The organism is Limnohabitans sp. 2KL-1, assembly GCF_003063435.1.
Classification (GTDB): Bacteria; Pseudomonadota; Gammaproteobacteria; order Burkholderiales; family Burkholderiaceae_C; genus Limnohabitans_A.
This window is the reverse complement of the sequence record NZ_NESL01000004.1, coordinates 114667-228408: the sequence shown is the minus strand read 5'-3', so window position 1 is coordinate 228408 and position 113742 is coordinate 114667. Positions and strand designations below refer to the sequence as shown.

Genomic DNA, 113742 nt, shown 5'->3' with positions numbered 1-113742 from the left:
CTGCGGTCCATGCCGCACTTTTGCCCAAGCGCAGAGGCTGGGCGCTGGTAGCGAATGGAATCGATGAAGTCTTGGATCTTTTGGTTGGTGAGGTCAAAGCGACTGGCAAGGCCAGTGCGAATCTCGCCAAACCCTTGCCTGCGAAACTGTGCGTGCTCAGCGGTGGTCTTGAAGGTGGCAGCCAGCCCACCTTCATCGTAGGGGTCAATAAAAGCACCTTCACCAATCTGAACATCGGCATCAAAGCGTTCTTGCAGCCAAATCTGTACTGCTGCCCTGCTCGAATTTTGGCTGCTAATCATCGCGTTGATGCTGATGCGGCCCTGCGGTTGGAGGCGCGCGTACAAATCCATGATGGCGGCGCGCTGCTGCGGATCATCCAGCGGGTCTGCCCCGCGTGCGTGGTGTCCAGGCCCATCGTGGGATAGCCCGACGACGAAGCCCATGCGGTCCAGCCACTCGTTGGTCTCAAGACTGAGCAATGAGCCGTTGGTGATGATCAAGAACTCAGCATCCGGGTACAGCACTCGCAGGCGCTCAGCCAAAGGCTTCAAGGTCTTGATGTACACCAGTGGTTCACCGCCCCAAAATTCAATGCGCTCGGGAGCCTGGCTCAGGCTGGCGATCAACTGCTGCAGAAAATTCTCTACATCCTCGGGGTTGGTGCTTTCAGCGTGGGGCACAAAGCGCTGGCTGCAGTAGTTGCACTCGTAGTTGCAGGACAAGCCGAGGCTGATTTTGAGGGTCTTGATCAGGCCTTTTCGGCCTGGCTGAGTGGTACTCACGACCGTGGCGTCCTGAAACGTATTGGGATTGACTTCCAGTACCGGGGAGCCAAACCCATCCGCTCCCCAGGTCAGGCTACTGGTCTGGTTGTCGTACAGCAGTTCGCGCTCTGTGTTGTCCGGCGCGATAAGTTTGATCCGAAACTGTGCCATCAGAGCACCTCCATCTCGAGATGAATCTCGACGCTGGGACGCTCGCCCAGGTAAACATGCCCGAAATGCAGCAAGTGGCTCGGAAACACCAGAAGCAAATCCGGCTGCGGATCGACCATGGTCACGCGCTCTTCACCAGGCAGCGCCTTGCTGCCAAAGGGTCCGATCGGACTTTGCAAAACCAGTGCGCCATCATGCTCGCCGCGCTTATGGTCAGAGTGGGCATCCCCATCGATCCAGTAAATGGCAGAAAGGTGTGCCGACTCCACATGGGGCGGCACAAAGTCGCCTCTAAACTGGACCAACTCCCTGCCAGTGATAGATGCGATGCCAATACCGAAAGCCTCGCTGGTAACGGCTTTGATTCGTGCGAACAGATCTGCAAATGCAGGGTCCATGAATTCGAGTGACTCGCGGGTCGAGCGGCTCCAAGGTTTTCTCTTGGAGTTGAGTTCGCCATAGACGGCGAGCGTCTTGTCCTTAAGGACCTGGCGCTCCTCATCCGTCAATCCAAGTTGGGTGCGAAAGACCGGAGTTGGGAAAAGCAGTTGCATCATGCAGCCACCACCGCAATCCGCGCATCCTCTGCGCCTGGAAAATACTTCCAGCCGAACTTCACCCGGATTTCATCTCCAGCAGACATGCCTGCCGCCGAGACGGGAACCGAAGCCAAACCATGAGACGCACGCACACGTGTAAAAGGCACCAGCCCACTCACAGCTTCCAGGTAGACAACAGCCTCCCGGTCAAGCAGTTGACCAGTTACATCCTCGATGCGCAATTCGATCAAGGCACTGCCGCCTGCTGCAACACTGGCAGGCGCTTGCACATGAATGAAGGGAAACGCCATGGTGCGGACAGCGCCGCTGCTGGCCGCATCGCTCCAGACCAACGCGCAGTGCTCATCGACCTGAATGTTGGCATCCGTCGCCTGCGCGTTGAGGTTCACCGTGATGAACAACTCATCGTCACTGGCCGCTGCGAATGGCACGTTGATGCCCACCAACAGATTTCTCTTGAGGCGTTGGGCGTAATCGACCGCTGTCTCGCGATTGGGGAGTGTCTCTGGGTACAGCGCAAAGACAGGAAGAAACGCCCCGGCATGAACAGCCACAAAGTACGTCTGGTGATCGCACCAGTCGTAGCGCTTGCGCAGGTCACCAACGTTGACGACCACGGACTCGATCAACGACAAGCCTGCATCACCACTGGCCGCTTCATCGGTCGCAGGTGGAGGCAGATACAAGGAAACGCTCAGGTCGCTGGTGGCGGGGTCGAAGCCAAGATGAACGGTTGGTTGAAACTGGGGATGAATTTGTGCGTTGCGCACTGCAATGATTTTCATGGGATGGGTCCTTAGCAGCAGCAATCGCAGTTGCAATTGCAGTTTGTGTTTCGATAAATGCGCACTGTGTTGTCAGTCGCGACCTGAACCAACGCAGTGGCTGCTAAAGCGCCACCAACGCCATCGCCAACGTTTCCGCTGTACTGGAATGCCGCCACTGCAGTAGGACGTCCGCTTACCCCTGTCCATGGCACAGTGCCTGCGCTACCCGCGTAGTTCACCGAGAAGTTAGACGGGTTGTAGACATAGAAATTGGTTCCGTCGTTACCACCCCAAACCCAGGTCGGCTGACCGGACTGCCCCGTCCAGTTGTACGTGCCAGCGCCCGCCGTTGAATTGAGTTTGGATGCGGTGGCCGCATTGCCGCTTACGCTGATAGGCCAGGTCCCTGATGCGCCGGTGCCACCGGGTTGCGGAGGCGTGAAGCCGAGTGCGGCAATCACCTGCGCATAGGTCGGCGCTGTGGCGTTGATCACACCCAGCGCCGTTCGTGCTGTCGCGGCTGTCCCGTCGGTTCCCAGTAAACCAGTGAGGTAGTCGTTTAAAGAATCAAGGGCAGTCTTGAACTGCCCTTGGGTTACGGTAGTGCCAGTGAAACTGGCCTTCGATGGAATAGCTGCCATGAATGTCTCCGGTTATTTCCACATGGGCGCGGAGTTCCCCTGGCCCGGCACATAGCCCGGCTCAAAGGTAACGATCACGCCGTCTGCGCGTTTAAGGTAAATTTTTCCGTCCGCCACGTTGAGTACCAACTCACCCAGCGTGACTTGCGCAGCGGTGGGCACAGCGGCTGCCGTACTGCTGCGCTTGTGCAGGATGGTGTTGGGCATGGTTAGAACGAGCCTCCGTCAATCGTGGCGCTGGTGGACAAGGCGTCCGTGATGCCAAAGCCAGACAGGGTTGTAGGTTTGCCACTGACGCTGGTCCATGCGGGCGTGACCGTGACAGCCGCACCAATGGCTGTGACTCTGCCTTTGGCATCAACGGTGAATGGCGTATGCGCCGTGGCTGAATTGTTGTATGTGCCCGCCGTCACGCCGCTGGCAGCTAGGGTGAGCGCCATCGATGTTGTGCCCGAACCAGTGACATCGCCTGAGACCGTGATGTTTTGGTTGGCTGTGATGTAGCCTGGGTTGGTGCCCCCAGTGACCCGTCCGGTGACGTCCACCGTCATGCTGGAATAGGTGCCAGCCGTGACGCCCGAGGAGGTCATTGACAGCGTATTGCCGGACTTGGTCAGGCCTGTGCCCGCAGTGAGTTGTCCCAGACCGTTGAATTGCTGAAACGTCAAGGCGGTAGTGCCGATCGTGATCGGGTTGTTGCTGGCAAGCACCCAACCTGAATCAGCGTAGGTAGTCCCTTCCTCTATAAAGGTGTACAACCCGGAGGAGACCTCGCCTGCAGGAGAGTTGTCGGCGTCTGCCGTGCGCGTCCATGCGCCTGCGGCCACTAAATACAAACCGTTCTGGCTTCCAGTCGTCTGGTCTTTGACCAGCACCCTGTCACCTGCGATGAGCGCTACACCGTCAATCGTTTGTGTTCCTGAGAGCGTGATGTTGGCCGTGGTGGCCGCGCGAACCGACGCTTTGAAGTCCAGCCCGGTGATGGCGTTGTCCACGTACTGCTTGGTTGCTGCGTGAAGTGCGTTGGTAGGGTCCGCCGCTAAAGTCAAAGCGCCAGTGAGCGTGCCTCCGGTGAGCGCCAGTGCGTCGGTGATCCCGTAGCCAGACAGCGTAGTTGGCTTGCCGGTGACACTGGCCCAGGCGGGCGTCACTGTTACGGCTGTACCGATGGCGGTAATGCGGCCTTTTGAATCAACAGTGAATGGCGTGTGCGCCGTGACGCCGTTGTTGTAAGTCCCCGCCGTAACACCGCTGCTGGCCAGAGTCAGTGCAATCGCTGTTGTGCCTGAACCCGTTGCATCACCAGACACCGTGATGTTCTGGTTGGCAGTGAGGTAACCCGGATTTGAGCCGCCAGTCACGCGTCCCTTGGCATCCACCGTGACGTTGGAGTAACTGCCAGCAGTGACACCACTGGCCGCCAGTGCCAGCACCACGCCGCCCGACAGAGTACCTGTGCCGGTCGCATCTCCACTGACTGCGAAGCTGTCAGCCTTCTTGGCAAAGACTCCCGAGCCAGCGGCGGCAGTGACAACACTGCCAGACTCGCCAATGAACAGCGTCTTGCTGACTTCGGACCAGGCCAGTTCACCCACTGCCAGCGTTGGAGGCGTAGCGGTGGTGGCGGATCGTTTGATTTGAATGAGGTTGGGCATAAGGTTCTCCGTTGGAATTTAGAAATAGCCCGCGTCCAGGGCCAAGGTGCTGACATCAGGCAAGGGACCGGGCGGGCCGACCGCACCCTGATCGCCCTTTGGACCTTGAGGTCCGGGAACGGTGAGCGTGACTTCGACCGAGGTGCTGTCCCATTGCGGCTGCAGGGTGAGGCTGACTTCTGTGGTGGCTGCAATCGTTGTGGTCATGGATCGGCCTCCATTTACTGGCTCACATCGGGCACGACCGGCACGATGAATGTTTCAGTCGATCGCACCGTCCCGCCGCCATGCACTTCCACATCGCAGTACAGATTGGCGGGGGCTGGGAATGTGGCCGACTGCGCCGGATCAACAAGCGAGAGGTAAAAGCGGCCAGGGTTCAAGGTCTGGTCGGGGTCAATCGCCGCCGACAGATTGGCAACCAAGCCTCCAACGCTGGTGCGCAATTGGGATCGAATGGTTTGGTTGGTCAACTGGCTCGCCACACCATTGATGCGGTAAACGCCAGACAAAGCGAAGGTATCGCCCCGCTTGAACGGGGGCGTTGTTTGTGCAGTCATCTCAATATCCTTGAACGTAGGCGTCAACCGTACCAGCGGTTGCAGCGCCACTGGCGTTGAAACACTGGATCAGCGGACCCGAGGTTGATTTGTCGACCACGCGGGCCGTGGTGGCAGAGCCACCGTCTGAATGCAAAGTGAGACTCACGATCACCACGTTTCGCCAGCCGGTGCCAATCGACAAGCGCGAACCGCCCGAGGTAATCACCACATCGGGCAGGCGAATCGTTTTGTCGGGGACATCGATTTGCGCCACCACCGAGCCAATGAGGCCCTGCAGATTGCTCTGGTCGACGTCGATACGGAACTGGTAAGTTGTCCCTGCGTCAGCCCAAGCCCGCCCCGGAAATGGCACGTAGGCCACGTCCGGTGACTTCTTCCAAGTGATCTTCCAGGCATACCCACTGACGGTGGCCGCGATCGTGAGACTGCCGCTCTCGGTAAATGTGACGCTGCCGGTCCAGAAAATCGCCTGGTACTGAGGTACCAGAAACACCGCCGTAGTGTTGGTCCAGAGTTGAGCAGAATCGTTGCTCCACATGCGCGATGAATCGGGTGCCAGCACCGGCGTCGTGTTGAGCGTGTAGCTTGCAAACACGTTCTCCACCGGCGCATCACCTAAGTTGCACGCAATGGCCGTGACGTTCAGGCTCTCATTGCCGGTGGTATCGAACGCTTTGATCAAGATCTGACCTGCACCATAAGGAATGGTCACCAAATCCCATGGGGAGACAGCCAGCAGGCCGGTGTGCAATTCCAGCGCGTCCGACCAGGAACGGCTGCCACCCGGCTGCCAACGCACGCGGTAACCGGCAAGATCGATATCTGAGACTGGCCCCCAAGTCAAGCGCTCGCCGTCCAGGCGCAGCCAAGGAACGTCTGACGGAGGCGCTGTTTTGCCCACCACCTGCACGGTTCCCTGGCTCCATGCTCCGCGCACGCCGATCGAATTGATCGCCCGAATGCGCACGTTGTAGTTGGCTCCGTCTTGCACCGGCGACACCCAAGCCACACCCAATTCGGCAGCAACAATGTCCACCGGCGACCATCCCAGGTCGGTCGTAGCTTGGGTCTGAACTTCGACCTGCCCCTTCTGAGCGTAGACCTCGGTAGGTGCGGTCCAGCCCACGCGGATGCGCGAAATGACAGAGCCATCGGACAGACGCAGCAACTCGGTCGTTCCGGAGGCCAGCGTGAGACCCGACACGGCAGGCACGCTGAACGGGTCAGGCAAATTGGACTGAGCGATGACGGCGGCAGGCGACAAGATCGCTTGTGTGTAAACACTGGCGCTGTATTCACGGGCTACGACATAGACCTCGTCGTTGTCCTTGATCTCGATCTGCATGATCCGAAACAGCTTGGCGCTCCAGCCCGGCGTTGAATGCGTGATCGGCACTACGTCCCCAACCTCGCAGCGCAAGCCCTCCTGAAAAGCGGAGAACTTCACCACCAAGCCGTAGCGGCTCTGGTTTAGCGTCAACTGACCGATGTTCTGCGCCCGGTAGCTGTTGGCTGTGAACGGCAGGTCGATCTTGGCTTCCAAAATCAGACCGTTATCGGTGGCACGCAAAGCTGTGGACTCGACCATGGCCAGATCGGGCTGCCACTTCTTGGCTGGGTTATAAAAACCAGCGGTGACCCGGTTGTACTTGGCGCGTTTACCGGCTTGGCTGATGACCCAAGAGCCGGTGATGTTGCTCTCAGTAAACCCAAAGCTTGAGGCCGTGGTGGCAACGTCAAGCACCAACCGGTACTTGCCGCCGCTAAAAACCAGCATGCCCCGGCACGCGGTGAGCAAAGCGCGCACATTGTCATACGCGGTCTGGTTCGTGTCGATCGTTCCGTCGCAGGCGTAAGCCGCGTAGTTCACCTGGGCGAGCGTGTGCTGCCCAGACCCTGCTGAAATCAGATCGATGGCCACACCTGCGTAAGCATTGGCCAGCGTGGTGGCGAGTTGGTAGCTGGTGTCAGTTGCCTTGATCGCGTAATAAGTTGTCCCTACCACCAACGGGCTGGGCACGGTGGCGGTACTGCTCACCTTGACGCCATCCCCTGTGTCGATAGGTATCGGCTGGGCGAAAGTCAGCGCTTCAGTGGTGGTGCTGACAGTAAAGATGTCAGAGAAACTTGGAGCTGTTATCCGAATATCGCAGGCGTTCGCAGCCGCTGCAATGCTCGTGTCATCGATTGCGCTGGACGCAATACCGCGACCGTAAATGGCGTTGCTCAGGTAGTCCCGGATGACGAGTGCCGGATTGTTGGAGTACCGGGTCTGGCCGTCGCGTGGGTCGTACAAAGTCCTGCCACGCACATCGGCGGTGATTGTGGGGAGGCCAGAGAAAGCGTTGCGGTCGTATTTGAGCTTGACGTACAGGTAGGCGCAGTTGGAAAGTTTGCAGGCGCTGGTCCACTTGGGTACATCGGCGGTTAGTGCTGCATCGGCTGCTTCACCGGGTGTACCTAGATGCTTGGTGACAGTAAGCAACCCGGTGAACTTGGCGTCCGTAGAAAGCACATCGTCCAGATAAACGTTATCGATCGCGGTCACTGGGCCTTCTGAGAGCACCAGCACCAGATGCAGGTATTCGTTGCTGCTGCCGGAAACTTCAATGAACACCCGTGTGCCACCCACCCGGCGGCGACCGTAAATCACTGGAATGGGGTCGACATTGCTCTGAGAGTTGATCAGGATGCCTTGCGCCTGGGCCGAAGACAGCGCTGACTGCGCGCTTGATGGCGAGTTCGAGCCGATCAGTGACTGCACCGCCAAGTTGGCAACACCACCGGCGACCAAACCGGTCGCCCCGCCGATGAAGCTGGCAGTGGCAAGCGATGCGCCAAGAACGTCAGCCGCTGCAGCCGTAATGCCCGACTCAATGACCATGCCAAGTACGGCATCGGCCACCACCGCACCAACGGCCTCAGACACCACCGATCCAACGATGGCTCCAATGACGATACCTGCCATTACCCGACTTCCCTGTCCCGAACTACCTTGGCGTACATGCGTTCAACGTCCTGGTAGCCCAGGTGTTCGAACAGGCGACCGAAGTCTTTGGTCTGTTTGACGTGGTAATAAATCTTTTGCACGCCCTGGGCTTTGAGGCCCATCTCGGCAAAGCGCAGCAGCTTCAGAACGACACGCCCGGCCCTTACCTCGGGCACGGCATACACAGCGCTGTTGGCAGCGACCAGTGCGTCCTGGTAATGGATGTGGGTCTGCACGATGAATGCGGCGTAGCCCACGATCACGCCATCACGTTTGGCGATGAAGGTGGCGAGTTTCCCGGCGGCATCGAGTTCGCCGTACCGAGCCCAGTCGATGTTCAGGCGTTCGAGATCCTTTTGGCCGACTTCTTCGTACTCACGTTCGGCCAGGACTTGCAGTTCTTGGGTCGCCGTCGCAATCGGAATACGCGCATATGTGTAGAAAGATCGTCCGCTCTTCACAGGGATCCCCACTTGATTTCCCGGTTGATGTTGGTCACAAACTGAAACCCCCGGTCGCCCGGAAACCAGATCTGCTCTTCCGGGTCATTGGTGTGTCTGCCCGGCGTGCGTTGGAAATCCACCCACTGGGAGCTGGCAGTCACTGCGATCGTGCAGGTGCCGTTGTTGGGGTCGTCCGAAATTTCCATGCTGTCGATCCGACCATCGAACACCAGCAAAGGGTTGCTGATGATGGCCATGCGGTAATCCAGAAAACCCTTGTAGATGGCAATTCGCCGGTCGATATAGGGCTTGGACAGCGCAATCGAGATCCAGGTCTGGTCTACTGCCGAAACTTGCACCGTGACGTTGGGAATGCTCATGTCGCTGGTCTCTGACAGGCCGGAGAACCCGAGGAAGTACCCGTTGGCCGTGTAGGTGTTGGTGCTCCACAGCACATTGATCCAGGCATCCGTCATGCGGATGGTGCCGTCGTCAAACCAGGCCTCAACCAAATAGACAGGCTGGTTGCTTGACTTGAGGATCTCGGCGATGAACTCTGAACTTGCTCCACGATCCATAAAAATTGACCTTAAAAGGCCTCCACCAACTGCAAGCTGAAGTTGTAAATCGACCCCGGAGCCACGGCAGACTCCATCGTGTCCGTACCCAAAGCCAGCGTGAACGGCACGTTGCGCACGGTAATCACTGCGCCATCGGCAGGAACAGCCAGTAAGGCAGGCTCAATCGCCACGGTTGCCAGGCCAAAGGCATCGGCATTCACATCAGCGGTGACCATGTAAACCTTGGTCTGACCAGTAACGCCAATGAAGTCACCCGCTTTAAGTGCGCCGGAAAGACCTGCCGTCCAGCCGCGCGTGGAGATGCTTCTGCCTTGCTGGTTCGCTCCGTTGATCTGCGGTGTGCCGGTAGCCGCCCCTCGAGGCAGTTTGTGCGCAGGCAGCACAGCGGTGAAGCTGTCCCACTGGCCGCGCTGGGCTACAACAAAGGCCTGAATCGGCGCGAATTGAGCACGGGTCAAGCCCACCCAGTCGGCAGTAATCACCCAGCGCTGAGCGCCATTGGTGCGCACACTGCGGCGCAGGTTGTGTGAGATCGAGACGCGCGTGGGCTGATAGGACTGAATCTTGATGGCGCTGGGCGCGGGGGTCAGAGGAAATGTTCCGCTCATGACTTATCCCGTGATTCCGTAGCGCCCGCGCATGTTGAGCGCCTGGTTCACGATGCCCACCACCACGGCCTTGTTTTGCACCATGGCAGACTGGAAACTGCGTGCATCCATGGCACGCACCGAGAAATTGATGTTGATTGGCGCTTGGGCTGTGGCCGTACTGCTGTCGCTGCTGCCGGGCGATGATGTTGTGCCAGCCGACTTCCCGTTGGGGACGATCGTTCCCGCGCCGTTGGGCACGAACCACTCGGGGCCTTGCTCGCCCACGATGTAAGGCTGGCCACCGGCGACCGGACCGCCGTCGGCCTTGAACAGGCCCGACAGAAAGTTTCCCGCGCTACTGAACATCCCTGAGAGCGACAGGCCGCTGGTCGCTTGCGCCAGTGGTTTCATGATGCTGTTTTGAATTTGGATGCGAATCAGGTCCGCGATGATGGAATTGGCCAGGCTCTTGAAGTCGAGCTTGCCCGTCTGCACAAAGCTCACCAGCGCGTCTTCCATACCTTTGAACGCATTGGTAAAGAGCCGCTCGGACTGGGCTGCCGCGTTGGAGACGGTTTCGATGTAGTTGTTCAGTGCCTTGGTAACGCCCGTCTCCCAAGAGCGCTCAGCATCCCACCGGGCTTCAATCGCTTTGATCATGACCGCCGTGGACTTGACGGCCTCATCGCGCAGGCGCTGCTGGGTATCTGCTGTCAGTTTGGTGCCGCTTTGCTCGGCATCCCAGATCTGCTGCTCGACGGCAAGGAAGTTCTTGCGCTTGACGTTTGCAATCTCCTGCGCCTGGGCGTTCATGCCAATCAGCTTGGTCTGGAAGATGTACTGATCGTTGGCCTGCTCCAAGCTGTAGGTGAAGGCATTGATGCGCTTGGTCTCATCAAACTTTTGTTGGGCATCGAAACGATCATTCACCGCCTGGACCAAGGTCGCGGTCGACTTGATTGCCTCAGAACGAAGACGTTGTTGAGCCTCAACGGACAATTTGGTACCGCTCTTTTCTGCATCCCAGATTTGCTGTTCAACAGCCAAGAGGTTTTTGCGGCCCTCGGTGGCCAGTGCCTGATCGCGGGCATTTTGGCCAATCAGCGTGTTCTGAAATTGGTACTGCTCGTTGGCCTGCTCCAGGCTGCGGGTGAAGGCATTGATCTGCTTGGACTCATCGAACTTTTGCTGTGCATCGAAACGCTGATTGACGGCCTGCACAAGGGCGGCTGTCGACTTGGTAGCCTCGGCGCGCAATCTCTGCTGCGCCTCTGAAGACAACTTGGAGCCGTTCTTTTCTGCATCCCATATTTGCTGCTCAACGGCCAGAAAGTTCTTGCGTCCTTCCGTGGCCAAAGCTTGATCGCGAGCGTTCAGACCAATGAGGGTGTTTTGAAACAAATACTGTTGGTTGGCCACATCCAGGCTGTGAGCAAAAGCATCAATACGCTTGCCTTCGTCAATGGACTGGATGCTTGAGACAGTGGCCGTCACCTTGGCCATGTCACCCAGACGGCCTTCCTTGACCGCCAGCAGGCGGCCTTTTTCGATCATGGCCTCGTACTTGCCCAGTTTGTCTTTGATGGCCTCGACGTTGAGGGAGGCCAGGTAGGAGTCAAACGGGCTGGTTTTGTCGGGACGCTGGTCTGGAATAGCAAACGAACGCTTGGGCGAATCGACGGGTTTCTTCAAACCTGCATCCCGTTGGGCAAACTGCTCGTCGAGTTTGGTGAGAAACAGCGGCGCGGTCCAAATCTTGACCATGTCCTGGTTGAAGGACTCGGCGTGGCTCTTGAGGTCAGAGGTCAGCGTCGCAAAGCGGCGCTTGACCGGATCGAGTGACTTTTCACTGATCATCTCTGCGCCAATGCCGTCCATGAAGGCCAGGACCGAAACGATGTCCGCACCGGTGGCAGCAATGGCGTTACCGGCAATGCGCACAATACGAACGCAGGCGTCAAAGATGTCGATAAAGGCAGCCACAGCACGCAAGCCTTCACGCGCCCAGGTCTCAATCACGTTGTCTTGCTTTAGTTGCTTGGCCGTGTCGTTGAGCCGCTCGGTCATGCTGCCTGAATCCAGCAAGGCGTCGGTGAAGTCACGCATGACAGGTAGCAATGCCGAGGCAATGGTGTTGTAAAGGGATTTTTTCCTGCCCTCCAGGCGCACCAGGTTCTTTTCGTACAGGTCTGCTTCGGCCGCCATCTCGGACGTGACCTTGGCGTTGAGTTCGCCGATTTCTGCCAGGTCTTGCATGAACGGCAGCAGCTCTGCGCCGCGCTTGCCCAGCAGCATCTGGGCAGTGGCCACCGCCTGAGTGCTGCTGTCCATGGAGTCAAGCTTTTTGGCCAGATCCAGCATGACTTCACCCGAGTCGCGCAACTTGCCAGAAGAGTCGGTGACCTCAACGCCCAGTGATTTGAACAAGTCAGACTGCTTTTGGCTGCCGCCTGCCGCCTCGAACATGGCTTTGGAGAGCTTTTGCAGCCCGCCCCCGACCTCTTCCAAACTGGTACCCGAGAGTTTGGCTGCCGACTTCAAGCCAGAGAGGGCTTCCACCGTGGCACCGGTCTTCTTAGCCATCTGGTCGAGCTCACCCGCCGACGCAATCGCCCCCTTGATGCCGTCGGCAAAGGCGTCAAAGGTGTATGCCGCCGCCATGGCCATCACTGCGCCTTTGACCGTTTTCATGGCGGTCTCCGACACATTGCCGATGGTGTCCATGGCTTTTTTGGCCATGAACTCGGCCTTGTTCAGGTCGGATTCAAAGCGAGCGACATTGGCCTCGAGGCTGACCACGAGACTGGCGAGGGTTGCCATGATGGATTTATTCCTTTTTGCCCAAGAGGGCTGAGATCAAACGGCTGTGCGCCTCAACATCAAAGACTTCATCTGGCGGTGCATCGGCGTCATTGGTGGCAGTAGGCTCTGAAGTACGCAGTCCCGGCATAAAGTCATCGGCCTGGTACGCGTCCTGACCTTCGCGGCGGTGGACGTTGGCCAGCGTGGCGCAGACCTGACCGAAGCCAAAGTCGGCTCGCATGTCCGGCAGGCCTTCCAGAGAGGCAAACGCCATCCACTCCGCAACCTGCTGCGAACTCAGGCTTGCGAGGAGATGGTCAGGGTGTTGGAATCCAAGGGCAAGGCAGAGTCGGAAGTAGAAACGGCGCTCGGGACGCCGCTGGAGTTTTTTGTGAGTTCCTCCACATCCGCGCCGGACAAGCCATTGAGCTTTTGCGCAATGGCAAACACCCGGTCCAGTGCCGCACCAGATTTGGCACCGAGCAGATCAACCTCATCGTCGGTGAACAGACGCTGTCCACCTTCATCAATCACAGTCAGCCCCACCAGACGCGCACGCATATTTGTGAGATCAACCTTGCGGTCCTTGCCCTCGCCACGGACCATGCTGGCCTCAAAGGCATCACGCTCGCGACCGGTGAAACTGCGCACGCGTACGGCACCTCCCCATTCGGGGACATCGACGTCCTCTGTTTGAAGGTCGTTGGCGCAAAGGATGGCAGTTTTGGAAAGTAGTGTCATAGGATTCCTTGGAAAAATTAAGCCCAGGTGATCGAGCCGGAAATACGCAGTTCAGCCGAGCGCCGGATCGCCTGATCCACCGCGCCCTGGCTGTTGAATTTCTTCACGTAGGCGGTAAAGGTTGCGGTGTTGCCGTTGGGCAAAATCAACTTGAAGCTCTTGGCCACACCGGTCACCAGCGCAGTCATCAGGGCCAACTGACCTGCATCGCTGTTGTCCTGGTCGACCTCGATGGCAAATGCACCCGGATCAAAAAGACCCAGAATGAATTCCTTAGCGGTCGAGTCAAAGTTGGTTCGCTCAATCTCGGAGGCAGAGCCGTCAAAGCCGCTGTAGCTCTTGACGTTGGATATCTTGGTCCACTGCACAGGGGTTGCAGTACCGCCACTGGTGTAGGTCGTAAAACCAGTCGCATCCAGTCCAGCGAGGGTGACGATCTTGGTCGTAGGTTCGATGTACTGCACAACGAAGCTGTTGCCGTTGAGTTGCGTGGTGCCAACGACCCCAGCGATGGTGATCACATCACCCTTGTTCAATGCGGTGACCGCTGAGAGCGTGACCCGGCAAGGGTTGGTGAGCGAGACAGCAGTGATGGTGAGCGCCGACCCGGTGGTCGTGCCAATACTGACGGTGGAGCCTTGGGCTGAGATGGCGGTGCTGGGCATAGAGTTCTCCTAAAAGTTAGTGCCAGATCGAAAAATCCAAAATCACCCGGTGCAGCAATGCCTCGGGCTCGAATTGGTCTTGCTCAAGGAGCAAAACGTGGGTGATGGCGCTGCTTTTCATGGCGGCTTTGACGGTCTCGGCCAAGGCAACGGCAGCGGCGTAGGTGGTGTCAAAGCAGTCCACCTGCAGGCGGGTGTTTTCAATGGGTGCGCCGTCGGCCAGGGTGTTTTCTGGTGCGCTGGATACGCGGGCATAGACCACGTAGGGCTTTGACACGTTGTTGGGTGCCACGTTCGGAAACACCCTTCCCACGGCCACACCTGCGAGGGCCGCGAAAAGGTCTTGTTGAATCATTTTTTAAGTTCGCGTGCGGCTTGCTCGATACGCTCAGCAAGCCGGGTCTTGATAGCGGTTAGCGCATCGTTTTTCTTCATGTCAAAAGCAGGCCGCAGAAACGGGCGCGCAGACATCTTTACGGTCCCGAACTCCACAAAGCGCCAGTACCAGGCGTCCTGGGACAAGTTGCCCTTCTTGCCTTGCTTGCGGTACTTCTTGCCATGCCGAACCGTGACAAAAAAGATCTGCTTGTTCTTGTTCGACAACTCAGGGATTTGTTTCAAAATCACCGAGCGCTTCAAAGTGCCGGGTGGTGGCTGGTTGGGCCCCAGATCACCCGTGGCAACAGGTGCCTGCAACTTGGCTTCATCACGGATCAGTTTTGCTCCGGCATAGACCGCAGCACGCAGGCCGTTCTTGGCCACGCGGTCAGGCAACTCTTTCAAGGCCTTGGCCAAAGCATCAAGGCCCTCGATCTGCACGCTCTCGTACTTAGCCATTCAATCTAGGCCCTCAGAGGCAAGCAGCGTGACCAATACATTGCTCTCGTCCTCGTTCAACGCCGCGTGGATGTTAAAGATGCGGGATTTGTAAATCGCCCGGTAGCCCGATACCACGCGGGTATCGGCGAGACTTGCCTGATAACGCACCGTGATTTGGTGCGAGATTTCGCTGGCCATGTGCTGCGCACTTTCCAGCTCGCGCCCCGTCAAGGGCTGTATGTCGGCCCAAATGGTGGCCACGTTCAGCCAAGTGCGTACCGGACCGCCATAGCTGTCTTGCACATTGCTTTGTCGCTGCAAGGTAATGCGCCGGTTTAATTGACCCGCTCGTAATGAACTCATGGGATCGCCCTCATACGAAAGCGACCTTGTAGGGGTCAAGCAAACCATCAATGAATGAAAGCGTTTCCACACGGCCGCGACTTAGAACTGCAATCTCTTCGCGGTGGGCATAAAGGCTGCCAACACGCAGCTTGATCCAGCTCTTGATTCCCTCTGGTACCTGGGCGGCACCGCCATACCCGGCATCGAAGGTGACCGATACCGCGCCAATCTGAGGCAAGCAGATCGGCCAGATCTGACCAAACACGGGGGTGATGCGTGCTGGCTCACACGCAGTGTCCACCGTGTAGGTGGCCCCGGGCATGACCTGCAGCGCAGATCCCATGTCCAGGTAGTTGATCGAGACGACAGACTGCACCGGCGTCTTGAACAACAAAATGGCGTGCCCCGGCAAGCTGAAAGCTTGACCTGCGGGTACGCCCATCAGAGACGGTCCGGGAAAGCAGTCGAGCACTTGCTTCCAGCGGGCAGTAGTGAGCTGCCTGCCGGTCAGTGTCTCGGCTGCTTGACGGGCAGCAGTGATGAGCGATGCGATCAGCATGTCATCCTCGTCAAAATCCACCCGCAGATGGAGTTTGGCTTCCCACAGGGACACCGGCTCCTCTGAAGGTTGGCTGACGAGTTGCAATGGCATTTAGATCACCTGAACCACAGCAGCCTGATTGCCCACCTCAGCCGGTGCATAACGGGGGTTGACCCCGAGCAGCTGGGTCGAGGTGATGCTGGCAGCCACGCCAACGGTCACTGTGACACGCATAAAACCGAAGCCGTTCACGGTGTCGAGCTCTTCAGGCTTGACATTGACAAGCACCTGTTTGTTGTCACCCGTGGCTTTGACGATCTGGGTGATCGCTTTGCCGCTGATGTCTTTGGCACCGGTGCCTGAACTGTCCAGCGCCTGCTGCAACTTAGCGTCGACAGTGGCCGAGGTGCCAAGCACGCCGGTTTGCACCAACGCCAGAAAGCCAAAGTAGTTGGCGACTGACACCCAGCCGGTACTGGCTGCGCCAGCGGCCTGCGAAGCAGGATCAATCGTGGCGAGCACTGAAAGCAGTTCACTGCCTTTTGCATTGGGAAACATGTGTTTTCTCCTTTGAGGTTCTGGGGTTTAGCGAGCACCAAGTTGAATAAATGGCGACATCGTTGCGCTGCCCTTGGCAGGCGTGATGGCTGTAGAAATCTTCGATTGGCCATCCATGCGGAAGGTGGTTCGAAACGCCGTGAGATCGGCATCAAAGTACAGGTGCATCGACGTGGCGGTCTGCATGCCACCCGCTTTGGTGATGGTCTGGTAATACTTCAGGTCCACCAGCAAGATGTCACCCTGAGCGGAGAAGGTGTTGGCGTGTTGGGACACAAACACCGGGCGACCCAGCAGCGTGCCGTAGGGAGAGACCTGAATACCGCCAACGTTCAATCCGGTAGGCAGGTAGATCGGGTAGTTACCCAAGGTCAGAGTGAACAATGCTGGCAACACGTCGTTGTTGACTATCCACACCGCATTGGCGAATGAGCCCGTTGGCAGACGCGCAATCATCTTGGCCAAGTTTTGTGGAAGCAGCGTTTGCGTCAACTGCCCAGTCTCCTTGGCCACACTGACCGTAGCGCCAGCATTGAGTGCACCTACCGGTACGCCAGAGCCCGAGCCGAACAGGATGGATTCATTGGTTTTCCAGCGAATCGACAATGCAATTTTCTCGGGCAGATAGGTCGACAAGGCATTGGCATCTTCCAGCAACTCATCGGTCGTGGGCACCAGGGCCATCAACTTCTTCAGCCGCAAAGTAGACAGTCCCAAAACGGGCTTGGTGGTGACCGCTGGAGCCGCTTCGCCTTGCCAGTAAGCGCGAATACCGTTGGTGCCCCAGGGTGTGGTTTCATCCTTGGGGAACGCCATGGTGTTTCCGCTGATTTCCACGTTATCGGTCAGCGGCAGCAAAGAGTCTTCGCCCAAAGACAGCTGAAAAATCTCCTTGGAGAACTGTGGCGGGACAAAAAAGCCACCGTCCTGACCGGAGCCTTCACTGCCAAAGGTGGCTGGAGCGGCAGCACCACGACCGCTGCCAATCAGCAGGCGATCGTCAATCGGGTTGCCTGGCTTTTGCGCATGGCAGACGTTTTGCAAAAAGTCGCCCAGGCTTTGAAAGCCATGTTTGGGATCAAGTTCGCGGTTGTCGCTCACCATCACACTGGAAAAAGCGGAACCATGACCAGCGCCTACATGGTTGCCCATATGCGTACTCATCTGGGCTTCCTCAGAAATCAATGCCGACTCGCGGTCAATCGCCGCCGAAGTGGCTTCGATTCGACTTTTAAGACCATTGAATTTGATGACATCCTCATCCGACAGATCACGGTTTTCTTGGGCGGCGATGTCGGTTAAGGCACGCGCCTCTTTGACAAGATCAGACTTGCGAGCTTGAAGCTCGCGCAATTGCTTACTCATTTGGGTTTCTCCAGACGTAAAAAAGCCACCTCTTGGGTGGCGGGATTGAAAAGATTGAAAAATGCGCGAAGCTAGTCACGCATCAGAGTTGCGACCTACGGGTCGCCGTTCGGACTGGAGGCGCTCAACGGAGCAACTCCTGAGCAGTCCAAATTACAAAATCCCAAGCTCTGAGCGGGCTTGAGCCAAGCGGGAGGTTTTGGGTTTGACAGTTGGACTGGACTTAGCACTTGACGCTGCGTCTTTTTGCATCTTGCTCAAGACCTGATCAAAGCTGGCAATACCGTCCACCATGTTTTGCGCCAAAGCCGCATCAGCGCCCAAGACCCGGCCCTGGCCCATGCCATCTCGTACCTGAGTGATGGGCACACCACGCCCCTTAGCCACAGCCTTGGTGAACGATGCGTAATAGTCATCAACGCGGGACTGCATAAATCCTTGTGCTTCTTCGTCCAGCGGTGCATATGGATTGCCCTCGACCTTGAACTTGCCCGCCGATATGAGCGTGGTCTTAACGCCTGCCTCGTCCATGGCTTTGCTGTAGTCCTGGTGCGCCTGCCACACGCCAATTGAGCCGACTTCTCCACCGGAGGTGATGTAGAACTCACTGGCTTGGGAACCGACCCAGTAAGCAGCCGAAGCTGCCAGACTGTTCGCAATCGCCACCACGGGCTTTTGTGCACGGGCACTCAAAATCGCATCACTCAATTCAGAAACGCCATAGACACTGCCGCCAGGGCTGTCGATGTCCAGCAAGATCTGACTGACCGCATCATCGGCAACGGCTTGCCTGAGCATTTGGGTAACGATCTGGGTGCTGACCATGCCAGGGCCGGAGACGTCATCCACCATATTTCCACGCTGTGTGATGACGCCGTAAATTGGGATGACGGCAATGCCGCCACCCGAAATGGCAGCCGAGGTCTGTCTGCGAGTGTCGCGCAGCACACGGTCTGTTTGGACCTGAAACCTGGCGGCGTCGCTGGCAGGCGCACCTTGCGACCACCGGGAAATGACAGTGGCCAGGGCACTCAAACGCTCGGGCATCAAGGCCCATGGCGTTGCCAAAAATTCAGCAACTAATAGTTGGTTTTTCATAAATTCTGTCCGAGAGTGATAAGTGATTCGGTGAGCCTTTTTTGATCTATCGGCTCGGCTATCTGGTTTGACCAAAGCTGAACCCGGTCAAGCGGTACGGCCAAGGCTTGGGAGATCAACAGGATGTCTTTTTCTGCCAAATGACCTGATCGGCCAATTCGGCGGGCAAGTCGCTCAGAGGTCGTTTGAACAAGTGCGTTAAATCTCCCATTGAGACGGGCAACACTCTCATCCTCCGCAGGCTCGATCGCTTTTTGCTCCGGTGGCTCTGCTGCTTCTGCTTGTGTATCGATTTCCAAATCCTCTGCCGCGTCCTCCTCGACCATATTGAGTGGACGTAGTGGCTGATCCAGTCCGTCAATCGGATTCAAGTTTTCTGCAATCCGTGCCTCATTTCGCGTGAGCCATCCATTCTGAATTCCGCTTTGGTAGTAACTCGAGCGGCTGGCAGCATCACCGCGCATCAGGTTGGCGAAGTCAAATTCGATCTCGATGTCATCGCCCGCAAGCAGCAACTCCGACTCGATGCTGGCCTCCCAGCGCTCAGCCCACGGCGTCATGGTGTGCATGACAAACTCCAGGCTTTGCTGCTCAATGTTGGAGAACGTTGCACGCTCAAGATCGGCAATCATGTGCGGCGGCACGCGAAAGAGGCGTGCGATATCAGTGATCTGAAACTTACGCAACTCCAAGAACTGGGCGTCTTTGTTGGTGACACCCACTTCGTGGAACTTCATGCCGTTTTCCAGCACCAGGACCTTGCCCCGGTTGGCACCAGACTGAGCCTGCTGGTAGGACTCACGAAACACCTTCTTGGCTTCGGAGTCCTTGAAGGAGCCGGGAAATTCAATCCAGCCGCCGGTCGGCTTGGCGTCGTTGGCAAAGAAGCGTGCGCCGTAGTCCTGGGCGGCCAGCGCCATGCCGAGGTTTTCTCGTGCAAGCTCAATCGGGCTCATGCCCATCAACCCATCTGAGGACAGTCCGCGCAGGTGCCAGACATCGCCTCTGGGCAAGATCACCTCCTTACCGGACCTGTCAGTAACCCGGTAGCGGTATTCACCAGAGGGCAGCAACTCGATCTTGACCCGGTCCGGATGGATCGGCATCAACTCGATGATCTCGCCACGCGGGTTGGTGATGATCTGGTTGTACGCGTTACCGCGCAAAGCCAGGTGGCCTTGCAGCATCTCACGCCACTCGAAAGGATTTTGAAACCGGTTCGGCCGCTTGGCCATCAAGCGATAGAGCCAATGGTCCGTGACCTTGTCCTTGCCGCCGTCTGGGCGGCGCTGGTAAATCACCAAAGGCAACGATGCCATGGTTTCAGCCAGGATTCGCACACAGGCATACACCGCAGCCACGCGCAGCGCGCTGTCGGGCGAGACACGCATACCGCTGCCAGTCCGGGCAGAGACCGGCTCAAACCAAAATTCGCCGTAAGGGCTGCGGTCACCGCTGGAGGCACCGGGTTCACCGGATCCGCGAAAGCGATCAAAAAAGCTAAACAGTCCCATCAGTTCAGAGCAACATCAACTCGTAGTCGGATCCCAGCACCACCGAGTCCCCCGGTTTGATCGCGCGCGACAGCGCCATGATCAGTGCCACGACGCCGTCGATCTTGTTTTCTGCTCGCTCCTTGCGTGGGTAAATGTTGTCTTTGGCGTCCAGATGGGCCACCACGTTGCTGACCATCCAGCCCAGCACCGGGTCGCCGTCGTGAACCAATTTCTTTTGAAGCACTAAGGCTTCAAGCGTCTTCATCGGTTCTGAGAAATTCAGCACCGTCGGACGCACTTCAATCATGGGCAGACCCTCACTCATCATTCGAGTCGAGAGTTGCGTCGCCTGAAACGGATCAAATGCAACGGCCTGCACCGCAAAGCGAGAGGACAGATCATTCAGATCCGCTTCGATCCAACTGAAATCAATCACATTGCCCGGCGTCACCGTCAGGCGTCCGGTGTGCATCCAGCCAGGGTACTGGCTGTTGCCATTGGCGTTGACCGTATCTTCCGGCAGGTAGTACTTGCCAAAGACAGCGAATGCATCGGCAATTTCAGGATGGACAAACACAATCACCAAGGCGGCAATGTCCGTCTTGCTGGCCAGGTCCAGGCCCACCCAGCAGGGCTGGCCCACAAAGGACTCGATGTCCAGGTCCTGATCAGCACAGGCGTCCCAGGAGCGCATGTCCATCCATGCGGTGTCGGCGTTGACCCACTCGTTCAAGTGTTTGGTCTTGAAATTGTTCATCGCACTGGGCAACTGCATGGCCTTGGCCTGCAGCGGTCCCAGAATTTCCGGGCGCACCGAGATGCCCCAGTTGGGGTTGGCCTTCATCAGCGAGTCTTCGCTGGTCCAGTCGTCCCCATCGTCCAGCCCGTAGACGATGCCAAACTGGCTGTCGTCCTCGAACACGCCATCGAGCAGCCGGGTCACAAAGGTGCGCACCTCGTAGCAAATACCTGAACGGTTGCTGCCTGCGGTGGTGATCACCCACAGAAGTGAGTTGTCTCGTTTACCGGTCCCGGTCTCCACCACGTCATAGACGGTGCGGGTTTTGTGGGCGTGCAATTCATCAATGCAGCCGAAGTGAATGTTCAGGCCATCAAGCGTCGAACCCTCTGCAGAGAGCGCTTCAAACTTCGATCCCGTCTGCAGCACGTTCATGTTGTGCGCACCGACGTTGACAGAAAACCGGCTGCGAAAGCCCTGTGACCTGCGCGCCATGGTCTGGGCATCTCCAAACACAATGCGCGCCTGGTCGCGGGTGGTGGCCAGAGAGTAAACCTCTGCACCACCTTCACCATCGGCGGCCAGCATGTACAGCGCAAGCGCAGACGACAGGGTCGACTTAGCGTTGCCACGTGGCACCTCAATGTACGAGCGCCGAAAGCGGCGATTACCGTCAGGCTTGACCCATCCAAATACGGTGGTCAGGATGAACACCTGCCAAGGCTCCAACTTGATCGTCTCGCCTGCCAGCGGCCCCTTGACGTGGGGCAGGCGTTCAATGAACGCGCACAGGTTGTCAGCGGGATGGAATTCCCGCCCGTCCTTGTCGGTGAGCTTTGGGTTGAACTGGTAGGGACTTGCCTTGCCCTTGAACTTTGCCAGATCGTTCAACTGCCGTTGGCATGCCCGCTGGACCCATTTGCAGGTCAGGATGTCACCGGCAACGACTGCCTGCGCATACTTGCGGGCAACGGCGGCGTAGTTATCTGCTGCCAAAGTTCAGTCTCAGCCTGCTATGTCCGCCCAAGGATCGAGATCGATCTGGGTATCTGTGGGCTGTGTGATACGCGAACGAGAGGCTGGCGTAAATCCCATCTCCACCGCCGCCTTGGTCATGATCTGGGCCTGCTTGTTCGCGATGGCCAGGTACGGCGACTGCATTGGCACACCGGTGTTCGGCGCTTTGATCAGCAGTCCCGTCTTGGTGATTCCTATCTGAGCCTTGCGGTACAGGTCAGCGGCGCATGACCAAACCTCCAGCACCGACATATCGAGTTTGCGCAGCAAATGCTCGGGCGCGCTGTCAATGGCATAGCGCCAGGCCTGCTTGGCTCCGTCCGACATGTACTCGGGCGGCGCAACCAGATCCCCTTGGGGCTGTGGCTCATGCGGGTTGGTCCTGCACTTTTGCAGGGTTCCCCTGAGCTTTTTGATCTCCGTGGGGAGTGGTTTTCGTCCGGCCATCTGGGTTCAGTCGTTGGTAATCGTTAATATGGAGGCTTCAAACCCACCGGAAAACTCCCAGTGCGCAAAGCCGACGTCATCGCAAAATGCCTCGTTCAGTCCGCTCTGGCGGCTGATATGAAAGCTGGGCGTGAGGCGGTACGATCTGCTTTTGACAAGAGCGTGACGGACAAGAGCTTTTCCAAATGGAACAGCGTCGTTGAAGAAAACGTCGCCAACTCCATCATTCGCTCGGTGGGGAAATCCAAAGCCATCAATATCGAAAAGTTCATCGCCGATCTCAACTGATCGGCTCTTAGCCCCGACCGGCGAAGCCCGGCATTAGGCTGCCTTCGGGGTAACCCCCCTAGGTTTCAATTTGCACGCGCAAAAATCTTGGCAGGCGCACGCATCGTGGCTCGCCATCCCTAGAGATTCACCCCCCCTGGGGGGCTACTGACCGCCCTGCTGACTCGCGGGCGGTCTTGCGGTTGTGACAAGACACGCACAGCGACTGCAGGTTGCTCACATCAAACCGCGCGCCGCCGTCCTTGATCGGCCGCACGTGGTCCACGACACGGGCCGCCACCAGCAAACCTTTGGAACCACAGGCGCAGCACAGCGGGTGCCCGCGCAAGAACATGGCCCTCACCGAGCGCCACGGCTTGGACTGATAGAAGCCCGCCTCCGCATCGAACCCACGCCGCGCACGCCCGTAATCGCGATGAATCAAGGGCCTGTGAGCGTCGCAGAACCCGGGCACCGTTACCACCGCGGCGCATCCCGGATATCGGCAGGGAGTGGGTGCGCTTAGGGGCATCTGCAGCGGCCTTCGAACTGATTCAAGAAAGAAGCAACTGCTTCGGAGATTCCGCTTGGCTTCCTCGGGAAACAGAGCGTTCATACGAACACCATCAACAAACCAAGGAAATTGCCAATGACCTATCGAAGCACCGAATTCACCGTCGACGAGCTGGGCTTCATCCAGATCGCGCTGAACAAAGTCCTCGCTGCCGCGGCACGCGGAGAGTTGGACCTCAACCAACTGGCCCGGGAGGAAATGGCCTCAAGAGGCTTGGATCTCAAAGGCGACTGGGTCGGCTTTGATCGCGCCCGCCAGATCCATCAAGTAGAGGCGCCCAAGTGAAGGCAGACAAGAAGCTCGAACAGCTGCTCGACCAGATCGCCAAGCAACACCTTTTCATCGAGACCCTGGAGACCCAGCACAGCGACCGGCTCGACTTTCACGACGTGAGCGTCTGGGGCATCAAGGCGGCGCTCGAAGCTGCCTATGAAGCTGGTCGCAAGTCCGCCAGGGTCAATCCAACAACCAATCACACACAACCTTAATCAGGAGAACACCATGACCATTCAACTCACCCCTTCCCAGCGCGCCATCCTGACTCACGCCCATCAGCACACAGAGGGCAAGATCATCTGGTTCCCCGAGAACATCAAGGGCGGTGCTCGCCAAAAGGTGATCGACGGCTTATCCAAGCGAACCCTGATCACCGAGGGCGGCAAAGACTGGCTCATGACTGCCGAAGGCTACGAGGCCCTAGGTGTCCCTCTCAAAGCGCCAGTGAGCGCCCAAGTACTCGCAGAGATCATTGAAGTGGCGGAGCAATCCAAGCCACGCACCCGAGACAACAGCAAGCAGGCGCAGGTGATCGCCATGCTCAAGCGCCCCGAGGGCGCCACGATCGAACAGATTTGCGAGGCCACACAGTGGCAAGCCCACACGGTCAGGGGAACGTTTGCCGGCGCATTCAAGAAGAAGCTCGGCCTGGAGATCACCTCGACGAAAGAGGCTGGTGGACAGCGGATTTACCGCGTCGCCTGACCAGGAGCCAAGCCATAAAAACAATGACCATCACGATCGAGAGAAAGCCCCTGACCATCACGTTCGATGGCCAGGAGATGCAGGTTGAAGAGTTGAGCATCCGACTGTCCTTCGGACGCAAGCCCACGGACATCACCGAAATCGCCGCCACGGGTGATTACGTGGTCTATGTGACCGAGACCCGGGTGATGGATCCAGAGGAATTCGATGGCTTTGCCAAAAACCTCTACAAGTCACGCGACTGGCTTAAGGGCAAGGGCGGGTATTTCATGTTGGGCCGGTTGTGCGTAGAAGTCCACGCACCGGGTCGTCCATACCTGTACGTGGATCCGTCCGGCGGGGACAGCGGCCGTTATGTGGCCAGGCTGGGCTGATCGGGATCAGCTACGGCCTCACCTTCAGGGATGGGCTCGCCCACCCGGATGGCCTTGCGACCCGTGAACTCCTCCCAGCGCTTGACGATCACATCGACGTACTTGGGATCGAGTTCAATGAGTCGGGCGCGACGCCCTGACTTCTCACAGGCAATCAAGGTGGAGCCCGAGCCGCCGAACGGATCAAGCACCAGGTCTCGCGTCTTGCTGCTGTTGCGCACCGCACGCTCGACCAGTTCGACCGGTTTCATGGTCGGGTGCAGGTCGTTCTTGGCCGGCTTTTTGACGTTCCAGACGTCACCCTGATCACGGGCGCCACACCAGAAATGATCTGTGCCTTCGCGCCAGCCATACAGAATCGGCTCGTATTGGCGCTGGTAATCCGCGCGCCCGAGTGTGAAAGTGTTCTTGGCCCAGATGATGAAGGTGGACCAGCGACCGCCCGCTGCACGGAAGGCAGATTGCAGCGTGTCCAATTCCGACGAACTCATGGCGATGTAGACCGCACCCTTGGTGTGGGTGAGGATGTTCATGCAGGCGTCCAGCAGGAAGCTGCCGAAGCCTTCACCCAGGTTGTCATTCATGATCGGGCGGTTCTTGCCCCGCATCTTGTCCTTGGCCGTGTTGGCGTAGTTCACGTTGTAGGGTGGGTCGGTGAAGGTCATGTCCACCAACTCCTCACCCAACAGGGCTTTGAAGTCATCGGGCTTGGTGGCGTCGCCGCACAACAGCTTGTGCTCGCCGAGGATCCAGATGTCTCCGGTCTTGGAGATGGGCGTTTCACTGACCTCGGGCACTGCGTCCTCATCGGTCAAGCCATCCGTCGTGGCATCTTCACCAGCGATCAGGGCTTCCCACTCCTCTTGCGAGAAGCCGGTCAGGCCCAGATCGAAGCCAGCGTCCTTGAGGTCGGCCAACTCAATGCCCAGCAACTCGTCTTCCCAGGATGCGTTCTCACCGATCTTGTTGTCGGCCAGGATCAGGGCGCGGCGCTGCGTGTCCGACAGGTGTTCAAGGGGCACCACAGGCACCTCGGGCAGTCCGAGCTTGCGTGCTGCCAGCAGGCGACCGTGACCAGCAATCACGTTATTCTGTCCATCAATCAGGATCGGAGCGCCCCAACCGAACTCACGAATGCTGGCCGCGATCTGGGCCACCTGTGCCTCCGAATGCAGCTTGGCATTGCGGGCATAGGGGATCAGTGCTTCGACCTGGCGGTACTCGATGTGAATAGGATTCATGGGGACCAGAAATGAAAAAACCCGCCGGGTCTTGCCACATGGGCCACCGGGCGGGTTCGTGAAATCGTGTGATCGGAGACGCATCTCTCGCGACCGTAGACAGAATTTATCGCGAATCCGGGTAAAACGCGACACACCCAAATTCGCGTTTTTTCCGCATCTGTTCGGATCGCTTCGCATGGGTCAGTGGTGACACGAAACGCCTATCAACCTCCACGCGAAATATGGTCCGTGATCACCTGAATTGCGACTTCCCAGTGGCGCTGGGCCGTTCGCGGTGCCACCCCGAAACGCTTGCCGATGTCGTACCAGCGCCAGCGTTCGGCCCGCATCCACACCAGCTTTCGCTGCTCCACCTCCAGACACCGGACCCACTGCATGACCACGAGCATGCGTTCAACCTCTGCAGGCGTGGGCGGAAATCGGTAGACCGGCGCATCGTCACTGGCCATACGCTCGTACTCCGTGCGAACGATGGTGGGCCAGACGTTGAAGTGGCCCTGCACCCTCACCGGTGGCAGGCGATGTGCCGTGCGTGCGGCCTCGATGAGCCAGTTGGCGACGTCGTCCGTCGTCCATGCGAGTGTTGCTGCAACCATGTCATCCCTCCTGTGTGTCCAAAGCCCAGTGCAAGAGCGCCAAGGCATCCGCTTCGTTGTCGTCGGTCACCGGGTGCCCCAGTGCCCGCATGGCCTGCATGACCTCGTCCTTGCTGGCGTTGCCTTTGCCGGTGGCGTGGCGTTTGATCGTTCCGACTGGTACGCCCTGGTACGGCAGGTTGTGGTGCTCGCACCAGGCGGTCAGCGTGGCCAACAGGCCGCCATAGACATGGGCTGCATCCACCCCGGCATGCCGGCGCACCTCTTCGAAGTACACGCTGTGGATGTCGCTGGCCAGGTGGCGCATGTCGCTGAGCCAGCGCTTGAATCGCAGATAGCGCATGCCACCGCCCTCATAGCGGCTGGGCCGGAAGCTGGTGAATCCATGGGCGAGTTGACCGTCCATCGTTCGCATGGCCCATCCGGTGGTGGTGCCCAGATCGATCGCAAGGACCACGGTGCGTGATGCCGGCACCGGATCGACCGAGTGGGCAAGATCCCTACGTAACGGAGAGAGGGCATCAGCCCCCTCTCCTACGTAGTAGGAGGGGGAGATTTCGCCAACTTCAGAAGTGGCAGAAAGTGAATAAAAACAAGGACTTGGCTCAGTTGGCAACTTTTGCCAACTGCCAACTGCCAACTGAACCGGAAAATGGCTAAGTCGTTGATTCGTAATGGAATTAAGTTGGCAACGGTCTGCCAACTGAATCCAGTTGGCAAAACTTTGCCAACTTCCGCCCCTGTTTTTGCCAACTTGCTCCTGCGTGCTCTTGTGTGTGCCATCGCACAGATGCTGGCCAAAGCGGGCATTTTCCAAAGCGCGGCACATGATGGCGCGTGCGTGCGATTGCGCACCAATGCGTGCGCTCGCCAACGCGCCAACCGTGATGTCTCTATCTTGGCAAATCGTGTTCATTCGGACTCCTGTGGGTCATTGCTGGTTTCGGGGTAGACCCACACTTCCGGGTTCTCGACGGGCATAGCCGCCCCGGAAAGCGGGCACTTGTAGTGGGTGGGAAGGACGCGATGCGGCACCGTGGGCACCTCGCCGGTGTCCGGATCTGGGTCGCCCTGGGGCAGGTTGACCACCATGTCCTCGACGCACAGGTAGCCAAACTTGGAACGCCCAATCGAGGGCAGCCCGTAGTCCTGTGCGTTGCGGAAATACTTGATGTAGCCCTGTGTGGCCAGGGCAGACAGACGCTCGCGGATGGTGCGCTCGCCGCCCAGGCCGGCCTTGCCTTCGAAGGCTTCGGCGAACTGGTTGGCGGTGTAGCAGTTGCCCTTTAGGCTTTCGTCGAGCAGGATCTGCAGGATCACATCGAGCTTGCGCAGTCGCTCGGCATCAAGCCGATGACCATATTCCTTGAGGACCAGCCGCTCGCTGCCGTTCACGATCATCCACTGGTTATCGACCTTGTCGACGCAGCGGGTTGGCAGTCCAGGACCGTTGCGCAACTCGAAAATCAGTTGACGCACCGTACTAGCCTCATCAGGCCGGTGCAGCATCAGGCTGGCGGAGTAGTAGCTGCGCAGGCTGCTCGCGCCGGCAAAGGCCTGGAACGGATCTTCTTCGAACTGGCGTTTGGTGATTTTCTTGGTGTGATGGACCAGGATCACGCCCGCGTCCGGATTGACCGCAAGGTGCAGCTTGGCCACGCGACGCGTGAGGAAAAACATCATCGCGTCGTTGTCGTTCTCACCGCCAACACCGCCGCCGTCAAACACGTTTCGAATCGGATCGATGGCAATGATGTCTGGAGGCTCGCCAGCAAAGTGGGCGCTGATGGACTGGATCAGTTGCTCCAACCCCTCGTCGTTGAGGACCAGTTGCAGCTGGGGCGTGACCATCAGATTGCGACGGGCAAGCGCCAATGCTTCCTTGGGCAGGACGATGTTGTGCATGCGCTCCTTGAGGTACGGGTAGCGAACCTCGGCCTGGATGTAGACAACCTTGAGCGGTCGCGCAGGCACCATGTCCAAAAACGCCACGCCAGCGGCCATGTGGGCAAGCCACGCCAGCAGGAAATCGCTTTTCCCGACCTTGGGCGCACCGCCGAACACGGTGACGCAACCGTGCATGACGATCCGGTTGGAGACGAGATCAGTTGGCACAGGGGTGTCGTCATCCAGGATCTCGCCCATGGTGTAGATGGGCAGAGCCGAGGTGCTGGTCTTGACCGTGATGCGGTCGCCAGCTGAGATGAAGGCCTTGCAGTCAAAGCCTTCGGCGACCGCATCAGCTGCATCCCACTTCTCTGGTTTTGATTCGGGCGGCACAACGATGGCGACCGAGCGACTGCCCGCCGCGACGCAGGCCTTGGCTGCACTTTCTGCGTAATCCCAGCCGGGGAGATCCCGGTCAGGCCAGATCACCACATCCTTGCCCCGCAGGGGCGACCAATCGGTCTTGTCGATGGGCGCGCGCGCGCCGTTCATGGCGGTGGTGGCCACCACCCCAAGCTCAATCAAAGCCTGGGCGCACTTCTCACCCTCCACAAGCACCACCTGCCTGGCTGACGCCATGGCTGGCTGGTTGTAAAGCGGACGCGGATCAGGGGCACGCCACATCCGGGCGCGCACATCCCAGGGCCTGAACTCCTTGCGGCCAGGCTCTGGGTCATAGCGGTAGACCCGGGCGATCAGCGTGCCGTCGGCAGTTTGATAGTCCCAGATGGCGGTGTAGGGGCCAAGTTCATCGACCGGCTGCTGCCGGACGTCGCGCTTGATGGATTTGCTGATGGGTGGCGCCACGCCACACCATTGCCGAACCTCTTCAAGGATCCGGGTGAAATCTGTCTTGACGGACAGGTTGCGCGACAGGCCCCAGGCATCGAACACATCGCCACCCATATCAGTGGCGAAGTCGAACCAAAGCCCGCGTCGCGCGCCCTCCATCTCAACCACGAGGCTCTTGCCGGGTGAACCGTCAATGTCACCCACATAGAACTTCCCACCCCGGATACGCCCTTGGGGGAACAGGAACAGCAGGACGGACTCGAGCCGATCGATCAGCGCATGGCGCAATCCTTCGATATCTTCTGTCGTCCCGGGTAAGCGATCCGCTGCATCGTTGAAGTCGAAGTAGCTAGACTCATGCATCAAGACCCACCCCAGCAGCGTTCCTGCCATGAACAGAAGCGGCACTCCTGGTGGGTTGGCGTGGTCGAGAATCGGGGAAGAACTTCCCCCGCATCGGTGGCCGTGATGACACGCACCGCCCGATCGGACATGCGCTGAGCGAGGCCACCATCGAAGGGGACCAACTCGAACCAGATTTCCTGGCTGTCCTTGTTGATGGCTGTGAAGAGCGCAGGGTTCTGCGAGATCCCCGGAATGCTGGCCTCCATGTAGGCCTGATAGATCGCCATCTGCGCGGCATAGACGGGCTTGGACTTGGCCACACCGTTCTTGACTGTGTCGCGCCAGGACTTGTCGTTCATGGTCTTGCATTCCCACAGCGCGGGATAGCCCATACCCAGTGACGCCGGTCCGCTGTTCAGGATGCCGTCGACGTGTCCCTTGATGCGGCCGCGCGCCACGGAAAATCCGAACTGACCACCCTGAGCTTTGCGGGTGTACAGGTCAAACCCGATCAGGCGCAGCCAACGGATGGCGAGGTCTTCCAGTTGGTGGCCCACCTCGAATACCCGCAGCAGTCGACCAGAGAACTCCCGGCCTGGATCCACAGGCGTGCGGGTGTACTCGAACTGGAGCGCACGCTCGCAGGCGACTCCCAGGCGTGAAGCGCCCAGATAGTCACGCCGCGTTTGCGCGTCGCGCTCCAGCGCCAGCGCGTCATCAATGAGCGAGCCGACCTGTTCATGAAATTTGGGACGGTGATTGAAGTCCAGCATCACACCCGTCCTTGCTGCCGGCCTGCAGCCTGCGTGGCAATACGCTGCTCAAGGAAGGCACGGTCCTTGGCAGCCATGCGTTCATGCTCTTCGAGCATGCGGTCCTGATAAGCGGACACGACCACATCGATGAGTGTGAGAACCTCCTGCCGGCTGTAGTCGGCCAGTGGCCGTTGCATGCCAATGGAGCCCACGTACTCACCCAGCGGGGCCAGGCAGGACTGCATGGCGGCGATCTCCATGTCACTGGGGTCGATCATCTGCCCCTCCGTTTTGTTCATGAGCTTGGAGAAGGCCTCCTGACAGCGACGCGAGCAGAACACCCACTTGTCGTTGTGGCGAGAAGGATCCGAATGGGGCACACGAGGGTTGAACCAGCCGAACCCTTTGGCTTTGCGGTGACAGACGGCACATTTCACGCAGCCTCCAGAACCTGGTGGGCGTGGGCATCGTTGGCCGCATTGACCAGACGAACGATGGCGTTGCGGTTGAACCGGAAGGACAGCAGCGCCGAGGCCTGGTAGCGGGTCAGACCAAAGTCAGCCCTCAACTCTGGCGGCAGATACTGGAGCTGCTTTGGTGTGGGCGATTCGTTGAGCCAGCGACGGGTCTTGTGCGCCGAGTCCTCGGATTCGTGGTCGTTCAGCCAGTCGTCGGCCTTGGCCATGCATACCGTGCGCTCACCCACCGCCAGCAGACAGGTGTTGATTCCCTTGCCGCCACCGATGGCATGCCAACGACCGTTGAGGAAGAAGATCCCGCCCCAGGCATTGAAACCCGTGGCCATGAGCGCGTCATCTGCGCCGAAGAGGTCGCACCAGCGAAAGTTCGAGCGGCTGAGCAAGTCGATCTCGCTCATCACGAACTTGTCGAGCACACCAGCATCCGGGGTCTCCGAGCGCTCCCATACGTGGTCACAGAACGGACACTCCATCACGGCCAGAGGCACGATGGCGCCGCACTCCGGGCAATCCTTGGTGGGTGCTTCCCCATCGTGGTCATGCCCTTCGAGATTGACCTCTTGCTCCAATGCGCCGTGCATGAGGCTGGCCGTGCCGAAGTCCAGCACGATGCAGTCGGTCTTGACCAGACCCGGGAACTCCTGCGGATCAACCGTGCGCAGACCCCGGCCCACCATCTGGATGAAGGTGGACTTGTAGGAACTCGGGCGCAACAGGACAACACAGGATGTGGGCGTGTAGTCGTAACCCTCGGTCAGGACCGCAACATTGACCACCACCTGGGCGTTGCCGTTTTCATAGGAAGCCAACCGATCCTTGCGCTCGACATCAGACAACTCACCATGAATCAGGACGGCATTGATGCCCGCTTGATTGAATGCCCTGCAAACATCCGTGGCGTGCTCAACGGTTGAGCAGAACACGATGGTCTTGCGGTCCCGCGCCTTGGCCTTCCAATTTGTGATCACGGACTCCGTGATCAGGGTCTTGTTGAGGATGGACGCGACCTCGTTCATGTCGAAGTCGATGGCGGTGCGGCGAACCTTGCGCAGGGCTTCCTGCGTGCCGACATCAATGACGTAGGTCCTGGGCGGCACCAGATGACCGCTGGCGATCATCTCGCCCAGGGTGATCTGGTCGGACAGGTTACTGAACACCTCACGCAGCCCCTTTCCATCACCCCGGTTCGGGGTAGCGGTCAGGCCACAGATGGCCGCCTTCGGGTTCTTGACCAGCACCTGGTCGATGACCTCGCGGTAGCTGGGCGAAACAGCGTGATGCGCCTCATCAATGACCAGCAGGTCCAAGGTCGGCATCTGCTCCAGATTGGCCTTGCGCGAGAGCGTTTGAACCATTGCGAAGGTGGCGTTGCCATCCCAGGACTTTTCGTTGGCGTCGTAAACCGAGGTCTTTAGACCAGGATTCACGCGCTCGAACTTGGACCGGTTCTGACCGGTCAGTTCGGTACGGTGGGCCAGGATGCAGGCCTTGGCATCGGGCTCAGCCAGGAGGCTGCCAGCCACGGCCGACAGCATCACGGTTTTGCCCGAACCGGTGGGCGCAACGGCCAGGGTATTGCCATGCTCGCCGAGGGCCGCAAGGGTCCTCTGCACAAGCAAGGCTTGGCGGGGGCGAAGAATCATGGCATCTCCCCCTTACTGAGCCCAGCTGGGACGACCCGGCACCGGTGCGCGTCCGGTGGCCTGCGCATAGGCGTTGGCAGCCGGCGCACTGGGTGCCGCAGGCGCTGCGCCGTTCATGTGCGCCGAGTACTCTTTGTGGTCAGGTGTGACGGCAGACTTGATGACGCACTTGTCCTGGCCGTTCTGGTCCTTCTCCCAGTCGACCTTGCCGACGAACTCAATACCCTCCAGGTCGGAGAAACCGCTGATGCGACGGGCGTTTTGAGCGGACGGGCTGCTGTCGCTGGGGTTGATGCCGCGAGCGGAGTTTAGGATGGCCTTGATGAAGGTCCGCCCCATGTTGGTCCACTCGGCACCCTTGGCGCTGTACAGCCCAATGAGGGACCACATCTTGCGACGGGCGAACGGCCCCTCGAGCACTACGAACTCGCAGTTCAGGTAAACAGAACCGGTGGTCATGCTGCGGGTGGCATAGCCGCCGGTCCAGCCCTGGGACGGGTCGTCATAGCCACCCGGCTTGATAGTCATGCGAACGCGCACCACCGTGCCTTTGGGGATGAGGTCGTAGCTGGATTGCTCGGCGGCAGAGTTGAAATCGAAGAAAGTCATGATCAGGACTCCTGAGAGGTAATTGCGGGGGTGGTGTTGGAAGCCGGTTCAGCGACGCTGGCCTGTGGACGGGCAAAGTCCAGGCGCTCGCTGGCCGGACGCGCGGGGCCGGCGATCTTTCGCATGAGCCGGCCGAGGTCTGGCTCCTCAATGGCATCAAGGCGACCGCTGCGGTCCTTGGCCGGGTAGCCCCACTGGTTGAGCGTTTGGCACACAAAGGCGCGGTAGCTGCTGCCGTCATCGGCCTTGATCTCAGCCAACGTGATCACCTCGTCGACGATCCCGGGCAACTCCAGGCCGGTCTTGGAGCCATCAATCTGAAGCGTGAAAACACGGCGATTGAAATCGTCCAGGGCCTCGTTGAGGATCCCGACAAACCAAACGTTCTTGCGCCGGGTGTGCTGCAGATGGGTGAGCCAGCCGATCATTTCCTGGCCCATCAGGCCGTAGGCGCCACGGCTGTCGGGCTTGCCGGTTTTCTCGGAATAGGCCTGTGGCTGGCCCTTGCTCCATTGCAGGCAAAGTCGGCCGGCCACGGTGATCGAGTCAACGAATACCGTCTCGTACTTGTCCAGCGCGGCTGGATCACCAAAGCGCTGGCACACGGCCTGGAAATGAGCCTCGCTGTAGGGCTGGTCATCTCGCAGGGCCGGGTTCGGCCCACCGATGAAGACGGCGAAGTCGCGGCACTCCTGCCATGTGCGGGGACGGATGGTGTCGCCTGCATAGCCCTCGACAGCCAGGTCACCGGCCTCAAGATCGAAGAACAGCGTGGATGCCGGGGGCAGCGTCCAGAGCTGGGAGGTCTTGCCGATGCCGGACTTGCCGACCAGGACGCCCTTGACGCCACGGCGCTCTGCCAGGCGTTGGTCTGCGGTGATGATGGGCAGGTTCATTTGGCCACCTCCGCAAATTCGTCGGTGAAGAACACTTCGGACACCGTATTGGCGCCGCTGCCTCCGCGTTTGCGGGCTTGCTCATAGAGTTCACGCAGGCCACTAAGACCACGACGGGCTTGTGCCACCTGGGCTTCAATGCCAACGATGGCAAAGGCCAGGTCGTCCAGCGTGGCGTCTTCCAGCGCGATGGTCATGTCATCTGGGCGATGCCCATCAAGTGCCGGAACGAAAATTTCCTCGGGCAGTTCGCGCACGTACCAGTCAGGGCGCTCACGCAATTTCTGAACAGCAGTTTTCTTTTTGAAGAACATGGCAATTACTCCTTCATGAGGGCGAGGCGATACGAGGGCTTGCCGGTCTTGACCGTGCGGGCAACCTCGAAGGCGGACTTGAGGGTTTCGGGCCAGGCGTTGAACTTGGTCTCGCTCACGCGATAGGTGATCTCGACGTACTGCCTGGGGTCATCACCGCTCTCGGTAATGCGACGTGTCATGTCGGCCAGGCGGGTCTGGTCCCACTCGACTTTCTTGGGCAGTTCTGCAGTGACGCGCACATCGCCGTCATCGAAATGCACGACCCCGGTGTCCTTGCCAGCGTCGTGGCGCAGGTTGCGGGCGCGCTCGCCCCACTTGAAGTCGATGGCCTGATCGATGTGATCACTCAGGGCTTTGCCAGCGGCCAACAAATCAGCGGCGGCGCTCTTGATGCTGAAGAGCAGTTCAGCCGGTTGCTGCGCCAACGTGCCTGCCGGGGTGGCCAGCACCTGTTCGGGCGTGAAGGTCAGATCGGTGCTCATGCTGCACCTACGATTACTTCACGCGTGGATGTGCTCCGGCGCAGGCTGTTGACTTCGAAGGCTTCAATGTCCTCGATCCGGTAACGGACCTGGCCTTGCAGTTTGAGGAAGACAGGACCGATGCCCTCAGAGCGCCAGCGTTCCAGCGTGGCCTCGCTAAGGTCCCAACGGTCAGCCAATTGCCGTTGATTGAGGTGTTTAACACTCACGTTTTTCTCCTTTCAAGTGATTGCGAAAACGTGAGGAAAGTTTCGGAAACGACCGGTGGGCAAAGGGGTGGGCAAAGAGGCCTAAAGGGGTGGGCAAATGCGGCAAATACACCTGCCAGAAACAAAAAGGCCCGGAGGGTTAGTCCGGGCCGTTCTTGAAGGTCGCTTATTGGGCAAATCAGCCTTTGGGCGGTGATGGATCGTTGCCATAGCTGTTGCGATCGCGAATGCGACCGTCTCTTCCATGGATCAGAACCTCGCTTTTCTGGTTGATCGCGATCTCGCGCGCTGCGCGCTCTGCCTCGGCCTGCGTGTTGTGCAGCGAGGTGTCACGGGTATTGCCTTCGCCACGGACGGCCCATTGGTCGTCACGTCGAACTACGTGTTGGTTTTTTCCAGTCATTTGTTGTCTTTCAAAAGTAAGCGGTTGATATTGAGGGGGTTGAGTGCTGATCGGTTCACCCCCCTTCGGATAGCAGGTAGTCGGGGTGCAGCCAGTAGTAGCCCTTCTGGTCTGATTGCACAAAGGTCTCGAACACCTCAGCGTGCCGCTTTTTGATGTTGGCAAACTTAAAGTTTTCTGGAATCTCAAGCGCTTTGGCAAGCAGACGCTTGTGAACCTCATCGCCTTCAGCGTCAAGCAACACCTTCAGGAATTTGAATACCTGCGGTGAGAGCGAGACTTCGGCACCGCCGATCAATGCCACCCGTTTGGTTTCCAAAAGCCGCAGCGATGTTTCGTCTGAGACGACGAGAGGGGCAAGGCCATCGATATAGGCTTCAAGGTTTTCAATGACCAAGCTGCCCTTGCGAAGTTGCGCAACGGCTCTCAGGGGCACCAACAACCGACGACCCAGTCGCCCAGGCTGTAGAGCTTCAATGTCACTGGTGGTGATGGTCAGATCCATGCCGGGTGCTGCAGCCTTATCAAGGGCTTTGTCCACTTCGGCTTGGTTTGCTGCCAGTTGGCATCCAAAAAACAGGCTGTGACGATGCCGCTTGTATTCACGCTCCCCCAGATGCCACAGCACGCCGTTGACAATCTCTGTGACCGGATACCGCGACCTCAATCCCAATGACGCGTTGAGCCAGTCGGCAACCTTGGCAGGGCTCGCCTGCCAAAGACGCGCGCGCTCTTTCGCCAGCGGCACCCAGCCGCACTCGCCACAGTAGGCCCGAAGCTCAATTTGTGATCCATGTGCGACTTGTTCGGGCTGGATTGCACCGCTCATGCAGTCTGGGCACAACACGCCGTCGGCCAATTCAGGGCCAAGACTCAGCGCCTGAACATCCCTCAGATGCTTGAACACCTCAGCTTGGCCACTGACCCACACTGCATCTGGCAAAAGATGATGCCCAGGCTGCTCCAGCAACCTGGACAGCTCCGCCAATGCAGGCGCATTGATGGGGCCCACGATCAGGCGCCTTCAACGGCAGTTGCAGGTTGATCGGCTGCTTCTGCGGTCGGTGGCTGCTGCATTACCCCCAATGCCAGTACGAGCTTTTCCGCCAGTCGGGCATCCTCTTCATCCATGTCCCGCAGGTTGCTGATGCCCGTCGGCTTCAAACCGATGTGCAGCGCCCGACCTTTCTTGGAGTCCCCCTCTGGCATGAAATACAGACTCACGGTTGCGCTGATGAAATTGAAGCCAGTGCCCATGAGCGTCGCTGTGTGTTGCACACGCACACACTCCAATGCATCAGGCGCATCTTTGTCCGCTGGCGGCTTGACTACGTAATCACACATGGGCCTTTGAACCGAGCGGAGGCGGCACTCGGAGAGCCGGACCTTCATCACCCCATGGTCATGCAGATCCAGTCCGCTGTGCTCGTCCGGCACGACACCTTCACGCAATCGGTTGAGCAGAAAGAGCGGCTGATTCACAGCCATCGGCTCCAGGGGCTTTTTGAACACATGCGTGCCCAGGGGGCCAATCAGCTTCTGCCGCGCTTTCTCACCACCCACCACCAACAAGTCAATTACCCCACTTTCTGAGTAGATGATTGCGGTCATACGAAGGGGCGGACGCACGTCACGCCACATCGTCTTGTCATCGGCCCCAAACTCAAGGCTACGCTGAAGGTTGTCCTCCACGCGGATGTCCAACTGAACCCCACCGTCGAGATGGCGTGTCAGCACGTCAATCTCGCATGCACGGGGTCGGCCTTTCTTGGGTGTGAAGGCTTCAGCCAGGGCCTTGCGCAGGGGGTCGATGTCGACAGCCTCATGGTGCAACTCTTGCCCAGGCGGAAGCTGGATACGACGCCATGAGCGCTTTCCAATTTCCGCATCGGCCTGCATGATGGACTCGGCTTCAGCAAGTTTGGTGGGCCAGTTGATCAACGCCCACAGCGCCCGCTCGGCGTCACTGATGTGGTGCTCAAAGTCGTCCAACATCGCATGCCCCAATGGCACCGTGTTGCGCAGGGCCTGGACCCCGCGCACAGTGGCCAAGAACTTCACTCGGCGCAGTTCAGCGTAAACGGAGTCCAGCCGCCCCTCATCCAAGGCTTCGAAGCCGTTTTGAATGTTGGCCTGAACGTCCTTTTCGGGTTGAGACCACGTTGCCCCTTCGGGCAATTCGATTTTTCGGGCCTGGAAGTAGAACTCCCAGTACTGGTTGCGCACCTGGCGCACGAGATCGCGATAGTTGAAGGCTGACATTTGTTTTTTCCTTGTCGCTATGGCCTGCGTGCGCATCCTTGTCTTGCGCATCCATGGCCTTGCCACCGTAGAGTCAGGGGAGCCGAAATACTCCACCGACCGGAATCGTTCGTTAAAACGAACTTGTGCGGATTATTACTGGCGGCTGCTGATCATGTCAAGCAGGTACGGATTCGTTCGATATGGTGGTATCCTGTGGGTATCCATGTGGACAAGTTAGGAGCGACAAGTGGCATCACCTCTCGGTGAAAAAATCAAGCACCTTCGTAATTCAAAAGGGTTAAGTCTTGAGCAGTTGGCCCAAATGACCGATTCCAGTAAGAGCTACCTATGGGAGCTGGAAAACAGGGAACAGGCCAATCCATCCTTGGAAAAAATCAACAAACTGGCTGTAGCGCTCGACGTGACTGCTGAATTTTTGGTCAGCTCTCCAGAGCCAACCCCCAACAACAAAGTAGCTGACGAAGCTTTCTTCCGCAAATACCAATTGCTGCCAGACCTCGAAAAGAAGAAGCTGCGAAAAATCCTGGACGCCTGGGAAGACGAATGACCAAGCACAAGCGCCCGATGGCTGTTGCCAACCAAATCTCGGAAATGCTCAACCAGGTGTTGGGCATTAATCGATACCCGGTGGACGTACAACAGTTGGCGCTTGAATACACGCACCAGCGCTTCCCAGACTCCCCTATCACCAAGATCCAGGGCGAGCGCATTGATGGCTTCGAGGGAATGCTCAAAGCCAACAAGTCAAAGACCAAGTGGCTCATCGTTTACAACGACGGCAACGGCTCGGAGGGGCGGCAGCGTTTCACGGTCGCCCACGAATTGGGGCATTACATGGTGCATCGGGAACTCCAGAATGAGTTCGCCTGCCTCGACGATGAGATCTCAACGGGTGAACGCAGTAAACGGGACATCGAAGCCGAGGCAGATCAATTCGCATCGACACTGCTGATGCCGTACGATGACTTCCGTAGACAAGTCAACGGCCAGCCCATCAGCTTTGATCTGATAGGACATTGCGCAGATCGATACGGCGTCTCGCTCACCGCAGCGGCTCTGCGGTGGATCGACATCGCGCCAGAGCGCGCGATCCTGATAGCAAGCCGTGACGACCACATGCTCTGGGCCAAATCGAACGAGGATGCATTCAAGTCAAGGGCATATTTCGCCACCCGAAAGAACGTCATTGAGCTTCCAAGAACGGCGTTGGCCCACAGCACCAATGCAGAAACGACCGTTAGCCAGCAAGATGTTCGAGCCAACACTTGGCTCGCCAACGAACCAGGCTATGTCCGCGCTCAAGAGCTGGTCAAAAGCGCTGGTCAATACGACTACAAGCTCACTTTGCTGCTGCTGCCTCAGGCTGAATGGCGACGCCCGACACACGAAGATGATGAGGCAGAAGAGGATACGTTTGATCGGTTCACGCGCAATGGTCAACCTCTGAATCGATAGCGCCATCAATTCTTGAAGTCAATGCCACCCGCTTTTTGCGGCCGTCGGCAATTCTCCGCATCTCTCCGAGCCAGTCCCAAACTTCCCACTGGCCTTGCCATGGTCCCCCGGGGACAATTTTTTCCTTCGATCGTTGAACATCAAGGACTGGCAACCAATGCAAGAAATCAACCGCCGCCCACCCGACTCCATGACCGTATCAGAGCGCATGGATGAGGTAACTGCCCTGCTGGCGCGGGGCGTATCCCGTGTGTGGGATCAATCTGTCGCGAAGTCCGCAAATGCGGCCTCCAAGAGCCATTTAGGACTTGGCTATTCCGGCCACCAGAGCGTTCATACGGACCCGTCAACCAAAGTCACGGAGTCCAAATGACCACCACGCAATCACCCTATGCCACGCCTCCGTCGGTGCTGGCACAAATCACCTCCTTGCCCGATTTGTCGATGTCTGACATCAAGGCCCTCTGGAAGAGCCTGTTTGGGGCAGACAACCCGACCCACAACCGCCAGTTCCTAGAACGGCGCATCGCTTTCCGACTGCAGGAGATCGAGTTCCGCAAGATCGATCGCAACATGGTCGACCGCAACAAGCGCAGGATCCAGGCCATCATGGATTCCGGCCAGAACAAGAAGCTGGAGCGCGATTTCCATCTAATGGCGGGAACGATCCTCACCCGCGAGTACCAAGGCAAGGAATACCAGGTGATGGCCACGGTCGAGGGCCACTACGAATATGAGGGACGCCCGTACCGCAGCCTCTCGCGCATCGCAAAGGAGATCACCGGCACCGCTTGGTCTGGGCCGGTGTTCTTTGGCCTGAAGACCACCGCAGTACCTAAAACGCCGGCGAAGAAGGGAGCACGCAAATGAGCGAGGTTCTCAAGCGCCGCCAGCGGTGCGCCGTTTACTGCCGCGTGTCCAGCGACGAACGCCTGGACCAGTCCTTCAACTCCATCGATGCCCAGAAGGAAGCTGGTCACGCCTACATCGCCAGCCAGCGCAGCGAGGGCTGGATTCCGGTAGCAGACGACTATGACGATGGCGGTTTCTCTGGCGGCAACATGGAACGCCCTGGACTGCGTAGGCTCATGAATGACATCGAGGAAGGCCGCGTTGACATCGTGGTGGTCTACAAGATTGACCGTCTCACTCGCAGCCTGGCCGACTTCTCCAAGATGGTCGAGGTATTCGAACGTGCCGGTGTGTCCTTCGTTTCGGTGACACAACAGTTCAACACCACGACCAGCATGGGCCGGTTGATGCTCAACGTGCTGCTGTCCTTTGCGCAGTTCGAGCGGGAGGTGACCGGAGAGCGCATCCGCGACAAAATCACGGCGTCTAAGCGCAAAGGAATGTGGATGGGTGGCGTGCCACCTTTAGGCTACGACGTGAAGGACCGCCGCCTGATCCCTAACGAGCGCGAGGCCAAGATCATCCGGCACATCTTCACGCGGTTCGTGGAACTGGGCTCCACCACCAAGCTCATGAAAGAGTTGCGTATGGACGGGGTCACATCAAAGGCCTGGACCACCCAGGACGGCAATTTCCGCGAGGGAAAGCTGATCGATAAGGGCCTGATCTACAAACTGCTGGGCAACAGGACGTACCTTGGCGAGTTAAGACACAAGGAAGAATGGTTCAAAGGTGAGCACCAGCCTCTGATTGAGCCCAGCACCTGGGAGGCAGTGCAGTCCATCTTGAAAGTCAGCCCGCGCACCCGAGGCAACAACACCCGCGCCGCCATTCCCTTCCTGCTCAAGGGCATCGTTGAGGGCGCCGATGGTCGGGCGTTGACCGTGGCATGGACCCGTAAGGGCGCAGGCAAGCTGTACCGGTACTACATCCACACACGCGAAAACAAAGAACACGCAGGAGCTTCCGGTCTACCACGGTTGCCAGCAATCGAATTGGAAGCAAATGTGGTCCAGCAGCTGCGCTTGATCCTCCGCGCCCCGGATCTCAAGACCCGAGTGGCGCAACTTCTGACTGCAACGGACAACCAGGCAGACGAAGCCAAAGTTTGCATCGCCATGCTGCAGATTGAAAAGGTCTGGGACCAGTTATTCCCAGCCGAACAGGAGCGCATCGTCCGCCTGCTGATCAAGAAGGTGGTGGTCACGCCACACAACATTGAAGTGCAGTTCCGGCCGAATGGCATTGAGAGGCTTGCTGCGGAGATCAAACTGCCGGACCACGAGCAGAAAGTTGAGGAGGTAGCAGCGTGAACGAGATCAAGATCAAAGCGACTGGCGATGCCGATGTGGTCAGCGCCAGCAATGGCAGCCTGAACGTGACCATCCCCATCAAGATCACGAGGCGCGGTCGGCGCAAAGCGGTGACCCTGCCGGACGGCACGGCCTTGCAGCCGCGCGCGTGGGACAACCAGCCCACCCCGATGCAGTTGGCCCTGGTTCGTGGCCATCGATGGTTGGCCATCCTGGAGTCCGGCAAGGCACGGAACCTGGCCGAGGTTGCCGAGATGGAAGGGATGGACCGCGCCTACGTGAGCAGGATGGTGAACCTCACCACACTGGCCCCGGACATCGTGGCAGCCATCCTGGACGAGTCATTGCCGGACCATGTCACCCTGTTCGATCTGGCATCCGGAACTCCACTGCTGTGGGATGACCAACGGGCGCTTCTCTGTTTGTGATTTGCATGGCAATTTGACTTTTGCCCTTTACGGCTGCCTTGGTAGCATGGAGCCATGTGCAGCCACTTTGAATCCGTTCGCGATCGCCAAATACTAAAGAGCCACTTTCGACTGGACGATATTCCGGAGGGTGGCAAGTGGGATATGTGGCCTGGCTACTTGGGACCGTTCGTGCGTCGACATGAATTCGCGGACGTTGGTGACGAGGCTGTGCCGGAGCGCGAGGCACTGCTGGGATCTTTCGGTCTGGTCCCACACTGGGCCACGGACACCAAGATCGCCAGGCAAACCTACAACGCGCGCACTGAGACCGTGGCCTCCAAACCGAGCTTCCGTGATGCGTGGAAAAAGGCGCATCACTGCATCATCCCTGCGGACGCTATCTATGAACCCGATTGGCGATCTGGGAAAGCTGTTCCCACTCGCATTTCCCGCTCAGATGGTCAGCCCATGGGGATTGCGGGTCTGTGGTCATGGTGGAAGTCGCCCAAAGGGGAAGTACTCCATAGCTTCACGATGTTGACCATCAATGCGGACCAGCACCCGCTGATGAATCAGTTCCACAAACCGAATGATGAGAAGCGAATGGTGGTCGTCTTGCCTGAGCACCGATACGACGACTGGCTGAATGCCGATTCCCAGCAAAGTGCTGATTTCCTCCATCTGTACCCAGCCGAGGCGCTCAAGACGGATGTGGCGCCATCGAAGATCAGGTCATTGCTGGTGGATTAACCAAAATTCTCACTGAACAAACGGCAGTTCATCCCAACGGGTCGTGTAGCGGGGCGATCGGTTTTCAGCTCGCATCGCCCAACGTTGCACTACTCCACTGGCACCGGACCGGACCATCCCACGTCCAAACTCGCGATTGATCGCATCCATCGTCGCCATCAATCGTTCCGACTTTTCCCGAGCGACTGGGTCATCAAAAAGCGTGGTCTGCCGCGCGGTCTTGTCGGAGAGCAAGGTCAACATCACACCTGTCTTTTTGTAGCGAAATCCTTGGCGAAAGATTGCGGCCAGTCCTTTCAATGCAGCGTCCGTCAGCACCAGCGTGTCATCCGTTGCGTCAGGCATCGGCACTGTGATTCCGGCGTTGTACTGAGGCTCATCCTCCTTGAAGCGGTTGGTGAGCAGAAATACATAGACGGCACCGGCTGCTGATTTTTGCCGACGCAACTTTTCAGCCGCTGTTGCGAGGTAGCTGGCCACCGACTCACGCAACTCTGCCAAGGTTTCCACTGGCGCACCGAAGCTGCGCGACGACATGATCTGTTTTTTCGGCTGCGCAATGTCTTCGAGCTCCAGGCACGAGATGCCGCGCAGTTCGTTGCACGTTCGTTCCATCACGACGCCGAAGTGGGTTCGCATCTCCTTGGGAGATGCATTGCGAAGGGCCAGTACGGAGGTGATGCCCATCGCGGCCAGACGCTTCGTAATTCTTGGTCCTACACCCCAAACTTCACCAACTTCGACGCCGTGCATCCATGCCAGTCTCTCCGGCCGAGACAATGCATGCAGGTCACACACCCCATCGAACACGGGGTTCTTTTTGGCCAGATGGTTGGCAAATTTCGCGAGAGTTTTGGTGGGGCCAACCCCGACACACACAGGCAGTCCAGTCCATTGCTTGATGCGGTTGCGCATTTGATGCCCCATTGGGATGGCACCCCCATAGAGGTGTGCGACGGACTCAATGCGCAGGAATGACTCATCGATGCTGTACACCTCCAGATCGGGTGCAAAGTCTCGCAGCACCGTGGTCGCCCGGTTGCTCATGTCTCCATATAAAGTGTAGTTCGATGAGAACGCACGAATCCCATGTTGACGAGCGAGATCCTTCATCTTGAACCATGGCGTGCCCATCTTCACGCCCAGCGCCTTAACCTCATTGCTACGGGCGACGGCACAGCCATCGTTGTTCGAGAGCACCACAAGCGGGATGCCCTCAAGACGGGGTTGAAAGACCCTCTCGCAGGAGACGTAGAAGTTGTTGACGTCCACCAGCGCAAACTGCGGCGCGGCCGTCATGGTTAGCCTCTTGAGCTGTAGCGCCGAACCACACCCACCACCACGCCCCAGACCAGTAGCTCGCTCCCATCACTGAAAACGATGGGGCTGTATGCAGGGTTCTCGGCACGTAGTTCAACCCGGCCCATGTGCTTGTAGAGGCGCTTGAGCGTGTAGTCACCTTCGACCACGGCGACGACGATGTCGTCGTGCTTCGGCGCGAGGGCTCGATCTACGATAACTTTGTCGCCTTCTTCAATGCTCGCGCCGATCATGGAATCGCCCTTGACCGTGAACAGGAAGGTCGCAGGTTTGTTGCGCACCAGGTAGTCGTTGAGGTCGAGCCCCTCCTCAACATAGTCCGTGGCCGGCGACGGAAATCCTGCGCTGATCCTGTGCGACAGGAGCCGCAACTCGCGCGCAGCCGGCTCCAGGGCCAGGTCCACAGGGACTTGGCTCAAGGTCGGGGCTGGTCGGATCAGGTTGAGGATTGGCATCTAGATACTGTGTTTTTGACCAGTATAAATCACTGCCGCATTTCAGGTTGTTATTTCCGCGCGCCCGCCAATGCTGGAAATAAACCGATCTATTCGTCCACTCGTAAGTCGTTGATCTTGTTGACCTCAGCCGGAGGCTCTTGTGGACTTCGACCCATTCCCGGGCGTGAGGAATGCAGAGAGAAATGGCCGGAAGAGAGAGAACCAGGCGGAGAACCGGCCAGGTGGTGCGGTGGGCGAAGTCCGCAAGTTTCCGCACGAACCCGCAAGAACACGGGGCAACACGCGCGATCGCACAAGAAAAAACCCCAACTCAGACGAGTTGGGGTTTTGGTATTGGTGGAGCTGGGGGGATTTGAACCCCCGTCCATAAGCCTTTTTCGTACAGTTCTACATGTGTAGTCGTCTGATTTGAGTCTCGCCAAATGAACCGCGCAGCGACACGCTGAACACCCAGCCAGCACCCTTTTTTCTCACACCACCCCAAGGTACCCGAGGTGATGCCAGCCCATATGTTTTACCTTGCAGCTAGGACTTTGGAGGCTTTAACACCCCCATCACCCTAACCCAGCCTATCGGCCAACTGTTGCAAGGCTCACCGGATTAAGCGGCGAGTGCGAAACGTTCGTCGTTTGCAGTTAGTTTTTTTTCCGAAGATTAACGAGGATCAGAACCTCGACATGCCCTGCCACGCGTCCGAACCCATGTCGAAACCAGTGCAGCCCCTGAGCGTCCTATTTTAGGCGCTCTGGAGGAATTTCAAGAGGTCCATAGGAGAATCAATGTGCAAATGGGCATTCCAGCGCGAAATATCGGTCTGTTGGCCCAAATAACCATAGGTGGCGGCCACCGTGCCCATGCCTGCAGCCAGGCCTGCGACGATGTCGCGCTCGTCATCGCCCACATAAACACACCGGGCAGGATCGACCGACAAACGCCTTGCCGCTTCGAACAAGGGCTCGGGGTGGGGCTTGGCATGTGGTGTGGTGTTGCCGCTGACAATCGCGCCTGCTGTTGAAAAAAGCGGCATGGCCGCAGTCAGGGGATCTGTGAAACGGCTCGACTTGTTGGTGACCACACCCCATGCCAAACCTTGCGCCACCAAGCGGGCGATCATGTCAACCACGCCATCAAAGATGCGGGTGCGCTCGGTCATGCAGGTTTCGTAGTTGACGAAAAACTCCTCCCGCATGGCTTCAAAGTCAGGGTGTTCGGGCGTCAAACCAAAAGCGATACCGAGCATGCCGCGCGCGCCCGCCCCAGCCATGTGGCGGTAGTTCTCCAGAGGAAATGAAGACAAACCCCGATCGATCCGCATTTTGTCTGCCGCTGCACCCAAATCGGGCGCACTGTCAATCAGTGTGCCGTCCAAGTCAAACAATACGGCTTCTACATTGTGGAACATGGGTTCGTCAGCCTTTGCGGCACGCCAGCAGATAGTTCACGCTGGTGTCCTGGCTGAGCCAGTAGCGCTTGGTGAACGGGTTGTATTCCATGCCCTTGAAACCTTGGGCATTCAGTCCAGCTTCACGCGCCCAGGCACTGAGCTCACTGGGTTTGATGAGACGAGCAAATTCGTGGGTGCCTTTGGGCAGCAACTTGAGGATGTACTCTGCCCCCACAATGGCAAACAAAAATGATTTCGGATTGCGGTTGAGGGTTGAAAAGAACACCCAGCCGCCGGGTTTGACCATTTGCGCACAGGCTTTCACCACCGAGGCCGGATCGGGCACATGCTCCAGCATTTCCATGCAAGTGACCACGTCAAATTGCGCCGGTTGTTCAGCCGCGAGGGCTTCGGCACTGATTTCACGGTATTGAATGCCCTTGGTACCGGCTTCGAGCGCGTGCAACTGAGCTACTTTGAGGGATTTGGTGGCCAGATCAATGCCCAAAACCTGGGCGCCTTTACGCGCCATTGCATCGGCCAGGATGCCGCCACCGCATCCGACATCCAGCACATTCAAGCCCGTTAACGGCACCAGGCCGTGGATCCATTCCAAGCGCAGGGGATTGATCTGGTGCAGGGGACGGAATTCGCTTTCAGGGTCCCACCAGCGGTGAGCCAAATCGGAAAATTTGGCCAGTTCGGCCGGATCAACGTTAGAAGCAGATGAATTCATGGCCTGAATTGTCGGTCAAACCACCCATGACAACAAAGTGGGGACGAAAAAAAGCCCCATTGCTGGGGCTTTTTGCGTGATCCGGTGAAGGATTACTTGTTAGAGCGTGTACCCACCACTTCGATTTCCACGCGGCGATTCTTCGAACGGCCAGCAGAAGTCTTGTTGTCGGCCACAGGCTGCTTCTCGCCTTTGCCTTCGGTGTAAACACGGTTCTTCTCAATGCCTTTGGAGACCAGATAGGCTTTCACAGAGTCAGCGCGCTTGACAGACAGCTTCTGGTTGTAAGCATCGGTACCGATGGAGTCAGTGTGACCCACAGCGATGATGACTTCCAGGTTGATGCCCTTGACTTTGCCAACCAGATCGTCCAGTTTGGCTTTGCCTTCGGCCTTGAGGACCGACTTGTCGAAGTCGAAGAAGGCGTCAGCTGCGTAAGTCACCTTGGTGGCGGCTGCTGGAGCAGGTGCTGGAGCAGCTGCCTTGGGAGCTGGTGCAGGCGCTGCAGCAGGCTTGGGAGCGGGTGCGGCAGGTGCTGGAGCAGCTTTGGGTGCAACGATGGCACCATCGCAACCAGCAGCGGCGGTTGCAGGTGTCCAGTTGGCATCACGCCAGCACAGCTCTTGGGTACCGTTTTTCCAAACCAGCTCGCCGGATCCGTTGCGCCAGTTGTCGATGGTTTGCGCGCCAGCGGCGGTTGCGAGAGCTGCGGAGGCCAACAACATCGCCACTTTGTTCAGTTTCTTCATGGTCTTCCTCTTGAGGGATAAAGCCGCAGCCTCGCTGCGAAAAAATGACGCTGCGGATGACCGTCACCCGCTGCGTTGAGTTTTATTGTGCCATAGACAAGGGGGGACTCTGTCAAATGCAAGACTGACAGGAAAAGCCATCGTTCAAATGCACAACAAATGTTGCATGGACGCTACACCCGCTTGCACCTAAAATGACAGGTTTACACCGCGTCACCCTTCCCGCCCTATATGACCCAGTTCGCCAAAGAAACACTGCCCATCAGTCTGGAAGAGGAAATGCGGCGCAGCTACCTCGATTACGCCATGAGCGTGATCGTGGGCCGCGCACTGCCTGATGCACGCGATGGCCTCAAGCCCGTGCACCGCCGGGTTTTGTTTGCCATGCACGAGCTCAACAACGACTGGAACCGCCCTTACAAAAAGTCGGCCCGTATCGTGGGTGACGTGATCGGTAAATACCACCCACACGGCGACCAGTCGGTGTACGACACCATCGTTCGCATGGCGCAAGACTTCTCGATGCGCCACATGTTGGTGGATGGCCAAGGTAACTTCGGCTCGGTGGACGGCGACAACGCGGCGGCGATGCGTTACACCGAAATTCGATTGGCCAAGATCGCCCACGAGATGCTGGGCGACATCGACAAGGAAACCGTCGACTTCGGCCCCAACTACGACGGCTCTGAAAAAGAACCCCTGGTCCTGCCTTCGCGCCTGCCCAACTTGTTGATCAACGGCTCGGGCGGTATTGCCGTGGGCATGGCCACCAACATCCCCCCACACAACCTGAACGAGGTGGTGGACGCCTGCCTGCACTTGCTGCGCAACCCTGAAGCGTCCATCGACGAACTGATGGAAATCGTGCCTGCGCCCGACTTCCCGACGGGCGCCATCATTTACGGGATGACCGGCGTCAAAGAAGGCTACCGTACCGGGCGCGGCCGCGTGGTGATGCGTGCCAAGTGCCACTTTGAGGACATCGACAAAGGCCAGCGCCAGTGCATCGTGGTCGACGAGTTGCCCTACCAGGTCAACAAGAAGACCCTGCAAGAGCGCATGGCCGAGCTGGTGCACGAGAAGAAAATCGAGGACATCAGCCACATCCAGGACGAGTCCGACAAGTCGGGCATGCGCTTGGTGATCGAGCTCAAGCGCGGTGCGGTGCCCGAGGTGGTGCTGAACAACCTGTACAAGCAGACCCAGCTGCAAGACACCTTTGGCATGAACATGGTGGCCCTGATCGACGGCCAGCCCAAGCTCTGCAACCTGAAAGACCTGATCCAGGTCTTCCTGCAGCACCGCCGCGAAGTGGTGACACGTCGCACGGTGTTCGAGCTGCGCAAAGCGCGCGACCGCGGCCATGTGCTGGAAGGCCTGGCCGTGGCTTTGGCCAACATCGACGATTTCATCGCGATCATCCGCGGCGCGCCCACTCCCCCCGTGGCCAAGGCCGAGTTGATGACCCGAGCCTGGGACAGCCAGATGGTGCGCACCATGCTGACCCGCGCACGCGATGACGGCTCGGTCATCAACGCCGACGACTACCGTCCCGAAGGTCTCGAGCGCGAATACGGCATGGGCCAGGACGGCCTGTATCGCCTGTCGGACACACAAGCGCAAGAAATTTTGCAGATGCGCCTGCAACGTCTGACCGGCCTGGAACAAGACAAGATCGTCGCGGAATACAAAGAGGTCATGTCTGAGATCGAAGACCTGCTGGACATCCTGGCCAAGCCCGAGCGTGTGTCGACCATCATTGGTGACGAGCTGGGCACCGTGCGCCAGGAATTCGGTCAGACCAAAATCGGCGCACGCCGCAGCGAGATCGAGCACAGCGCGCAAGACCTCTCGACCGAAGACCTGATCACCCCCACCGACATGGTGGTCACGCTTTCACACAGTGGCTACATCAAGAGCCAGCCCCTGAGTGAATACCGCTCACAAAAACGCGGTGGTCGCGGCAAGCAAGCCGCCGTCACCAAAGAAGACGACTGGATCGACCAGCTGTTCATCGCCAACACACACGACTATTTGCTGTGCTTCTCGAACCGGGGCCGTCTTTACTGGCTCAAGGTCTGGGAAGTGCCTGCGGGTTCGCGTGGCTCACGCGGTCGCCCCATCGTCAACATGTTCCCGTTGCAAGAGGGCGAGAAGATCAACGTGGTGCTGGCCCTGACTGGCGAAGCGCGCACCTTCCCCGAAAACCAGTACGTTTTCATGGCCACCTCCATGGGCACGGTCAAGAAGACCTCGCTGGACGAATTTTCAAACCCACGCAAGGGCGGCATCATTGCCGTCAACCTCGACGAAGGCGACTTTTTGATCGGTGCAGCCCTGACCGACGGCCAGCACGACGTGATGCTGTTCAGCGACGGCGGCAAGGCCGTGCGCTTTGACGAAAACGATGTGCGCCCGCTGGGCCGCAGCGCCCGTGGCGTGCGCGGCATGATGATCGAAGAAAGCCAGAGCGTGATCGCCATGCTGGTGGCGGGTGACGAAACACAAAGCGTGCTGACGGCCACCGAAAACGGCTACGGCAAACGCACCTCGATTGCGGAATACACCCGTCATGGCCGTGGCACCAAGGGCATGATCGCCATCCAGCAATCCGAGCGCAACGGCAAAGTGGTGGCAGCCACCTTGGTGCATGCCGATGATGAAATCATGCTGATCACCGATACTGGCGTTCTGGTGCGCACCCGCGTGGCCGAAATCCGCGAACTCGGCCGTGCCACACAAGGCGTGACCTTGATTGGTCTGGACGAAGGTGCCAAGCTGTCCGGCTTGCAACGCATTGTCGAAAACGATGCGAATGTGCCCGAAGGCGATGCGGTTGATGGCGATGCCACACCGGACGACGGCGCAACTGCAGCGGAATAAGTGATGGGGCGCGCTTTCAACTTTTCGGCGGGTCCCGCCGTGATGCCCGAGGCTGTGCTTCAACAAGCCGCTGCAGAGATGCTCGACTGGCACGGCTCGGGCATGAGCGTGATGGAAATGAGTCACCGGGGCAAGGAATTCATCAGCATCTACGAGCAGGCCGAAGCGGATCTGCGTGAATTGCTGGCCGTACCTGCCCACTTCAAGATTTTGTTCATGCAAGGCGGTGGCTTGGCTGAAAACGCCATCGTGCCCTTGAACCTGTCGCAAGGCGGGGCCATGGACTTTGTGCTGACAGGCAGCTGGAGCCAGAAGTCACTCAAGGAAGCCGGCAAGTACGGGCAAGCCCGCGTCGCCGCCAGCGCGCAAGCCGATGACTTCACCACCTTGCCCAACCCGGCATCCTGGCAAATCGGCCCCGACAGCCGATACGTGCACATCTGCGGCAATGAAACCATCCATGGCGTGGAGTTTCACGAACTGCCCGACCTCAAAGCCCTGGGTTGCAATGCACCTCTGGTGGTGGACTTTTCCTCGCATGTCGCCTCGCGCACTGTGGACTGGTCACGCGTAGGTCTGGCTTTTGGCGGAGCACAAAAAAACCTCGGCCCAGCGGGTCTGACCTTGGTCATCGTGCGCGAAGACCTGATCGGCCACGCCCTGCCCCATTGCCCCAGCGCTTTCGACTACAAACTGGTGGCCGACAACCAGTCGATGTACAACACCCCCCCGACTTACAGCATTTACATCGCCGGGCTGGTGTTCCAGTGGCTCAAGAAAAACGGCGGCATTGCCGCCATGGAGCAGACCAACATCGCCAAAGCGCAGCTGCTGTACGACTTCCTTGACAGCTCCGGCTTTTACGTCAACAAAGTGGCCCACAACTGCCGCTCGCGCATGAACGTGCCCTTCTTTTTGCGCGACGAGTCGCGCAACGACGCCTTCCTGGCGGGGGCCAAAGCCGCGGGTCTGCTGCAACTCAAGGGCCACAAATCGGTGGGCGGCATGCGCGCCAGCATTTATAACGCCATGCCCCTTGAAGGCGTACAAGCCCTGGTGGCCTACATGCGCGAATTTGAAAAAAAACAGGCCTGAACCAGGCCGCCAGAAAGAGACTTGCGGACATGAGCCAACAACCCATTCAGTCGGATGCCCTGGGTGCCCTGCGCGTGCAAATTGACGCGCTGGACAAACAACTGCTGAGCCTGCTGAACCAACGTGCCCATGTGGCCGAGCAAGTGGGCGAAATCAAACGCGCCGAAGGATCGCCCTTCTTTCGTCCCGACCGCGTGGCGCAAGTGATCGACAAGATCACCCAAGCCAACCCCGGCCCGCTCAAAAACGAACACGTGGCCTCCATCTGGCGCGAAATCATGTCGGCTTGCCTGGCGCTGGAAGCCCCTCAGCGCGTGGCGGTGCTCGGCCCGCAAGGCACATTCTGCGAGCAAGCGGCCATCGAATTTTTTGGCAGCGCCGCCAACCTGATTTACTGCGCCAACTTCGACGAAGTCTTCCACGCCACCGCCGCAGGCACAGCCCAGTACGGCGTGGTCGGCATGGAAAACTCCACCGAAGGTGTTGTGGCCCGCTCGCTGGATCTGTTCTTGCGCTCGCCTGTGCATGTGGTGGGCGAAGTCAGCCTGCAGGTGCGCTTTAACTTGCTGCGCCAGCTCAACTCGGACGCAGGCATCGAAGTCGTGATGGCCCACCCCCAGGCCCTCGCCCAATGTCAGGGTTGGCTGTCCAAACACCTGCCGCATGTGGAGCGCCGCGCTGTTTCCAGCAATGCCGAAGGCGCGCGCCTGGCGGCCACCAACCCGGCCTGGGCCGCTTTGGCCAGCGAACGTGCGGCCAGCCAGTTTGGCTTGCACATCGTGCACCACGCCATCCAGGACGAAGCCTTCAACCGCACCCGCTTTGCCGTGATCGCCCTTCCGCAAACCCTGGCCACGCCCCCGGCATCGGGCAAGGACTGCACCAGCCTCGTGGTGTCGGTGCCCAACCGCCCGGGCGCGGTGCACGATCTGTTGGTGCCGCTCAAAAACAACGGCGTGTCCATGACCCGCTTCGAGTCACGACCCGCCAAATCGGGTCAGTGGGAGTATTACTTCTACATCGACCTGCAAGGCCACATCAGCGAGCCCCATGTGGCGGCTGCCCTGCAAGAGCTGCAAGGCCTGTGCGCGTTCTACAAGGTGCTGGGCTCTTACCCGGTTTCTGAATAATCTGCCCATGAAGTTCCAACGCCTGGCCCTGATCGGCTGCGGCCTGATGGGCGGCTCGTTTGCGCTCGCCTTGCGCAAAGCCGGCCTGGTGCAGCACATCACCGGCTTCAGCGCCTCCGACAAAACCCGACAACGCGCCGTCGAACTCGGGGTCATTGACCAGGCCTGCACCAGCGTGGCCGAGGCCGTGCAAGGCGCAGACCTGGTGCTGCTGGCCGTGCCCGTGGGCGCGATGCACAGCAGTTTTGCCGCCCTGCAAGAGTCACTGGCACCGCAGGCCCTGCTGATGGATGTGGGTTCCACCAAATCCGATGTGATCGCTGCGGCCCGAGCCGCTTTAGGTGACCGCCTGCCCTGCTTCGTGCCCGCACACCCGATTGCGGGCAAGGAAGTCGCAGGCATCGAACACGCCGAGGCCAGCCTGTACCAGAACCGGCGCACCATCCTCACCCCGCTGCCGACCACGGGCATCCACCGCCTGCACACCGCGCACGAGGTTTGGACGGCCATCGGCAGCCATGTCAGCACCCTCACGCCCGAGGCCCACGACGCCACCTTTGCCGCCGTCAGCCACCTGCCCCACCTGCTGGCGTTTGCCGCCATCAACGCCCTGACCGCCCAACCCCAGGGCGCGGCCTTTCTGGACATGGCGGGGCCGGGTTTTCGGGATTTTTCGCGCATCGCGGCCAGCGACCCGGCCGTCTGGCGCGACATCTTGAGCGCCAACCACGCCGAAGTGCTGACCCAGATCGCCCACTTTCGCGCTGCACTTGAGCAATTTGAAACCAGCCTGAAACAGGGCAACACCCCGGCGTTGCAACAGCTGATCGAACAAGCCAGTGGCGTGCGCTCGGCCTGGACACTGCAAGCGGGCAACGCCTGCAACAAAGCTTCTGAAACCCAGCCTTCATGAAGGTGCGCAACAGCTGCACCCTGAAGGCGCTTTCACGTTAAAACCATGTTCTCCACCGCCTTCCTTGACCTCCCCGCGCTGCAAGGCGCGTCCGGCACCGTCACCCTGCCCGGCTCCAAAAGCATCTCCAACCGCGTGCTGCTGCTCTCGGCCCTGTGCCAAGGCACCACCGTGGTCCACGACCTGCTGGACTCGGACGACACCCGTGTGATGCTGGCCGCACTGCGCCAACTGGGCTGCGGCGTCGAGGTAAAAGGCACCACGGTGACCATCACCGGGCTGGGCGGCCGCGCCTGGCCCACCGAGGCCATTGAATTTTTCATGGGCAACGCGGGCACGGCCATGCGTCCGCTCACAGCGGCATTGGCCGTGAAGGGCGGCGACTTCACGCTCAAAGGCGTGCCCCGCATGCACGAACGCCCGATTGGCGACCTGGTAGACGCCCTGCGCGAACTCGGCTGCGCGATCGACTACCTGGGCAACGAAGGTTTCCCGCCGCTTCGTGTGCGGCAGCCCACACTCCAGCTCGACAAGCCCATCCCCGTGCGCGGCGATGTATCCAGCCAGTTCCTCACGGCGCTGCTGATGGCCTTGCCGCTGGCAGCGCAGGACCGCGCCATCACCATCGAGGTGGTCGGCGAACTCATCAGCAAGCCCTACATTGAGATCACGCTCAACCTGCTGGCGCGCTACGGCATTGCCGTGGAGCGTCAGGGCTGGGAACGCTTTGTGATTCCCGCAGGCAGCCGCTACCAGTCGCCCGGCAGCATACACGTCGAAGCCGATGCGTCTTCGGCCAGCTATTTCATTGCGCTGGGGGCCATTGCCGCAGGCGATCCTTCTAAAGGCTCCCAAGGCAAAGGCATCCGCATCCAGGGCGTGGGTGCCGACTCGATCCAGGGTGACATCCGCTTCATGGACGCGGCAGCGCAAATGGGCGCAATGATCACCAGCGGTCCCAATTGGCTGGAAATCCAGCGCGGTGCCTGGCCCCTCAAAGGCATCACCCTCGACTGCAACCACATCCCCGATGCCGCCATGACGCTGGCTGTGATGGCGCTCTATGCCGACGGCCCGACCACGCTGCGCAACATCGCCAGCTGGCGCGTGAAAGAAACCGACCGCATCGTGGCCATGGCCGCCGAAAGCCGCAAGCTGGGAGCCACCGTCGAAGAAGGCCCGGACTGGATCACCATTCACCCTCTGCCTGCTGGAAAGTGGCAACGCGCCAGCATCCACACTTACGACGACCACCGCGTGGCCATGTGTTTCTCACTGGCCACCTTCAATCCCGATCAGGTCCCGGTGCGCATCGAAGACCCCAAGTGCGTGGCCAAGACCTTCCCGGACTACTTCGAGGCTTTGTTCTCGGTGGCGCACACGGCAGCCACCAACATCCCGGTCATCTGCATCGACGGCCCCACCGCATCGGGCAAGGGCACGCTCGCCAGCCGGGTGGCCGCCCAGCTCGGGTACCACTACCTGGACTCGGGTGCACTCTACCGCGTGACGGCTTACGCAGCTTTGCAAGCGGGCCTGACGCTCGAAGCCGCCGACGAAGCCGCCATCGCCAACCTGGCCCGCAGCCTGCCCGTGCGTTTTGAAGGCGAGCAGGTCTTGCTGGACGGCGTGGACGTAACCGATGCGATCCGCAGCGAACAAGGCGGCATGAACGCCTCCAAGGTGTCCGTCTTGCCCGCCGTGCGAGATGCTTTGGTCGACCTGCAACACAGTTTCCAGCGCTTGCCGGGTCTGCTGGCCGACGGCCGCGACATGGGCACGGTGATCTTTCCGAACGCCCCTTTGAAGGTGTTTTTGACCGCCAGCGCCGCCCAACGCGCCGAAAGACGGCATAAGCAATTGATTTCTAAGGGTTTTTCGGCTAATATCGATGCTCTTTGCGCTGACTTGGAAGCGCGTGATGCCCGGGACATGTCCCGCAGCGTTGCGCCTCTCAGGCCCGCACAAGATGCCTTGCAACTGGACAACTCGCAGCTCTCCATCGAAGCCTCGGTGGAACAGGTGATGGTCTGGTGGCAAAGTCGGCAGGTTTTCGGTTGAAAGACTGAATCACCGGCCACCCGGCCCGCCCTGCGCGGGCTGATTGAAGGTTCCACGCCGCTCCCCTCGTGCAGCTTGCACACCGGCAGTGTGGATTTTTGAAACCAACCGCAGCTCACGCTGCACAACCAACCGCCACAGTCAGCTCCTGGAAACGACGCATACCGCGCTCGTCAGTCCTGTTTTGTGGATGAGGAAATTTCATGTCTGAATCATTTGCCGCCCTATTCGAAGAATCACTGACGCGCACGGAAATGCGCCCAGGTGAAGTCATCACCGCTGAAGTCGTGCGCATCGAGCACAACTTCGTTGTGGTCAACGCCGGTCTCAAGTCCGAGTCGTATGTTCCCCTCGAAGAGTTCAAAAACGACCAGGGTGAAGTCGAAGTCCAGGTCGGCGACTTTGTCTCCGTGGCCATCGGCTCCATCGAAAACGGCTACGGCGACACCATCTTGTCCCGCGACACCGCCAAGCGTTTGGCTTCGTGGATGTCCCTCGAAAAAGCCCTGGAATCCGGCGAGTTCGTCACTGGCGTGACCAGCGGCAAAGTCAAGGGTGGCCTGACTGTTTTGGTCAACGGCATCCGCGCTTTCCTGCCCGGCTCTTTGGTCGACACACGTCCCACCAAAGACCTGTCTCCCTATGAGAACAAGACCCTGGAATTCAAGGTCATCAAGCTCGACCGCAAGCGCAACAACGTGGTGCTGAGCCGCCGCGCTGTGGTGGAAGCCTCGATGGGCGAAGAGCGCGCCAAGCTGATGGAAACATTGCGCGAAGGCTCCATCGTTCACGGTGTGGTCAAGAACATCACCGAATACGGTGCGTTCGTGGACTTGGGCGGCATCGACGGCCTGTTGCACATCACCGACATGGCATGGCGCCGTGTCCGTCACCCTTCCGAAGTGGTCACTGCCGGTCAAGAAATCACCGCCAAGATCCTCAAGTTCGACACCGAGAAAAACCGCGTGTCCTTGGGCCTCAAGCAAATGGGCGACGACCCATGGATGGGCGTGAACCGCCGCTACCCACAAGGCACCCGCATGTTCGGCAAGATCACCAACATCGCCGACTACGGCGCGTTTGTGGAACTCGAACCCGGCATCGAAGGTCTGGTGCACGTGTCTGAAATGGACTGGACCAACAAGAACGTGGCCCCTTCCAAGATCGTGGCTCTGGGCGACGAAGTCGAAGTCATGGTCCTCGAGATCGACGAAGACAAGCGCCGCATCAGCTTGGGCATGAAGCAGTGCCGTGCCAACCCATGGCAAGAGTTCGCTCAGAACACCAAGCGCGGCGACCGCGTGAAGGGCCCAATCAAGTCGATCACCGACTTCGGCGTGTTCGTGGGCTTGGCTGCCGGCATCGACGGTTTGGTGCACTTGTCTGACTTGTCTTGGAACGAAACCGGCGAAAACGCCGTGCGCGAATTCAAGAAGGGTCAAGAAGTCGAGGCTTTGGTCTTGGCTGTGGACGTGGACCGCGAGCGCATCAGCTTGGGCATCAAACAGCTCGACTCCGATCCTTTCACCACCTTCACCTCCATCAACGACAAAGGCCAAACCGTCACCGGCAAGGTCAAGACTGTGGATGCCAAGGGCGCTGAAATCGACCTGGGCGAAGACATCGTCGGCTACCTGCGCGTGTCTGAAATCTCGCGTGACCGCGTGGAAGACGCCAGCCATGTGCTGAAAGTCGGCGACGAAGTCACTGCAGTCGTGGTGAACGTGGACCGCAAGACCCGCAACATCCAGCTGTCGATCAAAGCCAAGGATCAGGCTGACCAGCAAGAAGCCATGGCTTCGCTGTCGCAGCAATCCAAGACTGAAAACGCTGGCACCACCAGCCTGGGCGCTCTGTTGCGCGCCAAGCTGGACAACAACTGAAGTGACCGTTAAGCGTTGAGCGTTTGACGTTGAGCGAAGTGCAGGGGTTAACTGCCCTTTTCGCTCAACGCTCAACGCTCAACGCCCAACGTCCAACGTCCAACGCACATGACCCGCTCCGATCTGGTTGAAGAACTCGCAGCCCGCTTTGCACAGCTGACCCACCGTGACGCCGAACTGGCCGTCAAAACGGTGCTGGACGCCATGAGCGATGCACTGGTCAAAGGCCACCGCATCGAGATTCGCGGCTTTGGCAGTTTTTCCATCAACCGCCGCCCACCTCGTGTCGGCCGCAACCCCCGCTCCGGCGAGAGCGTGCAAATCCCGGAAAAACGGGTTCCCCATTTCAAACCCGGAAAAGCCCTGCGCGAGGCCGTGGATGCGGGTACCTTGAGCCACATCACAGCCACAGCACCGCCAAAACCATGAAGCCCTGCATGTGCTTCTGAAGAACTGCGCATTGGCTTGAATGGACAGACCGTCCGATTCAAGGTGCCCCTTTAGAATGGTTTCAGTCCCAGAGGTCCATTCATGAAACGCCTGATCCGGTTACTTCAGTGGCTGCTCAAAGCCGCTGTTTTTTTTACCCTGTTTGCTTTCGCGCTGAACAACCAGCAAGAAACGCGTGTGAACTTCTTTTTCAGCACTTACTGGTCTGCGCCCATGGTGCTGGTCGTGCTTTCAGCTTTCACGCTGGGCGTGGTAGTCGGCGTGTTGGGCATGGTGCCACGCTGGTGGCGTGAACGCCAAGCCGTCAAACAGAACACGCCTGCCGCTGCCGCTGCCACTGGCAACACAAAGGTGCTCCATGGAGCTTGATCTGACTTGGATTTTGCTGGGTCTGCCAGCCGCTTTTGCTTTGGGCTGGATCGCATCCCGCATGGATTTGCGCCAGATGCGCATGGCCAACCGACAAGCTCCGCGCGCCTATTTCAAGGGTCTGAACTACCTGCTCAATGAGCAACAAGATCAGGCCATTGACGCCTTCATCGAAGCGGTCCAAAACGACCCTGACACCTCGGAGCTGCACTTTGCACTGGGCAATTTATTCCGCCGACGCGGTGAATACGATCGTGCCGTCCGTGTTCACGAACATTTGCTGTCCCGCGCCGACATCAGCACTGCAGACCGGCAAAGGGCGCAACACGGTTTGGCACTTGACTTCCTGAAAGCAGGCCTGCTCGACCGGGCTGAAGAAGCCCTGCGTAAACTCGAAGGCACGGCTTACGAAGGGCAGGCGCGTCTGGCGCGCATGGCCATTTATGAGCGCTCGCGCGAATGGCCCGAGGCCTTTGCGATGGCGCAACTGCTGGAAACTTCGGGTGAAGCCAACTTCGGTATCCGCATGGCGCATTACCGTTGCGAGCAAGCCCGTGAAGCGGTACAACAAGGCGACATGGACAAAGCCATGGACTTGCTGACACAAACCCTGAGAAAACAGCCAGAAGCGCCCAGACCGCGCATATTGCTGGGGCAACTGCAAATGAACCAAGGCCAGGCGCAGACGGCTTACGCTACTTTGGTTGGCCTGTTTGAGCGCAACGACACGGCCGCACCACTGGCTGCAGCGAGCTTCGTCAAGGCGGCTCAAGCTTGTGGCATGTTGGAAGCGGCACGCGATGTGCTGCAAACCCATTACCTGAAGCAGCCTTGCATTGATGTTCTGGACGCCATCACTGCACTCGATCACGCCCTGCAGGCAGACCCTGCCTCTTTGCACTCTGCAGCGTCAGAGCGCTATCTGAACCATCTGCAAAAACAGCCTTCATTGATGGCAGCCACACGCTGGCTGATGGGTGATCGAGAGGGCAGCGCTGATTTACCCGCTCCGGTTCAAAAAGCACTGGAACACGCCACCAAGCCACTGGCTCGCTACCGCTGCGCGGCATGTGGATTCGAAGCCAAAGAACACTTCTGGCATTGTCCCGGCTGCCAAGCCTGGGACAGCTATCCCCCCAGACGCGTCGAGGAACTCTGAAAAAACCGTCAGCAGTCCGGCACCCAGTGCCATGACTGCCGACCACGCGGCTCATTCGCCGAGGTAGGCTGCACGCACCTTGGGGTCTTCGAGCATGTCCTTGCCCACGCCGGTCATGGTGATGAGGCCGGAGTCCATCACATAACCGCGATCGGCAATGGCCAAAGCACGGCTGGCGTTTTGCTCGACCAGCAGGACCGTGACGCCTTGGGCGTACACATCGCGCACCACTTCGAAGATTTTGTCGACCATGATGGGCGACAAACCCATGGACGGCTCATCGAGCAGCAGGACCTTGGGGCGGCTCATCAGGGCGCGGCCCATGGCCAGCATTTGCTGCTCACCACCGGACATGGTGCCCGCCAGCTGGTCCTTGCGTTCGCGCAGACGCGGGAAGATGGTGAACATCTTCTCGATGTCATCCGCAATGCCTGCGGCGTCCGAGCGGATGTACGCGCCCATTTGCAGGTTTTCGGTGATGGTCATGCGGGTGAACACGCCACGGCCTTCCGGCACCATGGCCAAGCCTTGCTTGACCAGGTCCCACGGGCCCTGACCTTGGATGCTCTTGCCCAGGTACTCGATGTCACCGGCCTGCAAAGGCAAAGTGCCCGTGATGGCTTTCATGGTGGTGGTTTTGCCCGCACCGTTGGAGCCGATCAGCGACACCAGTTCGCCTTCGCGCACTTCGAGGCTCACGCCCTTGACCGCCTGAATGCCGCCGTAGCCGACTTGCAGGTCTTTGACTTTCAAAAGAACATTGGCCATCTCAGTGCCCTCCCGTGCCCAGATAGGCTTCAATCACTTTTTCATTCTTCTGCACATCGGCAGGCGTGCCCTCGGCAATCTGTTTGCCGTAGTCGAGCACGGTGACGCGGTCACACAGGCCCATGACCAGCTTCACATCATGCTCGATCAGCAAGATGGTGCGGTTGTCCTTGCGGATTTGGTCGATCAGCTCGCGCAGCTGCACTTTTTCGGTGGCGTTCATGCCGGCAGCGGGCTCATCCAGCGCGATCAACTGCGGGTCGGTGGCCAAAGCACGGGCAATCTCCAGGCGACGTTGATCGCCATAAGACAGCGTACGGGCCTTGTAGTCGGCATATTTGCCAATGCCCACGTAGTCGAGCAACTCTTGCGCACGTTGGGCAATGGCCGCTTCTTCGGCCTTGAAGCTGGGCGTGCGGAAAATCGCGCCCAGCAAACCCGAGTGGGTGCGCACATGGCGACCCACCATCACGTTTTCGAGCGCCGTCATTTCAGCGAACAGGCGGATGTTCTGGAAAGTACGGGCAATACCGGCCTTGGCGACTTCGTGCACGGCTGTGGGCTGGTAGGGCTTGCCTGCCAGCTCAAAGGTGCCACTGTCGGGCGTGTACAGGCCCGTGATCACGTTGAAGAACGTGGTCTTGCCTGCGCCGTTGGGCCCGATCAGGCCATAAACCTGTCCGCGTTGAATGGTCATGCCCACGTCAGTCAAGGCTTGCAAACCACCAAACCGCTTGGAAATGCCCGAGACGTTGAGGACGGTGTCTTTGTTGGCTGTTGGATTCATGTTCTGCTCCTTCATTTCGTCTTGAGCGATTTGCCATGCTCAGGCGAAGGCCACAGCCCACGAGGACGCATCAACATGATCACAATCATGGCCAGCGCCACCAGCAATTGGCGCAAGATGGCCGAGTCCAAACGACCACCCGTCATTTCCTGCAGTGGGCCTGCCACGTAACGCAGCACCTCGGGCAAAGCGGACAGCAAGATCGCACCCAAAATCACGCCAGGCAAGTAGCCCAAGCCACCCAGCACCACCATGGCCACGATCATCACCGACTCCATCAAACTGAAGGACTCGGGCGAGATGAAGCCCTGAAAACCAGCAAACATGGCCCCCGACACACCGCCAAAAGTGGCACCCATGCCAAAAGCCAGCAGCTTGAGGTTGCGGGTGTTCAGGCCCATGGCTTTGGCGGCAATTTCGTCTTCACGAATGGCCATCCAGGCGCGGCCAATGCGGGAGACCTCCAGGCGGTGCGAAATCACAATCGTCACCAGCACCAGACTCAAGAACAGGTAGTAATAGAGCGAGACCGAAGCGATTTCAAAATCGCCAATCACCAGCTTCTTGCCCAGATTCAGGCCAAAAATCGAGATCGGATCAATCTGGTCCAGGCCTTTGGGGCCGTTGGTGATGTTGACGGGGTGGTCCAGGTTGTTCATGAACACACGGATGATTTCGCCGAAACCCAAAGTCACGATGGCCAAATAGTCACCGCGCAACTTGAGCGTGGGCGCCCCCAGCAGCATGCCAAACAGACCGGCCAGAGCCGCTCCCACCGGCACGATCAGCCAGATGGGCATGTGCATGCCCTCCGGGAACATGGCAGCCATGGTGGTGAAAGTGTTGGTCAGATGCGGCGACGAGAGCAAACCGTACATGTAGGCCCCCACCGCAAAGAAGGCCACATAACCCAAGTCCAACAAACCGGCATAGCCCACCACGATGTTCAGGCCAATGGCCAGCAAGATGTAGAGCAAGGCCATGTCGGCGATGCGCACCCAGGCGTTACCGAAAATCTGCAGAATCAAAGGCAAGGCGATGAGCGCTGCACCGATCAGGATGGTTTGAAGTGTTTTGTTGTTTTTCATGTTCGCCTCCATCAAGCGCGATCGGCCACACGCTCACCCATCAGGCCCGAGGGGCGCAGGGTCAACACGATGATCAGCACAATGAACGCAAAAATATCGGTGTAGTGGCTGCCCAAAACGCCGCCCGTCAAGTGGCCGATGTAACCCGAGCCAATCGCTTCAATCAGACCCAGCAAAATGCCGCCTATGACCGCACCGGACAGGTTGCCAATACCGCCAAACACCGCAGCGGTGAAAGCCTTGAGGCCAGGCAAGAAGCCCATGGCGTGTTGCGCCGTGCCGTAGTTGGAGGCGTACATCACGCCCGCAATGGCCGCCAAAATGGCCCCAATCACGAAAGTGGCCGAAATCACCATGTCGGGTTTGACGCCCATGAGACCCGCCACACGGGGGTTCTCGGCAGTCGCCCGCATGGCGCGGCCCAGGCGGGTGTAATTGACCAGCCACATCAAGATGGCCAACGACACGGCCGTGACGCCCAAAATCATGATTTGGGTGGGCGTGATGACCACGCCACCCATGTTGATCGGGGTGCTGGACAGCAGTGTGGGGTAGGCCTTGTAGTTGGGCTTCCAGATGATCATGGCCAGGGTCTGCAGCAAGATGCTCATGCCGATCGCAGTGATCAGGGGGGCCAGTTTGGGGCTGTTGCGCAAGGGCCGGTAAGCGATTTTTTCAATCGAATAGTTCAAGACCACGGCCACCACACACGCAATCAGCGTGGCCAGGATCAGGATGACCCATCCTGGTGCACCGGGCATGGCGTCACGCATCATGCCGATGGCGGACCAGCTCGTCAGAGCCCCCACCATCAGCACTTCACCGTGTGCAAAGTTGATCAAGTTGATGATGCCGTACACCATGGTGTAGCCCAAGGCCACCAAGGCGTACATGCTGCCCATGACCAGGCCGTTGATGACCTGCTGGAAGAAGACGTCCATATATTTCTCCGTGTTTTGACCTGCGCTTAGCGGGTCTACGCGTCGGTTGTTGTTCTCATATCAAGAATCACCTTTTGGGTGGGTCCTGACAACTAGCAAAAACCCCGCCAGATTTACGCGTCATCGGGCGGGGTGGCGGGATTGTAGTGAAAGAAAGTATCGTGTCAGCATTCAAGGGGCTCAGGACTTACCCTGTGCCGACGTTTTTCTTTCGCAGTTCTTCCAATTTGTCGGCAATTTTGATTTCCAAGCCCCTGCGTACCGGTTTGTAGAAGCCGGGTTCAGGCATGCCTTCTGGCAAATAACGCTCACCCGCGGCAAAACCATCCTCTTCGTCATGGGCATAGCGGTAGCCTTTGCCGTAATCCAGCTGCTTCATGAGTTGGGTGGGCGCATTGCGCAAATGCATGGGCACCGGGCGCGTGCCGTCTTTTTTGACCCAGGCCTTGGCTTGGTTAAAAGCCTTGTAAGCGGCGTTGGACTTAGGGGCAACGGCCAGATAAATCACACACTGGGCCAGCGTCAACTCGCCCTCTGGGCTGCCCAGGCGCTCGTACACCTCGGCCGCGTCCAGGGCCATGCGCAGCGCGCGCGGATCGGCCAGGCCAATGTCTTCGCTGGCCATGCGGATCAGTCGTCGGGCCATGTAGCGTGGGTCCGCACCGCCATCGAGCATGCGCACGAACCAATAGAGGGCTGCATCGGGGTCGGAACCGCGCACCGATTTGTGCAGGGCGCTGATCGTGTCATAAAACTGTTCGCCGCCTTTGTCGTAACGGCGCATGCGCTCGCCCAACACGCGCATCAGCCAAGCGTCTGTCACCGGGTCAATGGCCTCTTGCTTGGCGGCCATGGCCAAGGTTTCCAGCGTATTGAGCAAGCGCCGGGCATCGCCATCGGCATAAGCCAACAGCCGGGCCAGCGCTTCGGCCTCAATGGCTGGGATCGCGTGGATGGCCTGCGCCCGCACGACGATGCTGCGCAAATCGTCCTCGGACAAGGGCTGCAGCACATAAACTGCCGCCCGTGAAAGCAAGGCCGAGTTGACCTCGAACGAAGGGTTCTCGGTGGTGGCCCCTATGAAGGTGAACAAGCCACTTTCAACATGGGGCAAGAAGGCGTCTTGCTGGCTTTTGTTGAAGCGATGTACCTCGTCCACAAACATGATGGTGCGTTGCGGGTGCAGCCCGGTGCGCGCCGCCTCGGCCTTTTCAACCGCTTCGCGGATGTCCTTGACGCCGCCGAGCACGGCGCTGATGCTCAGAAACTGCGCGTCGAAGGCATCGGCCATCAGGCGAGCGATGGTGGTTTTGCCCACGCCGGGTGGTCCCCACAAAATGCAGCTGTGCGGCTGTCCGGATTCAAAAGCCAAACGCAGGGCCATGCCCTCGCCCAGCAAATGCTGCTGACCGATGACTTCACCCAGGTTCTGGGGGCGCAAGCGTTCGGCCAGTGGCGCGTGGGGTGACAAGGGGGCGTTCATCACAGGACCCTGCACGCGTCAAGGCTTGATGACATCGGCACCCGCCGGGGGCTTGAAAGCAAAGGTACTGGCGGGCAAATTCGGGTTGAGCTCAAAGGCGGAAAAGGTCAGCAAAGAGCGTTGTCCGAGACTGTCTTGCACGTCAAGCACGGCCAACTCGGGGCCGACGGCGCTGACACGTAAACCGACCATGACCGAGCGAATGGGGCCATCCCGCTGCACAGGGGTGGCGCGCACCCATTGCAAACCACCCTGCTCAGGCTCGGGACTGAACTGAAAGTCGGCTTGCAGGGCCTGCAAGTCGGAGGCGGCCGTCAGCAAAGCAGCCGGGGTCGAACCCAGCACCTGCGATTGCGCACGGGCTGTGACCTGATTCAGATCCACATCGTGCAACCACAGGGTCTGACCATCGGCCAGCAGGGTTTGCACAAAAGGTTTGCGGTAATCAAAGCGGAACTTGCCTGGGCGCTGGAATTCGAAACGGCCACTCGATGTTTTGGCACGCGGAGTCTGGCCCGCACGGCTGGGTGAGGAGACGACCTGGGTGAAGTCGGCACGACCGCTGCGGGCCTGCTTCATGAACTGGGCCAAAAGATCGACCCCATCGGCCTGAACGGGAACGTTCAAGGCCAGCACAGCCACGGTCAACAGGCCCTTGCCCAGAAAGGCGAGCGCAGTGCGGCGCGACCAAAAATGACTTTTCATCGGTTTCACTCTGCCCGTGCGGGCACCAAAATTTCACGCTGACCACTGCCGCTCATGGCACTGACCAGACCGGCTTTTTCCATGTCTTCGACCAGCCGCGCTGCGCGGTTGTAGCCGATCTTCAGGTGGCGCTGCACCAGCGAAATGCTGGCCTTGCGGTTCTTCAAAACCACCTCGACGGCCTGGTCGTACATCGGGTCTTTTTCGGCGTTATCGCCTTCGCCCAGCATGCCACCGTCGTCGTCGGTTGTGCCGCCTTCCAGCACGCCTTCAATGTAATCGGGCTCGCCCTGGCTCTTGAGGTAGCTCACCACGCGGTGCACCTCTTCGTCGCTGACAAAAGCGCCGTGCACCCGGATCGGGAAACCCGTGCCCGAGGGCATGTAGAGCATGTCACCCATGCCCAGCAGGGCTTCCGCTCCCATCTGGTCGAGGATGGTGCGGCTGTCGATCTTGCTGGACACCTGGAAGGCGATGCGGGTCGGGATGTTGGCCTTGATCAGGCCGGTGATCACGTCCACGCTGGGGCGCTGGGTGGCCAAAATCAAATGGATACCGGCGGCGCGGGCCTTCTGGGCCAAACGCGCAATCAGCTCTTCGATCTTCTTGCCCACCACCATCATCAGGTCGGCCAGCTCGTCGATCACCACCACGATGTGCGGCAAGCGCTTGAGGGGTTCCGGATCGTCCGGGGTCAGGCTGAACGGGTTGTAGATGAACTCTTCGCGGGCCGTGGCTTCGTCGATCTTGACGTTGTAACCGGCCAAGTTGCGCACGCCCATCTTGCTCATCAGCTTGTAGCGCTTTTCCATCTCGGCCACGCACCAGTTCAGGCCGTGCGCGGCCTGTCGCATGTCGGTGACCACCGGGGCCAGCAGGTGCGGAATGCCTTCGTAGACAGACATTTCCAACATCTTGGGGTCGATCATGAGCAGACGCACATCACGCGCTTCGGCCTTGTAGAGCAGCGACAAAATCATGGCGTTGATACCGACCGACTTGCCCGAACCGGTGGTACCGGCCACCAGCACATGCGGCATCTTGGCCAGATCGGCCACCACCGGGTTGCCGATGATGTCTTTGCCCAAGCCCATGGTCAGCATGGACTTGGCTTCGTGGTAGACCTGTGAGCCCAATATCTCGCTCAGCTTGATCGACTGGCGTTTGGCGTTGGGCAATTCCAGCGCCATGAAGTTTTTGCCGGGAATCGTCTCAATCACCCGGATGGACACCAGACTGAGCGAACGCGCCAGGTCTTTGGCCAGATTGACCACCTGGGAGCCTTTGACACCGGTGGCCGGTTCGATCTCGTAACGCGTGATCACCGGGCCGGGGGCGGCCGCAACCACGCGCACTTCCACACCAAAATCCTTGAGCTTTTTCTCGATCAGGCGGCTGGTCATCTCCAGCGTCTCGGGGGACACGGTTTCTTGCCGGACATTCAACGCATCGAGCAAATCTACCTGCGGCAGCTTGCTGTCAGGCATGTCGGTGAACAAGGGTTTTTGCCGCTCCTTGACCACCCGTTCACTGCGGGGCACGTCCATCACCCCGGGCTCGATCACACGGGGCGCGGACTTGACCGGCGGCACAGGCACACCGGGCAAATCCAGTTGGCCCTCGGACGGGGTGTTCATCACTGTGTCCAAGTCCCACTCTGGTTCTATCGCCAAAGGGGTCAAGGCCTGTTCTCGTTCGCGCAGAGCCTGCTGACCCAAAGCCATGTCCTCTTCGATCTCGCGTTTCTCATGGCGTGACTGAATCAGGGCATCCAGACGGGCACCAATGTTTTCTGCCACTTGCCCCCATGAAAACCGGAACACCAAGGCCACCCCGACCAGTGCCGACACAATGCCCAGCAAAGCTGAACCGTTGAAACCCAGCCACATCACCGTGGCCGAACCCACCAAATACCCCAGCACCCCGCCACTGTGTCCCGGCAAACCCGACTCCAACCGATGCAGGCGAGACCACTCCATGGCGCAACTGGACAGCATCAATATCAGCAGGCCGAGCCAAAACACCCAAAGACGTCCCTGCCATGCAGTTCGTTCCGGGTGTGCGTCCTTGGGGGGTACACCGCGCAACCATCGCGCCAGAGCCACCAACCAGACCCGAAAACCAGCGGCCAGGCACCACCACACCGAATACCCCATCAAAAAGTAAGCCAAGTCGGCCACCCAGGCCCCCCATTTACCCACCCAATTGCGCACGACTTCACCACTGCCCGAGGTGGACCAAGCCGGGTCTTGGGGCTGGTAGCTCCACAGGGCCAAGACCAGCCATAACAGCAGCCCAGCGCCCAGCAACAGGAGGATTTCCTGGGCAAAGCGAGACCACAGGGACTGCGGCGCTTGCGCAACCGCTGGGCCCGTGGCCCCGTGGGTCAGTGTGTTCAATGAATAAGTCATAAATCAGGTTGCGAGCTTACCCGATCAATGGCTTGGGCATCGCCGTCATGAGGTCCAAAGCATTTGTTACCAAAGTTACGTCGGCAAAGCCTTCGCGCCCACTGTTTTTGTCCGTTTCTTACAATAGACATTGATTGTTTTATTCGCTCTTAGTTTCTCCACCGGATGGCCCATTCCATGTCGACCACTACACAACACGCACAAGTCCTGATTCTCGGCTCCGGCCCTGCCGGTTACACCGCTGCCGTTTACGCCGCCCGTGCCAACCTGAAACCCCTGCTGATCACCGGCATGGCCCAGGGCGGCCAGCTCATGACCACCACCGAAGTGGACAACTGGCCCGCTGACGTGCACGGCGTGCAAGGCCCCGAGCTGATGCAGCGTTTTCAGGAACATGCCGAACGCTTCAACACCCAAATCGTGTTTGACCACATCCACACCGTCAACCTGACCCAACGCCCTTTCACCCTGACCGGTGACAGCGGCACCTACACCTGCGACAGCCTGATCATCGCCACAGGCGCTTCGGCCAAATACCTGGGCCTGCCGTCCGAGACCGCCTTCATGGGCCGGGGCGTGAGCGGCTGCGCCACCTGCGACGGTTTCTTCTACCGCGAGCAACTGTGCTGCGTGGTCGGCGGCGGCAACACCGCCGTCGAAGAAGCGCTGTACCTGTCCAACATCGCCAGCAAGGTCTATCTGATCCACCGCCGTGACAAATTCAAGGCCGAACCGATTTTGGTGGACAAGCTGATGGAAAAAGTCGCCGCAGGCAAGATCGTTCTCAAAACCTTCCAGACCCTGGAAGAAGTGCTCGGTGACGCGACGGGTGTGACCGGCGTGCGCCTCAAAAGCACGGTGGATGGCAGCCTGGAGGACATCGAACTCAAAGGCTGCTTCATCGCCATCGGCCATGCCCCCAACACCGAGATTTTCCAGGGCCAGCTGGAGCTGGAAAACGGCTACATCGTGACCCAGAGCGGCCTCAAAGGCTTTGCCACCCAGACCTCGGTGCCCGGCGTGTTTGCCGCTGGCGACGTGCAAGACCATGTGTACCGCCAGGCCATCACCAGCGCGGGCACAGGCTGCATGGCGGCGCTGGATGCACAGCGTTTTCTGGAACAGAACAACAGTTAAAGCCCTGCAGCCATCGCGCTAGCAACGAATCCTTAGCCCTGCGGACCGTCGGTTTTCAGCCAACGAATGCCGAACGGGCGCTGGGGGTGCCTGCCGGGGTGATGTGGCAAAGCGAAGCGCCTCTGAACCCCGGCAGGCACCCCCAGCGCCCACCCACCAAGAGCAAAACTCCCCAAGGTTAAGGACACCCCCCAAAAAGCCCCCGCTTTCTGGCTATAATCCAAGGCTTTGCTGGATCTGCCTGGATTGTCATTCGGGATCACAGGACCAGCGATCTGGGATACCGCCACCCATCTTGGCGAGGTGAGGCTGGAACGCCAGGCCCTATGCACATGTGCATGAGACCCATCGGCACCAGCTGTTTTAAAAGTATCGGAGTGTCCACATGGCACGCGTTTGCGACGTAACGGGCAAAGGCCCAATGACCGGGAACAACGTTTCCCACGCCAACAACAAAACCAAGCGCCGGTTCTTGCCGAACCTGCAATACCGTCGTTTCTGGGTAGAAACAGAAAACCGTTGGGTGCGTCTGCGCGTTTCCAGCGCTGCTCTGCGCCTGATCGACAAAAACGGCATTGATGCCGTGCTCGCAGACCTGCGCGCACGCGGTCAAGCCTAAACCCAGAACATTAGGAGTCATCTACCATGGCAACCAAAGGCGGACGCGAAAAAATCAAGCTGGAATCCACAGCTGGCACTGGTCACTTCTACACGACCAGCAAAAACAAAAAAACCATGCCCGAGAAAATGTCGATCATGAAGTTCGACCCCAAAGCTCGTAAGCACGTTGAATACAAGGAAATCAAGCTGAAGTAATTCGGCCTGAGCCTTCAATGCAAAAACCCGCTGCATGCAGCGGGTTTTTTTACGTCCAATTGGGCATCCTCGGTTGGCTCTTGCAGAGCTCGCAGCTTTAGCCCTCAACGCGCCTCGACCCATCGACACCAGAAACACACAGCCTGGGTTGACCCAACAAACATGCATTGCCCTTGTTGACAAAACACGCCAGCCCCAAAACAAACAGGGCCCGAAGGCCCTGCTGGTTGAAAGGGTGCGAAGAAAATCAGGCCATCTGACGCACTGCGCGCAACTTCACAGAGAAATCACGCAAGGCGGCGATACCGCTTTCTTCGGCACGACGACACCACGCTTGCAAATCGGTCGCCAGTTGCTCACGGGAATGCGAGGTGTTCAGCCAGATCTGGCTGAGTTCTTCACGCATCTGAACCATCTTGTCGAGCACCGGGCTGGCAGCACGGGCTTTACTGAGCTGAGCCAAAGCGTCTGCGGGCACTTTGGCCACATCACGGTGCAACCAACGGTTGGCCGCCTGTATGACGCTGGCATCCACCTTGAGCTTGCTCGCCTCTTGCTGCAACACGCTGTGCAGGTTACGGGCGTAATTGGCCATGACTTCGTAACGGTTGGCAATCAGGGCCTCCAGCGTCTTCTCATCGGCCACAGGACGGATATCGCCGTAGGCCAGTCGAGGGGCTGTCTTTTTAACCGTGGCCAAACCCAAGGTTTCAAGCACCCGGATGTAAAGCCAACCAATGTCAAATTCGTAAGGCTTGACCGACAGCTTGGCCGAGGTGGGGTAAGTGTGGTGGTTGTTGTGCAACTCTTCGCCACCGATCAGGATGCCCCAAGGCGAAATATTGGTGCTGGCGTCGTGCGCCTCGAAGTTGCGGTAACCCCAGTAGTGGGCGGCACCATTGATGATGCCGGCCGCCGTGATTGGGATCCAGGCCATTTGCACCGCCCAAACCGTCAAGCCCAGGAAGCCAAACAAGGCCACATCAATGATGAGCATGAGGGCCACACCTTGCCAAGAAAAGCGGGTGTAGAGATTGCGCTCGATCCAGTCGTCGGGCGTGCCATGGCCGTAACGCTTCATGGTTTCCAGATTTTTGGATTCCTTGCGATACAACTCAGCCCCGGTGAACAGCACCGTCTTGATGCCGTAAACATGAGGGCTGTGAGGGTCTTCGGCTTGTTCACATTTGGCATGGTGCTTGCGGTGAATGGCAGCCCACTCCTTGGTGACCTGACCGGTGGTCAGCCAAAGCCAGAAACGGAAAAAATGTGAAGGAATCGCATGCAAGTCCAGGGCGCGGTGCGCCTGATGGCGGTGCAAGAAAATGGTCACACTGGCAATGGTGATGTGGGTCAGGGCCAACGTGATCAGCACCATCTGCCACCAAGACAAATCGAACAGGCCATGGCCCATCCATTGAACCAACGCATCTAAAAAAGCCCAATCAGGCAACAACATGAGTCTGTCTTTCTACTGGCGCCTGAATTCAGGCAATTCTTCGATTTTAAGATTTCTGCCCCAAAAAGGACAGCCATTTCGACCGAATTGGCAAACAAAGAGTCAAAAAGGATTTACTTTCTGACCCATGCAGCGGCAAAAAAGCCGTCTGTAGCATGGCGATGAGGCCACAGCCTGAGGAACGTACCGGCAGGCGAGGCATCGGGGTGGGCATCGCCCGATGGGGCCGGTGAGCAAAGGCTGGCGGCTTGAGGCACCTTGAGCCTGTCGAGCTCTTGGGCCACGTTCAACGGCACAAAGTCAGGATTTGCAGCACTGAAAGCTTGCGCGACCCGCTCGTTTTCTTCTGGCAACACGCTGCAGGTGGCATACACCAAACGACCGCCCGACTTGACCATGCGGGAAGCACTTTGCAAGATGGCTTGCTGCTTTTCAGTCAGCTCTTGCACAGCTTGGGGCTTCTGGCGCCATTTCAAGTCCGGGTTGCGGCGCAAGGTACCCAGGCCCGAGCAAGGGGCATCGACCAGCACGCGATCGATCTTGCCGGCCAGTCGCTTGACGCGGTCATCGCGCTCGTGCGCAATGGCCGCCGGGTGCACATTGGACAGGCCACTGCGGGCCATGCGGGGTTTCAGCGCGTCCAGTCGGTGTCCCGAGACGTCAAATGCGTACAAACGGCCGGTGCTGCGCATGGCCGCGCCCAGTGCCAGCGTTTTGCCGCCTGCACCGGCACAAAAGTCCACCACCATTTCACCCCGGTGCGCGTCGACCAGCAAGGCCAGCAACTGCGAGCCCTCGTCTTGCACCTCGATGGCACCGCGGGTGAAGGCATCGGTCTTTTGCAAAGCCGGTTTGCCTTGCAGACGCAAACCCCAAGGGGAATAAGGTGTGGGCTGCGAGGCAATGCCGGCCTGGGCCAGCTCTTTTTGAATGTCACTGCGCTTGGCGTTGAGCATGTTCACACGCAGGTCCAGCGTGCCGGGTTGCTGCAAATGCTCTGCCAAGGCCCAGAAGTCTTCGCCCAGCTGCGCTTGCAAGGCTTGCGCCATCCAGTCGGGCAGATTGTGGCGGTGCGGGGCCATCAAGGCATCGGCAGGAATGGCGTCGCAAGCGGCCAGCCATTGCTTTTCGGTATCGCTCAGCGCGGCCGCCAGAAAATCACGGGGGCCAAAAAAGCCCAAAATTGCCAGCTTGCGCTCTTTGGCACCTGACCCCGATCGGGCCAGCTGCTCAAACAGTAATTTTTTGCGCAAAACTGCAAAAGCGGTTTCGGCCAGGGTGGCGCGTTCGCGAGGCCCCAATGCGCGGTGTTCGCGAAAATAACGCGAAACCACAGCATCGGCGGGATGTTCAAATTGGAGAACCAGCCTGACCAGATCGGAGCAGGCGTCTAAAAGGGCTTTTGGATGCATAAGCCGTATTGTCCCATCCCTGCCCTTGCCGCCGATATGTCCCCTGATCGACCTTTTTTCAAACTGCCATACCAACCGCCATGTCCGAACCCCTTTCACCCCTGATCGAAACGCCCAAAGGCCTGTACAAGCATTACAAAGGTGGCCTGTACCGTGTATTGGGCACCGCCCGCTACAGCGAAGACCTGCAAGCCATGACGGTGTACCAGGCACTTTATGGCGAACAAGGCCTCTGGGTGCGGCCTGCGGCCATGTTTGCGGATGTGGCCGAGTTCAACGGAAAGGTACAGCCACGCTTTGAGCGCATTGGCGACTGAATACCAAGCAGACACTGGCTTTTGCCCCACAGGACGGGCTCACGAAGGGCATGCTTTCAGAGGCAACCACCCAAGAAGCCGCCTCATGACAAGGCAGGCGCTTGGACTGCGGTGTGCTGACGCTGGCCGTCAGCGCAGGCTGAGCACCCGCCGTTCGGCAAAGCGCCATTGAAAGGCCACAGAAGGCAACTCAGTGCGCCTGCTCCCAGTTCGGTCCAAAGCCCACCTCGGCCAAAAGCGGCACCTTCAGATCGGCCACGCCCGCCATGATGCGCGGCACCTCGGTGCGCACCCACTCGACTTCTGATTCGGGCACCTCAAACACCAATTCATCGTGCACCTGCATGATGACTTTGGTCGCCTTGCCTTGTTCGTCCAGCGCCTTTTGCACCGCGACCATGCTCAGCTTGATCAGGTCAGCCGCCGTGCCCTGCATGGGCGCGTTGATCGCGGCGCGTTCGGCCCCTGCGCGGCGCGGGCCGTTGGGGCTGTTGATCTCGGGCAGCATCAGGCGGCGGCCAAACACGGTCTCGACATAACCCTTGGCCTTGGCTTGCTGACGGGTGTCGTCCATGTAACGCTTAACGCCCGCAAAGCGCTCAAAGTAGCGGGTGATGTAGTTCTTGGCCGCCGTGTTGTCGATGCCCAAAGCCTTGGCCAGACCGAAGGCACTCATGCCGTAGATCAGGCCGAAGTTGATGGTCTTGGCGTAACGGCGCTGCTCGCTGCTCACCGTGTCGGGCGTCGCGCCAAACACCTCAGCGGCAGTGGCTTTGTGCACGTCCAGACCTTCATGAAAGGCTTTGAGCAATGCCGCATCGTCGCTCAGGTGCGCCATGATGCGCAGCTCAATCTGGCTGTAGTCGGCGCTGGCAATCACGCAGCCTGCAGGGGCCACAAAGGCCTCGCGCACCTTGCGCCCTTCGGCGGTGCGGACCGGGATGTTTTGCAAGTTGGGCTCGTTGCTCGACAAACGGCCGGTGACGGCCACCGCTTGGGCGTAATTCGTGTGCACACGGCCCGTGCGCGGCAAAGCCAGTTGCGCCAGCTTGTCGGTGTAAGTGCCTTTGAGCTTGGCCAGGCTGCGGTGCTCCAGGATGCGGGCGGGCAGAGGGTAGTCTTCCGCCAATTTTTCCAGCACTTCTTCGTCGGTGCTGCGCGCGCCCGTGGCGGTTTTCTTGATGACGGGCAGGCCCAGCTTGTCAAAAAAGATCTCGCCCAGCTGCTTGGGGCTGGCCAGGTTGAAAGGCTGGCCGGCGATCTCGTAAGCCTCGGTTTCGAGCTGCACGATGCGCTCGCCCAGCGCCTGGCTTTGCGCGGCCAGTGTGGGTGCGTCGATCAGCACGCCGTTGCGCTCAATGCGGTACAGCGATTCGCTGGTCTTGATTTCGAGGTCGTAAACGTACTTCAGGCCTGCATGCGCCTCGATCTGCGGCCACAGCGCCAAGTGCACGTCCAGGCACTGGTCGGAGTCTTCGCAGGAGTAGTGCGCGGCTTTGTCCACATCGACCTGCGCAAACGGGATCTGGTGCGCGCCCTTGCCGCACAGGTCTTCGTAAGTCACGCCCCGGCGGCCCACATGCCGCTCGGCCAAACTGCTCAGGCCGTGTGGCTTGTGCACTTCGAGCACATAGCTTTCCAGCATGGTGTCGTGCGCGTAGCCCTGCACCTCGATGCCATGGTTGGCAAACACATGGCGGTCGTATTTGATGTTCTGACCCAGCTTGTGGCGGGCAGGGTTTTCGAGCCAGGGCTTGAGCTTGGCCAGCACATCGGCCAGCGGCAGCTGCTCGGGCGCACCGGGGCCGTTGTGGGCCAGCGGGATGTAGGCCGCCTCGCCCGGCGTAACGCTCAGCGAGATGCCCACGATCTCAGCGCGCATGGCGTCCAGAGACGTGGTTTCGGTGTCGATGGCCGTGAGGGGTGATTGCTCGATGCGGGCCAGCCAGGTGTCAAAAGCGGCCCAGTCCAGCACCGTGTCGTATTTCAAGTCGCCTTGCACGGCGCTGGCGGCACTGTCCAACTCAGGCAATGCCGCAGGTTCGTCGGCCGAAGCCTCGCCAAACAAATCTCCCATGCCTGTGTCTTTGGGCTTGATGGTTTTGGCCTTGGCCGCAGGCGCAGGCATGGCCCCACCCAGCGATTGCACCAGCCCTTTGAAACCATAGGTCTGGTAAAAATTCAGCAGCTTGTCTTTGTCAGGCGCATGCAAGTGCAAGCTGGCGAGCGACGGCAGATCAGGCACCCAACCATTCAGGTCGCAGTCGGTTTTCATGGTCACCAGCGCCCGGCCCTTGGGCAGCCAGTCCACCGCCTGGCGCAGGTTCTCACCCGCCACGCCCTTGATCTCGTGGGCGTGTTCCATCAGCTTGTCGAGCGAGCCGTATTCCAGCAGCCACTTGGCAGCGGTCTTCGGGCCTACCTTATGCACACCAGGCACGTTGTCCACCGGGTCGCCCACCAGGGTCTGGTAGTCGATCATCAGCGACGGCGGCACACCAAACTCTTCGGTCACGCCCGCCACATCGCGCACCTTGCCGTTCATCGTGTCGATGATGGTGATGTGCTCGTTGACGAGCTGGCTCAGGTCCTTGTCGCCGCTCGACACCGTCACCTCAACGCCCTGCTGGGCCGCGATGTGGGCCAGCGTGGCGATCACGTCATCGGCCTCCACCCCCGGCACGTCCAGCACGGTCCAGCCCATCAGGCGCACCAGCTCATGGATCGGCTCGATCTGCGTGCGCAAATCGTCGGGCATGGGGCTGCGGTGGGCCTTGTACTCGGGGTACATCTCGTCGCGGAAAGTCGGGCCTTTGGCGTCGAACACGCAAGCGGCATAAACGGCGGGCACATCCTTGCGCAGCCGCTCCATCATGTTGATCATGCCGCGAATGGCACCCGTGGCCGCGCTCGTCGGGTCGCCGGGCACGGCCCGCAGATCGGGCATAGCATGGAAGGCGCGGTACAGGTAGCTGGAGCCGTCGACCAGCAGCAAGCTGGGTTTGACGGGGATGCTGTCGGGTGTCGTGGCGGGGGCGGTGCCGGGGGTGTTTTCACTCATCCCCCGATTGTGCATGCGTCAAAGTGAGTGTCACGCACTGCTGAATCGAATAATGATCAGGTGAATTCGCTTTACATTAAGGAAACGCCATTTTTAGCCCCATGACACAAGACTTGTTTTCCCAAAGCTGGCTCAATAACACCTTGCTTGACGATGGTTTATTGCCCAAAAAGCCACCCAACTGGTCTCAACACACGCCCACCATGGTCTGCATACATGGCTACAGAGCCACTTTGCTGCATCCACGCTAGCGGTGTACAACGAAGCGCAGCTGGAAGAAAAATTCATCGCACCTTTGTTGACGCACCTCGGATGGGGCAAGTGCTACCAAGTTGGCATCACCGTGCAAGGCAAATTTGCCAAACCTGACTACTGCTTAACGGTCGACCCCGCGCAAGAAACCGCACTCATTACGCACAAAGATCACAAGCTGATTACCGCCATTTGCGAGTCCAAGGCTTGGAACAAAAAACTCGACACCGGCAAAGCTGACGCGAAAGACAATCCGCACCACCAACTGCAGGGCTACCTCAGCACATTGAGGGTGCGCTTTGGTTTTTTGACCAATGGACGCCATTGGCGCGTTTACGACACAGACAAAATCACCGCCAAGAAAACCTACATCGAATTTGACCTCGAAGCCATCGTGGCGCTCGATGCCGGACCTGAACAAGATAAAGCGCTGGCCCTGTTCGCCTTTTTCTTTGGCAAAGACACCTACACCCCGACCACGCCTGGGGGCCAAGCCAGCGCCATCTCGCAAACCATAGCCGCCTCAGCCGACTTCACCTTAGAAGTCGAAGAAAACCTCAAAGCGGTGATTTACGGCTACGCAGGCGAGGATTCGCTGTTCCAAATCATGGGCAAAGCCATCGCAAGGGCCAACCCCAAAGCCAATTTGAGCCACGTTTACGAAAACAGTGTGGTGCTCTTGTTTCGCTTGCTCTTTGTCGTCTACTTTGAAGACAAAAATGCCGCCTTGCTGCAAGCCCACCCGTTCTACCAACGCTACAGCTTGGCCCAAATCTTTCAAAGCCTGCGACATCAGCCCGCTGAACGCGAAGCGCTGCACGATGGCGTTTACGCACTCAAACAACTGTTTGAAATGCTCGACGAGGGTGCTGAAGACATTGACATTCCCCTTTTCAACGGTGGCCTGTTTGACCCCACGCGTGCACCGCTGCTGCTGACCCCAAAAATATTTGACAACGCCACCCTGCGCCAACTGCTAGAAAAGCTGCTCTACAAAACGCACCGTGGCGACACCCTGTTTGACACCAAGCGTGACTTCAAAAACATGAGCGTCACCCATCTTGGTCGCATCTACGAAGGTTTGTTGGAATTTCGTTTTGAACGTGCGACCGAAAACGCCGTCTACCTCGAATACGAAAGCAACACCACCAAAGGCAAAACCTTCGAAGCCTACTTTGACGCCTACGACCAAGCCCTCATTCGCAAAGAAAAAGGCTTCAAGTCTTGGCGCGAAATCAATATCAAAAAAGGCGAGGTGTTTCTCAAGAGCGCCAACAACTCCCGCAAAACCACCGCCAGTTACTACACCGAGCCAGTACTGTCACAGCCCTTGGTCAAAGCCAGCATTGATCGCGCCCTGCAAACCGCCCAAACCAACGGCAACAACGATGGCCGCGCCTTCATGGACTTGCGCATCCTAGACAACGCCTGCGGCAGTGGCCACTTCTTGGTTGAGCACTGGGCCACCTCACCGACTTGGCACTTGCCCGCCTTGACACCGACACGGTGCTGCAAGAACTGGTCAGCCAAGAGCGCAGCAAAATCAGCAAACAGCTCAAATTCTTAAACCTCGCCTACGAGCCCGAAGACGCCCAAATTTTGAAACGTGCGCTGCTCAAGCGCTGCATCTTTGGTGTGGACTTGAACCCGTTCGCAGTCGAACTGGCCCGCCTGTCGTTGTGGATGGACAGCTTCATCTTTGGCACGCCACTGTCGTTCATCGAGCACCATGTGCAGCACGGCAACTCGCTCATGGGGGCCAGCGTTCAAGACTTTATCAACTTCAACGCCACAGAAGCCAGCCAAGACGACTTGTTTGTGGAGAACCTGGGCGCACGCTTTGACGACTTGCGTAGCGTCATGCAATCGCTGGACGCCATGCGCGACACCACGGCCGAAGAGGTGGAGCAGTCCAAAGCGCTGTGGAAAAACGACATTGCCCCCAAACTCAACTTGCTCTCGCGTGCGCTGAGCTTTGTGTGCACAGGCCGCGCCATGCAAGCCGAAGGCAAATTCAAAGAGTGGGAAGCACTCAAGAAAACCCCCAACATCCTGAGCCAGTTGTTTGACGAAAGCACCAAAAAAAGCGCAGCGCTCAAACAGGTCGAAGCCTACGCGGCCCGCTACCATTTCTTTCATTTTGAAGTGGCCTTCCCCGAAGCCTTTGCCGGTGGCAAACGCGGCTTTGACATCATTGTGGGAAACCCGCCTTGGGACAAAACCAAGTTTGCCGACACCGACTTTTTTCCGCAGTACCACAGCAACTACCGCAGCCTTAAAAACACAGAAAAAGCAGCGGTACAAAAACGCCTGCTGCTCAGCCCTCACATTGCCGAGGCCTACGAAGCAGCACAACGTGACATGGCAGTGGCGGACGATTACTACACAGCTGCTTCACCGCTCAACAAAGGAGCTGGCGATGGCAACTTGTTCCGTTTGTTTGTAGAGCGCAACTTAGGGCTGCTGGTGCACGGTGGAAATTTAAGTTATGTGCTGCCCAGTGCTTTGATGTTTGAGGAGGGTTCAACGATTCTTCGAAAACACATTTTCAGACATTGCCAGATACCGTTTTTCTACAGCTTTGAGAACCGCAACAGTCTCTTTTCCGGTGTGGACTCGCGCTACAAATTTGCCTTGATGCAAATCGTCAACACTCCCCCCAGCACCGAAGCGGGTCAACCCGATGCGGTGATTGACACAGCCTTTTACGTGCTCGACCCAACTGAGCTCGACAGACCTGAGCGCCACGTGCCTTATTCACTGGCAACGGTCAAGGCGCTATCGCCAGAACATTGCGCACTGATGGAACTGCGCGATGGCAGCGACTTGCCCATTTTGAAGAAGTGCTACGCCGCGTTTCCAGCTTTGTCTGAAAGCTGGCTGAATTTCAGGCGCGAGCTGCACATGACCGACGACAAAGATTTATTTGTCGAACAAGCCGCCACGGGCCTACTGCCCTTGTACGAAGGCAAGATGATTTGGCAATACAGCCATGTGTTTGATACGCCGCAGTACTGGCTCAACGCAGACGCTTTTGACAAACGCATGCACAGCAAAGAACTACACCGCATGGCCCAAGATTTGGGCGTGCCCAAAACCGAAATTGCGAAACATTCTGATGCCGTGCGCTACGACCGCGAATTCATGCGAATCGGCTTTAGAACTGTGGCGCGTGACACAGACGAGCGCACTTTGATTTTTTCGTTGCTACCGAAAAACAGCGGCTCTGGACACTCGATGTTTCTGAACACGCCCAAGACCTATGCGCTCAATGCAGAAGGTCACGTCATTGTGCAAGCCGTGTCACCACTTCGCCTGCTGTTTGCATTGGCGTGGTTCAACAGTGTGCCAATGGATTGGCTGGCGCGGCAAATGATTCAAATCAATGTGAGCCAAACCTACCTCTATCGCCTGCCCATGCCCCAGCCCACGGACGAGGAAATTCGCAGCAACCCTGCCTACGCCCAGCTGGCTAAAAATGCGTTGTTGCTGACGTTGGCAGCTCCCAGTCCGCAAGTGTGGAACGACTTCTGCGAACTTGCCCCCTTGTTCAATGTGCACAAGAAAGATGTGCCAATGACCGCCAAAGCCCAAGACGTCCTGCGCGCTGAAAACGACCAACTGGTGGCCAAGGCCTATGGCATCACCCCATCCGAGCTGGCCCACATGCTGGCCAGTTTCAAAGTTATGGCCAATAAACGGCCTGAATACGTGGCCCTACTTGAATGATGTTCACCCTGAAGGGCTGGGCTCTAACCGCTTTGTTTGGCGTTGTGTGGCGTTAAAGGGGATTACAAACAGCACCCTTTCACCATGGCTGACCTTGTCCTGCAACGAACTGGCCAGACGGCCAAATCAGCCCGGAATATCGGGCTCCACCAAGTTGGCCAGCTGGGCCAGGGATTCTTGGCAACCGAGGTAACACATCTCCAACGGAATCACGTCCGGAATGCCGCTTTGGGTGATGCTGACCTCCGTTCCGCAAAGCACAGGCTTGAGAGAGATGGTCACTTCCAGCACGCCCGGCAGATTCGGGTCGTCGAACTTGTCCGTATACCGAATGCGTTCATGGGGAACGCGTTCAAGATACTCTCCGCCAAACGAATGGCCGTTGCCCGTCGAAAAATTGTGAAACGACATGCGGAACGTGCCGCCCACACGCGGCTCCATGTGGTGGACCTTGCAGGTAAAACCATAAGGTGGCAGCCATTTACCCATCGCATCGGCATCGAGAAAGGCGCGATAGACCTTCTCGGGCGAGGTTTTGAGCACCCGATGCAGGCGAACGGTGCGGTCAGATGTGCTGTCGGATGGGTGGTCTGGCATGGGTAACTCCTGTTTGCAGTGGGCGTGAAGTGAATGAAGTTAACACGCGCAAGCCAACCACCCGGCCTTTCTTGTCCAGTGTTGAGACAGTAAAATGCATTACATACAATGCAAAACTTAAAAATACTCTAAAATGCATTGCATAGGATGCAAAAATGAACCTGAATGACATTGGCCAACACATCGCACAAGCCCGCAAACGCCAAAAACTGACCCAAAGCAGTCTGGCAACCCAACTGGGCATGAGCCGCGCCACGCTGTCGGGCATCGAAAATGGCACCGTGGCTGAAATCGGCATCCGCAAAGTACTGTCTCTTTGCGCCGCCTTGGGTCTGGAGCTGGTGGCCCAAGAGAAAACCCGCCGACCGACCTTGCAACAACTCATGAAAGAACAAAGCGATGCTTGACGTTCATGTGGCATCTCAAAAAGTGGGCCGTGTGTTCAAGCCCGAGTCCGAACCGGACAAATTCCACTTTGGCTATGAAGACGCCTGCCCGCCAGAAATGGCCGTGTCGCTGAGCATGCCCGTGGTGCGCGAACACTACGCCTCGGCCAACAAATCGCTGCACCCCGTCTTTGACATGAACTTGCCCGAAGGTGCTCTGGCTGAGCGCCTGCGCCTGGAGTTCAGCAAAGTCATACCCCGCTACGATGCCCTGGCTCTGCTCCAAATCGTCGGCCGCTCCCAAATTGGCCGCCTGCGCTTTGCCCTGCCCGGCGACAGTGCTGTCGATGTGCCCGGTGAAAACCTGAACGACCTGCTGGCCCACGATGGGGCAGAAGGCCTGTTCGAAAGCCTGCTCAACCGCTACGCCGTGCATTCCGGCGTTTCAGGGGCCATGCCCAAAGTGCTGGTGCGCAACGCAGACCTCGGCCGTGTGACCCATCGGGGTGCCACACACATCGTCAAAGCCTGGACACCCGAACACCCCCGACTGGCCGAAAACGAATATTTCTGCATGCGAGCGGCCCTGCATTCAGGGCTGGAAGTGCCGGAGTTCGAACTGTCCCAAAGTGGGCAATTTTTGGTGGTCAACCGTTTTGACCTGACAGACAGCGGCTACCTGGGCTTCGAAGATTTTTGCGTGCTCAACGCCAAAACCGCGATCCAGAAATACGACGGCTCTTACGAAAACATCACCCGGCGCATCCAGGACTTTGTCTCGCCCGAAAACGTGCGCCCGGCCCTGGAAAGCTTTTTCAAAGCTCTGGCTTTGTCGTGCGCTTTAAAAAATGGCGATGCCCACCTGAAGAATTTTGGTGTGCTTTACGACAACGCCGAAAGCGCTGTCCGGCTGGCCCCGATTTACGATCTGGTGACCACCACCGCCTACAAACCCGCCGATATTCTGGCCCTGACCCTGGGCGGCACCAAGCGCTGGCCAAGCGCCAAAGCCCTGATCAGCTTTGCGCGCACCCAATGCCACATGACAGAAAGCCACGCACGGACCCTGCTGGCCCAAGTTGCACAAGGCATGCGACAAGCCCGCGAAGAAGCCCAACGCCACATGGACCAACATGCCGCATTCCAGGCCGTTGGAACAGCCATGCTTGCGCAGTGGACTCAAGGACTGGCGCATTCGCTGCAAACAGCGGGCTCTAGCGACTGACGGGAAAGGCAAACCAACATGGACAAGAGTAACTTCAAGCAAAGCCCCAAGATGGCCGCATGAAGTTCCTGGATGGGAGAGTCCTTCATTTTCAGCCCCCCGCCCCCGCCTACAATCACCGCTTTCATCCACCTTCTGGCCAGCCTACAGGCCCACCGATTGCAACCATGGCGGTATTCACCGAAGTCACCAAAGCCCAGGCCAACGACCTGATGCAAGCCCTGAATTTGGGCCAGCTCACCGCTTTGCGCGGCATCGAAGGCGGCATTGAAAACACCAACTACTTCGCCACCACCGATCAGGGCGAGTACGTACTCACCTTGTTCGAGCGCCTGACCCGCGAGCAGCTGCCGTTTTACCTGTACCTGATGAAGCACCTGGCCGGACGCGGCATCCCGGTGCCCGACCCTGCGGCCAACCGCGACGGCGACATCCTGCACACCGTGAGCGGCAAACCCGCCGCCGTGGTCAACAAACTGGCGGGTAAGAGCCAGTTGCAACCTCAAGCCGTGCATTGCGCCGCTGTGGGCGGCATGCTGGCGCGCATGCACCTGGCGGGTGCCGATTTCAACCGCAGCCAGCCCAACCTGCGCGGCCTGCCCTGGTGGAACGAGACCGTGCCGGTGGTGCTGCCTTATTTGGACGAAGCGCAAGCCACCCTGCTGCGCAGCGAATTGGCTTACCAGAACCACATCGCCAGCGGTGCCGCCTACGCCGCCCTGCCCCAGGGCCCGGTGCATGCCGATCTGTTCCGCGACAACGTGATGTTTGACGGCGAGCAGCTGACCGGCTTTTTTGATTTCTATTTCGCAGGTGTGGACACCTGGCTGTTTGACTTGGCCGTGTGCCTGAACGACTGGTGCATTGACCTGCCCACTGGCGTGCACGACGCCGAACGCGCCCAGGCCATGGTGCGCGCCTACAACCAGGTGCGCCCTTTGAGCGCGGCAGAGCGTGAGCTGCTGCCTGCCCTTTTGCGCGCAGGGGCTTTGCGCTTCTGGATTTCACGGCTGTGGGACTACCATCTGCCGCGTGAAGCGTCCATGCTCAAGCCCCACGACCCCGCGCACTTTGAGCGCGTGCTGCGTGCCCGGGTGAACCACCCTGTTTTGGCTTCTGGCCTTGTCTGACACCATGAATCTGCAAATCGTTCCCGCGCGCACCGGCCTGCATTGGGCCATCCAAGGCGTGCGCACGTTCTGGCGGCAACCCTTGGCCATGTCCGGCTTGTTTTTTCTGTTCATGGCCACCGTGTCGCTGGTGTCCATCGTGCCCTTCATCGGCGGGGCCTTGGCCCTGGTGCTGCTGCCAGCGCTGACGCTGGGCATGATGGCTGCCACACAAACTGCCATCCAAGGCAAGTTCCCCATGCCAGGCATTTTGTTTGCTGCGCTGAAAGCCGGCCCCCAGCGTAAAGCCATGCTCCAGCTCGGTGGATGGTATGCCGTGTTGTTTTTGGGCGTGATGGTGATTTCGATGTTGGCTGACGGTGGCACTTTTGCCAAAGTTTATTTTGGTGGCAGCCCCATGACCCCTGAAGTCGTGAACAGCCCATCGTTTCAAGCCGCTTTGTGGGTCTCGATGGTGCTCTACATCCCGGTGTCCATGATGTTCTGGCACGCGCCCGCGCTGGTGCATTGGCAAGGCCTGCCTGCTGTCAAAAGCCTGTTTTTCAGCCTCGTGGCCTGCTGGCGCAACCTCAAGGCATTTTCGGTCTACCTCCTGGTCTGGATCGGCATTTTCACCGGCTCGGGCATCCTGGCCTTGTTGATCGCGAGCTTGCTGGGTGATCCTCAGTTGATGATGGCGGTTCTGATGCCCATGGCCTTGATGGTGGCGGCCATGTTCTTCACATCCATGCTGTTCACCGTGCAGGACTGCTTCAGCTTCAGCGAACCTGCCTGACCGAAAAACCACCGCTGACCACACAGGTCAATGGCGGTCGCTGGTGATCAATGGTGGTGCCCATGCGCGCCGTGCGCGTGGCGGTGGGTGATTTCTTCGGCCGAGGCGGCACGCACTTCCTGCACCGTCAAAGTCAGCGTCAGATGCTGACCGGCCCAGGGGTGGTTGGCGTCCAGAATGACCTTGTCGCCCTTGATCTTGACCACGTTGAAGACTTGTTCATGGCCTTCGGCCGAGCGGCCACGCAGTTGCCCGCCCACTTTGACGCCCGGTGGAAACTCACTTTTGGGGATGGTCTGTACCAGCGCCTCGTCGCGCTCGCCAAAAGCATCGGCCGGGGCCAGCTTCAACGTGGTGGTGAAGCCCACTTCCTGCCCTTCCAGCGCTTCTTCGATTTTGGGGAACGTGTTGTCATAGCCGCCGTGCAGGTAAGCGGTGGGCTCTTGCGTCTTGTCCAGCAGCTGGCCCTGGGCGTTCACCACTTTGTGGTGCATGGTGACAACGGTGTCTTTGGTGATTTTCATGGGGGTACTTTCAAAAGGAAATCTCAAAGGTCAAGGGTTTGCAACCTCAGACCACGGTCAGTTTGGCCACGCTCAACGCCAGCCATTTCACGCCATGGCGCGGAAAGTTGACCTGCGCCCGGGCATCGGTACCGACGCCTTCGACGGCCAACACTTTGCCTTCGCCAAACTTGGTGTGGAACACCTGTTTGCCCGCCGTGATGCCGTGCCCGGGCGCGGCTTTTTGCACCGGCACGGGTGGGCTTTTGTAGGTTTCGGTGCTGAGGCTGCTCTGGCCCCAGGCGGGGCGGGCGTGGCGGCTTTGCGCGGGCGTTTGCCCCCATGCACCTGCGCCGCCCAAACCACTGCCGCCCGTCGAGCCCAGGTTGGAAAAGCCCGCGTTCTTGGGCGTGACCCACTTCAGACATTCTTCGGGCAACTCGTCCAGAAAGCGGCTTTTGAGGTTGTAGCGGGTCTGGCCGTGCAGCATGCGGGTCTGCGAATGGCTCAGGTACAGGCGTTTGCGGGCCCGGGTGATGGCCACATACATCAGGCGGCGCTCTTCTTCGAGCCCGTCAAAATCGTTCATCGCGTTTTCGTGCGGAAACAGGCCTTCTTCCAGGCCGGTGATGAAAACCGCGTCAAATTCGAGGCCCTTGCTGGCGTGCACGGTCATGAGCTGCACCGCGTCTTCACCGGCTTGCGCCTGGTTGTCGCCGGCCTCCAGTGAGGCGTGGGTCAAAAAGGCGGCCAACGGGCTCATGATCACGCCGTCTTCACTGAACTCATCGATCGTGCCCAAGCCAGACTCGGATGAACTGCTCAAGCCCTGGCTGGCCGGGCTTTGCCCCAGGCCTGAGGTGCCTTGCGGCAAAGCCACCGCGCTGCGGCCAAAGCCTTCTTGCGTGACAAAGCTCTCGGCCGCGTTGACAAGCTCTTCCAAGTTCTCCACCCGGTCCGCGCCTTCTTTTTCGGCTCGGTAATGGGTGAGCAAGCCGGTCTTGTCCAGCACCAGGTCGATGATCTCGCGCAAGGTCATGCCCTCGGTCTGCTCACGCAACACATCGACCATGGCCACAAACGCCGCCAGATTGGCCCCGGCCTTGCCCGTGGTGGCGCTCACCGCGTCGTGCAGCGAACAGCCTGCGGCACGCGCCGCGTCTTGCAGTTGCTCGATGCTTCGCGCACCGATGCCGCGTGGCGGAAAGTTGACCACCCGCAAAAAGCTGGTGTCGTCGTTGGGGTTCTCCATCAGGCGCAAATAGGCCAGCGCGTGCTTGATCTCGGCCCGCTCAAAAAAGCGCAAACCGCCATACACGCGGTACGGGAACCCAGCATTGAACAGTGCGGTCTCCAGCACCCGGCTTTGGGCGTTGCTGCGGTACAGCAGCGCCACTTCCTTGCGCTCAAACCCGTCTTGCTTGACCAATTGGCGCAACTCTTCCACCAGCCACTGCGCTTCGGCAAAGTCAGACGGCGACTCCACCACCCGCACCGGCTCGCCCGCGCCTTGGTCGGTGCGCAGGGTTTTGCCCAAGCGGGTTTTGTTGTGGCTGATCAGGTGGTTGGCCGAGTCGAGGATGTTGCTGAAACTGCGGTAGTTTTGCTCCAGCTTGATCTGGTGCTGCACCTGAAACTCGCGCACAAAGTCGGCCATATTGCCCACCCGGGCACCCCGGAAAGCGTAAATGCTCTGGTCGTCGTCGCCCACGGCCAAGATGGCGCACTCGCCACCCTCGCCCGGCAGCCCGGCCAACTGCTTGAGCCAAGCGTATTGCAGCTTGTTGGTGTCCTGAAACTCGTCCACCAAAATGTGCTTGAAACGCCGGCGGTAATGCTCGCGCACATGCACGTTGTCACGCAGCAGCTCGTACGAGCGCAACATCAGCTCGCCAAAATCCACCACGCCTTCGCGCTGACACTGCTCTTCGTAGAGCTGATAAAGCTCCACCTTGCGGCGGGTCTCGTCATCACGCACCGGCACATCGCCGGGGCGCTGGCCGTCTTCTTTGCAGCCCGAGATGAAATACTGCACTTGCTTGGGCGGAAAGCGGTCTTCGTCCACATTGAACTGCTTGCACAGCCGCTTGATAGCCGACAGCTGGTCTTGCGTGTCCAGAATCTGAAAAGTCTGCGGCAAACCCGCCAGCTGGTAATGCGCCCGCAAAAACCGGTTGCACAGCCCGTGGAAGGTGCCAATCCACATGGCGTTCACATTGACGGGCAGCATGGACTGCAAACGCAGCTTCATTTCTTTGGCGGCCTTGTTGGTGAAAGTCACCGCCAAAATGCCGCCGGGCGAGACCTGAGAGGTTTGCAGCAGCCAGGCAATGCGGGTGGTCAGCACCCGCGTCTTGCCCGAACCTGCGCCCGCCAAAATCAGGGCGTGCTCGGCAGGCAAGGCCACCGCCCTGTGCTGCTCGTCGTTGAGCTGGGCGAGCAAGGGGGAAGAAGTGTTCAGGGCGGTTTCAGAAAACATAGGGGGAGATTGTAGGAGGGGCGCTCACCTGAACGAATACAGAACGACGCCCACCCCAAACGCCGTCAATCCTTCAACTGATCAACAAGCCAACGAAGACTTTAAACCCGCCCCGCCAAACTCAGCGCAGCTCGTAAGGTGTCGTTGATGCGCGTCTGCCAGCCCTCACCGCTGGCACGCAGCGCGGCCAGCACATCGGCATCCAGACGCAGCTTGACAGGCTCTTTGGTTGTGACTGCTTTGGGGCGGCCACGCGTTTTGAGTTGGGCGCCCTCGTACAGGTCGGCAGCTTTGAAAAATGCTGCCGTCAATTCCGGCGCATCATCTGGGTCATTCCAGGTAACTGGCGTAGAGCGTTTTTTCGCGGTCATTGGCTTTCCTCATGCTGATGATGCGGCGCACCTCGCCGCGCGGTGTCCAGACCAACACCACCAGACGGGCATCCAGCCAGCCCACCGTGATGAATCGATCTTCTTCATAGTCCACTCTTGTGTCCTGAGCCGTGAAATGCACGCCCTCAAAAACGGCATTGGCTCGCGCAAAGTCCAAACCTCGCTCCAACAGCGTTCTGTCTCGCTTGCTGTCGTCGAACTCGATGTTCATTGAATTATTGTACCCCCAATAAATATTGAATACATTTTGCACACCATCACGCGATTTTCAAAATTCAACCACCACCCATCCACAATCACAAGCCCTCATGAAGTGATTGGTTGCAGCAAGTCAGGTATGTGCAGCATTTTGCGCAGGGCTGCCGTGACCAGCTCAACGGATTTTTGGGCTGTTAGGGCAGCTATTGCTCCGACTGAAGTGGACCCCGAATTTAGGACAGGTGTTTAAGTGGGACACTGTCTAAAGAAACGGGTTACCAATGACTGAGTCAAAAAAGCGAAGAGTTCATCCGCCGGAGTTCAAGGCCAAGGTGGGCCTGGAGGCTCTTGGTGGGATGAAGACCATCAACCAAATCGCCCAAGAGCACGGCGTCCATCCAATACAGGTCGGCCAATGGAAACGAGAGATCCAAGCCCAGGCCAAAAGTCTTTTTGAGGGCAAGCGCGGGCCACAACCGGTATCTGCCGAGAGTGCGCCAGACCGGCTCTACGGTGAGATCGGGCGCTTGAAGATGGAGCTGGACTGGCTCAAAAAAAAGTCCGGGATCAGCCTGCCATGATCCGCCGTGCCTGGATTGGTGCCCATGCCGATGTCACGCAAAAGCGCCAGTGCGTGCTCGCTGGCGTGTCGCGCACGACGGTCTACGTCAAGCGCAAACCCGTGGTGTTTGTCGAGGCGGACGAGCTGCTCAAGCGCTTGATCGACGAGGAATACACGCGCCACCCTTTCTACGGCAGTCGCAAGATGGTGGTGTATTTGGGGCGCTGCGGGCACCGGGTCAACCGCAAGCGGGTGCAGCGCCTCATGCGCAGCATGTCGCTGGCTGGGATGGCACCAGGGCCCAACACGAGCGCGGCGCACCCTCTGCACAAGGTGTACCCCTATCTCCTGCGCGGCGTGCCAGTGGTACGGGCCAATCAGGTCTGGAGCACGGACATCACCTACGTGCGGCTGGCGCGCGGCTTTGCTTACTTGGTGGCTGTGATCGACTGGTATTCAAGGCGGGTGCTGAGCTGGCGAATCAGCAACAGCATGGAGGCTGCCTTTTGCGTGGACTGCCTGGAGGACGCCTTGCGCGAGCATGGCAAGCCCGAGGTGTTCAACAGTGACCAGGGCAGCCAATTCACCAGCGTTGCCTTCACGGGCGTGCTCAAGCGCGAGGAGATTGCCATCAGCATGGACGGCCGGGGCCGGGCGTATGACAACATCTTTGTGGAGCGGCTTTGGAGGAGCGTCAAGCATGAAGACATCTACCTCAACGGCTATGCCACGATGGGCGAGTTGCTGGTGGGTCTGACGAAATACTTTGCTTTCTACAACACCGAGCGCCCGCACCAATCACTGGACAACCAAACACCGCAAGAGGTTCACCAGACGTCAAGCGGTGGTGGTGCGATGATCGTGGACAAATACCGGACTCGAGAAAGACTCCCAGTTGCGCTGCGCTCCAGCGGGACTGGGGCCGGGGAAGTCAGGATTGAGATTGAGCCTGCAATACAAAAGGCAAAAACCGGGGCAGCGCCGTCCAGCTGCGAGAAGTTGAGTGCAACTTAAACTGCCATCAAGTCTGTCCTGACTTTGGGGTCCACTTCAAATCCCGCATAAGCGCTAGCCAAGCGAGCAATGACGGAGTTGTTCTTTTTGCCGTTAGTAGGGGCCTGTAAGCGGGCGAGAGACCATGGTGAGTCAGGATTCGCGGATGAATACTTCAGCTGTTCGACCACTACTTTTGTCGCTTTGGAAAGCTGGGACCCGCCAAAGTACTGAGCGCAATCTACTCCCAGCCACGCATCTGCAGGTGCACCCGTTTCGTCGATAGCAAGTAAACCCTCGACGGTCAGTGCTACAAGGTCATTCATGCCAGTGAGAAGGGGTAAGGCGTGCCGTAACGCCCACCATTCGTGAAAGTCGTCTCCTGCTGAGGAGCCCCGAGCGCCTCCAAAATCTGGCTTTGCCATTTGCTTTTCCGATTTGCTGTTTTAAATAACTATAGGTCGCGCGGATGGCATTGCCATGCATCGCTTTAGTTGGGTAAAGCTCACACCGCCCCATGCCGACCTACTCCAATTACCAACCTTTGCTTAGTCCGCGTCGTTGCCACATAAAACAACACCCGCACGGCCTCTTGTTCGTCTTTGCCAGTGGCAGGCATTAGCCCCACCCCGGGCAGGACCACAACGGGTAACTCCAGGCCTTTGCAGCCCTTCATGGTTATCACTCGTCATCCAAGTCCACCAACAACCCCCACGCCGCGCCAGCCGCTCTTCTAGTCAAAGCGAGATTCAGAGAAGTCAAAATATGTGCAAAAAAGTCCACACAAGCATATTCTGAATTTGGCCCTTAAAAACCCAACTCAGCACAAATTTGGATTTTTGACGCCTGTTGGGCTGGACTTTGCCCTGAGCCACGAAGGCCAGTTAAAGCTTCATCCGGCTTCAACGATTCCTTGCCTGCCCCTGCACCAGCAGATCAAACACAATCCGCGCAAAGTTGGCTGCTTTGCTGGGGTCGCCCAGTAGCTGCATCATCTGGTTCTGGTGGGCTTCGCTGCAGTCCATGATCGCGTCGTCAATGGCCTTCGAGAAGTCACCCAGCAGGGCCTGCTCGGGCGAGTTGTTCTCGATCTGCTTCATCACCAAGATGTTCTCGCCCACCTTGTAGCGGATTGTGTAGGCGTAGTTCACCATGTCCTTGTCGGTGAGCTGGTCGGTCACAAACACCTCGTTCAGGCGGTTGATGATCTGCGACAGATACTCTTCTTTCTTGTCCTGTGGCTTGGCCGTACCCAAGGCTTCGCCCGGCTCCAGCTTGTACTCAGCGGTATTTTCTTTGAGCACCAAATCCTGCTGGCGTATTCACTGCCCACAAAAATGAAGTCGCGCTAAAGTTCAAGCAGGAATTGGCGCAGTTGCACCAACAGGCCGCGTTGCAGGTCGCTTTCAAGGTGGGTAGCGGGCAGGTCCAGAAATTCGACCAAGTAGCTGTCTTTGAACACGCTGGCCGCGCCGGGGTGGATTTGTGTCACCAGTGGTGACACTTTTGCCGGGCTGAGGGCGACGCGCTCAAAAAGGACCGTGTCAAACTGCCGCATACGCCAGATGTTTTGAGTGGAAAGACCGCGCAGTCCACGCTGCGTGCTCCCCACAAATTACAGCCTATATTGTGTAAATCCAAAATACAACACATAATGTGTAAAAATTAAATACATATCAAATGCTGTATGAAAAACTACCCTCTCCAAACGCCTGACCAACTGCAGCCCATCCTTGCAGCCTTTCGTAAAACAGCGGGCCTGACTCAGGCAGAACTGGCTGTTCGGCTGGGCGTCACCCAGCAAACCTATTCCGCAGCCGAACGCAATGCGGCCAACATGAGCGTGGCCAAGCTGATGGCCGTGCTCAATGCCCTCGATGTTGAACTGGTGCTGCAGCCTAAATCAGTCCAGACCGCGCTCGCACCGTCAAACCAACCCACTGCGCAGTGGTGATCGCCATGAAACGCCTTGTTTTGTGGATGAATGGCGAGCGGGTCGGTGCCTGGACGGTTACACAAGGCAAAGACCAACTTCAATACGATGACCGTTGGCTGCAGTCACCACAAGCTCGCCCGCTGTCACTCACACTGCCCTTCACGCCGGGCAACCAGCCGCACCGTGGTGAACAGGTCGGTGCATGGTTTGACAACCTGCTGCCCGACAGCCAGCGGCTGCGCGACCGCATCGCAACACGGTTCAAAACCAAGGGCAAAAGCACCTTTGACTTGCTGGCCGAAGTGGGTCGTGACAGTGTGGGCGCCATTCGCCTGCTGCCTGAAAGCCTTTCGCCCAAAGAAGCCCCAGGCGATGGTCAAAGCATTGCCGCCCAAGCCATGAACGAGGCCGAAGTGGCCCAACTGCTCAGAAGCACTGCCAGCACGGGGCCAGGAGATGCGCTGCATGCCGACGACTTTCGGATCTCTTTGGCGGGTGCACAAGAAAAAACCGCCCTGCTCCAGATCAACGGCCAGTGGATGCGCCCCTTGGGTGCCACACCCACCACCCACATTCTCAAGCTGCCGCTGGGTTTGGTGGGCAATCTGCAAATGGACATGGCCACCTCGGTGGAAAACGAATGGCTGTGCGCGCAAATCATCAAGGCCTATGGCCTGCCCGTGGCCAACTGCACCATGGCGCAGTTCGAAGACATCAAGGCCCTGGCCGTCGAGCGGTTTGACCGCGCCTGGTCTGCCGACCGTTCATGGCTGATTCGCCTGCCGCAAGAAGACATGTGCCAAGCACTGGGCTACCCGAGCCACCAAAAGTACGAATCCGATGGCGGGCCGGGCATGGACAAGATTCTGAATTTGCTCAGCGGCTCCACCCAGGCCGTGCAGGACAAAAACAACTTCATCAAAGCCCAATTCTTGTTTTGGCTGCTGCGGGCCAGCGATGGCCACGCCAAAAACTTCAGCATTCACATCAAGGCCGGAGGCAGCTTTGCCATGACGCCTGTGTATGACGTGCTCTCGGTCTACCCCGTGCTGGGCGAAGGCCCCAAGCTCGTGTCGCCGCACAAAGTCAGCATGGCCATGGCCGTGAGGGGCAAAAACGCACACTACAAAATGCGCGACATCCAGCCCCGCCATTGGCGCGAGCTGGCCAAGCGGCACGGCATCGCCCCAGAGGGCGTGGGCAGCCCATTTGAGCAAGTTATTGAACAAACATCGGCCGTCATTGAAACTGTGCAACGCTTGTTACCGGAAGGGTTTCCACTGCAGGTCAGCGACGCCATTCTGAATGGACTGGCTGAGGCTGCGAGGGAGTTTTAAAACCAAGCGACTTTGCACAGGCCTGCGCCGAAGCCACTGGGAAGCGCTACGACAGCCTGTCTGCGCAAATCCTGAGGCCAGCCATAAAGAAAGAAGCCGCCAACCCTTTCTGGTTGGCAGCTTCTTTGTTTGCAACGCGAAGCGTTTTACTTCTTGCCAGGCGGCAAGTCCGTGCAGCTACCGTGCGCCACTTCCGCCGCCATGCCGATGCTTTCGCCCAGCGTGGGGTGTGGGTGGATGGTCTCGGCGTGTTCACGCCCAAAAATGCACCACCGGCACTCGATCTTCCTTGGAATTCAGGAGGGGATAAACCCCCGTGCGTAAACGGGCCTTATCAGGATGTAATTCGCAGCACGCCATCGTCAAGAAAAGCAAGGAACATCGATGTACCTGACAGGCAAGCAAACCCAATTGTTGGGTCGAATCATGCAAACACTGGCAGAACCCCATGAAGAGAAGGAAATTCGGGAAATCATGGGCGACTTGGTCATGCAATTGTTGCAAGCCCAGTTTTATGCAAGCTTTGTTTGGCAGCCAATACAGCAAAGTTTTGGGCACAGCACGCAGATCAACATGGAGCCGCTCAACTTGCGAGCCTATGAAACCTATTACCAATTCCATGACCCGATCACTCCTTTGATGCAGCGCTACCGTGTAGCGGTCAGGGCCACGGATGTTTTACCCCATGAATATCTGCGAAAAACCGAATTTTTCAATGATTTCCTGATGAAGGATGGCTTGTACTGGGGTGTCAACCTCTATGCCTGGCACCAGGGGAATAACCTGGGTGATATGCGCATTTGGCGCGATCGTCGACGTGAGAACTTCAGTGCCGACGAGATGCGTTTACTGGACATGCTGCAACCGGCCTTTGTAACGGCGCTGGCACGGGCGCAGCGCCCAGGTCACGATGCGCCTGAGACCATGAACCTCTTTGCCCAGCGACTGACAACCCGCGAGCAGGACACTGCGCGCTTGGTGATGCTGGGTTTGCCAGACAAGGAAATTGCACGCCAGCTGGAGATTTCCACTACCACTGTGCGCACGCATCTGGAAAATGCTTTTCGCAAAGTGGGTGTTAACAGCCGCGCGGCGCTGGTGCATAAATTGAGGCTTTGAGAACCACTGAAGCCTCCTCAGTTTGCAGGATGTCTGTAAGTGATCGGTGTTCTTAGCATGTCATGAACGTCAATCGAGACGTTAGATTCCCATTTCAGGAGACACACATGACCCTCAATACTTCTCGTCGTCAATTTTTCAAGAATACCAGTGCAGTTTCTGCCGCCGCATTGCTGGGCGGGACGGGCCTCACCGCTTGCGGTGGCACGAGTACCGCAGCAACTCTGACCACAGACGAGCAACTGGCCCTGACTGCCACACAGGCATTGGCTGCACTCAAGGCAGGCAGCCTGAGCGCGACAGCGTATGTCACGACCCTGATTCAACGTGCCAAATCCGTGTCCGACCTGAACGCCATGATCACCTTGGACGAAGCAGGTGCACTGGCGGTGGCCAAGCAGGTGGATGCCGATCGTGCTGCAGGCAAAACGCTGGGCGTGCTTGCGGGTTTGCCCATCGTGGTCAAAGACAACATCAACAGCAAAGCCCTCAAAACAACCGGCGGGACTTCTTCGTTGCGCAATTTCCAGCCCGCCAACAATGCCCCTTCCTTGCAAAAATTGATCGATGCCGGTGCCATTGTTCTGGGCAAGTCCAACTTGCATGAATGGGCATTTGGCATCACCTCCACCAACTTCACTTTGGGTATTGACCCCATCACGAAAGCAGCCACCCGCCCCTGCAAGAATCCGTATGACAGCAGTCGCATTCCGGGTGGCTCTTCAGGTGGAACCGCTGTGGCGATTGCCACACGCTTTGCACCCGCCGGTTTGGGCACCGACACAGGTGGCTCGACGCGTGTGCCTGCTTCATTTTGTGGCATCGCCGGTTTTCGCCCTTCTGTAGGTGACGGCGTTGGTAAAGGACGACGCTACCCGGACACAGCCAATGACGCTTTGCCCATCAGCACCACGCGTGACACCTTGGGGCCCATGGGGCGCACCGTGGCCGACCTGGCCTTGCTTGATGCCGTGATCACAGGCACCGCTTTACCTTCCGCGAAAAACCTCAAAGGACTGAAAATCGGTCTCCCTGCCAGCTTTTGGGCTGGACTCGATGACAGCGTCAAGGCCGTGGCCGTGGCCGCCAAACAAAAATTGGCCGATGCGGGCGTGGTGTTTGTCGAGGCCGATCTGGACGGCATCATGGCGCTCAACGACGCGATTTCATTTCCCATCGCATTGCACGAGCCCGTCGCAGCCATTCCTGCTTATCTGGTGGCCAACAATGCGCCCGTCAAAACGGTCAAGGAAGTCAGCGACCAACTCGCCAGCCCCGACGTTCAAGGCGCATTTGGTGCCATCGCTGGAGATGTCTTCGGCGCGGCTTACCCTGATGTCATGGCCACGAAGCGCCCGGCTTTGCAAAAACTCTACAAAGATTACTTTGCAGCGCAAGGCGTGGAAGCCGTCATGTTCCCCACCACGCTGCTGGCTGCGCCCAAAATCGATGCAGCCAATGGCTCCAAAACCCTCAGCTACACCGTGGGGGGTGTGGAGCAAAAGGACAAAGACACCTTTGGCACCTGCATTCGCAACACCGATCCTTGCACCAACGTGGGCATTCCGAGCGTGTCCATCCCTGCGGGCTTGACGGCTGGCGGTTTGCCGGTGGGTATGCAAATCGATGGACCCTTGGGTTCGGATGCCAATTTGCTGGCCATTGGCATGGGCATGGAAGCCGTTTGGGGTTCGATCAAAGCACCTGTGATGGGATGATGACCGGCACCCAGTCAGTTTGACACAACGGTTATGGCCAAGTGGACTTATTCCACTTGGCCATTTTTGATTTGAATTGAGGGGTGTATCAGTCGGCCGTGAAACCCGAGGCCTTGACCACGGGTGTCCAGCGGGCGGTCTCCGTGGTGATCAGCGCTTGCAGGTCTTGAGGATTGCCACCACCGATTTCCAGGCCCATTTTGGTGAAGCGGTCTTTGAGCGCAGGGTTTTTCAAAGCGCGGTTGACTGCAGCGTTCAAGGTGTTGATCTGCGTTGAATCGGTGCCGCCTGGTGCGAACAAAGCAAACCAGCCCACGCCGACCAAATCCTTGAAGCCCGATTCGCGCAGCGTGGGTACATCTGGAAACAAGGCATTGCGCTGGGGTCCTGATGTAGCCAGGATGCGACTTTTGCCTGAGCGGTGCATCTCGCCCTGGTCCACCAGCGTATCAATGCCCAGGGTCACTTGATCCCCGATGAGCGCGGTCATCAATTGCGCGCCACCGTTGTAGGGAACATGGGTCATGTCCAGACCCGTTTTCTGGCCAATCATCACGCCAAAGAAATGCGGCAAGCTGCCAGGCGCAGGCGAGCCGAATGTGCCCAGAGCAGGGGTCTTTTTAACCACCGACACCAAGTCGGCAATGCTGCGAATCGGACTGTCGGCCTTGACCGACACACCAAACTGGAAGTCGGCAATGTGCGCCACAGGCGCAAGGTCTTTTTGCACGTCGTAGTTGAGTTTCTTGTAGACCAGCGGTGCCAGTACGGGCACCACAATCGGAGCCAACATGACTGTCGCCCCGTTGGGTGCAGCGTTCTTCAGGGCTTCAGCAGCGATGCGGCCGCCCGCGCCCACGCGGTTTTCAACGACCACAGGACGCCCCAATTCATCCTTGAGGCGCTCGGCCAACAGACGTGCTGCCAGATCAGCCGACCCGCCAGCCCCAAAACCCACCAACACTTTGAGGGGCACCGGGTCGCTGGCGTGTGCCAGCCCAGACAACAGCAGAAACACGCTGCTCAACCAGATTTTCGTTTTCATCACGGCTCCTTGAAAGTCAAAAAAAATAAAACACTGCGAGACTTTAGGTTTTTCGGTGCACTTGGAACACCCTCAAGATTGATGGTCGAGTCGTCAAGAGGAACAACGGCAAAGGGTAATCTCTCTTGACCTTGAAGAGTGATTTGATAACTTTGGAAACTCCTGAGAAGTCCAACACACACCATGTACCTGAACACACAACAATCCAAAATGCTGGCAGACCTGTGCGCAGTGATGGCCTCGGATGTCTCGAAAGCACAATTACTCCAAACGCTCGCGCAACCCTTGGCGCAGTTCATGCAGGCCGATCATCTGGTGTCGCGTCAATGGAGTGCCAAAACGAATCGGTACACCATTTGCGCGTCCTACAACGTCAAGCCCTCCAGAATCCGAGCATATGAGGACCACTTCCAGTTTTGTGATCTCATCACACCGCGCCTGCGGGCCTTGCGCTCACCCGCGCGGGTCAGCGATGTGTGTTCTGCACAAGAACTTGAAGGCTCCGAGTTTTACAACGACCACCTGCGTCAGGACGGTATTCACTGGGGCGTGAACCTGTACGCCTACCGTGGTGATGCGTGTCTGGGCGATTTGGTCATTTACCGCGCAAAGGGACGAGAAGACTTCAGTCGGCAGGACATGGCTTGCCTGAACATCCTTGCCCCGGTATTCACGGCGGCATTGAGTCGCCTTGAAGCAGTGGAGACCCCCAAGACCGCTTGGAGGGGTCATGACGAATCCGAGCTGCGCCAAGTCTTGACTGGACATTGCCAGCTCAGCCAGCGCGAGGCCGATGTGGTGGTGCATTGCCTGAACGGTTGCTCAGACAAGGAAGTTGCACGCCAGCTCCAGATTGGCTTTACCACCGTGCGTTATCACCTGAGCCATGCGTTTGAAAAGCTTGGCGTTCAGGGGCGCAACAAACTGGCCGCCCACATCGGGCAGCTTTTGCATCAGGCATAAGCCAACGGTGGGCGTGGCAGGGGTGGCAAAGCCCGTTCAATGGCCGCAGCCACACCCAAAAGGTGGCGATCCGTGCCCAAGGGGCCGTCCAGCTCCAGCCCCACCGGCAAGCCCTCTGCCGTCAAACCCGCCGGGAGGCTGATACCGGGCAGTCCCGCATTGCTGCCGGGATCGGTGTTGCGGATCAAGGTTTTGAACGTGGGCACTTGTTGCCCATTCAAATCAACCCTGTCGTCATGCCCCACAGGCGGAGCGGTCATGAGGCAGGTAGGAAATGCCAGGGCATCCAGACGGTGGTCGGCAAAGTGGCGGGCGTAAGCGGCTTGCAGTTTTTGTCGCCTGGCTTGTGCCGCAGCATAGGCCGTGGCCGTGACGCGCTCATGGCCGAGTTGCCCTGACAAGAGCAGGGCCACGTCCGGGCTGCCCACGCCTGCCAGCAGGGCCTCCATGGACAGCCCTTGTGCCTCGGCATAAGCAGGCAGACTTTGCATCATTTCGAACATCACCAAGGTCGAACCCGTGGCATCGTTGTGACGTTTCAGGTCTGGCACATCCAGCGGCACGCACACAACGCCTTCAGAGACCAGCGTATCCAGCGCTTGCTCAATGACCACCAGAACTTGCGGGTCGGCACCTTCGAAAAAGTCCCCTCGCAGGATGCCCAGGCGCAGGCCCTTGAGCGACACACGAGGCATGTCCAGTCGGTCTTGTGCCAAGAGACTGTCGAGCCAGGCTACGTCTGCAACACTGCGAGCCATGGGCCCCACGGTGTCCTTGGTGGGTGACAAGTGCAAGATACCTTGCGATCCGTAGCGGCCCTTGCTGGGCCTGAACCCGACCACACCACACAATGCAGCAGGCAGACGCACTGAGGCGCCTGTGTCTGTGCCCAGTGCAGCGGGCACCATGCGCGAGGCCACTGCCACTGCAGAGCCGCCACTGCTACCGCCCGGGATGAGCAAGGGGTTCCAGGGGTTGCGACAAGCACCTGTGACCGCGTTGTGGTTGGTGCCCCCCAAGGCCAGTTCGTGCAGATTGGTTTTGCCCGCGATCAAGCCGCCCGACTGCAGCAGACACTCGACCACGGCGGCATTGCGCGTGGGTCTGGAGGCCAGCAATGCCCTTGTGCCACCACTGGTCGGCAGATCAGCGGTGTCGATGTTGTCCTTGATCGCCACGGGCATGCCCGCCAAAGGTCGATGATCAGGCTGCGCACTTGAGGCTTGATCGAGGACCTTGGCTTGCTGGATCAATCGCTCAGGATCACGGCTGATCCAGGCATTCAGATGGGCCAATCGGTCGGTTTGCGCAAGCAAGGCGTGGACATATTCCAAGTGCCCGAGTTGTCGTGTGTGCAGTGCTGCGGCCGCTTCCATCAGCGTGAGTTCAAGGGGGTCCATACAGAATCAATGTCAAAGCGCTGACTCTATGAGGTGATCGACTTCTTGAATACCCCCATGAATGACGGTAAACACCCTGCATGAAACAAAGCCGCCAACCCTCGCAGGCTGGCGGCTTTGTTTGGAAGCGACAACGCTTACTTCTTGCCAGGCGGCAAGTCCGTACAGCTGCCATGCGCCACCTCCGCCGCCATGCCGATGCTTTCGCCCAGCGTGGGGTGGGGGTGGATGGTTTTGCCAATGTCCACAGCGTCTGCGCCCATCTCAATCGCCAAAGCGATCTCGCCAATCATGTCGCCCGCATGCGTGCCCACCATGCCGCCGTCCAAGATCTTGCCGTGGCCGTGGGCCTCGGGTGAATCGTCAAACAGGAGTTTGGTCACGCCTTCGTCGCGGCCGTTGGCAATGGCGCGGCCAGACGCTGTCCAAGGGAACAAGCCCTTTTTCACCTTGATGCCTTGCGCTTTGGCTTGGTCTTCGGTCAAAAGCCCTTCAAGCCGCGCCGGGTGCCGACTTCGCCAGTGCCAACGCAGCCCTTGTCTGCCAGCCTTTGCCACTGGCACGCCAGCGCTCCAACACATCGGCATCGAGGCGCAGGGTGACAGGCTTCTTGTGCTCGGCCTGTACGGGCCGTCCGCCTAAGCGCCGCGCCATGATCTGCTCTGGGGTGTTGACGCGCCCTTCACCGCGTGCGGTCTGCGCAAGCCCCCGCTCAATCGATGCGAGTAGGGACGCAGTATCGGTATCAACTTGTCTTGCTGCATCAGACATCGTATTTCTCCTTCAAAGCGCGCAACAGGTGCGCAGGAATGTTTTCAATACGGCCCTTGGTGTAGACCGTTACCAGCACCAGCTCACCGCGGGCATTGCGCACGAAGTAAATCACCCGCGCCCCGCCTTTTTTCCCCATGCCAGCACGCACCCAACGCACCTTGCGCAGACCACCAGTGCGGGGTATCACGTCACCCGCATCGGGGTTGTTGGCTATCCAGTCCACAAAGGCATGGCGCTCGTCTTCGCTCCAAATTTTGGCGGCACAGTCCATAAATTCGGGGCTTTCGATGACGGTGAGCATAGGGTTATTGTGCATCGAATAACTAAAATTGCAAGCATCCCATCAGGCTTTTTCCGAGTGGAACCGATCAGCCCCATACACCGATGGAAGATACACAGCTACGCATTGCGAGTAGCCAGTAAGTAAGAAGCCCGAACCGTTGCCTGTTCGGGCTTCTTACTTTCAAAGCGCTGCCGCTTATCTACTTCTTCGACGGCGGCAAGTCCGTGCAGCTACCGTGCGCCACTTCTGCCGCCATGCCGATGCTTTCGCCCAGCGTGGGGTGTGGGTGGATGGTTTTGCCGATGTCCACCGCGTCTGCGCCCATCTCGATGGCCAGAGCAATCTCGCCAATCATGTCGCCCGCGTGCGTGCCGACCATACCGCCGCCCAAGATCTTGCCGTGGCCGTGCGCTTCGGGGCTGTCGTCAAACAGCAGTTTGGTCACGCCTTCGTCGCGGCCGTTGGCAATGGCGCGGCCCGAGGCGGTCCAAGGGAACAAGCCCTTTTTCACCTTGATGCCTTGCGCTTTGGCTTGGTCTTCGGTCAAACCCACCCATGCCACTTCGGGGTCGGTGTAGGCCACGCTGGGGATGACGCGTGCGTTGAACGCCGCTGCTGCCAGCTCTTTGTTGCCTTGCAGTTCGCCCGCAATCACTTCGGCCGCCACATGCGCCTCGTGCACAGCCTTGTGCGCCAACATGGGCTGGCCCACGATGTCGCCAATGGCAAAGATGTGCGGCACGTTGGTGCGCATTTGAATGTCGACGTTGATGAAGCCACGGTCGGTCACAGACACACCAGCTTTTTCAGCGGCGAGTTTTTTGCCATTGGGCGTGCGGCCCACGGCTTGCAACACGAGGTCGTACACCTGCGGCGCGGGGGCGGTGCCACCGGGTTCAGCGCTCTCGAACGTGACTTCAATGCCTTCTGGCAAGGCGCGTGCGGACACGGTCTTGGTCTTGAGCATGATGTTGTCAAAGCGCTTGGCGTTCATCTTTTGCCAGATCTTCACCAAGTCGCGGTCAGCGCCTTGCATGAGGCCGTCCATCATTTCCACCACGTCCAGGCGTGCGCCCAACGTGCTGTAAACGGTGCCCATCTCTAGGCCGATGATGCCGCCGCCCAAAATGAGCATCCGCTTAGGCACTTCTTTGAGTTCCAAAGCGCCAGTGCTGTCGACCACGCGTGGGTCGTTGGGCATGAAAGGCAAACGCACAGCTTGCGAACCTGCAGCGATGATGGCCTTTTTGAAGGCGATCACTTTTTTGCTGCCGTTTTGTTCTTGCGCGGTGCCGGTGGTCTCAGACACTTCAAGGTGGTTGGCACCCACGAATTGGCCCAAGCCACGCACGGTGGTGATCTTGCGCATCTTGGCCATGGCAGCCAAGCCGCCTGTGAGCTTGCCAATGACTTTTTCTTTGTGGCCGCGCAGCTTGTCGATGTTGACCACCGGTGCACCGAAGTCAACACCCAAATCGGCCATGTGAGCCACTTCGTCCATCACCGCTGCGACGTGCAGCAAGGCTTTGGAGGGGATGCAACCGACGTTCAGGCACACACCGCCCAAGGTGGCGTAGCGCTCAACGATCACGACTTTGAGGCCCAGATCGGCTGCACGAAACGCCGCCGAGTAGCCGCCGGGGCCACCGCCCAACACGAGCACATCGCACTCGATGTCGGCCGAGCCGCCGAAGGACGAGGCAGTGGGTGCGGGTGTGGCTGCCACGGGCGCAGATGCGGCTGGCGCGGAGGCTGCCGCAGGAACTGCAGAGGCAGGAGCGGCTGAAGCGCCCTCACCTTCCAGCACCAACACCACCGAGCCTTGCTTGACCTTGTCGCCCAACTTGACCTTGAGTTCTTTGACCACGCCACCGTGGCTGCATGGAATTTCCATGGAGGCCTTGTCGCTCTCCACGGTGATCAGACTTTGGTCAGGTTTGACGGTATCGCCCACCTTGACCATCAACTCGATCACCGTGACTTCGTCGAAGTCGCCAATATCGGGAACTTGAATATCTATCAGTGCCATATCAAGTCCTTAGAGCAACACGCGACGGAAGTCGCTGAGGATTTGACCCAGGAACGCGTTGAAGCGTGCCGCTGCGGCGCCGTCGATGACGCGGTGATCCCATGTCAGGCTCAAAGGCAGCATCAGGCGCGGCACAAACTGCTTGCCGTCCCAGACGGGTTCCATGGTGCTCTTGCACACACCCAAAATGGCCACTTCGGGCGCGTTGATGATGGGCGTGAAGTACTTGCCGCCAATGCCGCCGAGGCTGGAGATGGTGAAAGTCGCGCCGGACATTTCGGCTGGGCCGAGTTTGCCGTCGCGGGCTTTCTTGGCCAATTCGCCCATTTCCTGGCTGATTTGCAGCACGCCTTTTTTGTCGCAATCGCGGATGACGGGGACCATCAAACCATTGGGCGTGTCAGCGGCAAAGCCGATGTGCCAGTAGTTTTTGTAGACCAGCGCATCGCCGTCGAGCGAGCTGTTGAACTCGGGGTATTTCTTGAGCGCGGCCACGCAAGCCTTGATCAGGAACGCCAGCATCGTGACCTTCACGCCGCTCTTCTCGTTCTCTTTGTTGGTCGAGACGCGGAAGGCTTCGAGGTCGGTGATGTCGGCGTCGTCGTGGTTGGTGACGGCCGGAATCATGATGGCGTTGCGGAGCAAATTCGCACCGCTGATCTTCTTGATGCGGCCCATCTCTTTGCGCTCGATGGGGCCGAACTTGGCGAAGTCGACCTTGGGCCAGGGGATCAGGCCCAACTCGGAACCACCACCGCCCGAAGCCGCAGGGGCTTTGGCCGCTTGCGCTTTGGTCTGCGCAGCGCCAGACATGACGGCTTTGGTGAAGGTTTGGACGTCATCGGCCGTGATGCGGCCTTTGAGGCCGGAGCCTTTGACTTCGTCGAGCGGCACACCCAGCTCGCGTGCGAACTTGCGCACCGAGGGCGACGCGTGGGGCAAGCCCACGGTGTTGCCACCGGGTGCGTGGGCAGGCGCTGCCACGGCAGCGGCGGCCGCCGCGACGGGCGTTTGCACAGCCGCTGGGGCCGAAGCCACGGCAACAGGAGCAGCCGCAACAGCAGCCGCTGCGGGTGCAGCCGCAACAGCTGTGCCTTCCAGCACCGCCAGCAGGTCACCAATGTTGACCGTGTCACCCACTTTGACTTTGAGCTCTTTGAGCACGCCAGCCGCCGAAGACGGGATTTCCATCGAGGCTTTGTCGGACTCGACGGTGATCAGCGATTGCTCGACCTTGATGGTGTCGCCGGGCTTGACCATCACTTCGATGACGACCACGTCTTTGAAATCGCCAATGTCGGGCACAAACACTTGCACGGGGCCAGATGCAGCAGGTGCTGCGGCCACGGCAGCCACCGGGGCCACCGCAACAGGCGCAGAAGCAGGCGCTGGTGCGGCCACAGCAGCAGCCGGTGCAACAGCTGGAGCGGCAACTGCGCCAGCGGCTTCGACCACCAGCACGATGGAGCCTTGCTTGACCTTGTCACCCAAAGCGACGCGCATTTCTTTGACGACGCCCGCCGTGCTCGATGGGATTTCCATCGAGGCTTTGTCAGATTCGACCGTGATCAGCGATTGCTCGGCCTTCACGGTGTCGCCCACTTTGACCATCAATTCAATGACGGTCACTTCATCAAAATCCCCGATGTCCGGGACTTGTACTTCTACCAATGCCATGTGTGTCTCCCGGATTTATGCGTACAGCGGGTTGATCTTGTCGGTGTTGATGCCGTACTTTTTGATGGCCTCGGCCACTTGCGTGGCGGGCACTGCGCCGTCTTCGCTCAGTGCCTTGAGTGCCGCGACCACGATGTAGTGGCGGTTGATCTCGAAGTGCTCGCGCAGCTTGCTGCGGAAGTCGGAGCGGCCAAAACCGTCGGTGCCCAGCACTTTGTAGGTGCGACCCTTCGGGATGAAAGGACGGATCTGCTCGGCATAGGCCTTCATGTAGTCGGTCGAGGCCACCACGGGGCCGCTGTGCTTGGCCAGTTGTTGACCCACAAACGACACACGGGGTGTTTCCAGCGGGTGCAGCAGGTTGAAGCGCTCGGCGTCTTGGCCGTCGCGGGTCAGCTCGTTGAAGCTTGGGCAGCTCCACACGTCGGCCTGGATGCCCCAGTCGGTGGCCAGCAGGGTTTGTGCGGCAATGGATTCGCGCAGGATGGTGCCCGAGCCCAGCAACTGCACGCGTTTGGTCCCTTCCGCACCCGGCTTGCACAAATACATGCCCTTGATGATCTGCTCTTCGGTGCCGGGGGTCAGGCCAGGCATGGCGTAGTTTTCGTTCAGCAGCGTCAGGTAATAGAAGACGTTGTCTTGCTTCTCAACCATGCGCTTGAGGCCGTGGTGCAGGATGACGCCAACTTCGTGCGCGAAGGTGGGGTCATAAGACACGCAGTTGGGGATGGTGTTGGCCATGATGTGGCTGTGACCGTCTTCGTGCTGCAAGCCTTCGCCGTTGAGCGTGGTGCGGCCCGATGTGCCGCCGAGCAAGAAGCCGCGTGCCTGCATGTCGCCCGCCGCCCAGGCCAAGTCGCCAATGCGCTGGAAGCCAAACATCGAGTAGTACACGTAGAACGGCACCATGATGCGGTTGCTGGTGCTGTAGCTGGTGGCCGCAGCGATCCAGCTGGACATGCCACCGGCTTCGTTGATGCCTTCTTGCAGGATCTGACCGGCTTTGTCTTCCTTGTAGTACATGACCTGGTCTTTGTCGACCGGGGTGTACTGCTGGCCCGCAGGGTTGTAAATACCGATCTGGCGGAACAAGCCCTCCATACCAAAGGTACGGGCTTCGTCCACCAAAATGGGTACCACACGTGGGCCCAGGGCCTGGTCGCGCAAGAGCTGCGTGAGGAAGCGCACATAGGCTTGGGTGGTCGAGATTTCACGGCCTTCGGCAGTGGGCTCCATCACGGCCTTGAAGGTTTCCAAAGACGGCACGGTGAAGTTTTCTTCAGCCTTGACGCGGCGCTTGGGCAAGTAGCCGCCCAGGGCTTTGCGGCGCTCGTGCAGGTAGCGCATTTCGGGCGTGTCTTCTGCAGGCTTGTAGAAAGGGATATTGGGCAACTCGCTGTCAGGGATTGGCAGGTTGAAGCGATCGCGCATGTACTTGATGTCTTCGTCCGTCAGCTTTTTGGTCTGGTGGACAGTGTTTTTGCCCTCGCCCGCTTTGCCCATGCCAAAACCCTTGACGGTCTTGATCAGCAACACGGTGGGCTGGTCTTTGGTGTTCACGGCTTCGTGGTAAGCGGCATACACCTTTTGCGGGTCGTGGCCACCGCGCTTGAGGTTCCAGATGTCGTCGTCTGACAAGTGGGCCACCATTTCCAGCGTGCGGGGGTCGCGGCCAAAGAAATGCTTGCGCACATAAGCGCCATCGTTGGCTTTGAAGGCCTGGTAGTCGCCGTCCAGGGTGTCCATCATCAGCTTGCGCAGCGCGCCGTCCTTGTCGCGGGCCAGCAAGCTGTCCCACTCGCTGCCCCACAAGAGCTTGATGACGTTCCAGCCGGAACCGCGGAACTCGCCTTCGAGTTCTTGCACGATCTTGCCGTTGCCGCGCACCGGGCCGTCCAGGCGCTGCAGGTTGCAGTTGACGACAAAAATCAGGTTGTCCAGCTTCTCGCGAGCGGCCAAGCCAATCGCGCCCAGCGATTCAACTTCGTCCATCTCGCCGTCGCCGCAGAACACCCAAACCTTGCGGTTTTCGGTGTTGGCAATGCCGCGGGCGTGCAGGTATTTCAAAAAGCGCGCTTGGTAGATCGCCATCAATGGGCCCAGACCCATCGACACGGTGGGGAACTGCCAGAACTCGGGCATCAGTTTGGGGTGCGGGTAGCTTGACAAACCTTTGCCATCGACTTCCTGGCGGAAGTTGAGCAACTGCTCTTCGGTCAGGCGGCCTTCCAGATAAGCGCGGGCATACACGCCGGGCGACACATGGCCTTGGATGTAAAGGCAATCACCGCCGTGGTTTTCGCTCTCGGCGTGCCAGAAATGGTTAAAACCTGCACCAAACATGTGGGCCAGCGAGGCGAACGAGCCGATGTGCCCGCCCAGGTCGCCACCGTCAGCGGGGTTGTGGCGGTTGGCCTTGACGACCATGGCCATGGCGTTCCAGCGCATGTAGGCGCGCAGGCGCTCTTCGATCTCGATGTTGCCGGGGCAACGGGCCTCTTCGTTGGGCTCGATGCTGTTCACGTAACCGGTGGTGGCTGAAAACGGCAGATCGATGCTGTGCTGGCGGGCTTCTTCCAGTAGTTCTTCAAGCAGAAAGTGGGCGCGCTCAGGCCCCGCTTTTTCGATCACGGCGGACAAGGCGTCCATCCATTCCCGGGTCTCTTGTGAGTCCAGATCTTGCTTCGGCTGTTGAGGTATGGCCGCTGTCATGCATGTCTCCTATGAAGGTGTTGTGGTTTGAATGATGCCGCAATTTTCACATATATTCGCTCACATTTCAAATCGTGCGCACTGATTTTGTATTGTGAAATTTTCAACGCAATGGATGGGCTCACAAGCAGGCTATTCGGGGAATCACGCAAGGGTTGTCACCTAAACTCCCGGGTATGGAATTGAACAAAGCAGCAGCCGTCGTGAAAAAAGTCGGACCTTGGGCGTGGTGGCGCTCGTGGTGGCTACGCCAATCACCCAATCGACAAGACCGTTTTGCCAACTTGGCCCCGGTTGCGGCCGTGGTTCTTTTTTTGGCCGCCATTGCCAGTGCTTTCTGGTACCTGCGCGTCGAAGAAATTGAACGCGAACAAGAAGCCATCAAGCGCGATGTGGAATATGCGCAACAGCGTTTGAGGCTGAGACTGCTGGAACGGCAAGAGCAGGTCATGCGCCTGGCCCGTGACGTGTCGAACAAGGAGATTCGCACCGATCAGTTTTTGTCTCGGGCGGAAGCTCTGGTTCAGCAGTACCCGGAATTCTTGTCGCTCACCTGGATCGATGACCGCAGGCGCATCATCGCCAACCAAAGCGTCTCCAGCATTTCCCCCAGCCAACACATGCGCACGGGCACCGTGCTGAAAGTGGGTGAAACCGAGAGCCACTTCAGCTTGGCGCGTGATTTGATGCAGCCCATTTACGGCCAATTGGATGCCGAATCAGACAAAGACGCCCAAGTGCCCGTGCTGCAGTTGCACACCCCGCTGAGCAACGACCAAGGTCGATTCAGCGGCGTGATCCTGGCCGAATACAGCATGGAGGGCTTGTTGCGCTACGGCATCCCGACCGAGATCCTGGCCAAGTACGCCGTGGCCCTGCAAGACGGCAAGGGCCGCTTGCTGGCCGGACAAACCATTCCCGGGCGAATTGCGCTGTGGCGCTTGTTGCCCGGCAGTGACCAGCCCAACAACGACTACGAGGTGCCGGTCTCGCCCGTCGGCAATGATTTGATCCTGCGCGCCCAAGCCTGGCGCACATCTCAGGGGCTGGTCGGCAGTGGCTTGTTCTGGCTGGTCAGCGTGCTGAGTGTCATGACCGCTTGGATGCTGATCGGCAACTGGCGCCACACCCGCCGGCGGCTGCAGGCGCAAAAAGCGCTGGTGGCAGAAACCAACTTCCGCCGCGCCATGGAAAACTCCATGCTGACCGGCATGCGGGCACTGGACATGCACGGGCGAATCACCTACGTGAACCCTGCGTTTTGCCAAATGACCGGCTGGAGTGAGTCGGAACTGGTGGGGGCCGTGGCCCCCTTTCCCTACTGGCCTGACCAGGACAGGGAACTGCTGATGAAACGGCTGGAGGAGGAAATCAGCGGGCAACATTCAGCCGGTGGTTTTCAAGTGCGGGTCAAGCGCAAGGATGGCCACGTGTTCGATGCCCGCATGTACGTCTCGCCCCTGATCGATGCAAGTGGCCGGCAAACCGGCTGGATGACCTCGATGACCGACATCACCGAACCCAACCGGATTCGTGAACAGTTGGCCAGCTCACACGAACGGTTCACCATCGTGCTCGAAGCGCTGGATGCATCCGTGTCTGTGGCCCCCCTGGGCAGCGAGGAGCTGCTGTTTGCCAACAAACTGTACCGACTCTGGTTTGGTCAAAACACGCAAGGTCACCTGCGCCTTGTCCAGCAAGCGGGTGCCAGCGAAGACACCAAGCGCTCGGACGATGTGGACGAGATGGTCGGGCTGCCTACCGAGAGCCTGACCGTGGCGCGTTCGGAAAACGCCGAAATCTTCGTGTCCGAGCTGGGCAAATGGCTGGAAGTGCGCTCACGCTACATCAACTGGGCCGATGGGCGACTGGCGCAGATGGTGATTGCCAGCGACATCACCCCGCGCCGACAAGCCGAAGAACTGGCCGCTCAGCAGGCCGAACGCGCCCAGACCGCCAGCCGCCTGATCACCATGGGCGAGATGGCGTCCAGCGTGGCGCACGAGTTGAACCAACCCCTGACGGCCATCAGCAATTACTGCAGCGGCATGATTTCGCGCATCAAGTCACAACAGGTGAAGGAAGAAGACCTGCTGTCCGCGCTGGACAAAACCGCCCGGCAGGCTCAGCGTGCAGGGCAAATCATCTTGCGCATCCGCAGTTTCGTGAAGCGCAGCGAGCCCAACAGAACCCTGTCCGACGTGTCAGCCATGGTCAGCGAATCGCTGGAACTGGCCGAAATCGAAATGCGCAGACGCCATGTGCGCCTGACCCACCATGTGGCCGCCCGCTTGCCGCAGTTGATGGTCGACCCGATCTTGATCGAACAGGTCTTGATCAACCTGATGAAAAACGCGGCCGAATCGATCGACAACGCCAACCGCCCCGCCGGTCAGCGCCTGGTGGAATTGCGCATCGTGCCCAAGCAAATCGACAACCAATCGGTGGTGGAGTTTTCCGTCACGGACACAGGCCAGGGCTTGCCGCCGGAAGACACCGAGCGGGTCTACGAGGCCTTTTTCTCCACCAAGGTGGAAGGCATGGGCATTGGCCTGAATTTGTGCCGCAGCATCATCGAATCGCACCAGGGCAGGATCACTTCAGAGAACCTCTACAATGCCGGCGAGGTCACAGGATGTCGATTCTCTTTCTGGATTCCGGTCGAAACCGCTTGACCACACAACAACCCATTGGGGTAAACGAATGAGTTTGATACCAAAAAAAGGCACGGTTTATGTCGTTGACGACGATGAAGCCGTTCGCGATTCCTTGCAGTGGTTGCTGGAAGGCAAAGATTACCGGGTGCGTTGTTTTGACAGTGCCGAGTCTTTCATCAGCCGCTACGACCCCCGCGAAGTGGCCTGCCTGATCGCCGACATCCGCATGGGCGGCATGACCGGTCTGGAATTGCAAGACCGCCTGATCGAGCGCAAATCCCCCCCTGCCCATCGTGTTCATCACCGGCCACGGCGACGTGCCCATGGCCGTGAACACCATGAAAAAGGGTGCGATGGATTTCATCCAGAAGCCCTTCAAGGAAGAAGAACTGCTCAGTTTGGTTGAGCGCATGCTGGACGAAGCCCGTGAAGCGTTTGCAGGCTATCAGCAAGCCGCCAGCCGCGACGCGCTGCTGTCCAAGCTGACGGGCCGCGAAGCGCAGGTGCTGGAGCGAATCGTCGCCGGTCGCCTGAACAAGCAGATCGCCGACGATCTGGGCATCAGCATCAAAACGGTCGAAGCGCACCGCGCCAACATCATGGAAAAGCTCAACGCCAACACCGTGGCCGACCTGCTCAAGATCGCGCTGGGGCAAAACGCACCCAAGGCCTGATCCACCCCGCCACACCCGAAACGCCCGCACCCGTCGGGCGTTTTGCATTTTTTCTCTGACTTTTCGAGTATTCACACATGACCGCACAACTCATCGACGGCAATGCCCTGTCCAAACAACTGCGCACCGAAGTCGCCACCCGCGCCCAGGCCCTCAAAGCCAAAGGCATCACCCCGGGTCTTGCCGTGGTGCTGGTGGGCGACAACCCGGCCAGCCAGGTTTATGTGCGCAACAAGGTCAAAGCCTGCGAAGACAGTGGTCTGCATTCGGTGCTTGAGAAATACGAAGCCACCATGACCGAAGCGGACTTGCTGGCCCGCGTGGAAGCGCTGAACAACGACCCGGCCATCCACGGCATCCTGGTTCAACTGCCCCTGCCCGCCCACATCGACGCGCAAAAAGTGATCGAAGCCATCAGCCCGGCCAAGGACGTGGACGGCTTTCACATCGCCAGCGCCGGGGCCCTGATGACCGGCATGCCTGGCTTTTGGCCCTGCACGCCCTATGGCTGCATAAAGATGCTGGAAAGCATCGGCTACGACCTGCGTGGCAAGCACGCCGTGGTCATTGGCCGCAGCAACATCGTGGGCAAGCCCATGGCGCTGATGCTGCTGCAAAAAGACGCCACGGTGACGGTGGCGCACTCGCGCACCCAAAACCTCAAGGCGCTGACCCAGCAAGCCGATGTGATCGTGGCGGCCGTGGGCAAACGGAATGTGCTGACCGCTGACATGGTCAAGCCCGGCGCCGTGGTACTGGACGTGGGCATGAACCGCAATGACGAAGGCAAGCTGTGTGGCGATGTGGACTTTGAAGGCGTGAAAGAAGTCGCCAGCCACATCACCCCCGTGCCCGGCGGCGTGGGCCCCATGACCATCACCATGCTGCTGGTCAACACCCTTGAAGCGGCTGAACGTGCCTCCAAGTAAGTTGTCATCCCGGGCTTGACCCGAGATCCATGCAAGTTGTCATCTCGGGCTTGTCCCAGAATCCATGTAATCTGTCATCCCGGGCTTGACCCGGGATCCATGTCTTCAACATCTGCCGCCCCTGATCTCTCTGTCTCTGGAAAACCCATGACCAACCCCTTGCTCGACACCTCTGGCCTGCCCCTGTTTGACCGCATTGCCCCCGAGCATGTGGCTCCGGCCATGGACGAACTGCTGGCCGCTGCCGACCAGGCCCTTGAAACAGTCACGGCAGACGACTTTCCGGCTGACTGGAAAGCCATCGCCCGCACCCTGGACGTGAGCACCGAGCGTCTGGGCATGGCCTGGGGCGCGGTGAGCCACCTCAACAGCGTGGCCGACACGCCCGAACTGCGCGCCGCCTACAACGCCGCCCTGCCCCGCGTGACCGAGTTCTGGACACGCTTGGGCAGCGACGAGCGCCTGTACGCCAAATACAAGGCGATTGACCCCACCAGTCTGAATGCCGAGCAAACCCAAGCCCACAAAAACGCCCTGCGCGCCTTTGTGCTGGGCGGTGCCGAGCTGCAAGGCGCGGCCAAAGAACGTTACGCCGCCATCCAGGAACGGCTGGCCGAAATCACGCAAAAATTCAGCGAAAACACGCTCGATGCCACTGACAGCTTTGCCCTGTATGTGAGCGAAGATCAGCTCAAGGGTGTACCCGCCGATGTGGTGCAAGCCACCCGCGATGCTGCCCAAAAAGAAGGCAAAGAGGGTCACCGACTGAGTCTGAAAATGCCGGTTTACCTGCCCGTGATGCAGTTTGCCGACAGCGGCACCTTGCGCGAACAGCTCTACAAAGCCCACGTCACCCGCGCCTCTGACCAGGCCCCCGAAGAGGCCCGTCAATTCGACAACACCGCTTTGATGCAGGAGATTCTGGCGTTGCGCCAGGAAGAAGCGCAGCTGCTGGGTTTTGACAATTACGCCCAAGTGTCGGTCGTGCCCAAAATGGCCGAGTCGCCCGAAAAAGTCACCGCCTTTTTACGCGACCTGGCAGTCAAAGCCCGCCCCTTTGCCGAAAAAGACCTGGCTGACCTGCGCGAATTCGCCGCCAACGCCCTCGGCATCACCGGCCCGCTCAATGCCTGGGATGTGCCCTACTTGAGCGAAAAACTCAAGGAAGCGCGCTACAGCTTCAGCGAGCAAGAGGTCAAGCAGTACTTCACCGCGCCCAAGGTGCTGGCCGGGCTGTTCAAGATCATCGAGACGCTGTTTGAAGTCAGCATCCACCCCGACCAGGCCCCGGTCTGGCACCCCGCCGTCGGTTTTTACCGCATCGAGCGTGAAGGCCAACTGGTGGGCCAGTTCTACCTCGACCCACCGGCCCGCGCTGGCAAACGCGGCGGTGCTTGGATGGACGATGTGCGCGGCCGCTGGCAGCGCCCTGACACCGGCGTGCTGCAAACACCGGTGGCGCACCTGGTGTGCAACTTTGCCGAAGGCGTGAACGGACAGCCCGCCTTGCTGACGCACGACGACGTGATCACCCTCTTCCACGAATTCGGTCACGGCCTGCACCACATGCTCACCCAAGTGAACGAGCGAGATGTCTCGGGCATCAGCGGCGTCGAGTGGGATGCGGTCGAGCTGCCCAGCCAGTTCATGGAAAACTTCTGCTGGGAATGGTCGGTGTTGCGCCACATGACGGCCCATGTGGAAACCGGCGAGCCCCTGCCGCGTGCCTTGTTCGACAAGATGCTGGCCGCCAAAAATTTCCAAAGCGGCCTGCAAACCCTGCGGCAGATCGAGTTTTCGCTGTTCGACATGCTGGTGCATGCCGAACACGACCCGGCGCAAGACTTCATGCCGCTGCTCAGCCAGGTGCGCAGCGAAGTGGCCGTCATGCAACCGCCCGCATTCAACCGCATGGCCCACACCTTCAGCCACATCTTTGCGGGCGGTTACGCGGCAGGCTATTACAGCTACAAATGGGCCGAGGTGCTGAGCGCAGACGCCTACGCCGCGTTTGAAGAAACCGCCGCAGCCGACGGCACGCCCAGCGTAGAGACAGGTCGCATGTACCGCCGGGCCATTCTGGAAGCGGGCGGCAGCCGCCCGGCGCTCGAATCGTTCAAAGCCTTCCGGGGCCGCGAACCCAACCTGGACGCCTTGCTGCGGCACCAGGGCATGGTTGCGGCCTGAGGGACCTGGGCAAGACATCAAGGGGAGCTTCGGCTCCCTTTTTTGTTGTGCGCCCAACATCGGCCCAAAACAAAAAAGCACTTAACGTTGCCGTTAAGTGCTTTTTAATCCTACCAAATTTGGTAGGCGCGACTAGATTCGAACTAGCGACCCCCACCATGTCAAGGTGGTGCTCTAACCAACTGAGCTACGCGCCTGTTGAGCTTCGAATTATAGCAGTAAAAATCCCCGTTTTTTCAGGAGTCTTCAACGTCTTCGTGCGGCCCTCACACCTTTGACACCACGCACGCTGCCCAAAACCTTGTTCAAGGTGGCTGCATCGTGGATCTCCACCGTGAACGTCATCCAGGCCGAGCCCTTGATGGACTGGGTTTGTACACCGATCACGTTCATTTTTTCCTTGGCAAACACTTCGGAGATATCGCGCAGCAAGCCTTGCCGGTCAAAAGCCTCCACCGCCACATCGACCGGATAGACCGAGGCATCGGGGCCTTTGCGCTCGCCCCAACGCACTTCAATCACGCGTTCGCTGTGGCGCGACGCCAGTTCGCGGAAGTTGCTGCAGTCCTGCCGATGGATGCTCACCCCTTTGCCACGCGTGACAAAACCACTGATCACATCGGGCGGCGCGGGTTTGCAGCAGCGCGACAGCTGCGTGAGCAAGGAATCCACCCCCACGACCAGCACGCCCGAGGGCGATTTGCGGGCGACCGCGCCTTTGAACTTCTTTTGAAAGTACTCGTCGGGCTCCAGCTCTGGCTCCGGGGGATTCAACAAAACTTCGATGTTGCGCAGCGAATATTCGTCTTTGCCCACCACCTCGAACAGCCCATCGGCCGACTTGAAACCCAGTTGACTGGCCAGGTCGTCCAAACGGATCGCCGTGCGGCCCAGTCGCTGCAGGAATTTTTCAACCGCCTCGCGTCCACGGGCGATGGTCTCTGCACTCACCTGCGCATTGAACCAGGCCCGCACCTTGGCCCGCGCACGCGGGCTGGCCAGGTATCCCAGCTCGGGGTTGAGCCAGTCGCGCGATGGCCCGCCCTCCTTGATGGCGGTGATCTCGATCGTCTGGCCGTTGGCCAACTGGGTGTTCAGCGGCACCATGGCCCCGTCTACCTTGGCTCCCCGGCAGCGGTGGCCCAGGTTGGTGTGCACCGTGTAGGCAAAGTCGACTGGGGTGGCGCCTTGCGGCAGCTCGACCACGGCGGCATCCGGCGTCAGCACATAAATGCGGTCGTCAAACAAACTGCTGTCCTGCGTTGTGGCTTGTGCCGCGCCCGACAGATCGCGCTCCCAGGCCAGCAACTGCCGCAGCACGGCAATTTTGGTGTCGTATTCGCTGTTGGCCGAGACCCCCGCATAGCCTTTGGCCCCTGCCTCTTTATAGGCCCAGTGCGCCGCCACGCCATGTTCGGCATGTTCGTGCATGGCCCGGGTGCGAATTTGTACCTCGATCGGGCCCCCATCGGCATCGCGCACCACCGTGTGCAGCGACTGGTAGCCGTTGGCCTTGGGCTTGGCGATGTAGTCGTCAAATTCTTCTGCAATGGGCACAAAGTGCTCGTGCACCCAACTGAGCACCTGGTAACAATCGGCCACGGTGGGCACCACCACGCGCAGCGCGCGGATGTCGAACACACGCTCAAAGGGCAGCGCCTTGCCTCGCATCTTGCGAACGATGCTGTAAATGTGCTTGGGCCGTCCTTCGACCAAGGCCTCAATGCC

General features: G+C 58.8%; 112 protein-coding genes, 1 tRNA gene, 1 other RNA gene and 3 pseudogenes (2 of these 117 cut by a window edge). 40 read left to right on the top strand and 77 right to left on the bottom strand.

The window, feature by feature from the left end:
- From B9Z47_RS11625 to B9Z47_RS11505, 26 genes are all read right to left on the bottom strand, one after another.
- Positions 1 to 938, bottom strand: the 5' portion of a protein-coding gene (locus tag B9Z47_RS11625) for an SPASM domain-containing protein (protein WP_108331403.1). 430 nt of this gene lie to the left of the window's left edge; 938 of the gene's 1368 nt are visible here — the first part of the coding sequence; its start codon is at positions 936 to 938; its stop codon lies off the left edge, out of view.
- Positions 938 to 1495 (bottom strand): hypothetical protein, encoded by a 558-nt coding sequence (locus tag B9Z47_RS11620; RefSeq protein ID WP_108331402.1) that lies wholly within the window; start codon positions 1493 to 1495, stop codon positions 938 to 940. Before B9Z47_RS11620 ends, B9Z47_RS11625 begins: the two co-directional genes overlap by 1 nt.
- Positions 1492 to 2283 (bottom strand): hypothetical protein, encoded by a 792-nt coding sequence (locus B9Z47_RS11615; RefSeq protein ID WP_108331401.1) that lies wholly within the window; start codon positions 2281 to 2283, stop codon positions 1492 to 1494. The genes B9Z47_RS11620 and B9Z47_RS11615 overlap by 4 nt, the downstream gene beginning before the upstream one ends.
- Before the next feature lie 11 nt (positions 2284 to 2294).
- Positions 2295 to 2906, bottom strand: coding sequence for a hypothetical protein (locus B9Z47_RS18390; protein WP_146185788.1), 612 nt, complete (start codon positions 2904 to 2906; stop codon positions 2295 to 2297).
- A 12-nt stretch (positions 2907 to 2918) separates the two neighbouring features.
- Positions 2919 to 3113, bottom strand: coding sequence for a hypothetical protein (locus B9Z47_RS11610; RefSeq protein ID WP_108331400.1), 195 nt, complete (start codon positions 3111 to 3113; stop codon positions 2919 to 2921).
- A 2-nt stretch (positions 3114 to 3115) separates the two neighbouring features.
- Positions 3116 to 4561 carry a hypothetical protein gene (locus tag B9Z47_RS11605; protein ID WP_108331399.1) on the bottom strand — a complete coding sequence of 482 codons (1446 nt, stop codon included), beginning with the start codon at positions 4559 to 4561 and terminating at the stop codon, positions 3116 to 3118.
- Between the two features lie 18 nt (positions 4562 to 4579).
- Positions 4580 to 4768, bottom strand: a complete 189-nt coding sequence (locus B9Z47_RS11600) for a hypothetical protein (protein WP_108331398.1) — start codon at positions 4766 to 4768, stop codon at positions 4580 to 4582.
- A gap of 14 nt (positions 4769 to 4782) precedes the next feature.
- Positions 4783 to 5121 carry a hypothetical protein gene (locus B9Z47_RS11595; RefSeq protein WP_108331397.1) on the bottom strand — a complete coding sequence of 113 codons (339 nt, stop codon included), beginning with the start codon at positions 5119 to 5121 and terminating at the stop codon, positions 4783 to 4785.
- A 1-nt stretch (position 5122) separates the two neighbouring features.
- The gene (locus B9Z47_RS11590; protein ID WP_108331396.1) at positions 5123 to 8092 is read right to left on the bottom strand and encodes a phage tail protein; all 2970 of its coding nucleotides are present in this window, start codon (positions 8090 to 8092) and stop codon (positions 5123 to 5125) included.
- Positions 8092 to 8586, bottom strand: coding sequence for a GNAT family N-acetyltransferase (locus B9Z47_RS11585; protein ID WP_108331395.1), 495 nt, complete (start codon positions 8584 to 8586; stop codon positions 8092 to 8094). The genes B9Z47_RS11590 and B9Z47_RS11585 overlap by 1 nt, the downstream gene beginning before the upstream one ends.
- Positions 8571 to 9134, bottom strand: coding sequence for a hypothetical protein (locus B9Z47_RS11580; protein ID WP_108331394.1), 564 nt, complete (start codon positions 9132 to 9134; stop codon positions 8571 to 8573). The genes B9Z47_RS11585 and B9Z47_RS11580 overlap by 16 nt, the downstream gene beginning before the upstream one ends.
- An 11-nt stretch (positions 9135 to 9145) precedes the next feature.
- Positions 9146 to 9745, bottom strand: a complete 600-nt coding sequence (locus B9Z47_RS11575; protein WP_108331393.1) for a hypothetical protein — start codon at positions 9743 to 9745, stop codon at positions 9146 to 9148.
- 3 nt (positions 9746 to 9748) lie between these two features.
- Complete coding sequence (locus B9Z47_RS11570; protein WP_108331392.1) at positions 9749 to 12547, bottom strand: phage tail tape measure C-terminal domain-containing protein; 2799 nt, start codon at positions 12545 to 12547, stop codon at positions 9749 to 9751.
- Between the two features lie 7 nt (positions 12548 to 12554).
- Positions 12555 to 12803 (bottom strand): hypothetical protein, encoded by a 249-nt coding sequence (locus B9Z47_RS11565; protein WP_108331391.1) that lies wholly within the window; start codon positions 12801 to 12803, stop codon positions 12555 to 12557.
- A 23-nt stretch (positions 12804 to 12826) separates the two neighbouring features.
- Positions 12827 to 13270 carry a hypothetical protein gene (locus B9Z47_RS11560; protein ID WP_108331390.1) on the bottom strand — a complete coding sequence of 148 codons (444 nt, stop codon included), beginning with the start codon at positions 13268 to 13270 and terminating at the stop codon, positions 12827 to 12829.
- 17 nt (positions 13271 to 13287) lie between these two features.
- Positions 13288 to 13935 carry a phage tail tube protein gene (locus B9Z47_RS11555; protein ID WP_108331389.1) on the bottom strand — a complete coding sequence of 216 codons (648 nt, stop codon included), beginning with the start codon at positions 13933 to 13935 and terminating at the stop codon, positions 13288 to 13290.
- Positions 13936 to 13951: 16 nt separating this feature from the next.
- Positions 13952 to 14290: a DUF3168 domain-containing protein gene (locus B9Z47_RS11550; protein ID WP_108331388.1), complete on the bottom strand. Its 339-nt coding sequence runs from the start codon at positions 14288 to 14290 to the stop codon at positions 13952 to 13954.
- Positions 14287 to 14772: an HK97-gp10 family putative phage morphogenesis protein gene (locus B9Z47_RS11545; protein ID WP_108331387.1), complete on the bottom strand. Its 486-nt coding sequence runs from the start codon at positions 14770 to 14772 to the stop codon at positions 14287 to 14289. The genes B9Z47_RS11550 and B9Z47_RS11545 overlap by 4 nt, the downstream gene beginning before the upstream one ends.
- Complete coding sequence (locus B9Z47_RS11540) at positions 14773 to 15117, bottom strand: phage head closure protein (protein WP_158271674.1); 345 nt, start codon at positions 15115 to 15117, stop codon at positions 14773 to 14775. It lies immediately after the preceding gene.
- A 10-nt stretch (positions 15118 to 15127) separates the two neighbouring features.
- On the bottom strand, positions 15128 to 15751 hold the full coding sequence (locus B9Z47_RS11535; protein ID WP_108331385.1) for a head-tail connector protein: 624 nt from the start codon (positions 15749 to 15751) through the stop codon (positions 15128 to 15130).
- Positions 15752 to 16198 (bottom strand): hypothetical protein, encoded by a 447-nt coding sequence (locus B9Z47_RS11530; protein ID WP_108331384.1) that lies wholly within the window; start codon positions 16196 to 16198, stop codon positions 15752 to 15754.
- Positions 16199 to 16225: 27 nt separating this feature from the next.
- A complete protein-coding gene (locus B9Z47_RS11525) occupies positions 16226 to 17563 on the bottom strand; it encodes a phage major capsid protein (RefSeq protein WP_108331383.1) in 1338 nt (445 codons plus the stop codon).
- Between the two features lie 153 nt (positions 17564 to 17716).
- Complete coding sequence (locus B9Z47_RS11520) at positions 17717 to 18661, bottom strand: S49 family peptidase (RefSeq protein ID WP_108331382.1); 945 nt, start codon at positions 18659 to 18661, stop codon at positions 17717 to 17719.
- Entirely contained in the window at positions 18658 to 20175 is a 1518-nt protein-coding gene (locus tag B9Z47_RS11515) for a phage portal protein (RefSeq protein WP_108331381.1), read from the bottom strand. The genes B9Z47_RS11520 and B9Z47_RS11515 overlap by 4 nt, the downstream gene beginning before the upstream one ends.
- A gap of 4 nt (positions 20176 to 20179) precedes the next feature.
- Positions 20180 to 21892, bottom strand: coding sequence for a terminase large subunit (locus B9Z47_RS11510; protein WP_108331380.1), 1713 nt, complete (start codon positions 21890 to 21892; stop codon positions 20180 to 20182).
- A gap of 9 nt (positions 21893 to 21901) precedes the next feature.
- A complete protein-coding gene (locus B9Z47_RS11505) occupies positions 21902 to 22360 on the bottom strand; it encodes a phage terminase small subunit P27 family (RefSeq protein ID WP_100173235.1) in 459 nt (152 codons plus the stop codon).
- Between the two features lie 60 nt (positions 22361 to 22420).
- On the opposite strand from B9Z47_RS11505, the gene B9Z47_RS18385 reads away from it, so the two are divergent.
- Positions 22421 to 22648: a hypothetical protein gene (locus B9Z47_RS18385; RefSeq protein ID WP_143474000.1), complete on the top strand. Its 228-nt coding sequence runs from the start codon at positions 22421 to 22423 to the stop codon at positions 22646 to 22648.
- A 127-nt stretch (positions 22649 to 22775) separates the two neighbouring features.
- On the opposite strand, the gene B9Z47_RS19210 is transcribed toward B9Z47_RS18385, so the two are convergent.
- On the bottom strand, positions 22776 to 22982 hold the full coding sequence (locus B9Z47_RS19210) for an HNH endonuclease signature motif containing protein (protein WP_158271673.1): 207 nt from the start codon (positions 22980 to 22982) through the stop codon (positions 22776 to 22778).
- Positions 22983 to 23276: 294 nt separating this feature from the next.
- On the opposite strand from B9Z47_RS19210, the gene B9Z47_RS11495 reads away from it, so the two are divergent.
- The 4 genes from B9Z47_RS11495 to B9Z47_RS11480 are packed head-to-tail and all read left to right on the top strand — an operon-like array spanning position 23277 to position 24556.
- Positions 23277 to 23486, top strand: coding sequence for a hypothetical protein (locus B9Z47_RS11495; RefSeq protein ID WP_108331378.1), 210 nt, complete (start codon positions 23277 to 23279; stop codon positions 23484 to 23486).
- The gene (locus B9Z47_RS11490) at positions 23483 to 23689 is read left to right on the top strand and encodes a hypothetical protein (protein WP_108331377.1); all 207 of its coding nucleotides are present in this window, start codon (positions 23483 to 23485) and stop codon (positions 23687 to 23689) included. The genes B9Z47_RS11495 and B9Z47_RS11490 overlap by 4 nt, the downstream gene beginning before the upstream one ends.
- A 13-nt stretch (positions 23690 to 23702) precedes the next feature.
- Positions 23703 to 24182 carry a DUF3489 domain-containing protein gene (locus B9Z47_RS11485; RefSeq protein ID WP_108331376.1) on the top strand — a complete coding sequence of 160 codons (480 nt, stop codon included), beginning with the start codon at positions 23703 to 23705 and terminating at the stop codon, positions 24180 to 24182.
- A 23-nt stretch (positions 24183 to 24205) separates the two neighbouring features.
- Complete coding sequence (locus B9Z47_RS11480) at positions 24206 to 24556, top strand: hypothetical protein (protein WP_233253776.1); 351 nt, start codon at positions 24206 to 24208, stop codon at positions 24554 to 24556.
- Here the strand turns inward: B9Z47_RS11480 and B9Z47_RS11475 are convergent.
- From B9Z47_RS11475 to B9Z47_RS11405, 15 genes are all read right to left on the bottom strand, one after another.
- Positions 24535 to 25797, bottom strand: a complete 1263-nt coding sequence (locus tag B9Z47_RS11475) for a site-specific DNA-methyltransferase (RefSeq protein ID WP_108331375.1) — start codon at positions 25795 to 25797, stop codon at positions 24535 to 24537. The two genes, B9Z47_RS11480 and B9Z47_RS11475, sit on opposite strands and share 22 nt — an antisense overlap.
- Positions 25798 to 26003: 206 nt before the next feature.
- Positions 26004 to 26396 (bottom strand): DUF6362 family protein, encoded by a 393-nt coding sequence (locus B9Z47_RS11470; protein WP_108331374.1) that lies wholly within the window; start codon positions 26394 to 26396, stop codon positions 26004 to 26006.
- A gap of 1 nt (position 26397) precedes the next feature.
- The gene (locus B9Z47_RS11465) at positions 26398 to 26811 is read right to left on the bottom strand and encodes a crossover junction endodeoxyribonuclease RuvC (RefSeq protein ID WP_108331462.1); all 414 of its coding nucleotides are present in this window, start codon (positions 26809 to 26811) and stop codon (positions 26398 to 26400) included.
- Between the two features lie 497 nt (positions 26812 to 27308).
- On the bottom strand, positions 27309 to 29528 hold the full coding sequence (locus tag B9Z47_RS11460; RefSeq protein ID WP_199226368.1) for an AAA family ATPase: 2220 nt from the start codon (positions 29526 to 29528) through the stop codon (positions 27309 to 27311).
- Complete coding sequence (locus B9Z47_RS11455) at positions 29498 to 30253, bottom strand: PD-(D/E)XK nuclease family protein (RefSeq protein WP_108331461.1); 756 nt, start codon at positions 30251 to 30253, stop codon at positions 29498 to 29500. The genes B9Z47_RS11460 and B9Z47_RS11455 overlap by 31 nt, the downstream gene beginning before the upstream one ends.
- Positions 30253 to 30534: a DUF6511 domain-containing protein gene (locus B9Z47_RS11450; protein ID WP_233253775.1), complete on the bottom strand. Its 282-nt coding sequence runs from the start codon at positions 30532 to 30534 to the stop codon at positions 30253 to 30255. The genes B9Z47_RS11455 and B9Z47_RS11450 overlap by 1 nt, the downstream gene beginning before the upstream one ends.
- 134 nt (positions 30535 to 30668) lie before the next feature.
- Positions 30669 to 32357 (bottom strand): DEAD/DEAH box helicase, encoded by a 1689-nt coding sequence (locus tag B9Z47_RS11445; RefSeq protein WP_108331372.1) that lies wholly within the window; start codon positions 32355 to 32357, stop codon positions 30669 to 30671.
- Between the two features lie 12 nt (positions 32358 to 32369).
- Positions 32370 to 32966 carry a hypothetical protein gene (locus B9Z47_RS11440; protein WP_108257262.1) on the bottom strand — a complete coding sequence of 199 codons (597 nt, stop codon included), beginning with the start codon at positions 32964 to 32966 and terminating at the stop codon, positions 32370 to 32372.
- A 2-nt stretch (positions 32967 to 32968) separates the two neighbouring features.
- On the bottom strand, positions 32969 to 33862 hold the full coding sequence (locus B9Z47_RS11435; RefSeq protein ID WP_108331371.1) for an ATP-binding protein: 894 nt from the start codon (positions 33860 to 33862) through the stop codon (positions 32969 to 32971).
- On the bottom strand, positions 33859 to 34176 hold the full coding sequence (locus B9Z47_RS11430) for a hypothetical protein (RefSeq protein WP_108331370.1): 318 nt from the start codon (positions 34174 to 34176) through the stop codon (positions 33859 to 33861). The genes B9Z47_RS11435 and B9Z47_RS11430 overlap by 4 nt, the downstream gene beginning before the upstream one ends.
- 5 nt (positions 34177 to 34181) lie before the next feature.
- Positions 34182 to 34661, bottom strand: coding sequence for a hypothetical protein (locus B9Z47_RS11425; RefSeq protein WP_108331369.1), 480 nt, complete (start codon positions 34659 to 34661; stop codon positions 34182 to 34184).
- Complete coding sequence (locus B9Z47_RS11420; RefSeq protein ID WP_108331368.1) at positions 34658 to 34870, bottom strand: helix-turn-helix domain-containing protein; 213 nt, start codon at positions 34868 to 34870, stop codon at positions 34658 to 34660. Before B9Z47_RS11420 ends, B9Z47_RS11425 begins: the two co-directional genes overlap by 4 nt.
- Positions 34871 to 35048: 178 nt before the next feature.
- Positions 35049 to 35273: a DUF2188 domain-containing protein gene (locus B9Z47_RS11415; protein ID WP_108257267.1), complete on the bottom strand. Its 225-nt coding sequence runs from the start codon at positions 35271 to 35273 to the stop codon at positions 35049 to 35051.
- 55 nt (positions 35274 to 35328) lie between these two features.
- Positions 35329 to 36285, bottom strand: coding sequence for a hypothetical protein (locus B9Z47_RS11410; RefSeq protein ID WP_108331367.1), 957 nt, complete (start codon positions 36283 to 36285; stop codon positions 35329 to 35331).
- Positions 36286 to 36287: 2 nt separating this feature from the next.
- Positions 36288 to 37535: a hypothetical protein gene (locus B9Z47_RS11405; RefSeq protein WP_146185786.1), complete on the bottom strand. Its 1248-nt coding sequence runs from the start codon at positions 37533 to 37535 to the stop codon at positions 36288 to 36290.
- Positions 37536 to 37764: 229 nt separating this feature from the next.
- Between B9Z47_RS11405 and B9Z47_RS11400 the strand changes: the two genes are divergently transcribed.
- The 6 genes from B9Z47_RS11400 to B9Z47_RS11375 all read left to right on the top strand — a co-directional run bounded on the left by B9Z47_RS11400 (position 37765) and on the right by B9Z47_RS11375 (position 42378).
- Positions 37765 to 38085, top strand: coding sequence for a helix-turn-helix domain-containing protein (locus B9Z47_RS11400; RefSeq protein WP_108331365.1), 321 nt, complete (start codon positions 37765 to 37767; stop codon positions 38083 to 38085).
- Positions 38082 to 38993, top strand: a complete 912-nt coding sequence (locus B9Z47_RS11395; RefSeq protein ID WP_108331364.1) for an ImmA/IrrE family metallo-endopeptidase — start codon at positions 38082 to 38084, stop codon at positions 38991 to 38993. The genes B9Z47_RS11400 and B9Z47_RS11395 overlap by 4 nt, the downstream gene beginning before the upstream one ends.
- Positions 38994 to 39362: 369 nt before the next feature.
- The gene (locus B9Z47_RS11390; protein ID WP_108331363.1) at positions 39363 to 39863 is read left to right on the top strand and encodes a DUF2924 domain-containing protein; all 501 of its coding nucleotides are present in this window, start codon (positions 39363 to 39365) and stop codon (positions 39861 to 39863) included.
- Positions 39860 to 41218, top strand: a complete 1359-nt coding sequence (locus B9Z47_RS11385; protein ID WP_108331362.1) for a recombinase family protein — start codon at positions 39860 to 39862, stop codon at positions 41216 to 41218. Before B9Z47_RS11390 ends, B9Z47_RS11385 begins: the two co-directional genes overlap by 4 nt.
- A complete protein-coding gene (locus B9Z47_RS11380) occupies positions 41215 to 41646 on the top strand; it encodes a hypothetical protein (protein WP_108331361.1) in 432 nt (143 codons plus the stop codon). Before B9Z47_RS11385 ends, B9Z47_RS11380 begins: the two co-directional genes overlap by 4 nt.
- Before the next feature lie 54 nt (positions 41647 to 41700).
- Positions 41701 to 42378 carry an SOS response-associated peptidase gene (locus tag B9Z47_RS11375; RefSeq protein ID WP_108331360.1) on the top strand — a complete coding sequence of 226 codons (678 nt, stop codon included), beginning with the start codon at positions 41701 to 41703 and terminating at the stop codon, positions 42376 to 42378.
- A gap of 9 nt (positions 42379 to 42387) precedes the next feature.
- Here the strand turns inward: B9Z47_RS11375 and B9Z47_RS11370 are convergent, their stop codons facing one another.
- The 6 genes from B9Z47_RS11370 to ompA form a co-directional block, all read right to left on the bottom strand.
- Positions 42388 to 43677, bottom strand: coding sequence for a Y-family DNA polymerase (locus B9Z47_RS11370; protein WP_108331359.1), 1290 nt, complete (start codon positions 43675 to 43677; stop codon positions 42388 to 42390).
- 2 nt (positions 43678 to 43679) lie between these two features.
- Entirely contained in the window at positions 43680 to 44117 is a 438-nt protein-coding gene (locus B9Z47_RS11365) for a LexA family transcriptional regulator (protein WP_233253774.1), read from the bottom strand.
- Positions 44118 to 44490: 373 nt separating this feature from the next.
- Positions 44491 to 44879: a transfer-messenger RNA gene (ssrA, locus tag B9Z47_RS11360) on the bottom strand.
- Positions 44880 to 44892: 13 nt separating this feature from the next.
- Entirely contained in the window at positions 44893 to 45558 is a 666-nt protein-coding gene (locus B9Z47_RS11355; RefSeq protein ID WP_108331357.1) for an HAD-IA family hydrolase, read from the bottom strand.
- Positions 45559 to 45565: 7 nt separating this feature from the next.
- Complete coding sequence (ubiG, locus tag B9Z47_RS11350; protein ID WP_108331356.1) at positions 45566 to 46276, bottom strand: bifunctional 2-polyprenyl-6-hydroxyphenol methylase/3-demethylubiquinol 3-O-methyltransferase UbiG; 711 nt, start codon at positions 46274 to 46276, stop codon at positions 45566 to 45568.
- 92 nt (positions 46277 to 46368) lie between these two features.
- Entirely contained in the window at positions 46369 to 47025 is a 657-nt protein-coding gene (gene ompA / locus B9Z47_RS11345) for an outer membrane protein OmpA (protein ID WP_108331355.1), read from the bottom strand.
- 231 nt (positions 47026 to 47256) lie between these two features.
- Here ompA and gyrA point away from each other — a divergent pair, with 231 nt between their 5' ends.
- From gyrA to lapB, 9 genes are all read left to right on the top strand, one after another.
- Entirely contained in the window at positions 47257 to 49908 is a 2652-nt protein-coding gene (gene gyrA / locus B9Z47_RS11340; protein WP_108331354.1) for a DNA gyrase subunit A, read from the top strand.
- A 3-nt stretch (positions 49909 to 49911) separates the two neighbouring features.
- Positions 49912 to 51003, top strand: coding sequence for a 3-phosphoserine/phosphohydroxythreonine transaminase (serC, locus tag B9Z47_RS11335; protein ID WP_108331353.1), 1092 nt, complete (start codon positions 49912 to 49914; stop codon positions 51001 to 51003).
- A 29-nt stretch (positions 51004 to 51032) separates the two neighbouring features.
- Positions 51033 to 52133 carry a prephenate dehydratase gene (pheA, locus tag B9Z47_RS11330; protein WP_108331352.1) on the top strand — a complete coding sequence of 367 codons (1101 nt, stop codon included), beginning with the start codon at positions 51033 to 51035 and terminating at the stop codon, positions 52131 to 52133.
- A 7-nt stretch (positions 52134 to 52140) separates the two neighbouring features.
- Positions 52141 to 53046 carry a prephenate dehydrogenase/arogenate dehydrogenase family protein gene (locus B9Z47_RS11325; protein WP_108331351.1) on the top strand — a complete coding sequence of 302 codons (906 nt, stop codon included), beginning with the start codon at positions 52141 to 52143 and terminating at the stop codon, positions 53044 to 53046.
- A gap of 45 nt (positions 53047 to 53091) precedes the next feature.
- Positions 53092 to 55107 carry a bifunctional 3-phosphoshikimate 1-carboxyvinyltransferase/cytidylate kinase gene (locus tag B9Z47_RS11320; protein WP_108331350.1) on the top strand — a complete coding sequence of 672 codons (2016 nt, stop codon included), beginning with the start codon at positions 53092 to 53094 and terminating at the stop codon, positions 55105 to 55107.
- Between the two features lie 203 nt (positions 55108 to 55310).
- Entirely contained in the window at positions 55311 to 56990 is a 1680-nt protein-coding gene (rpsA, locus tag B9Z47_RS11315) for a 30S ribosomal protein S1 (protein WP_108331349.1), read from the top strand.
- A gap of 51 nt (positions 56991 to 57041) precedes the next feature.
- Positions 57042 to 57419: an integration host factor subunit beta gene (locus tag B9Z47_RS11310; RefSeq protein ID WP_255418457.1), complete on the top strand. Its 378-nt coding sequence runs from the start codon at positions 57042 to 57044 to the stop codon at positions 57417 to 57419.
- Positions 57420 to 57521: 102 nt separating this feature from the next.
- Complete coding sequence (locus B9Z47_RS11305; RefSeq protein ID WP_199226366.1) at positions 57522 to 57809, top strand: lipopolysaccharide assembly protein LapA domain-containing protein; 288 nt, start codon at positions 57522 to 57524, stop codon at positions 57807 to 57809.
- Positions 57799 to 58968: a lipopolysaccharide assembly protein LapB gene (lapB, locus tag B9Z47_RS11300; RefSeq protein WP_108331347.1), complete on the top strand. Its 1170-nt coding sequence runs from the start codon at positions 57799 to 57801 to the stop codon at positions 58966 to 58968. The genes B9Z47_RS11305 and lapB overlap by 11 nt, the downstream gene beginning before the upstream one ends.
- A 51-nt stretch (positions 58969 to 59019) precedes the next feature.
- Here lapB and B9Z47_RS11295 read toward each other — a convergent pair whose 3' ends face one another.
- The 7 genes from B9Z47_RS11295 to B9Z47_RS11265 form a co-directional block, all read right to left on the bottom strand.
- Positions 59020 to 59736 (bottom strand): ABC transporter ATP-binding protein, encoded by a 717-nt coding sequence (locus B9Z47_RS11295; RefSeq protein WP_108331346.1) that lies wholly within the window; start codon positions 59734 to 59736, stop codon positions 59020 to 59022.
- Position 59737: 1 nt separating this feature from the next.
- Entirely contained in the window at positions 59738 to 60523 is a 786-nt protein-coding gene (locus B9Z47_RS11290; protein ID WP_233253773.1) for an ABC transporter ATP-binding protein, read from the bottom strand.
- Between the two features lie 11 nt (positions 60524 to 60534).
- Complete coding sequence (locus B9Z47_RS11285) at positions 60535 to 61611, bottom strand: branched-chain amino acid ABC transporter permease (protein ID WP_108331459.1); 1077 nt, start codon at positions 61609 to 61611, stop codon at positions 60535 to 60537.
- 11 nt (positions 61612 to 61622) lie between these two features.
- Positions 61623 to 62552 carry a branched-chain amino acid ABC transporter permease gene (locus tag B9Z47_RS11280; RefSeq protein ID WP_108331344.1) on the bottom strand — a complete coding sequence of 310 codons (930 nt, stop codon included), beginning with the start codon at positions 62550 to 62552 and terminating at the stop codon, positions 61623 to 61625.
- A 187-nt stretch (positions 62553 to 62739) separates the two neighbouring features.
- Positions 62740 to 64035 (bottom strand): replication-associated recombination protein A, encoded by a 1296-nt coding sequence (locus B9Z47_RS11275; protein ID WP_108331343.1) that lies wholly within the window; start codon positions 64033 to 64035, stop codon positions 62740 to 62742.
- Between the two features lie 18 nt (positions 64036 to 64053).
- A complete protein-coding gene (lolA, locus tag B9Z47_RS11270) occupies positions 64054 to 64740 on the bottom strand; it encodes an outer membrane lipoprotein chaperone LolA (protein WP_108331342.1) in 687 nt (228 codons plus the stop codon).
- Between the two features lie 5 nt (positions 64741 to 64745).
- Positions 64746 to 67151, bottom strand: a complete 2406-nt coding sequence (locus B9Z47_RS11265) for a DNA translocase FtsK (RefSeq protein ID WP_108331341.1) — start codon at positions 67149 to 67151, stop codon at positions 64746 to 64748.
- 177 nt (positions 67152 to 67328) lie between these two features.
- Here B9Z47_RS11265 and trxB point away from each other — a divergent pair, with 177 nt between their 5' ends.
- From trxB to rpmG, 3 genes are all read left to right on the top strand, one after another.
- A complete protein-coding gene (gene trxB / locus B9Z47_RS11260; RefSeq protein WP_108331458.1) occupies positions 67329 to 68288 on the top strand; it encodes a thioredoxin-disulfide reductase in 960 nt (319 codons plus the stop codon).
- A gap of 385 nt (positions 68289 to 68673) precedes the next feature.
- Complete coding sequence (gene rpmB / locus B9Z47_RS11255; RefSeq protein ID WP_026039317.1) at positions 68674 to 68907, top strand: 50S ribosomal protein L28; 234 nt, start codon at positions 68674 to 68676, stop codon at positions 68905 to 68907.
- Positions 68908 to 68933: 26 nt separating this feature from the next.
- Positions 68934 to 69104 (top strand): 50S ribosomal protein L33, encoded by a 171-nt coding sequence (gene rpmG / locus B9Z47_RS11250; RefSeq protein ID WP_006298735.1) that lies wholly within the window; start codon positions 68934 to 68936, stop codon positions 69102 to 69104.
- Between the two features lie 247 nt (positions 69105 to 69351).
- Here rpmG and B9Z47_RS11245 read toward each other — a convergent pair whose 3' ends face one another.
- On the bottom strand, positions 69352 to 70563 hold the full coding sequence (locus B9Z47_RS11245; protein WP_108331340.1) for a fatty acid desaturase: 1212 nt from the start codon (positions 70561 to 70563) through the stop codon (positions 69352 to 69354).
- 113 nt (positions 70564 to 70676) lie between these two features.
- Positions 70677 to 71975, bottom strand: a complete 1299-nt coding sequence (locus B9Z47_RS11240) for an RsmB/NOP family class I SAM-dependent RNA methyltransferase (protein ID WP_108331339.1) — start codon at positions 71973 to 71975, stop codon at positions 70677 to 70679.
- 80 nt (positions 71976 to 72055) lie between these two features.
- Here B9Z47_RS11240 and B9Z47_RS11235 point away from each other — a divergent pair, with 80 nt between their 5' ends.
- Entirely contained in the window at positions 72056 to 72292 is a 237-nt protein-coding gene (locus tag B9Z47_RS11235; protein WP_108331338.1) for a DUF1653 domain-containing protein, read from the top strand.
- Between the two features lie 190 nt (positions 72293 to 72482).
- On the opposite strand, the gene polA is transcribed toward B9Z47_RS11235, so the two are convergent.
- Complete coding sequence (gene polA / locus B9Z47_RS11230) at positions 72483 to 75353, bottom strand: DNA polymerase I (RefSeq protein ID WP_233253771.1); 2871 nt, start codon at positions 75351 to 75353, stop codon at positions 72483 to 72485.
- Positions 75354 to 75606: 253 nt separating this feature from the next.
- Between polA and B9Z47_RS11225 the strand changes: the two genes are divergently transcribed.
- Both B9Z47_RS11225 and B9Z47_RS11220 read left to right on the top strand, forming a co-directional pair.
- Positions 75607 to 77172, top strand: a complete 1566-nt coding sequence (locus tag B9Z47_RS11225) for a hypothetical protein (protein WP_108331337.1) — start codon at positions 75607 to 75609, stop codon at positions 77170 to 77172.
- A complete protein-coding gene (locus B9Z47_RS11220) occupies positions 77082 to 79334 on the top strand; it encodes a hypothetical protein (RefSeq protein WP_146185784.1) in 2253 nt (750 codons plus the stop codon). The genes B9Z47_RS11225 and B9Z47_RS11220 overlap by 91 nt, the downstream gene beginning before the upstream one ends.
- 126 nt (positions 79335 to 79460) lie before the next feature.
- On the opposite strand, the gene B9Z47_RS11215 is transcribed toward B9Z47_RS11220, so the two are convergent.
- Positions 79461 to 79931 carry an SRPBCC family protein gene (locus tag B9Z47_RS11215; protein WP_108331335.1) on the bottom strand — a complete coding sequence of 157 codons (471 nt, stop codon included), beginning with the start codon at positions 79929 to 79931 and terminating at the stop codon, positions 79461 to 79463.
- A gap of 155 nt (positions 79932 to 80086) precedes the next feature.
- Between B9Z47_RS11215 and B9Z47_RS11210 the strand changes: the two genes are divergently transcribed.
- The 4 genes from B9Z47_RS11210 to B9Z47_RS11195 all read left to right on the top strand — a co-directional run bounded on the left by B9Z47_RS11210 (position 80087) and on the right by B9Z47_RS11195 (position 83447).
- Complete coding sequence (locus tag B9Z47_RS11210; protein ID WP_199226364.1) at positions 80087 to 80338, top strand: helix-turn-helix domain-containing protein; 252 nt, start codon at positions 80087 to 80089, stop codon at positions 80336 to 80338.
- Positions 80331 to 81542, top strand: coding sequence for a type II toxin-antitoxin system HipA family toxin (locus tag B9Z47_RS11205; protein ID WP_108331334.1), 1212 nt, complete (start codon positions 80331 to 80333; stop codon positions 81540 to 81542). The genes B9Z47_RS11210 and B9Z47_RS11205 overlap by 8 nt, the downstream gene beginning before the upstream one ends.
- Positions 81543 to 81709: 167 nt before the next feature.
- Positions 81710 to 82672 carry a homoserine kinase gene (locus B9Z47_RS11200; protein ID WP_108331333.1) on the top strand — a complete coding sequence of 321 codons (963 nt, stop codon included), beginning with the start codon at positions 81710 to 81712 and terminating at the stop codon, positions 82670 to 82672.
- Between the two features lie 4 nt (positions 82673 to 82676).
- Positions 82677 to 83447: a BPSS1780 family membrane protein gene (locus B9Z47_RS11195; RefSeq protein ID WP_108331332.1), complete on the top strand. Its 771-nt coding sequence runs from the start codon at positions 82677 to 82679 to the stop codon at positions 83445 to 83447.
- A gap of 47 nt (positions 83448 to 83494) precedes the next feature.
- On the opposite strand, the gene B9Z47_RS11190 is transcribed toward B9Z47_RS11195, so the two are convergent.
- From B9Z47_RS11190 to B9Z47_RS11175, 4 genes are all read right to left on the bottom strand, one after another.
- Entirely contained in the window at positions 83495 to 83971 is a 477-nt protein-coding gene (locus B9Z47_RS11190) for a peptidylprolyl isomerase (protein ID WP_108331331.1), read from the bottom strand.
- Positions 83972 to 84017: 46 nt separating this feature from the next.
- A complete protein-coding gene (locus B9Z47_RS11185; RefSeq protein WP_108331330.1) occupies positions 84018 to 86429 on the bottom strand; it encodes a UvrD-helicase domain-containing protein in 2412 nt (803 codons plus the stop codon).
- Between the two features lie 101 nt (positions 86430 to 86530).
- Positions 86531 to 86740: a BrnA antitoxin family protein gene (locus B9Z47_RS11180; RefSeq protein WP_233253770.1), complete on the bottom strand. Its 210-nt coding sequence runs from the start codon at positions 86738 to 86740 to the stop codon at positions 86531 to 86533.
- A 19-nt stretch (positions 86741 to 86759) separates the two neighbouring features.
- On the bottom strand, positions 86760 to 87032 hold the full coding sequence (locus B9Z47_RS11175; RefSeq protein WP_108331328.1) for a BrnT family toxin: 273 nt from the start codon (positions 87030 to 87032) through the stop codon (positions 86760 to 86762).
- Positions 87033 to 87300: 268 nt separating this feature from the next.
- Here B9Z47_RS11175 and B9Z47_RS11170 point away from each other — a divergent pair.
- Positions 87301 to 88469: pseudogene (locus tag B9Z47_RS11170) on the top strand (IS3 family transposase); the annotation flags it as partial.
- Positions 88470 to 88591: 122 nt separating this feature from the next.
- On the opposite strand, the gene B9Z47_RS11165 reads toward B9Z47_RS11170, so the two are convergent.
- The 4 genes from B9Z47_RS11165 to B9Z47_RS11150 all read right to left on the bottom strand — a co-directional run bounded on the left by B9Z47_RS11165 (position 88592) and on the right by B9Z47_RS11150 (position 90066).
- The gene (locus tag B9Z47_RS11165; RefSeq protein WP_146185783.1) at positions 88592 to 88900 is read right to left on the bottom strand and encodes a hypothetical protein; all 309 of its coding nucleotides are present in this window, start codon (positions 88898 to 88900) and stop codon (positions 88592 to 88594) included.
- 179 nt (positions 88901 to 89079) lie between these two features.
- Positions 89080 to 89250, bottom strand: coding sequence for a 3'-5' exonuclease (locus tag B9Z47_RS11160; RefSeq protein WP_108331326.1), 171 nt, complete (start codon positions 89248 to 89250; stop codon positions 89080 to 89082).
- Positions 89251 to 89476: 226 nt separating this feature from the next.
- Entirely contained in the window at positions 89477 to 89878 is a 402-nt protein-coding gene (locus B9Z47_RS11155) for a hypothetical protein (protein WP_233253769.1), read from the bottom strand.
- A 44-nt stretch (positions 89879 to 89922) separates the two neighbouring features.
- Positions 89923 to 90066, bottom strand: a complete 144-nt coding sequence (locus B9Z47_RS11150; RefSeq protein ID WP_199226363.1) for a PDDEXK nuclease domain-containing protein — start codon at positions 90064 to 90066, stop codon at positions 89923 to 89925.
- 195 nt (positions 90067 to 90261) lie between these two features.
- Here B9Z47_RS11150 and B9Z47_RS11145 point away from each other — a divergent pair, with 195 nt between their 5' ends.
- From B9Z47_RS11145 to iaaH (B9Z47_RS11130), 4 genes are all read left to right on the top strand, one after another.
- Complete coding sequence (locus B9Z47_RS11145; RefSeq protein WP_108331324.1) at positions 90262 to 90528, top strand: helix-turn-helix domain-containing protein; 267 nt, start codon at positions 90262 to 90264, stop codon at positions 90526 to 90528.
- 5 nt (positions 90529 to 90533) lie between these two features.
- Positions 90534 to 91847 (top strand): type II toxin-antitoxin system HipA family toxin, encoded by a 1314-nt coding sequence (locus B9Z47_RS11140; protein ID WP_233253768.1) that lies wholly within the window; start codon positions 90534 to 90536, stop codon positions 91845 to 91847.
- A 495-nt stretch (positions 91848 to 92342) separates the two neighbouring features.
- Complete coding sequence (locus B9Z47_RS11135; protein ID WP_233253767.1) at positions 92343 to 92966, top strand: response regulator transcription factor; 624 nt, start codon at positions 92343 to 92345, stop codon at positions 92964 to 92966.
- Positions 92967 to 93073: 107 nt separating this feature from the next.
- Positions 93074 to 94684: an indoleacetamide hydrolase gene (iaaH, locus tag B9Z47_RS11130; protein ID WP_108331321.1), complete on the top strand. Its 1611-nt coding sequence runs from the start codon at positions 93074 to 93076 to the stop codon at positions 94682 to 94684.
- Positions 94685 to 94772: 88 nt separating this feature from the next.
- Here iaaH (B9Z47_RS11130) and B9Z47_RS11125 read toward each other — a convergent pair whose 3' ends face one another.
- Positions 94773 to 95729, bottom strand: a complete 957-nt coding sequence (locus B9Z47_RS11125) for a Bug family tripartite tricarboxylate transporter substrate binding protein (RefSeq protein WP_108331320.1) — start codon at positions 95727 to 95729, stop codon at positions 94773 to 94775.
- A 183-nt stretch (positions 95730 to 95912) separates the two neighbouring features.
- On the opposite strand from B9Z47_RS11125, the gene B9Z47_RS11120 reads away from it, so the two are divergent.
- Positions 95913 to 96692: a helix-turn-helix transcriptional regulator gene (locus B9Z47_RS11120; protein WP_108331319.1), complete on the top strand. Its 780-nt coding sequence runs from the start codon at positions 95913 to 95915 to the stop codon at positions 96690 to 96692.
- Here the strand turns inward: B9Z47_RS11120 and iaaH (B9Z47_RS11115) are convergent.
- From iaaH (B9Z47_RS11115) to aceE, 7 genes and pseudogenes are all read right to left on the bottom strand, one after another.
- On the bottom strand, positions 96683 to 98092 hold the full coding sequence (gene iaaH, locus B9Z47_RS11115; protein WP_108331318.1) for an indoleacetamide hydrolase: 1410 nt from the start codon (positions 98090 to 98092) through the stop codon (positions 96683 to 96685). The genes B9Z47_RS11120 and iaaH (B9Z47_RS11115) overlap by 10 nt on opposite strands.
- A gap of 137 nt (positions 98093 to 98229) precedes the next feature.
- Positions 98230 to 98577 (bottom strand): annotated as a pseudogene (locus B9Z47_RS11110) (dihydrolipoyl dehydrogenase); the annotation flags it as partial.
- A gap of 7 nt (positions 98578 to 98584) precedes the next feature.
- Positions 98585 to 98863 carry a BrnA antitoxin family protein gene (locus tag B9Z47_RS11105; RefSeq protein ID WP_108331317.1) on the bottom strand — a complete coding sequence of 93 codons (279 nt, stop codon included), beginning with the start codon at positions 98861 to 98863 and terminating at the stop codon, positions 98585 to 98587.
- Positions 98856 to 99167 carry a transcriptional regulator gene (locus B9Z47_RS11100; RefSeq protein WP_108331316.1) on the bottom strand — a complete coding sequence of 104 codons (312 nt, stop codon included), beginning with the start codon at positions 99165 to 99167 and terminating at the stop codon, positions 98856 to 98858. Before B9Z47_RS11100 ends, B9Z47_RS11105 begins: the two co-directional genes overlap by 8 nt.
- Positions 99168 to 99348: 181 nt before the next feature.
- A complete protein-coding gene (gene lpdA / locus B9Z47_RS11095; RefSeq protein WP_108331315.1) occupies positions 99349 to 101178 on the bottom strand; it encodes a dihydrolipoyl dehydrogenase in 1830 nt (609 codons plus the stop codon).
- 9 nt (positions 101179 to 101187) lie between these two features.
- A complete protein-coding gene (gene aceF / locus B9Z47_RS11090) occupies positions 101188 to 102855 on the bottom strand; it encodes a dihydrolipoyllysine-residue acetyltransferase (protein WP_108331314.1) in 1668 nt (555 codons plus the stop codon).
- A gap of 15 nt (positions 102856 to 102870) precedes the next feature.
- Positions 102871 to 105567, bottom strand: a complete 2697-nt coding sequence (gene aceE / locus B9Z47_RS11085) for a pyruvate dehydrogenase (acetyl-transferring), homodimeric type (RefSeq protein ID WP_108331313.1) — start codon at positions 105565 to 105567, stop codon at positions 102871 to 102873.
- Positions 105568 to 105743: 176 nt separating this feature from the next.
- Between aceE and B9Z47_RS11080 the strand changes: the two genes are divergently transcribed.
- The 4 genes and pseudogenes from B9Z47_RS11080 to B9Z47_RS11065 all read left to right on the top strand — a co-directional run bounded on the left by B9Z47_RS11080 (position 105744) and on the right by B9Z47_RS11065 (position 112014).
- Positions 105744 to 108242 (top strand): PAS domain S-box protein, encoded by a 2499-nt coding sequence (locus tag B9Z47_RS11080; protein WP_108331312.1) that lies wholly within the window; start codon positions 105744 to 105746, stop codon positions 108240 to 108242.
- Positions 108243 to 108270: 28 nt separating this feature from the next.
- Positions 108271 to 108898 (top strand): annotated as a pseudogene (locus B9Z47_RS11075) (response regulator transcription factor).
- 77 nt (positions 108899 to 108975) lie between these two features.
- Positions 108976 to 109827 (top strand): bifunctional methylenetetrahydrofolate dehydrogenase/methenyltetrahydrofolate cyclohydrolase FolD, encoded by an 852-nt coding sequence (folD, locus tag B9Z47_RS11070; protein ID WP_108331311.1) that lies wholly within the window; start codon positions 108976 to 108978, stop codon positions 109825 to 109827.
- A gap of 147 nt (positions 109828 to 109974) precedes the next feature.
- Positions 109975 to 112014 (top strand): M3 family metallopeptidase, encoded by a 2040-nt coding sequence (locus B9Z47_RS11065; RefSeq protein ID WP_108331310.1) that lies wholly within the window; start codon positions 109975 to 109977, stop codon positions 112012 to 112014.
- Positions 112015 to 112134: 120 nt separating this feature from the next.
- Here the strand turns inward: B9Z47_RS11065 and B9Z47_RS11060 are convergent.
- A tRNA-Val gene (locus B9Z47_RS11060) sits at positions 112135 to 112211 on the bottom strand.
- Between the two features lie 49 nt (positions 112212 to 112260).
- Positions 112261 to 113742, bottom strand: the 3' portion of a protein-coding gene (locus tag B9Z47_RS11055) for a bifunctional (p)ppGpp synthetase/guanosine-3',5'-bis(diphosphate) 3'-pyrophosphohydrolase (protein WP_108331455.1). The gene runs 759 nt beyond the window's last position; the window shows 1482 of its 2241 coding nt (coding positions 760-2241); the start codon falls outside the window, past its right edge — the gene reads right to left on this strand; its stop codon occupies positions 112261 to 112263.

Coding starts and splice junctions, on each gene's coding strand:
- B9Z47_RS11285 (WP_108331459.1), bottom strand. CDS start 61,611: ATGAAAAACAACAAAACACTTCAAACCATCCTGATCGGTGCAGCGCTC.
- B9Z47_RS11405 (WP_146185786.1), bottom strand. CDS start 37,535: ATGTCAGCCTTCAACTATCGCGATCTCGTGCGCCAGGTGCGCAACCAG.
- B9Z47_RS19210 (WP_158271673.1), bottom strand. CDS start 22,982: ATGTTCTTGCGCGGGCACCCGCTGTGCTGCGCCTGTGGTTCCAAAGGT.
- B9Z47_RS11450 (WP_233253775.1), bottom strand. CDS start 30,534: ATGAACAAAACGGAGGGGCAGATGATCGACCCCAGTGACATGGAGATC.
- B9Z47_RS11105 (WP_108331317.1), bottom strand. CDS start 98,863: ATGTCTGATGCAGCAAGACAAGTTGATACCGATACTGCGTCCCTACTC.
- B9Z47_RS11430 (WP_108331370.1), bottom strand. CDS start 34,176: ATGTTCTTCAAAAAGAAAACTGCTGTTCAGAAATTGCGTGAGCGCCCT.
- B9Z47_RS11445 (WP_108331372.1), bottom strand. CDS start 32,357: ATGATTCTTCGCCCCCGCCAAGCCTTGCTTGTGCAGAGGACCCTTGCG.
- folD (WP_108331311.1), top strand. CDS start 108,976: ATGACCGCACAACTCATCGACGGCAATGCCCTGTCCAAACAACTGCGC.
- B9Z47_RS11185 (WP_108331330.1), bottom strand. CDS start 86,429: ATGTTTTCTGAAACCGCCCTGAACACTTCTTCCCCCTTGCTCGCCCAG.
- B9Z47_RS11515 (WP_108331381.1), bottom strand. CDS start 20,175: ATGGGACTGTTTAGCTTTTTTGATCGCTTTCGCGGATCCGGTGAACCC.
- B9Z47_RS11305 (WP_199226366.1), top strand. CDS start 57,522: ATGAAACGCCTGATCCGGTTACTTCAGTGGCTGCTCAAAGCCGCTGTT.
- B9Z47_RS11265 (WP_108331341.1), bottom strand. CDS start 67,151: ATGACTTATTCATTGAACACACTGACCCACGGGGCCACGGGCCCAGCG.
- B9Z47_RS11140 (WP_233253768.1), top strand. CDS start 90,534: ATGAAACGCCTTGTTTTGTGGATGAATGGCGAGCGGGTCGGTGCCTGG.
- B9Z47_RS11165 (WP_146185783.1), bottom strand. CDS start 88,900: ATGAATGACCTTGTAGCACTGACCGTCGAGGGTTTACTTGCTATCGAC.
- B9Z47_RS11125 (WP_108331320.1), bottom strand. CDS start 95,729: ATGAAAACGAAAATCTGGTTGAGCAGCGTGTTTCTGCTGTTGTCTGGG.
- B9Z47_RS11615 (WP_108331401.1), bottom strand. CDS start 2,283: ATGAAAATCATTGCAGTGCGCAACGCACAAATTCATCCCCAGTTTCAA.
- lapB (WP_108331347.1), top strand. CDS start 57,799: ATGGAGCTTGATCTGACTTGGATTTTGCTGGGTCTGCCAGCCGCTTTT.
- B9Z47_RS11375 (WP_108331360.1), top strand. CDS start 41,701: ATGTGCAGCCACTTTGAATCCGTTCGCGATCGCCAAATACTAAAGAGC.
- B9Z47_RS11570 (WP_108331392.1), bottom strand. CDS start 12,547: ATGGCAACCCTCGCCAGTCTCGTGGTCAGCCTCGAGGCCAATGTCGCT.
- B9Z47_RS11550 (WP_108331388.1), bottom strand. CDS start 14,290: ATGATTCAACAAGACCTTTTCGCGGCCCTCGCAGGTGTGGCCGTGGGA.
- B9Z47_RS11440 (WP_108257262.1), bottom strand. CDS start 32,966: ATGACTTTCTTCGATTTCAACTCTGCCGCCGAGCAATCCAGCTACGAC.
- iaaH (WP_108331321.1), top strand. CDS start 93,074: ATGACCCTCAATACTTCTCGTCGTCAATTTTTCAAGAATACCAGTGCA.
- B9Z47_RS11475 (WP_108331375.1), bottom strand. CDS start 25,797: ATGAATCCTATTCACATCGAGTACCGCCAGGTCGAAGCACTGATCCCC.
- B9Z47_RS11065 (WP_108331310.1), top strand. CDS start 109,975: ATGACCAACCCCTTGCTCGACACCTCTGGCCTGCCCCTGTTTGACCGC.
- trxB (WP_108331458.1), top strand. CDS start 67,329: ATGTCGACCACTACACAACACGCACAAGTCCTGATTCTCGGCTCCGGC.
- B9Z47_RS11370 (WP_108331359.1), bottom strand. CDS start 43,677: ATGACGGCCGCGCCGCAGTTTGCGCTGGTGGACGTCAACAACTTCTAC.
- B9Z47_RS11540 (WP_158271674.1), bottom strand. CDS start 15,117: ATGAGTTCATTACGAGCGGGTCAATTAAACCGGCGCATTACCTTGCAG.
- B9Z47_RS11275 (WP_108331343.1), bottom strand. CDS start 64,035: ATGAACGCCCCCTTGTCACCCCACGCGCCACTGGCCGAACGCTTGCGC.
- B9Z47_RS11200 (WP_108331333.1), top strand. CDS start 81,710: ATGGCGGTATTCACCGAAGTCACCAAAGCCCAGGCCAACGACCTGATG.
- B9Z47_RS11505 (WP_100173235.1), bottom strand. CDS start 22,360: ATGGCCGGACGAAAACCACTCCCCACGGAGATCAAAAAGCTCAGGGGA.
- B9Z47_RS11080 (WP_108331312.1), top strand. CDS start 105,744: ATGGAATTGAACAAAGCAGCAGCCGTCGTGAAAAAAGTCGGACCTTGG.
- B9Z47_RS11455 (WP_108331461.1), bottom strand. CDS start 30,253: ATGCTGGACTTCAATCACCGTCCCAAATTTCATGAACAGGTCGGCTCG.
- B9Z47_RS11175 (WP_108331328.1), bottom strand. CDS start 87,032: ATGAACATCGAGTTCGACGACAGCAAGCGAGACAGAACGCTGTTGGAG.
- B9Z47_RS11580 (WP_108331394.1), bottom strand. CDS start 9,134: ATGGATCGTGGAGCAAGTTCAGAGTTCATCGCCGAGATCCTCAAGTCA.
- B9Z47_RS11560 (WP_108331390.1), bottom strand. CDS start 13,270: ATGACACTACTTTCCAAAACTGCCATCCTTTGCGCCAACGACCTTCAA.
- B9Z47_RS11495 (WP_108331378.1), top strand. CDS start 23,277: ATGACCTATCGAAGCACCGAATTCACCGTCGACGAGCTGGGCTTCATC.
- rpmG (WP_006298735.1), top strand. CDS start 68,934: ATGGCAACCAAAGGCGGACGCGAAAAAATCAAGCTGGAATCCACAGCT.
- ompA (WP_108331355.1), bottom strand. CDS start 47,025: ATGAAGAAACTGAACAAAGTGGCGATGTTGTTGGCCTCCGCAGCTCTC.
- B9Z47_RS11415 (WP_108257267.1), bottom strand. CDS start 35,273: ATGACTGGAAAAAACCAACACGTAGTTCGACGTGACGACCAATGGGCC.
- B9Z47_RS11235 (WP_108331338.1), top strand. CDS start 72,056: ATGTCCGAACCCCTTTCACCCCTGATCGAAACGCCCAAAGGCCTGTAC.
- B9Z47_RS11320 (WP_108331350.1), top strand. CDS start 53,092: ATGTTCTCCACCGCCTTCCTTGACCTCCCCGCGCTGCAAGGCGCGTCC.
- rpsA (WP_108331349.1), top strand. CDS start 55,311: ATGTCTGAATCATTTGCCGCCCTATTCGAAGAATCACTGACGCGCACG.
- ubiG (WP_108331356.1), bottom strand. CDS start 46,276: ATGAATTCATCTGCTTCTAACGTTGATCCGGCCGAACTGGCCAAATTT.
- B9Z47_RS11145 (WP_108331324.1), top strand. CDS start 90,262: ATGAAAAACTACCCTCTCCAAACGCCTGACCAACTGCAGCCCATCCTT.
- B9Z47_RS11520 (WP_108331382.1), bottom strand. CDS start 18,661: ATGAAAAACCAACTATTAGTTGCTGAATTTTTGGCAACGCCATGGGCC.
- aceF (WP_108331314.1), bottom strand. CDS start 102,855: ATGGCATTGGTAGAAGTACAAGTCCCGGACATCGGGGATTTTGATGAA.
- B9Z47_RS18390 (WP_146185788.1), bottom strand. CDS start 2,906: ATGGCAGCTATTCCATCGAAGGCCAGTTTCACTGGCACTACCGTAACC.
- B9Z47_RS11280 (WP_108331344.1), bottom strand. CDS start 62,552: ATGGACGTCTTCTTCCAGCAGGTCATCAACGGCCTGGTCATGGGCAGC.
- B9Z47_RS11610 (WP_108331400.1), bottom strand. CDS start 3,113: ATGCCCAACACCATCCTGCACAAGCGCAGCAGTACGGCAGCCGCTGTG.
- B9Z47_RS11480 (WP_233253776.1), top strand. CDS start 24,206: ATGACCATCACGATCGAGAGAAAGCCCCTGACCATCACGTTCGATGGC.
- B9Z47_RS11600 (WP_108331398.1), bottom strand. CDS start 4,768: ATGACCACAACGATTGCAGCCACCACAGAAGTCAGCCTCACCCTGCAG.
- polA (WP_233253771.1), bottom strand. CDS start 75,353: ATGAGTGAAAACACCCCCGGCACCGCCCCCGCCACGACACCCGACAGC.
- B9Z47_RS11120 (WP_108331319.1), top strand. CDS start 95,913: ATGTACCTGAACACACAACAATCCAAAATGCTGGCAGACCTGTGCGCA.
- B9Z47_RS11555 (WP_108331389.1), bottom strand. CDS start 13,935: ATGCCCAGCACCGCCATCTCAGCCCAAGGCTCCACCGTCAGTATTGGC.
- B9Z47_RS11245 (WP_108331340.1), bottom strand. CDS start 70,563: ATGTTGTTGCCTGATTGGGCTTTTTTAGATGCGTTGGTTCAATGGATG.
- serC (WP_108331353.1), top strand. CDS start 49,912: ATGGGGCGCGCTTTCAACTTTTCGGCGGGTCCCGCCGTGATGCCCGAG.
- B9Z47_RS11565 (WP_108331391.1), bottom strand. CDS start 12,803: ATGGCGTTTGCCTCTCTGGAAGGCCTGCCGGACATGCGAGCCGACTTT.
- B9Z47_RS11355 (WP_108331357.1), bottom strand. CDS start 45,558: ATGTTCCACAATGTAGAAGCCGTATTGTTTGACTTGGACGGCACACTG.
- B9Z47_RS11535 (WP_108331385.1), bottom strand. CDS start 15,751: ATGCCATTGCAACTCGTCAGCCAACCTTCAGAGGAGCCGGTGTCCCTG.
- B9Z47_RS11470 (WP_108331374.1), bottom strand. CDS start 26,396: ATGGTTGCAGCAACACTCGCATGGACGACGGACGACGTCGCCAACTGG.
- B9Z47_RS11425 (WP_108331369.1), bottom strand. CDS start 34,661: ATGAGCACCGATCTGACCTTCACGCCCGAACAGGTGCTGGCCACCCCG.
- B9Z47_RS11295 (WP_108331346.1), bottom strand. CDS start 59,736: ATGGCCAATGTTCTTTTGAAAGTCAAAGACCTGCAAGTCGGCTACGGC.
- B9Z47_RS11190 (WP_108331331.1), bottom strand. CDS start 83,971: ATGAAAATCACCAAAGACACCGTTGTCACCATGCACCACAAAGTGGTG.
- B9Z47_RS11385 (WP_108331362.1), top strand. CDS start 39,860: ATGAGCGAGGTTCTCAAGCGCCGCCAGCGGTGCGCCGTTTACTGCCGC.
- B9Z47_RS11205 (WP_108331334.1), top strand. CDS start 80,331: ATGCTTGACGTTCATGTGGCATCTCAAAAAGTGGGCCGTGTGTTCAAG.
- B9Z47_RS11605 (WP_108331399.1), bottom strand. CDS start 4,561: ATGCCCAACCTCATTCAAATCAAACGATCCGCCACCACCGCTACGCCT.
- B9Z47_RS11595 (WP_108331397.1), bottom strand. CDS start 5,121: ATGACTGCACAAACAACGCCCCCGTTCAAGCGGGGCGATACCTTCGCT.
- B9Z47_RS11485 (WP_108331376.1), top strand. CDS start 23,703: ATGACCATTCAACTCACCCCTTCCCAGCGCGCCATCCTGACTCACGCC.
- B9Z47_RS11215 (WP_108331335.1), bottom strand. CDS start 79,931: ATGCCAGACCACCCATCCGACAGCACATCTGACCGCACCGTTCGCCTG.
- B9Z47_RS11460 (WP_199226368.1), bottom strand. CDS start 29,528: ATGGCAGGAACGCTGCTGGGGTGGGTCTTGATGCATGAGTCTAGCTAC.
- B9Z47_RS11530 (WP_108331384.1), bottom strand. CDS start 16,198: ATGTTTCCCAATGCAAAAGGCAGTGAACTGCTTTCAGTGCTCGCCACG.
- B9Z47_RS11620 (WP_108331402.1), bottom strand. CDS start 1,495: ATGATGCAACTGCTTTTCCCAACTCCGGTCTTTCGCACCCAACTTGGA.
- B9Z47_RS11575 (WP_108331393.1), bottom strand. CDS start 9,745: ATGAGCGGAACATTTCCTCTGACCCCCGCGCCCAGCGCCATCAAGATT.
- B9Z47_RS11100 (WP_108331316.1), bottom strand. CDS start 99,167: ATGCTCACCGTCATCGAAAGCCCCGAATTTATGGACTGTGCCGCCAAA.
- aceE (WP_108331313.1), bottom strand. CDS start 105,567: ATGACAGCGGCCATACCTCAACAGCCGAAGCAAGATCTGGACTCACAA.
- B9Z47_RS11325 (WP_108331351.1), top strand. CDS start 52,141: ATGAAGTTCCAACGCCTGGCCCTGATCGGCTGCGGCCTGATGGGCGGC.
- rpmB (WP_026039317.1), top strand. CDS start 68,674: ATGGCACGCGTTTGCGACGTAACGGGCAAAGGCCCAATGACCGGGAAC.
- B9Z47_RS11590 (WP_108331396.1), bottom strand. CDS start 8,092: ATGGCAGGTATCGTCATTGGAGCCATCGTTGGATCGGTGGTGTCTGAG.
- B9Z47_RS11160 (WP_108331326.1), bottom strand. CDS start 89,250: ATGAAGGGCTGCAAAGGCCTGGAGTTACCCGTTGTGGTCCTGCCCGGG.
- lpdA (WP_108331315.1), bottom strand. CDS start 101,178: ATGGCACTGATAGATATTCAAGTTCCCGATATTGGCGACTTCGACGAA.
- B9Z47_RS11525 (WP_108331383.1), bottom strand. CDS start 17,563: ATGAGTAAGCAATTGCGCGAGCTTCAAGCTCGCAAGTCTGATCTTGTC.
- B9Z47_RS11465 (WP_108331462.1), bottom strand. CDS start 26,811: ATGCGAACGATGGACGGTCAACTCGCCCATGGATTCACCAGCTTCCGG.
- pheA (WP_108331352.1), top strand. CDS start 51,033: ATGAGCCAACAACCCATTCAGTCGGATGCCCTGGGTGCCCTGCGCGTG.
- B9Z47_RS11240 (WP_108331339.1), bottom strand. CDS start 71,975: ATGCATCCAAAAGCCCTTTTAGACGCCTGCTCCGATCTGGTCAGGCTG.
- gyrA (WP_108331354.1), top strand. CDS start 47,257: ATGACCCAGTTCGCCAAAGAAACACTGCCCATCAGTCTGGAAGAGGAA.
- B9Z47_RS11545 (WP_108331387.1), bottom strand. CDS start 14,772: ATGGCTAAGTACGAGAGCGTGCAGATCGAGGGCCTTGATGCTTTGGCC.
- B9Z47_RS11195 (WP_108331332.1), top strand. CDS start 82,677: ATGAATCTGCAAATCGTTCCCGCGCGCACCGGCCTGCATTGGGCCATC.
- B9Z47_RS11435 (WP_108331371.1), bottom strand. CDS start 33,862: ATGAACCTGCCCATCATCACCGCAGACCAACGCCTGGCAGAGCGCCGT.
- B9Z47_RS11395 (WP_108331364.1), top strand. CDS start 38,082: ATGACCAAGCACAAGCGCCCGATGGCTGTTGCCAACCAAATCTCGGAA.
- iaaH (WP_108331318.1), bottom strand. CDS start 98,092: ATGGACCCCCTTGAACTCACGCTGATGGAAGCGGCCGCAGCACTGCAC.
- B9Z47_RS11390 (WP_108331363.1), top strand. CDS start 39,363: ATGACCACCACGCAATCACCCTATGCCACGCCTCCGTCGGTGCTGGCA.
- lolA (WP_108331342.1), bottom strand. CDS start 64,740: ATGAAAAGTCATTTTTGGTCGCGCCGCACTGCGCTCGCCTTTCTGGGC.
- B9Z47_RS11210 (WP_199226364.1), top strand. CDS start 80,087: ATGAACCTGAATGACATTGGCCAACACATCGCACAAGCCCGCAAACGC.
- B9Z47_RS11290 (WP_233253773.1), bottom strand. CDS start 60,523: ATGAATCCAACAGCCAACAAAGACACCGTCCTCAACGTCTCGGGCATT.